A 102,222-nucleotide genomic window follows, 5' to 3' on the forward strand; every position below is an offset into this window, starting at 1 on the left:
ACGGGCTCGGCGGAGCCGTCTGGGCGGCGGACGAGGAGACCGCCGTCGCCTTCGCGCGCCGTATGGACACCGGCCAGGTCGACATCAACGGCGGCCGCTTCAACGTGCTCGCGCCCTTCGGCGGCTACAAGCAGTCCGGCGTGGGCCGCGAGCTGGGTCCGCACGGCCTGGGGGAGTACCTCCAGACCAAGTCCCTGCAGTTCTGAGGACCCTGCCCGCGGTCGCGAGCGCTGCCCCGCAGCCCTGCGCGATGCCCGCAGCTGCTGAACCTGACCCGCAGTTCTGATTCCCGGAAGTCCGGAAGTACGGAGACGACGACCATGGTCCGCGCCGCCATCCTGCCCGCCGTCGGAGCCCCGCTGGAGATACGGCAGATCGTGCTGCCCGATCCCGGCCCCGGGCAGGTCCGGGTGCGGCTCGCCGCCGCCGGGGTCTGCCACTCCGACCTCTCCCTCACCAACGGCACCATGCGGGTCCCCGTCCCCGCCGTCCTCGGCCACGAGGGCGCGGGCACGGTCCTGGCCGTCGGGGAGGGGGTCACCCATGTCGCGCCCGGCGACGGGGTGGTGCTCAACTGGGCCCCGTCCTGCGGGGAGTGCCACCACTGCCTGATCGGTGAGGTCTGGCTCTGCGTCAAGGCCCTGGCCGGCGTCGGCGCGGTCTACGCCCACGACGCCGGGGGCACGGAGCTCCACCCCGGGCTGAACGTGGCCGCCTTCGCCGAGGAGACCGTGGTCGCGGCGAACTGCGTGCTGCCCGCGCCCGCCGGGATCCCGCTCGCCGAGGCAGCCCTGCTCGGCTGCGCGGTGCTCACCGGGTACGGCGCCGTCCACCACAGCGCGCAGGTCCGCCCGGGGGAGTCGGTCGCCGTCTTCGGTGTCGGAGGTGTCGGCCTCGCGGCGCTCCAGGCGGCGCGGATCGCGAAGGCGGGCCCCATCGTCGCCGTCGACGTCTCCCCGGCCAAGGAGGAGCTGGCCCGGGCGGCCGGGGCCACGGAGTTCGTGCTGGCCTCGGACACCACCGCCAAGCAGATCCGGGCACTCACCGGGGGGCAGGGCGCGGACGTGGCCATCGAATGCGTGGGCCGGGCCGAGACCATCCGCGGAGCCTGGGAATCGACCCGCCGCGGGGGCCGCACCACGGTCGTCGGCATCGGTGGCAAGGAGCAGCAGGTCACCTTCCACGCGCTGGAGATCTTCCACTTCGCCCGCACCCTCACCGGCTGCGTCTACGGCAACAGCGACCCGGCCCGCGATCTCCCGGTGATCGCCGACCACGTGCGGGCCGGCCGCCTGGACCTCGGCTCGCTGGTCACCGACCGCATCACCCTCGACGGCATCCCGGCCGCCTTCGACGCGATGCTGGCGGGCAAGGGCGGCCGCTCGCTGGTCATCTTCTAGCCGGACCGGCGCCCGAGTCCGGTCCGCACCGGGCCGTCGCCCGCCCGGCGCGGACCGACCCTCGGTCGGCCGGCGCCGGCAGTGCGGTGTGCACTCCGTGCGGGGTCACCTGCCCACCGGGGCCCGGGATGCGGCCGACGCGAGCCCCGACGTCGCGGGACCGCAGCGGGCCTCGCGCCGGCGGAGAGGCGCCCGGTGTGTCTGCCGGCGCCACGGCGCGAACCCGCGGCTCGGACCGGCGGCTCCGCTCAACCGCCCCGATCCGCACGTCCCCCCGGCCCCAGGCCCGAGTCCACGCGAGCGCCGAGCCCCGGGCCTCCGTGACGGGCTCGGAGCCGCCCGTCGAGTGGCCGCCGCACCGCCGGCCGTCGCCGTCGAGCCACCCGTCGAGCCACCCGTCGAGCCACCCGTCAAGCCGTGTCCCGCAAGGCCTCGTACTGGATCGCCAGCCCGTCCAGCAGGGCCGCGAGGCCCGTCTCGAACGCGCCCTCGTCCACCTCGCGCTGCCGCTCCGCCAGCAGGTGGGCCTGGCCCAAGTGCGGGTAGTCCGACGGGTCGTAGGCCGCCTGGTCGTCCACGAAACCCCGGGCGAAGGAACCCACCGCCGAGCCCAGGATGAAGTACCGCATCAGAGCGCCGATCCGGGTCGCGTGGGCCGGCGGCCACCCGGCCTCCGTCATCGCCCCGAAGACGGCGTCCGCCACCCGCAGGCCCGCCGGGCGGCGGCCGGGGCCACGCGCCAGCACCGGCACGATGTTCGGATGGTCGGACAGGGCCGCCCGGTACGAGCGAGCCCAGTCGTGCAGCGCGACCCGCCACCCCCGGCCGTCCCCCGACTCGAACATCGACAAGTCGACCCGCGCGCTCACCGAGTCCGCCACCGCGTCCAGGATCTCGTCCTTGGTGCGGAAGTGGTTGTACAGCGACGGCCCGCTGACCCCGAGCGCGGCAGCCAGCCGCCGCGTCGACACCGCCTCCAGCCCCTCCGCGTCCACCAGCGCACCCGCCGCCTCGACGATGCGGTCTCTGCTGAGGAGGGGCTTGCGCGGTCTGGCCATGCGCCACATAGTAGGGCCTGCCCGCCATAAACTACCGGTGCTAGTTAACCCCGCGCCGGACCGCCCGGAGGTGCCCGGTGAATCTGGAGCTGAGCGAGGAGCAGGAGGCCGTACGGCGGCTCGCCCGGGAGTTCACCGAGCGCGAGATAGCCCCGTACGCCGCCGACTGGGACCGCGCCGAGAGCGTCGACCGGTCCATCGTCAAGAAGCTCGGTGACCTGGGCTTCCTCGGTCTGACCGTCCCCGAGGAGTACGGCGGCTCCGGCGGCGACCACCTCGCCTACGTGCTGGTCACCGAGGAACTCGGGCGCGGCGACTCCGCCGTGCGCGGCATCGTCTCCGTCTCCCTCGGCCTGGTCGCCAAGACCGTCGCCGCCTGGGGTACCGAGGAGCAGAAGCGGGCCTGGCTGCCCCGGCTGTGCTCCGGCGACGCGCTCGGCTGCTTCGGCCTCACCGAGCCCGGAACCGGCTCCGACGCCGGGAACCTCGGCACCCGCGCCAGGCGCGAGGGGGACTCGTACGTCGTCAGCGGCAGCAAGATGTTCATCACCAACGGCACCTGGGCCGACGTGGTCCTGCTCTTCGCCCGCACCGGCGACGAGCCCGGCCACCACGGGATCTCCGCCTTCCTCGTCCCCACCGACGCCCCCGGCCTGACCCGTCGCGAGATCCACGGCAAGCTCGGGCTGCGCGGTCAGGCCACCGCCGAACTCGTCCTCGACGGGGTCCGCGTGCCGGCCTCGGCCATGCTCGGCCCCGAGGGCAAGGGCTTCTCCGTCGCCATGTCGGCGCTGGCCAAGGGCCGGATGTCGGTCGCCGCCGGCTGTGTCGGCATCGCCCAGGCGGCGCTGGACGCGGCCGTCTCGTACGCCGCCCAGCGCGAGCAGTTCGGCAAGCCCATCGCCCACCACCAACTGGTCCAGGAGCTGATCGCCGACATCTCGGTGGACGTGGACGCGGCCCGGCTGCTGACCTGGCGCGTCGCGGACCTGATCGACCGCGGGCAGCCCTTCGCCACCGAGTCCTCCACCGCCAAGCTCTTCGCCTCCGAGGCCGCCGTCCGCGCCGCGAGCAACGCCCTCCAGGTGCACGGCGGCTACGGCTACATCGACGAGTACCCGGCGGGGAAGCTGTTGCGCGACGCCCGGGTGATGACGCTCTACGAGGGCACCAGCCAGATCCAGAAACTGCTCATCGGCCGCGCCCGGACCGGGGTTTCGGCCTTCTGAGCGCCCGGCCGGGCTGAGTACGTACGTGAGTACGCGCACGGATGTGGCCCCGGCCACACCGCCCGATGCTGGACCCATGAACGAGACACCGGTCAAGCAGCAGAACACGGGGGCGTACTACGGCCAGGCCGTCGCGGCCTTCGGCATCGCCATCGCCGCCGTGGCCATGGGGATCTACAACCTGGACGCCGACGGCTGGGTGCGCGCCTTCCTCGGCATCGCCGTCCTGTACCTGACCACCTCGGCCTTCACCCTCGCCAAGGTGATCCGTGACCGCCAGGAGGTCACCCAGATCGTCAGCCGGGTCGACCAGGCCCGGATGGAGAAGCTGATGACGGGCTACGACCCCTTCTCGCCCAAGCCCGCGCCCGGCCCCGCCGCGCAGGACCGCTAAGCGCTTGCTCACCCTCCGGTAAGGTGTCCATTCCTACCAGGCGAAGAGGGTGAGCGAGCGATGGACAGCGCGGCGGACAGCAGCGGCTACCAGCCGTGGTCGGAGGTCAACCCCGACGCCGCGCGGCGGCTGCTCGTCGCCGCCGTGGACGCCTTCGCCGAGCGCGGGTACCACGCCACCACCACCCGGGACATCGCCGGGCGGGCGGGCATGAGCCCGGCGGCGCTCTACATCCACTACAAGACCAAGGAAGAGCTGCTCCACCGGATCAGCCGGATCGGCCACGACAAGGCGCTGGAGATCCTGGAGACGGCCGCCTCCGGCCCGGGGTCCGCCGCCGACCGGCTCGACGCGGCCGTCCGGTCCTTCGTGGGGTGGCACGCGGCACATCACACCACCGCGCGCGTGGTCCAGTACGAGCTCGATGCTCTCGCTCCGGAGCACCGCTCCGAAATCGTGGCACTGCGCCGGCAGAGCGATGCGGCGGTGCGCCGGATCATCGCCGAGGGCGTGGACGCGGGGGAGTTCGAGGTCCCGGACGTGCCCGGCACCACCCTCGCCGTCCTGTCGCTGTGCATCGACGTGGCCCGCTGGTTCAGCGTGGACGGCCGGCGCACGCCCGACGAGGTCGGCGCGCTCTACGCCGACCTCGTACTCCGCATGGTGGGCGCCCGCCCCGCCCCGGGGCGGACGGCGGGCGCGTAGTCCCGCGACGCGGCCCCCGGCTCAGAAGTAGTACCGGGACACCGACTCCGCGACGCACACCGGCTTGTCGCCGTCCTCGCGCTCGACCGTCACGGTCGCCGTGACCTGGACGCCGCCGCCCGCCTCCGTCACCTCCGTGATCACGGCCGTGGCGCGCAGGCGGGAGCCGACCGGCACGGTCGAGGGGAAGCGCACCTTGTTCGTGCCGTAGTTGATGCCCATCTTCATGCCCTCGACCCGCATGATCTGCGGCACCAGGCTCGGCAGCAGCGACAGCGTCAGATACCCGTGCGCGATGGTGGCACCGAAGGGCCCGGCGGCTGCCCGCTCGGGATCCACGTGGATCCACTGGTGGTCGCCCGTCGCGTCCGCGAAGAGGTCGATCCGCTTCTGGTCCACCTCCAGCCACCCGCTCGGGCCGAGCGGAACGCCGACCCCGGCGCGCAGCTCCTCGGCGGACGTGAAGATCCTCGGTTCGGCCATGCCCTGCCCCTGCCTCTCACTGATCAGCAAATAAGCGCTTGCTCAGCATGCTGGGGCCACATGTATCTGTCAACGCACAACCCGACCGGTCCGACTACGCTCGGCCGCGTGCCGCAGATTCCCGAGAAAATCCATGAACTCACCGTCGGTCAGCTGTCCGCGCGCAGCGGCGCGGCCGTCTCCGCGCTCCACTTCTACGAGGCCAAGGGCCTGATCAGCAGCCGTCGCACCTCCGGCAACCAGCGCCGCTACACCCGTGACGCGCTGCGCCGGGTCGCCTTCGTACGCGCAGCACAGCGCGTGGGCATCCCGCTCGCCAGCATCCGCGAGGCGCTGTCCCGGCTCCCCGAAGGCCGCACCCCCACCCGCGAGGACTGGGCGGGCCTCTCCGAGACCTGGCGCGCCGAACTCGACCAGCGGATCAAGCAACTCGGGCGCCTGCGCGACCATCTGACCGACTGCATCGGCTGCGGCTGCCTGTCCCTGGAGACCTGCGCGCTGTCCAACCCCGACGACGTCTTCGGCGAACGCCTCACCGGCTCCCGGCTGTCGCTCTAGCGGCCTCCGCCCAGGTCCGGGCAGCCGCCTCCACCAGCTCGGCGCTCGACCGTGCCGTCCGGCCGTCCGGCAGGTGCAGTACGTCGCCCACGCCGGTCCGGGCGACCGCCCCGCACCGGGCGGCCAGGCGCAGCACCGGCCAGGCGGCGGCCTCCCGCCCGTACAGCATCAACGACACGGGCGGGAGCCAGCACAGCCCCGCCACCAGCGCGGGGTCGGCCTCCGCCAGCTCCGCCACCAGCCGGACCCGCCCGTGGTCCGGCGCGGCCCAGGCCAGGAACCGGGCCAGCGGCTCCGGCCCGGCCGCCCCGCCCAGCGGAACCACCGCGTCCACCGCCACCCCGCGCGTCAGCAGGGCCAGCCCCAGCTCCTCCGCCCCCGGCTCCGCGAACCGCACCGTCGCCCGGTCAGGCAGCACCGTCCAGGACCGCACCCGCTCCAGCCGCCCGCCGGGATCCGCTTCGGAAGGAACGGCCGCCGGCACCGAAAGCGGTACGGAGACCCCCGCGCCCCGCAACACCTCCAGCAGCGGCCCGACCACCCGGGGGGAGAGGCTCTCACGGCCGCACGGAGTCCTCGGGTGCACGAGCACCTCCCGCGCCCCGGCGGCGACCGCCTCCACCGCCGACCGGGCCAGATCCTCCGGGGACATCGGTACCGAGGCCCCCTCGGCGGCGTCCCGGCCGCCGTTCAACGAGACCTGGAGCGGCACGCCCGTACCCGCACCGCCCCCGCCCCGCGCACCCTCGCTCATGCCGCCCCCGCCGACGCCGGACCGACCTCGGCCGCATCCGCCAGGGCCGGTCTGGGAACCACGATCCCGCAGCCCCCGCACACCGGCCCGTCCCACGCCCACGCCCCGGCCCACGCCCTGTGCCCCGCCCCCACCGGCGGCCAGCGCAGCTCCTGCTCACCACAGACCGGGCAGGCCGTGCCCGGCTCCGACTCCAGCGCCCGCACCAGCCGTCTCAGTACCTCGCCGAGCGTGCCGTCCGGCCGGATCCCCGGATCCGCGCACCGCACCACCGCGTCCCCGCTGCCGCCCCACGCCCACTCCGGCCGGCGCAGCCCGTGGTGCTTCTCGCGGCGGCGCCGCTCCGCGAACTGGCGCTCGTACTCGAGCCACACGGCCCGGGCCTCCTCCAGCTCCTCCAGCGCGGCGACCAGCCGCTGCGGGTCCGCGCCCCGGTCCTCGGGGGCGATGCCGTGCCGGTCGCACAGGTGCCACCAGGTCGCCCGGTGCCCGTACGGGGCGAATCTCTCCAGGCACCGGCGCAGTGAGTGGCGCCGTAGCGCTCGGTCATTGCGCGCATCCCGCACCTGGTAGGCCAGACTCCGAAATCCCGCCATCGCACCTTCACCTCCGCCGCGCCCACGCCCACACCAAGGCGTCGTACTAGTCGAACGTCGTCGTACGCCTCGACGTGCCCAACATGCCCGGCGGAGTGTGGGCGCATGCGGGGGCGGTCGAGGCGTGCGGGTGGCACGTGGCCGGAACTCAGCGCCCCATGCGCCCCGCAGCAACCACGACCCGGGCCAGTTCCTCGTGGCAGATGTCACTGTGCGCCCCCGACGGAGCCCCGCCCCGCCGCACCACGGAGCCTGCGTCCACGCTGACGCAGCCCGCCCCCGGCAGCCCGTCGCGCAGGACCGAGTCGAGGCTCAGCCGAGGCGCGCCCTGCACCGCCTGCACCCCGTCGTGCCCGATCGCGCCCCACCGCTCGTCGAAACCCAGCACACCGGCCGAATCCCCTGCCATCCGGGAGGCCAGCGGATAGAAGAACCTGAGCGAGGTGTCGTACGGGGAGTGGCAGGCGACCACCGGCCCGTCCACCCGCCGATGGAGCCCGCCCAGGGCGCCGCCGCGGCTCCTGTCGTGGGGGAGCCGGTCGGTGAAGGCGTAGTGGGAGAAGGCGCCCTGGAGCAGGGTCAGGGACTTCACGTACCGGGAGCCGTCCGGCACCGCGCGCAACGCGAAGGACGCCACCCGGGCGCCGAAGCTGTGGCCGATCAGGTGGATCCGCAGGGCCGGCCGACGGACCGCCAGGTCCGCGAGTACCGGGCCCAGCCCGTGCTCGCCGACCACCCCGGCCCGCTTCTTCATCTGGTAGTACGTCGCCTGGCGCAGCACCTCCTTCGCGCCGCTCCACAGGGTCCGCAGCCCTCCGCCGGGCGCGAGCCCCGGGCCGTCGGCAACGGAGCCGGAGCCTGAACCGGTGCCTGAGTCGGAACCGGAACCGGAGCCTGCCGGCCCGCCCGAGCCGGACCCTGAGCCCGCCGGGCCGAGTGCGGCCCCCGCCTCGACGAGGGCCCCGGTGAAGACCCGGCACACCTCCAGGACGTCCCGCGTGAACATGGCCGGCACATCGAGGGCGGCTGCCGTGGCCGCCCCGTCCACCCCGGCGAGCTCCCGTACCAGCGCCCCGAACTCGACGAACGCGGCCGCCGAATCCGGCCGCTCCTCCAGCAGTTCGGCGACCCGGTCCAGCTCCGCCTCCCGCCCCGGCCAGAACTCCCCGAGCGCCCGGCGGGTGGCGGGGTCCAGCGCGGTACCGAAGCCCGGTTCCGCGAGCGCGCCGAGCGTGTCGAAGTCCGGTATCGGTTCGTCGGAGAAGCGGATCGAGGGCCAGACGACCCCCACGTACCCCAGCCGTACCCCGGGCCCCACCAGCCCCGGGAAGGGGGCGAAGAACCGGTCGTAGAGCCGGGTCGCGGTGGACCGGTCGCTGTTCCAGCCGTGGGCGAACACCAGCAGGTCGGTGGCCTCGATCCGGGCGACGGCCTCCCGCGTGCCCCGGTCCACGTCCCCCTCGGCGTCGAAGGTCAGCTCCGCATAAGGCCCGACGCCGACGCCGACGCCGACCCCGACCCCGGCCCCGACCCCGGCTTCCACACGCACACCCGCACCGCTGTCCGTCATGACGTCCCCCTCCACGCCGTGCCCTCCGGTGGACCCAGCATCCTGCCGCCGCACCTGCCCGGCCAGCCCTGCGGCAAGCCCGCATCACCGGTAGAGCAGGTACCCCTCGCGCACCGCCGCGAAGCGCTCCAGCCCGGCCGCCCAGTCACCCGCGATCTCCTCGACCCCGGCCCCCGCGTCCACCATGGCCCGCACCCGGTCCGAACCGGTCAGCCGGTCGATCCAGTGGTCGGCCCGCCACGCGAAGCCGCTCCACGTCCGCTGCGCCGTGACCAGCAGCGCGATCCCCGCCCGCACCGGGTCGAAAGCCGCGCGGTCGTGCACGATCAGCCGGACCCCGCCGCACACCTTCCCGGTGAACTTCGAGAAGGAGGGGGTGAAGTACGCCTCCCGGAACCACACCCCCGGCACGTCCAGCGCGTTCGCCGCCTCTGCCCACCGCCGGTCGATCCCCTCCGCGCCGATCAGCTCGAAGGGAGTGGTCGTACCCCGCCCCTCGGACAGGTTGGTCCCCTCGAACAGGCAGGTCCCGGCATACGCGAGGGCCGTGTCCGCGGTCGGCACGTTCGGGCTCGGCGGCACCCAGGGCAGCCCGGTGGCCCCGAAGAACGACTCGCGCCGCCATCCGGTCATCCGTACCGTCCGCAGGCTGACCGGCCGGTCCTTGAGGAACTCCCCGTTGAACAAGAGCGCCAGTTCGGCCGCCGTCATCCCGTGCGCGAGCGCGATCGGCTCCCGGCCCACGAAGCTCGCGTACGGCCGCTGGAGCACCGGCCCCGCCGCCCGTACGCCGCCCACCGGGTTGGGGCGGTCCAGCACCACCACCGCCTTGCCGGCCAGTGCGGCCGCGCGCATGCAGTCGTACAGGGTCCAGATGTAGGTGTAGAAGCGGGCCCCGACGTCCTGGATGTCGAAGACCACCGTGTCGATCCCGGCCGCCGTGAACACGTCCGCGAGCTGCTGCCCGCTCTTGCCGTACGTGTCGTGGACGGGCAGCCCGGTCGCCGGGTCCCGCCCGGCGCCTTCCGAGCCGCCCGCCTGGGCCGTTCCGCGGAAGCCGTGCTCGGGCCCGAAGACGGCGACCAGGTCCACCCGTTCGTCCGCGTGCAGGACGTCGACCAGGTGCCGGGCGTCGGCGGTGATCCCGGTCGGGTTGGTCACCACCCCGATCCGCTGCCCGGCCAGCACCCCGTACCCGTCCGCGGCGAGCTGCTCGAAACCGGTCCGTACCGATGCGGCCGCACGTTCCGGGCCAGGTGCGGGCGGACGCCCCGCCTCCGGGGCGGTCCCCGCCGCGCCCAGACCCCCCACGGCCCCTACGGCCCCCGCCAGTCCCAGCACCCCGCGTCGTGACAGCGTCATCCGGACACGCTAGGCCGCCGCCCCCTTCCGCCCCGACATACCGACTGGTTAGTCTGCCCACGACCGTCCGGATCCGCCGGGTCCGCCGTCAGCGTCGAAAGGTGAACCGCGTGAGCGCGTACCAGGACCAGCGAGTCGTCGTCACCGGAGCCGGCGGCGGCATCGGCGCCGCCCTCGCCCAACGCTTCGCCGCCGAGGGAGCCACCGTGGTGGTCAACGACCTCGACCCGGTCAAGGCCGCGTCCGTGGCCGGCGAGATCGGCTCCCGGGCGATCGCGGTGCCCGGTGACGCCTCGGCGATCGTGGCGGAGGCCCGCGATGCCCTGGGCGGCACGGTGGACATCTACTGCGCCAACGCCGGACTCGCCTCGGGCGGCGACGCGTTCGCCGAAGAAGGGGTCTGGGAAGCGGCCTGGGACGTCAACGTCATGGCCCATGTCCGTGCGGCCCGCGCCCTGCTGCCGGACTGGCTGGAGCGGGAGAGCGGCCGCTTCGTGTCCACCGTCTCCGCCGCCGGACTGCTCACCATGATCGGGGCCGCGCCGTACAGTGTCACCAAGCACGGTGCCCTCGCCTTCGCGGAATGGCTGTCGCTGACCTACCGCCACCGGGGTGTCCAGGTCCACGCGGTCTGCCCGCAGGGTGTGCGCACCGACATGCTGACCGCCGCGGGCTCGGCGGGCGAACTCGTCCTGGCGCCGACCGCGATCGAGCCGGAAGCGGTCGCGGACGCCCTGTTCGACGGCATGGAGAAGGGCCGGTTCCTGATCCTCCCGCACCCCGAGGTGGCCGACTACTACGCCGCCCGCGCCACCGAACCGGACCGCTGGCTGACGAACATGAACCACCTCCAGCAGAAGTGGGAGACGCAGTGACCGGGCCCGCCGACGACACGATGTCCGGACCCGCCGAGGCCGCCCCGCCCCGGCCCGCCGACGGAGCCGCGCCCCGGCTCGCCGAGGCCGCCGCGCCCCGGCCCGCCGACGAGACGACGCCCCGGCCCGTCCGCTACGCCGACAAGCCCTGGCTGGGCCGCCTCTCCGCCGGCCAGCGCGCGCCGGTGTCGCCGGCGCCCAGCGTGCTGCACGCCTTCCGCGCTTCCGCGGCCCGCGCCCCCGGGCACCCGGCGATCGCCTACTTCGACGGCCGCCTCTCCTACGCCGAGACCGACGCCCTCTCCGACTCCGTCGCGGGCCACCTCGCCGCGCGGGGCGTCCGCCGAGGCGACCGGGTCGCCGTCATGCTGCAGAACACCCCGCACTTCGTGCTCGCCGTGCTGGCCGCCTGGAAGGCCGGCGCGGTCGTCGTGCCGCTCAACCCCATGTACAAGTCCGGCGAGGTCGGCCACATCCTGCGCGACTCCGGAGCCGCCGCCCTGGTCTGCGACGCCCGCGCCTGGACGGCCTACCTGAGCGACGCCGTGCGCGGTACGGCCGTGCACACCGCCCTGACCGCCCGCGACCGGGACTTCCAGACCCGCGACGACGTACGGGTCCTCGCGCCGGAGCCCGCCGCCGAGCAGGCCCGGGAGTCCGCCGCCGGACACTCCCCGCAGCCGGACCCGCAGGAGCGGCTCCCGCAGGAACGGCACCCGCAGGAACGGCACCCGCAGGAACGGCACCCGCAGGAACGGCACCCGCAGGAACGGCACCCGCAGGAACGGCACCCGCAGGAGCGGCACCCGCAGGAGCGGCTCCCGCAGCAACGGCTCCCGCAGGAGCGCCACCCGCACCCGGCAGGTCCCGCCGACCTCACCGCCGTGGCCCGCGCGGGCCACCCCGCCCCGCCGGACCCGGACCTCACCGGCGCCGACACCGCCCTCATCAGCTACACCTCGGGGACCTCCGGCACCCCCAAGGGCGCCATGAACCCGCACGGCGCCCTCACCCACAACGCCACCCGGCAGGTCACCGGCCACCCGCTCCCCCAGGGCGCCGTCTACTTCGCCCTCGCACCGCTCTTCCACATCACCGGCATGGTGTGCGAGCTCGCCGCCTGCTTCACCAACGCGGGCACCCTCGCCCTCGCCCACCGATTCGAAGCCGGCGCGGTCCTCGACGCCTTCCTCGAACACCGCCCGGCCTACACCGTGGGACCCGCCACCGCCTTCATGGCCCTGGCGGCCCACCCTTCCGTCACCCCGGACCACTTCACCTCGTTCCAGGTGATCTCCTCCGGCGGCGCCCCGCTCCCGCCCGCCCTCGTCGAGCGGCTCCGCGCGGGGTTCGGCTTCTACCTGCGCAACGGCTACGGGCTCACCGAGTGCACCGCGCCCTGCGCCTCCGTGCCCCCGCACCTCGAAGCGCCCGTCGACCCCGCCTCCGGCACCCTCTCGGTCGGCGTCCCCGGCGCGGACACCCTCGTACGGATCCTCGACGAGCAGGGCGCCGAGGTCCCCTTCGGCGAGACCGGGGAGATAGCCGTCCGCGGCCCCCAGGTCGTGCCCGGCTACTGGAGGCTGCCCGAGGACACCGCCAAGGCCTTCCCCGGCGGCGAACTGCGCACCGGCGACGTGGGGTTCATGGACCACGACGGCTGGCTCTACGTGGTCGACCGGAAGAAGGACATGATCAACGCGTCCGGCTTCAAGGTCTGGCCGCGCGAGGTGGAGGACGTGCTGTACACGCACCCCGCAGTGCGCGAGGCGGCCGTGGTCGGGGTGCCCGATCCGTACCGCGGGGAGAGCGTGAAGGCGTACGTGAGCCTGCGCCCCGGCACCTCGGCCGAGCCCGAGGAGCTGTCCGCGTACTGCGCCGAGCGCATCGCCGCGTACAAGTACCCGCGACAGGTGGAGATCCTGCCTGTCCTTCCCAAGACAAGCAGTGGCAAGATCCTGCGACGGGAACTGCGCGAGCGTGGCTGAAAACAGTCGGACGGTCGCACCACGTCGCCGTCCAGGCGAGGGATCAGGAAAGAAGGCGAGCGCCATGGCTGCCAGGACCACCACGGAGCCCGAAGGCACCCACGAGACCCCGGTGCCGCAGCGGCTGCTGGCCGTCGCCACCCGGCTGTTCGCCGAACGCGGCTACGACCGCACCTCCGTACAGGAGATCGTCGAGGCGGCCGGGGTGACCAAGGGCGCGCTCTACCACTACTTCGGGTCCAAGGACGACCTGCTGCACGAGGTGTACTCGCGGATGCTGCGCCTCCAGCAGCAGCGCCTCGACGCGGTGGCCGGCTCCGACGCACCGGTGGAGGAGCGGCTGCGCGCCGCGGCCGCCGACGTGGTGGTCACCACCATCGAGAACCTCGACGACGCGATGATCTTCTTCCGGTCGATGCACCAGCTCAGCCCGGAGAAGTTCAAGCAGGTGCGGGCGGAGCGCCGGCGCTACCACGAGCGCTTCCGGGCCCTGGTCGAGGAGGGCCAGCGGACCGGGGTGTTCTCCTCCGCCACCCCCGCCGACCTGGTGGTGGACTACCACTTCGGCTCCGTGCACCACCTGTCCACCTGGTACCGGACGGACGGCCCCCTCACGCCGCAGCAGGTCGCCGACCACCTCGCCGACCTGCTGCTGCGCGCGCTGCGCCCCTAGACGTCCGCAGGGACGACCGGCAGGCCTCCGCACGGCCGACCGGACCGCCCTCCGCCGCACCCCAAACGGGGGCGGGCGCAGGACGGGCCGGTCAGGAGCTTCCGGACACCCGCTACGGGGCCACCTTCAGCAGCTTGTTCACCGTGCCCGCCGACGGGTTGGTGACCGCGCCCGCGGTCGCCGCCGCCGTCAGCGCCGCGGCAGCCTGCGCCGGGGTCGCCGACGGGTGCCCGGCCAGGTAGACGGCCGCGGCCCCCACCACGTGCGGGGTGGCCATGGAGGTGCCGGAGATGGTCTTGGTCGCGGTGTCGCTGTCCTTCCAGTCGGACGTGATGTCCGAGCCGGGGGCGTACAGGTCCACCACGGAGCCGAAGTTGGAGAAGGGCGACTGCGCGTCGTCGATGGTGCTCGACGCCACGGTGATCGCCTCCGGAACCCGGGCGGGGGAGCCCGTCCCGGCGTCCGCCGAGTCGTTGCCCGCCGCCACGGCGAAGGTGACGCCCGAGGCGATGGCCCGGCGCACGGCCTCGTCGAGCGCCTCGTCCGCACCGCCGCCCAGGCTCATGTTGGCCACCGAGGGCCCCGAGTGGTGCTCGGTGACCCAGTCGATCCCGGCGACCACCTGCTCGGTGGTGCCGGAGCCGTTGTCGTCCAGCACCCGCACCGCGACCAGCTTCGCCTTCTTGGCGACGCCGTGCGCGGTCCCGGCGATGGTGCCGGCCACGTGCGTGCCGTGGCCGTTGCCGTCGTCCGCGCTGTCGTCGTTGTCCACCGCGTCGAAACCGGACGTGGCGCGGCCGCCGAAGTCCTTGTGGGTCGTGCGTATGCCGGTGTCTATGACGTACGCCGTCACCCCCTCACCGGCGCCGTCGGGGTAGTTGTACTTCTTGTCTCCCGCCTGCTTGGTCTGGTCGATCCGGTCCAGTCCCCATGAGGGCGGGTTGTCCTGGGTGGCGTTGATGCTGAACTTCTTGTTCTGCACGACCTTGCCGACGGCAGGGTCCGCCGCGAGCCGCTTGGCCTCGGTCTCGCTCAGGCCCGAGGCCGAGAAGCCGTTGACCCCGGAGCCGTAGGTGCGTTGCAGTTCGCCGCCGTACTTGCGGGCGAGCTGCTCCTTGTTCGCGGACGCGTCGAGAATGACGACGTAGCTGCCGCTGATCGCGCCGGGTGCGCCCAGTCCGAAGACCGTGCCCTCGGCCGGTGCCGCCGCCCCCGCGAAGGGGGTGGCGAGCAGGGTCACCGCGGCCGCGGTGGCGGCTCCGGTCGCGACTGCCGCGTACCGAAGACCGCGCGAGCGCTTGTGAGTTGCCATCTGGAGGGTTCTCCTCGTGTTGACGTGTGGGGCGTCAAACCTTCTGGAGAACCCTGTTCCGATTGACAGGCGCAAATCAAGAACGCCCCGCCCTCCGGGCTTATTCAACAAGGTTTCTTAAAACGACCCCCGCATTGCCTTCACCATGCACACATGTTCGCCCGAACTCCCGCACGAATGCCACACGTTCACGGCCGCGCCCGGTACTTCCCCAGTTCCCGGTGCGCCAGCGAGCGCTGGTGCACCTCGTCCGGCCCGTCGGCCAGCCGCAGCGTGCGCGCCGCCGCCCACAGCTCCGCCAGCGGGAAGTCCTGGCTGACCCCGCCCGCGCCGTGCAACTGCACCGCCTGGTCCAGGATCTGCACGACCGCCCGCGGGGTCGCGATCTTGATGGCCTGGATCTCGGTGTGCGCCCCCCGGTTCCCGACGGTGTCCATCAGCCAGGCCGTCTTCAGCACCAGCAGCCGCAACTGCTCGACCGTGACCCGGGCGTCCGCGATCCAGTTCTGTACGACCCCCTGCGCGGCGAGCTCCTTGCCGAAGGCCGTACGTCCGATCGCGCGCCGGCACATCAGCTCGATGGCCCGCTCCGCCATGCCGATCAGCCGCATGCAGTGGTGGATGCGGCCCGGGCCGAGCCGGGCCTGGGCGATGGCGAAGCCCGTGCCCTCCTCGCCGATCAGGTTCGCCGCCGGGACCCGCGCCCCGTCGAAGACCACCTCGGCGTGGCCGCCGTGGTCGTGGTCGGCGTACCCGTACACCGTCATCGCGCGGCGGACCTCGACCCCCGGGGTGTCGCGGGGGACCAGGATCATCGACTGCTGGCGGCGCGGATCGGCGCCTTCCGGGTCGGTCTTGCCCATCACGATGAAGACCTTGCAGTCCGGGTTCATCGCCCCGGAGATGTACCACTTGCGGCCGGTGACCACGTACTCGTCGCCGCCCGCCGAGCGCTCGATGCGGGTCTCGACGTTCGTGGCGTCCGAGGAGGCCACCTCTGGCTCGGTCATCGCGAACGCGGACCGGATCTCCCCGGCCAGCAGCGGCTGGAGCCACTGCTTCTTCTGCTCCTCGCTCGCGAACTGGGCGAGGAGCTCCATGTTCCCGGTGTCCGGAGCGGCGCAGTTCGTCGCCATCGGCGCCAGGTGCGGGCTGCGGCCGGTGATCTCGGCGAGCGGGGCGTACTGGAGGTTCGTCAGGCCCGCACCGTACTCGGCATCCGGAAGGAAGAGGTTCCACAGGCCCTGACGGCGCGCCTCGGCCTTCAGCTCACCGAAGACGGCCGGGGTCTCCCAGGGCGAGGCCAGCCCTGCGCGCTGCTCGGCGGCGAGGGCCTCCGCCGGGTAGACGTACTCCTCCATGAACGCGAGCAGCCGTTCGCGGAGTTCCTCGGTCCGGGAGTCGAATGCGAAATCCATGGGGTTGCCTCAGCCTTCCTGGAGGGTGTTCAGCCCGTGTTCGATGAAGACCGGGACCAGCTCGCCGATCCGGTCGAAGCCCGCCCCGACGGTCTGGCCGAGGGTGTAGCGGTAGTGGATGCCTTCGAGGATCACCGCGAGCTTGAACCAGGCGAAGGCGGTGTACCAGGCGATCGCGGAGCAGTCCCGGCCCGAGCGGGCCGCGTAGCGCTCGATCAGCTCGGCGGGGGAGGGGTGGCCGGGTGCCCCGCTCGTGGTGCTGACCGGGGATTCGGTCAGGCCCAGGTCCGAGCTGTACATCACCAGCAGCCCGAGGTCGGTCAGCGGATCGCCGAGCGTGGACATCTCCCAGTCGAGTACCGCCCGGATCGCGTCGTCCGGCCCGCCGATCAGCACGTTGTCCAGCCGGTAGTCCCCGTGCACCACGGTGGGGGCGGGGGAGTCGGGCAGGGCCCGGCCCAGCGCACCGTGCAGTTCGTCGATCCCGGCCAGCTCCCGGCCCCGCGAGGCCGCGAGCTGCTTGCCCCAGCGGCGCAGCTGCCGGTCCAGGAACCCCTCGGGTCGGCCGAAGTCGGCCAGGCCCACGGCCTGCGGGTCCACCGCGTGCAGGTCGACCAGGGTGTCCACCAGCCCGAGCACGGCCCGCCGGGTCCGGTCCGGGCCGAGCGCGGAGAGCTGCTCGGCGGTCCGGTACGGGACGCCGTCCACGTACTCCATGACGTAGAACGGCGCTCCCAGCACCGACTCGTCCTCGCAGAGCAGCACCGGCTCGGGCACCGGCACGGCCGTGCCGTGCAGGGCCGCGATGACCCGGTGCTCGCGCCGCATGTCGTGCGCGGTGGCCAGTACGTGGCCCAGCGGCGGGCGGCGCACCACCCACCGGGCGGTCCCGTCGGTGACCGCGTACGTGAGATTCGACCGGCCCCCCTCGATCAGCCGGCCGGCCAGCGGCCCGGCCACGAGTCCGGGGCGCGCGGCGTCGAGATGGCCGCGCAGCCGCTCCAGATCGAGGCCCCTGGGGCCGGCCGGGGCCGGGTCTGAGGCTGAGGTCATGGTGCGCACCTCCGTACGGAGTTGACGATGGCGAAACGAACGAGAGCCATCATGCCGACCAGTCGGTATGTCGTCCAGAGGGTAGGCCGAAAGAAGACCTCCGCCCCGCCCCGCCCCGCCGTCGGACGGGGCACCGCCGCCCGGCCGGTCGTCACCGCCCGACACCTGCGCGGCGGTGACGACCGGCCCGGCGCGACAGCCGGATCCGGGGCGGTAGTCCGATCAGGCGTGGCAGAGGATCGGGGTCCCGCCGTTCATCACCGTCATGTCCCCCAGTACGGCCACGATGTCCAGCGGGACGCCCTCCGGCTCTCCGGCCAGCTCCGCGTACGCCCGGTGCAGGTTCGCCACCAGCCGCTCGCTCTCCCGCCAGGCCGCGAACTCGCCCAGGTCCGCCTGGCGGGCCGTCTCCAGCGGGGTCAGCCCCTTGGCCCTGCCCTCCCGGGCGAGCTCGGCGACGTGGCGCAGGTACCGCTCGGTGGCCTCGTACGCCGAGGCGTCGGTCAGCGGTCCGTGCCCCGGTACGACGGTCTCGGCGCCGAGCGAGCGCAGCAGCTCCAGCGCGCGCAGCGAGCCCGACAGCGAGCCCATCGCCAGGAACGGCGTCCCCTCGGCGAAGACCAGGTCTCCGGTGAAGACGACCTTCTGCCGGGGCAGCCAAACGATGGAGTCACCGGTGGTGTGGGCGACACCCGGGTGGATGACCTGGACCTCCGTCCCGCCCACGTGCAGGGTCATCCGGTCGCTGTACGTGAGACCGGGCGCGGTGATCTCTATGGAGCCGAAGTCCGTCGCGGGCCAGATCATCTCCAGCTGGTGCCCGGCGGCGAGCTGCTCGGACCGCGCGTTGTCATGCCCGAGGATCAGCGCCTCGGGGGCGAAGACGCCGTTGCCGTAGGTGTGGTCGCCGTGGTGGTGCGTGTTCACCACGATCCGCGGCATCGGGACCCCGGTCCCCGCGAGGGCCTCGCGCAGGGCGAGCGCCCTGCGCTGGGTCGCGGCCGTGTCGATGAGCAGCGTCTCGCCTCCGGCGCTGACGAAGCCGGCGTTGTTCAGGCACCAGCCGCCGTCCGGCTGGACGTAGGCCCACACCTCGGTCGCGGGCTGGACGAGGTACGGATCGTCGACGGTCATCTGCGCTCTCCCCGGGTCGCTTTGACGGGCGGTCAGCATCCTGCCAGCCGTGGCGTTCCCGGGGGAGGGCGGGGCGGCGCTCCTGACCGGACTTTCGGTCAGGGTCGGGTCGACGGAAAGTTCGGTCAGTGGTCGTCGTAGTGGCCGTCGTGCTCGGCGTGCCGGTGGCCGTCGTGCACGTAGTCCACGTGATCGCCGTGCCGGACGGCCTCGTGGCCGCAGTCCGCGCCGTGCGCGTGCGCGTGGTCCTCGTGCGGGGTGTGGGCGGCGGTCTCGCACTCGTCCCAGTGCCCGGAGTGCTCCCGGTGCAGGTGGCCGTCGTGCGCGTAGTCGACGTGATCGCCGTGATCGACCTCGGTGTGACCGCAGCCGGGGCCGTGCGCGTGCTCGTGCGTGGGGTGCTCGTGGTGCAGGGTCGTCATGGCGCCGAGGCTAGTGCGGATCGTCCGGAATCACCCGTTCTATCCCGCTTGTGTTCCGCCTTGCGCCCGAGTGGCACGCACAACACGCACAAGTCGGACGATCACACGGGCGGCTCATCGGGCCATCGCACGGGCAGCTCAGAGGATGACCGCCACGGCCAGCACCGCCAGCCCCACCGTGCACACCACCACGCCCACCGCCGCCCGCGGCGCCAGCCCCGCGGGCCGGTCCGTCGCGAGCTCCCGGATCCGCCGGTGCGCCAGCCACAGGAACGCCACCCAGAGCAGCGCGATCACCGCCGCCCCGGCCACCTCCACCGACGACCCGGTCCCGCGCAGCGCCTGGCGCAGCGCCAGCACCACCGTCACCGAGCACGCCAGCGTCGTACGCCGCCACGCGAGGCGGGTCCGCTCCGGCTGGAGCCCCGCGTCGCGACCGCTGCCGGGGCCGCCCGCCCCCGGACCCGCCCCCGCGAGCCCCCCGCCGCTCACCGCGGCGACGTCCAGCCCATCAGCACGACCACCACCATGGCCGCCGCGACCAGCCCCACCCCCAGGCTCAGCACCACCGGGAACCGCGACAGCGGCAGATCCTCGCCCCGCCGCATCGCCCGCTCGCAGCGCACCCAGTGGTTCACCGCCCGCAACGCACAGGCCGCACCCACCGCCAGCAGGGCGAACGCCATCCCGACCCGTACGCCCCACCGCAGGTCCGGCAGGAACTGGTCGACCGCGAACCCGCCGCCCACCAGGGCCAGCGCGGTCCGGATCCAGGCCAGGAAGGTCCGCTCGTTGGCCAGCGAGAACCGGTAGTCGGGGGTCTCGCCCTCGTCCCTCAGCCGCTGCGGTGCGAACCAGAGGCGCACGTCCTTGACGAAGTCGATCACCTGGTCAATCTACTGGCGGGACTCCCGGTGCGCTCGCAGCCGCCGGTACGCCTCCAGCCCGTCCGGCACCCACGGCCACCCGCCGTCCGCCACCCGGCCGGCCAGCTCCTCCTCGGAGAGCCACGCGTACCAGGCCACCTCCGACTCCTGCGGCCGCACCGGCAGCTCGCACCGCACCTCGTGCACGTACGACCACCAGGCCCCGCCCGGGCCCTCGTACAGGAACTTGAACAGCGGTTCGGGCTGCTCCAGCCCCGTCACCCCCAGCTCCTCCCCGGCCTCCCGCAGGGCCGCCTGCGGGTAGCTCTCCCCGGCGCCCAGCACCCCGCCCACGAACATGTCGTAGTACGAGGGGAACACCAGCTTCGACGCGGTCCGGCGATGGACGAAGATCCGCCCCCGCGCATCCCTGGCCTGCACGAACACGCACCGGTGGAGCAGCCCGCGGGCGTACACCTCCCCGCGCGGGGCCTGCCCCGTCACCCGGTCGTCCCGGTCCACCACGTCCAGTACTTCATCAGCGGCACTCACGGGTTCATCCAATCACCGCTGTTGACTGGTTACCGCTCCGTAGCAAAGGATCTGCCCCACCACCGACCGGAGGACGGGCAGCGCATGACGTACGACGCAGACGTGATCGTGATCGGAGCGGGTCTCGCGGGTCTCGTGGCCACCGCCGAGCTCGTCGACGCGGGCCGCAAGGTCATCCTCCTCGACCAGGAGCCGGAGCGGTCCATCGGCGGCCAGGCCCACTGGTCGTTCGGCGGCCTGTTCTTCGTCGACTCGCCCGAGCAGCGCCGGCTCCGGATCAAGGACAGTCGCGACCTCGCGCTCCAGGACTGGTACGGCACGGCCGGCTTCGACCGCGAGGAGGACGCCTGGCCCCGCCGCTGGGCCGAGTCGTACGTGGACTTCGCGGCCGGCGAGAAGCGGCCCTGGCTGCACGCCCAGGGCGTCCGCTTCTTCCCCGTCGTCGGCTGGGCGGAGCGCGGCGGGTACGACGCCAACGGCCACGGCAACTCCGTCCCCCGCTTCCACATCACCTGGGGCACCGGCCCCGGCCTGGTCGAGCCCTTCGAGCGCCGGGTCCGCGCCGGGGTCGCCCGCGGCCTGGTCCGGCTCGGGTTCCGCCACCGGGTCACCGGCCTGTCGCGCACGGCCGGGGTGGTGGACACCGTGACGGGCGAGATCCTGGAGCCCTCGGACGCCGTACGGGGGACCGCGAGCAGCCGCGAGAGCGTCGGGGACTTCTCCCTGCGGGCCCAGGCGGTGATCGTGACCAGCGGAGGCATCGGCGGCAACCACGACCTCGTCCGCAAGCAGTGGCCGGCCCGCCTCGGCACCCCGCCCGAGCGGATGCTGTCCGGGGTCCCGGCGCACGTGGACGGCCTGATGCTCGGGATCGCCGAGGACGCGGGAGCCAGCCACATCAACAAGGACCGGATGTGGCACTACACCGAGGGCATCCAGAACTGGAACCCGATCTGGGCCCGGCACGGCATCCGCATCCTGCCCGGGCCGTCCTCGCTCTGGCTGGACGCGACGGGCAAGCGGCTCCCGGTGCCGCTCTTCCCGGGCTTCGACACCCTGGGCACCCTCGACCACATCATGAGGACCGGCCACGACCACACCTGGTTCGTGCTCAACCAGCGGATCATCGGCAAGGAGTTCGGCCTCTCGGGATCCGAGCAGAACCCGGACCTGACCGGCAAGTCGGTCCGCGACGTCATCGACCGGGCCCGGCAGGCGGTGCCCGGGCCGGTGAAGGCCTTCATGGACCGCGGGGCCGACTTCGTCGTGGAGCGCGACCTGGCCGCCCTGGTGCGCGGCATGAACGCCGTGACCGGGGAAGACCTGCTCGACGAGGCCACCGTCCGCGGCGAGGTCGTGGCCCGGGACCGGGAGATCGCCAACCCCTTCACCAAGGACCTCCAGGTGATGTCCATCCACGGGGCGCGCAAGTACCTCGGCGACAAGCTGATCCGCACCGCCGCCCCGCACCGGATCCTGGACCCCAAGGCGGGCCCGCTCGTCGCGGTCCGGCTCTCGATCCTGACCCGCAAGTCCCTCGGGGGCCTGGAGACGGACCTCTCCTCCCGCGTCCTGACCGCGAGCGGCGACCCGCTGCCGGGCGTGTACGCGGCCGGCGAGGCGGCCGGGTTCGGGGGCGGCGGGGTGCACGGCTACCGCGCCCTGGAGGGCACCTTCCTCGGCGGCTGCATCTTCTCGGGCCGCGCGGCCGGGCGCGCCGCGGCCAAGGCGGTGGACTGAGCGAGCCGTTGCCAGCCCCAGGCGGTGGGCCCGGCCCAGGCAGCGCCCGCCCCCGGACTTCCGCTGCGAGCACTGCCATTCGGCCACTGTCGGGCGCCCCTCCCGTCCGCCCCCGTACCCGGCCCCAAGGCGCACCCGCGGCCCCGAGCCGGAACAACGTCTCAACTCGGCCCAGCACCAAACCAGTTGAAGCCCGCCACCGGCTGGACCGGACCTTGACGCGGAGCCGTGCGTACCGGTTTGCTGTGCGTGATCATCCGGTTGCGCACACCGGCCGGATCCCCCCGTCCACCCGCTCCCGCGTTCTGGAGGGAACCCGCGGATGTCCCCGCCTCCGCCGCCCCTCGGCCGTGCCCGCAAGCGGGACGCCCAGCTCTTCGACCCGGCCCTCTGCGACGCCGAACTCGTCGACGTGCGGAGCCAGTTCACCCAGGGCCGATGGGCCAGGGCCCGTAGCCTCCTCGCCGGCACCGCCGACGACTGGGACCGCCGGGGCCACCGCGTCGTCGTCCTCGCCGAGACCCCGGCCGCCACCGCCTGGGCCCGTGAATGGCTGCTCGCCGAACCCGAGAGCGCCGACGCCGCCACCCTCCTCGCCTGCGCCACCGTCTTCGCCGCCCTGCGCCGCAAAGGCACCCCCGAGTCGGCCGAGGAGGCCTGCCGGCGCGCGGCCGCACTGCTTCCCGCCGACCCCACCCCCTGGCTCGGCCTGCTCATGCTCTCCGGCGCCTTCGGCACCGAGGAGGAGTTCAGCCGCCACTTCGACCAGGTCCGGGCCCGCCACCGCGAGCACCACCACGCCCACCACCTGATGGTGGCCCGGCTGGCCGAGCGCACCCCCTCCGGCGGCCAAGACCCGCTCCACGAGGTGTACGACTTCGCCGCCTGGGCCGCCGAGGAGTCCCCGGCCGACTCCCCGCTCGCCGTGCTGCCCGTCATCGCCCACGCCGAGCGCTACCGGGTGCTGGCCGCCCAGCACGGCCCCACCCCCGACGGCGCGGCCGCCCACTGGTCCGGCCGCCGCGCCCGCCAGGCGCTGCGCTCCGCCTTCGACTGGTGGCTCGAATGGGAGCGGGAGGACCACCCCCGCAACCGGGTCGACCTCAACTTCCTGGCCCACGCCAAGCTCTCCGAGGGCCGCCCCGCGGAGGCCGCCGCCCTCTTCCACCGGATCGGCCGCCACGCCACCCCCGCGCCCTGGTCGTATCCGGACCTCGATCCGCACAAGGCGTTCCTCGCCGCACGCAGCGCGGCGCTCGGCACCGCTTAGCCAGACCTTCACGATGTCCACCCCCGAAAGGACGCCCCCATGGCGACGGGCAGACCCGCCACGCTCACCGAACCCGCCGAGATACGCACGTACAAGGGCCAGGACCGCGCCCTGCGTGCCGACCGACTCGGCACCGCCGGCCTGCTGCTCTCCGTACTCGCCGCCAGCGCCCCCCTGATGGTGGTCGCCGGTGTCATGCCCACCACCTTCGGGGTCATGGGCATCGTCGGCCAGCCGCTGCTCTTCGTCGTCCTCGGCGCCGTCCTCGCGCTCTTCAGCATCGGCTACGCCGAGATGAGCCGCCACGTCCACAACGCCGGCGCCTTCTACGCGTACATCGCCCGCGGCCTCGGCCCCACCGCCGGCGCGGCCGCCTCCCTCGTCGCCCTCGTCGCGTACAGCGCCATGCAGGTCGGCGTGTACGGCATCCTCGGCTTCGAGATCTCCGGCCTCCTCGCCACCTACCTGCACATCCAGGTCGCCTGGTGGATCCCGGCCCTCCTGTCGGTCGCCGCCACCGGCGCGCTCGGCTGGCTGAAGATCGACCTCAACGCCAAGGTGCTCGGCGTCCTCCTGCTCATCGAGTGCGCCCTCGTCGTCGTCTTCGACCTCGCCGCCCTCACCGACCCCGGAGCCGAAGGCCTCTCCCTCCACGCCTTCGACCCCGACACGCTCGGCGGCGCCGGCCTCGGCACCGCCCTGTGCTTCTGCATCGCCGCCTTCGTCGGCTTCGAGCAGTCCCCGGTGTACGCGGAGGAGACCAGCAAGCCGCACATCGTCGTCTCCCGTGTGATGTTCCTCGCCGTGGGCTTCGTCGCCCTCTTCTTCGCCTTCAGCGCATGGGCCCTCACCGTGGCGACCGGCCCCGGCGAGGTGGTCAAGGCCTCCGCCGAGGCCGGTCCCGGCCTGCTCTTCCAGCTCACCGAGAGCCGCCTGGGCACCACCTTCACCGACGTACTGCACGTCCTCTTCGTCACCGGCATGTTCGCGGCCATGATCAGCTTCCACAACGTGGTCGCCCGCTACGCCTTCGCCATGGGCCGCGAGGGCCTGCTCCCGGCCGCCTTCGGCCGCACCAACCCCGGCACCGGAGCCCCCGGCACCGGCTCCCTCCTGCAGACCGGCATCGCCACCCTCGTCGTCCTCGCATTCGCCTTCACCGACGACCTGCCGGCCGGCGACCCCACGGCCCCCGTGCTGCACCTGTTCACCTGGATGGGCAGCGTCGGCGCCCTCGGTGTGACCCTCCTCATGGCCGCCGCGTCCTTTGCCGTGATCGCCTTCTTCGTCCGCCGCGGCACCGCGGGCGCCCAGGTCTGGCGGCTCCTCGCGGCCGGCGCCGCCGGACTCGCGCTCCTGTTCATCGCCGTCTACACCGTCAAGGACTTCGCCGTCCTCGTCGGCGCACAGGAGGGCTCCGCGCTCAGCTGGGCACTGCCCGCGATCATCGCGCTGGCCGCCCTGGCGGGCCTCGTCCACGGGCTGCTGCTGAAGTCCCGCCGCCCCGAGGCGCACGCCCTGATCGGCCTCGGCAACGAGGCCTTCCGGCTCGACCAGGCGGCGGACCCGACCCCGCGCGACTGACCCCCTCCACCACGCTTTCGAGGCCGTACGAAGCCCCCGGCACCCGTTTCCATGGTCGCCGGGGGTTTCCGCGCGCATGGGGCGGGTTTTGGCGGGTAGCGGAGCTCATGGTCTCCTGGGTCGACAAAAAACACGGATCGCGGCACAGGTGACACCACCCAGCTCCCCTGCGCGGCGGCCCCGACCTGCCTGTCCCACCCACGAAGGCGAAGTCGTAGATGAGTGACCGCACCTTGGCCCAGGCCCCAGCCCCGGCGTCTTCCCCGCACGTCGACGCCGGCGACGAGGGCTACAGCAAGGACCTCAAGTCCCGCCACATCAACATGATCGCCATCGGCGGGGCGATAGGCACCGGCCTGTTCCTCGGCGCCGGAGGCCGCCTCGCCGGCGCCGGGCCCTCCCTCGCGATCGCGTACGCGGTGTGCGGAATCTTCGCCTTCTTCGTCGTCCGGGCCCTCGGCGAGCTCGTCCTGTACCGCCCGTCCTCCGGAGCCTTCGTCTCCTACGCGCGCGAGTTCATGGGGGAGAAGGGCGCCTACACCGCCGGCTGGCTCTACTTCCTCAACTGGTCCACGACCACCGTGGCCGACATCACCGCCGCCGCGACCTACGCGCACTTCTGGGCGATGTTCACCGACGTCCCCCAGTGGGTGCTCGCCTTCATCGCCCTGGCCGTCGTCCTCACCGCGAACCTGATCTCGGTGAAGTACTTCGGCGAGATGGAGTTCTGGTTCTCCCTGGTCAAGGTCGCCGCCCTGACGGTCTTCCTGATCGTCGGCATCTACCTCGTCGCCACCAGCCACGAGATCGACGGCCACACCCCGGGCCTGTCCTCCATCACCGACAACGGCGGCATCTTCCCCCTCGGCATGGTCCCGATGCTCCTGGTGATCCAGGGCGTGGTCTTCGCGTACGCCTCCGTCGAGCTCTGCGGAGTCGCCGCGGGCGAGACCGAGAACCCCGAGAAGATCATGCCGAAGGCGATCAACTCGATCATGTGGCGCGTGGGCATCTTCTACGTCGGCTCGGTCATCCTGCTCGCGCTGCTGCTCCCCTACACCGCGTACTCGGGCGACCAGAGCCCCTTCGTCACGGTCTTCGACAAGCTCGGCATCCCCGGCGCCGCCGGCGTCATGAACCTGGTCGTCCTGACCGCCGCCCTGTCCAGCCTGAACTCCGGCCTCTACTCCACCGGCCGGATCCTGCGCTCCATGTCCATGTCCGGCTCCGCGCCGAAGTTCGTCGGCGTCATGAACAAGGGCAAGGTCCCCTACGGCGGCGTGCTGTTCACCGCGGCCTTCGGCGTCGCCGGCGTCGGCCTGAACTACTTCATGCCCACGGACGCCTTCGAGATCGTCCTGAACTTCGCCTCGCTCGGCATCCTGGGCACCTGGGCGATGGTCATGCTCTGCTCGCTCCACTTCTGGCGCCGCGCCCGGCAGGGCCGCGTGGAGCGCCCCTCCTACCGCCTGCCCTGGGCCCCGTACACCCAGATCGTCACGCTGGTGTTCCTCGCCACCGTGCTGGTCCTGATGTGGTGCGACGGCGGCGTCGGGCGCACCACGGTGCTGTTCGTCCCGGTGATCGCCGCAGCCCTGGTCGGCGGCTGGTTCCTGGTCCGCCGCCGCGTCGCGGAACTCGCGGCCGCCCGCCGCTGACGCACCCCGCCCGCCACGAGGCCCCCCGCACCCGGAGACCGATCCGGGCGCGGGGGGCCTCGTGCGTCACGAGAGGACCCCGCGGCGGCTTGCATCTTCAAACATGGGATGTTCCCATGTCCCCATGTTCCCCTCGCCGTGATGGAACGAAAGGACCGGACCGTGCCCCTGAGCAACACCTCCCGCACCACCCTCGTCGACCAGGTCATCACCCAGCTGGAGACCCTGATCGCCGACGGCGAGTGGGAGGTCGGCACCCGGATCCCGGCCGAGCCCGTGCTCGTCGAGCAGCTCGGCGTGGGCCGCAACACCGTCCGCGAGGCCGTCCGCGCCCTCGTCCACACCGGCCTGCTCGAACCCCTGCGCGGCGACGGCACCTACGTCCGCGCCAGCAGCGACCTCGGCGCCGCCGTCCAGCGCAGGCTGCGCCGCTCCGGGGAGCTGGAGGCCTACGAGGTCCGCTCCGCGCTGGAGCGGGAAGCGGCCCGCCGCGCCGCGCTGCGCCGCACCCCCGAAGACCTCGCCGCCCTGCGCGGGGCCATGGCCGAGCGCACCCGCCGCTGGGAGAGCGGGGACGTGCCCGCCTTCATCGACGCCGACCTCGCCTTCCACCGTGCCGTCGTCGCCGCCGCCCACAACAGCGTGCTGGCCGACCTCTACGAGCACTTCAGCAGCGCCCTGCGCTCCAGCGTCCAGTCGGTCGTCAGCGCCCCCGTCCCCGATTCCGTACGCCACCAGCTCGATGAGCACCAGGCGATCGCCGACGCCATCGAGGCCCAGGACCCCGACGCCGCCGAGGCGGCGGTGTCCGCACATCTCGCCGAAGGCGTGGCCGCCCTGACCGGGCGGCAGCCGGAGGAACAGCACACTCCAGGAGCACCCCGTGCATGACAGCGGCACCGCCCACGCCGACCGGGCCGAGAGCCCCGCGCCCACCGCGCCGCCACCCGCGACCCCCGCGGCGGGCACCGGGGGCCGCCGGGCCCTCTACCTCGCCGCCGGGGTGATCCTGCTGGCGCTCAACCTCCGGCCCGCCCTGGTCGCGGTCTCACCCCTGGCCGACACCATCCGCCTCGACAGCGGCATGTCCTCCACGGCGGTCAGCCTGCTCACCGCACTGCCGCTGCTCTGCTTCGGCCTGCTCGCGCCCGTCGCACCCGGGCTGGGCCGCCGGTTCGGGACCGAACGCGCCCTGCTCGGCACCATGGCGCTGGTCTGCACGGGCACGGCCCTGCGCATGCTGGACTCCGTAACCGCCCTCTTCGCCGGAACCGTCGTCATCGGCGCGGGCATAGCCGTCGCCAACGTGCTGCTCCCCGGCCTGATCAAGCGTGACTTCCCGACCCGCACCGGCCTGATGACCGGCCTCTACTCCATGTCCCTCTTCGGCGGCGCCGCCCTCGCCGCGGGCATCACCCTGCCCGTCCAGCAGGCCGGCGGCATGACCTGGCAGGCCACCCTCGCCTGCTGGGGCGCCCTCGCCCTGGCCGCGCTCCTCGTCTGGCTCCCGCAGGCCCGCACCCGCACCCGTACCGGCGCGGCGGCCGCCCGCACCGCCGCCCACCCCGTATGCGGCCTGTGGCGCTCCCCGCTGGCCTGGCAGGTCACCGGATACATGGGCCTGCAGTCCCTCGGCTACTACGCCGCCGCGGCCTGGCTGCCCACCCTGCTCGGGGACGCCGGGATGAGCCCGGCCAGCGCCGGCTGGATGCTCTCCTTCTCCTCGCTGCTCGGCATCACCGGGTCCTTCCTGGCCCCGGTGGTGGCCGGCCGCAAGATCGGCTCGGGAACCCTGGCGGTCCTCGGTGCCGTGCTGTGCGCGCTCGCCTTCACCGGCCTTCTCATCGCCCCGGTCGCCGGCGCCTACCTCTGGATGGTCCTGCTGGGCCTGGGCCAGGGCGTGGCCATCAGCCTCGCGCTGCTGTTCATCCTGCACCGGGCCCCCGACGCCCGGCACACGGCCCAGCTCTCCAGCATGGCCCAGTGCCTCGGCTACACCCTCGCCGCCACCGGTCCGGCCGTCCTGGGCGCGATCCACGACGCCTCCCACACCTGGACGCTCCCGCTGATCGTCCTGCTCGCCCTGCTGGTCCCGCAGACCGCCGCCGCCCTCGGCGCCTCCCGGCCCCTGCACGTGGCAGGCCGCGGCTGATCCGCCCCGCACACGCTTCGGGCCCCCTGCGATCCGCAGGGGGCCCGAAGCGCTTCTTCCGGCACGAATGCTCCGGGACGAACGAAAGAGCCGACCGAAGCGTTTCCGCTTCGACCGGCTCTCTCTGGTCCATGGACCGTGGTGTCCGAGGGGGGACTTGAACCCCCACGCCCGATAAAGGGCACTAGCACCTCAAGCTAGCGCGTCTGCCATTCCGCCACCCGGACAAGGTGTCTGTCTCGCGTCCCTCGCGGGCCGTTCCGACGTGGAAAACATTACCAAACATTCCGGGGTCCTCGATCACACCCCCCGGTGACCGGGGATCGCCCTTGGGGACGGCGGCCCGGAGCGGGAGGATGGGGGAGGCAGTCGGTACTGATCAGTGGGAGGAAGCAGCGTGAGCGAGTCGAGCGCGGGCAGGACCGTCTCCGGCGAGGACGAGGTCGTCGACCTCTGCCGGGACCTCATCCGGATCGACACCAGCAACTACGGGGACCACTCGGGCCCCGGCGAGCGCAAGGCGGCCGAGTGGGTCGCGGAGAAGCTGGCCGAGGTCGGGCTGGAGCCGCAGATCTTCGAGTCCCACAAGGGCCGGGCCTCGACCGTCGCGCGGATCGAGGGCGAGGACCCGTCGCGGCCCGCGCTGCTGATCCACGGGCACACCGACGTGGTCCCGGCCAATGCCGCCGACTGGACCTACGACCCCTTCGCCGGAGAGATCGCCGACGGGTGCCTGTGGGGGCGCGGCGCGGTCGACATGAAGGACATGGACGCGATGACGCTGGCCGTCGTACGCGACCGGATGCGCAGCGGACGCAAGCCCCCGCGGGACATCGTGCTGGCCTTCCTCGCCGACGAGGAGGCGGGCGGCGTCTACGGGGCGCGGCACCTCGTCGACAAGCACCCCGGGCTCTTCGAGGGCGTCACCGAGGCGATCGGCGAGGTGGGCGGCTTCTCGTTCACCGTCAACGAGAACCTGCGGCTCTACCTGGTGGAGACCGCCCAGAAGGGCATGCACTGGATGCGGCTCACGGTGGAGGGCACCGCGGGCCACGGGTCGATGACCAACAACGACAACGCGATCACCGAGCTGTGCGAGGCCGTCGGGCGGCTCGGCCGCCACCAGTGGCCGGTGCGCGTGACGAAGACCGTACGGTCCTTCCTCGACGAGCTCTCGGACGCGCTCGGAACCCCGCTCGACCCCGACAACATGGACGCGACGCTCGCCAAGCTCGGCGGCATCGCCAAGATGGTCGGCGCCACCCTGCGCAACTCGGCCGCCCCGACGATGCTGGGCGCCGGCTACAAGGTCAACGTCATCCCCGGCCAGGCCACGGCGCACGTCGACGGCCGCTTCCTGCCGGGCTACGAGGACGAGTTCTTCGCGGACCTCGACCGGATCCTCGGCCCGCGCGTGAAGCGGGAGGACGTGCACGGCGACAAGGCCCTGGAGACGGACTTCGACGGCAAGCTCGTCGACGCCATGCAGGGCGCCCTGAAGGCGGAGGACCCGATCGCGCGGGCCGTCCCGTACATGCTGTCGGGCGGCACGGACGCCAAGTCCTTCGACGACCTCGGAATCCGCTGCTTCGGCTTCGCCCCGCTCCAGCTGCCGCCGGAGCTGGACTTCGCCGGGATGTTCCACGGCGTGGACGAACGGGTGCCGGTGGACGGGCTGAAGTTCGGCGTCCGCGTGCTCGACCGATTCATCGACAACGCCTAACGCGCGGGAATCGGGAAGGTGTGCGGATTCCACTGAGAAGAGTGAATGCGCTCATACGCTCGTAGCCCTGGTGAACCCTCCTCGTTACAGGTGGTGCGGTCCGCGGCTGGGACCGCAATTGCCTACTAGGAGGAACAATGCTCAAGAAGGTTGTCGCCGCTGCGGCTGCTACCGGTGGTCTGGTTCTCGCGGGTGCGGGCCTGGCTGTCGCCGACGCGGGTGCCCAGGGTGCGGCCATCGGCTCCCCCGGTGTCCTGTCCGGCAACGTCGTCCAGGTTCCGGTCCACATCCCGGTCAACGTCTGCGGTAACACCGTGAACGTCATCGGCCTGCTGAACCCGGCCTTCGGCAACACCTGCGTCAACGCCTGACGTATCTGAAGTCCTGGGCCCCGGAGCGCTTTCCAGCGCTCCGGGGCTGCCGGGCTTTCCGGGCCGTTTCCTCTCTCACGGGCGGCCCGGCTTCCGACATCTCGGCGTGCCAGGCGGGGGAGCCGGCACGGCCGGGCCACCGGGCCACGCCGCCCGAAACGTGCACAACAGGGGACGAGTACAGATGCGACGACCGGCAGTACAGGTCACCAGGAAGACCCTGATCACCATGGCGGCCGCGGGGGGTGTTCTCGCACTGGGCGGAGGAGTCGCCCAGGCGGACTCCGGAGCCTCCGGCCATGCCGCCAATTCCCCGGGCCTGTTGTCCGGGAACAACGTGCAGGCGCCCGTGGACGCGCCGGTGAACGCCTGCGGGAACACCGTGACGGTGGTGGGAGGCCTGAATCCGGCCTTCGGAAACCACTGCGCCAACCTCGGCAAGCCGGGGAAGCCGGGTCACCCCGGAAACCCCGGCCATCCCGGAAACCCCGGCCACCCGGGCCACCCCGAAGAGCCCGACGAGCCGTGCGACGAGGACGAGCACCCCGGCCACCCGGGGAACCCCGGTACGCCCGGCCACCCGGGCCACCCCGGGAACCCCGGCACTCCGGGTCACCCGGGCCACCCCGGGAACCCCGGCACTCCGGGCCACCCGGGGAACCCCGGTACGCCTGGAAACCCGGGGACCCCTGGCAATCCCGGCACGCCTGGTCAGCCGGGCAACCCGGGAACCCCCGGCAACCCGGGTACGCCTGGTCAGCCCGGCAACCCCGGCAACCCCGGCAACCCCGGCAACCCCGGCACGCCTGGCCAGCCGGGCAACCCGGGTACGCCCGGCAACCCCGGGACGCCCGGTCAGCCGGGCAACCCCGGGACCCCTGGCAATCCGGGTACACCCGGCACGCCCGGCCAGCCGGGCAACCCGGGACAGCCCGGCACTCCCGTCTCGCCCGGCCAGGGCACCGGTACCCCCGCTTCCCCCGGCCAGGGGGCAGGGCTCGCCGCCACCGGCTCCGGTGACGTACTGACCGCCGGAGTCCCGCTCGCCGGCGGCCTGCTGCTGGCCGGAGCCGTGCTCTACCGGCGCGCCCGCAACGCCGCCTGACGGGCACTCACGACGCGGGTCCCGCCTCCGGGACCCGCGTCACCACGTGGCGCGGACCTGACGGATGATCCGGCGGCGCAGTCGCACGCGGCGGCTGCCGTCCCGGTGCAGCGTCAGCCGGTCCAGTTCCCAGTGCCCGTACTCGGCATGGTCGGTCAACAGGCGGGTGGCCTCCTGGCGAGGGACCCCGCGGGGCACGTACACGTCGACAAATTCGTATTCCGGCATCGCATCTATTGTGCGGGCAGAGGCCCGCTACGGATAGCGTCTGCACTATGTCTGATGCCGCTCTGCCCACTGTTGCCGAGGTACGCGCCGCCGCCGAGGCGGTCAAGGCCGCGCTCGACCGTCACCTCGCCGCGGTCGAGAGCAGGATCGGGGACGAGGATCCGGCCGTCTACGCCGCCTTCAACGAACTCGCCGCCGCGGCCGAGGAGTACGACGAACTCCTCTACGACCGCTACGACGAGGTCACCCCCTTCGAGATCCCCACTCCCGAGGACGGTGTCCCGTACACCGGCCCCGCCGAGCCCGCCGCTTTCAGCGTGCTCATCCGCCGCGACTACGCCGTCGTCGAACCACAGCGCCTGATCGCCCAGGCCGACCGCGTCGCCGCGCACGACCCGGAGGCAGAGCTGGTCAACGACGGCGGCACCGCCGGTGCGCTGGGCGTGCTCTTCGGGGAGTACGAGCCCGACGAGATCGCCTCCCGCTACAAGGAGTTCGGCCTGGAGGAGGGCGACTCCACCCTCTGGCTGGCCGCCGCGGAGGAGGTGGCCGAACCGGGGGAGTGGCTCGACGCGCCCTTCGGGCACACGGACCCGCAGGACGTGCTGCACCGCTTCGACGTGAGCTCCGTCTTCGACGAGGACCCCGAGGAGGAGGACCCCGAAGACTTCGAGGACGAGACGGACGAGGCCACCGAGCCCGGGCTGACCCCGGCCTGACCCCCGGGTCCCGCCACGCACCGCGCCCCCGCCCGGTCCCGGGCGGGGGCGCGCTTGCGTACACCCGGCTGTTACTCCGGGCGGGCCTGGGCCGCGGCCACCAGGGTTCCCAGCAGGCCGGTCAGGCGGGTCGTGCGCGGCTTCGGCAGCACCTCGGCCACCGCGCGGGGCAGCGCCTGGTCAACGCCGTGCACCACGGACAGGTGCCGCTCGGCCCGGCCGAACGCCGTGTACACCCAGTCCCGGGACAGGGCCTCCGCCGCGTCACCCGGCAGGACGACGACCACCGCCGGCCAGCGCGCGCCGACGGCCTGGTGCGCGGTCACCGCCCAGCCGTGCCGCACCTGCGATTCCACCCGGTCCTTCGCCACGACCACCCGTACGCCCTCGGCGTCCAGGTGCAGCCCCTGCCCATCGGCCGACACCACCCGGGCCGGCAGTGCCCGCCCGGGCGAGGGCACGTGGACGACCCGGTCGCCGGGGTCGAAGCCGCCGAACCGGCCGGGGCCCGGGTTCAGCCGCTCCTTGAGGGCGGCGTTCAGCGCCCGGGTGCCCGCCGAGCCGCCGTGGCCCGGGGTGATCACCTGCACGCCGTCCGCCGGGATGCCGAAGGCGCGCGGCACCGATTCCGCCACCAGCTGGACGGTGCGGTGCACCGCTTCCCCGGCGTCGCGCACCGGGACGATGACGACCTCCTTGCCGGGGGCGTCGACCTGGTTCAGCTCCCCGATCCCGACCCCCGAGACCAGCTCGCCGATGGGCCCGGGGTCGGGGGTGCGGGAGACCAGCTGGGGGAAGGCGCGGGCGGCCAGCACATCGGCGAACACCCGCCCGGGCCCGGCCGACCCGAGCACGCCGGGGTCCCCGGACAGCACGAGCCGGGCGCCGTCGGGCACCGACTCCACCAGCGCGGCCGCGGTCTCCACGTCCAGCTGCGGAGCGTCCAGGACGATGAGCAGGTCCAGTGCGAACTGCCCGTCGGCGTCCCGCCCGGGGCCCTCGGTCCCGGCGAGCAGGCCCGCCACGGTGACGGCGCCCTCGTGCGGCGCGTGGGCGGCCAGGCAGGCCCGCAGGCCGAACTCCCGGGCGGCAGCGAGCAGGGCCAGCGGTTCGGCGCGGGCCGCCTCGCCGCCGGTGTGCGTGACGAGGCCGTGGCCTGCGGCGGCCCGGATCAGCTCGGCGCCCGGACCGGTGGCGGCCTTGTCCCAGTCGGCGGCGCCGCCGAAGGTGTTGGCGAGCCGGGCCAGCCCGTCGGCCAGGCTCTCCTCGGCCAGCGCGCAGCCCTCCAGGCCCACGAGGACCCGGACGGGCTGCTCCTCGTCCTCGGCCACGGGCGGGCCGAGCAGTTCGTGGAACACCAGCACCGAGCCGTCGCCGATGGCCACCTCCAGGGCCTGGCCGGGGTCGGGCACTCCGTACTGGGACAGGGCCTTCTCCAGGACCGGGGCCTCCAGGGCGGTGTGTCCCTTGAGGGCGGCCTGGGCGAGCAGCCAGCCGACCAGGGCGGCGCTGCGGCGCTCGTCGGCGGGGCCCGCCTGCGGACCGAGCAGGGCCCGGGCGAAGCCGTCGGCCTGGGCCGGGCGGACACCGGCCACCGCGAGCAGCCGCCAGGGGTCCTCGGTGAGCTGCTCGGCGGCGCCCTCACCGAGCGCGGTGGCGGCCTGCACCGCCAGGGCCTCGGGAGCGCCACCGCGGGCCAGCACGGCCCGTACGGCGTCCACGTCGCCGACGGCGGCCGCGGGGGCGGGCGCCGGGGTGCGGGGCTGCGGGGGAGCGGCGGCGGCCGGAGCCGGGCGCGGCGCGGCCGGGGCGTCGTCGAAGTACACGGGGGAGGGCTCGGCGCCGCTCTCCACGGCCCGTACGGCGGCCAGCAGATCGGCGGCCTTCCCCTGGAGCTTCGCCCCGGCCTCGATCGGGGCCTCCCGCTCGGCCTTCCGCCGGGCGATCCGCTCCCGCTCGACCTTCTGCGCGGCCAGTTCCGCCGCCGCTTCGCTGAGCACGGGCGCGGCGGCGTCCCCGTCGCCCGCAGCCGCGGCCCCCTCCGCGGCCCCGCCTTCGCCATCGGTCACGGGGTCGTCCGACTCGGCCCCCGACTCGTCCTCCGGGCCGCCGGCCCCGGTCTCGGCCCCGGTCTCGTCGGCATCGGTGTCGGCATCGGCGTCCGGCTCCGAATCGGGCTCGGCAAGGTCTTCGACGCCGACGGAATCGGCCTCGGAGCCGGCCTCGGTACCGGCGTCAACTGCACTCCCCGTACCGGCATCCGAACCGGTACCGGCACCGTCCGGCACCGCCCCCTCAGCCGGCTCAGGGGAGCCGACGGAGCCGTCCGCGGCCTTGCCCTCCGGGCCGGGGGCGGCCAGTTCATCCGCGGCAGCGGGCTCGGCGGCATGGCGGTCCGTACTCACAGCGTGCTCCAGTCCTGATCGGGGTAGCGGTGCACGGGCGCCGAAACATCGTCCAGCGCCTGGCAGATCTCCTCCGGAAGACTAAGGGCCTCCACCGACAGCGCCGCCCCGAGCTGCGCCGACGTCCGCGCGCCGACGATCGGCGCGACCACCCCCGGCCGGTCCCGGATCCACGCCAGCGCCACTTCGAGCGGGGTCACCGCCAGCCCCCGGGCGGCCGTCACCACCGCGTCCACGATCCGCCCGGCCGCATCGTCCAGGTACGGGTCCACGAAGGCGGCCAGGGTCTCCGACGCCGCCCGGGAGCCGGCCGGGACGCCCTCCCGGTACTTGCCCGTCAGCACCCCCCGGCCCAGCGGCGAGGAAGGCAGCAGGCCGACGCCCAGGTCCAGCGCCGCCGGCAGCACCTCCCGCTCCACGCCCCGCTGGAGGAGGGAGTACTCCATCTGGGTCGACGCCAGCCGGGTCCGCAGTCCCGGCGCCGCGAGCTGCCAGGTCGCCGCCTTCGCCAGCTGCCAGCCGCTGAACCCGGCCACCCCCGCGTACCGCGCGCGGCCGCTGCTGACGGCCAGGTCCAGGGCCTGCAGGGTCTCCTCCAGCGGGGTCGCCGGGTCGAAGGCGTGCACCTGCCACAGGTCCACGTAGTCGGTCCCGAGGCGGCCGAGCGAGTCGTCGAGGGCGTCCAGCAGGTGGCCCCGCGAGCAGTCGGAGCGCCGGTCCGGATCCCGGACCGAGCCCGACTTGGTCGCGATCACCAGGTCCCGCCGCGGTACCAGCCCGTCGATCAGCTGCCCGAGGAGGTACTCCGCCTCCCCGCCCCCGTACACGTCCGCGGTGTCGACGAGCGTGCCGCCCGCCTCCCAGAAGGTCTTCAACTGCTCGGCGGCGCCCGCCTCGTCCGGTCCCTCCGCGGACCGTCCCCAGGTCAAGGTGCCGAGGCCGATCCGGGAGACGCGCAGTCCGGTGCGGCCGAGATGCCTCTGCTCCATGAGCGCTGAGACTACTGGGGCACTGACGCGGGGGACCGGGGCGCGCTACAGTCCCCCGCAGACCTACGTTACTGATCGGTAAACCGGTAAGGGGACGACACATGCGGCTCGGCATCAATCTCGGTTACTGGGGTGCGGGCATGGACGCCGACAACCTCGCCGTCGCCCAGGAGGCCGACCGCCTCGGGTACGACGTCTGCTGGGCGGCCGAGGCCTACGGATCCGACGCGGCCACGGTGCTGGCCTGGGTCGCGGCCCAGACCGAGCGGATCGATGTCGGCTCGGCCATCTTCCAGATCCCGGCCCGCCAGCCGGCCATGACGGCCATGACCGCCGCCACCCTGGACTCGCTCACCAAGGGCCGCTTCCGCCTCGGCCTCGGCGTCTCCGGACCGCAGGTCTCCGAGGGCTGGTACGGCGTGAAGTTCGACAAGCCGCTCGCCCGGACCCGCGAGTACGTCGAGATCGTCCGCAAGGCCATGAGCCGCGAGCGGCTCTCGTACGAGGGTCAGCACTGGACCCTTCCGCTGCCCGGCGGCCCCGGCAAGCCGATCAAGCTCACCGTGCACCCGGAGCGCGAGCACATCCCGCTCTACATCGCCGCCATCGGGCCGAAGAACCTGGAGCAGACCGGCGAGATCGCCGACGGCGCCCTGCTGATCTTCCCGGCGGCCGAGCACCTGGAGGAGACCGCGCTGCGGCACATCCGCGCGGGCCGCGAGAAGGCCGGCCTGACGATGGACGGCTTCGACGTCTGCCCGACCGTGCCCCTGGCCATCGGTGAGGACGTGAACGCCCTGGCGGACATGTTCCGCCCGTACACCGCCCTGTACGTCGGCGGCATGGGCAGCCCGAAGCAGAACTTCTACAACCAGCTGGCCCAGCGCATGGGCTACGAGAAGGAAGCCGCCGAGATCCAGGAGAAGTACCTCGGCGGCGACAAGACGGGCGCGGCCGCCGCAGTGCCGCACTCGCTGATCGACTCGACCACCCTGCTGGGCTCGGTGGAGCGGATCGCGGACGGGATGCGGGCCTACGCGGAGGCCGGGGTCACGACGCTGACGCTGGCCCCGGCCGGATTCACCCTGGACGAGCGGCTCACGGCCCTGCGCGCCGGCACGGAAGCCCTGGAACTGGCGGGCCTCGCCTGAAGACGCCTGAAGACGCGCGAAGGCGGAGGGCCCTGAAGCCTGCGGCCGTGGTGGGGGCTCGGGGGGTCTTCCCCGCCACGGCCGACACAGCCAACAACGCGTGCGGCGGTCCCGGGGTTACGCCCTGGGGCCGCCGCCTTCGTTTCGTTCATTCGGCCGAGTCGCGCGACGTATCGGTTGCCTGACCGGCACATCCCCATTTGACTCGGTACATGCTCTCTGCCCGCAGCCTGTTCCAGGAGATCGTCGACCACGACGACTCCTTCCAGCTGTTCTGCTCCATCGCCGCCAGCGGGGAGTCACAGGGCGGCTGGGAGAACGCCCGGATCGCCGCCCTCGTCCCGCCCGGGATGCGCGATCTCGCGCCCAAGATCACCCGGCACGGCGCCGACGAGGACAAGCACGGCCGGATCTTCCAGGCCCTGCTCCGCAAGCGCGGCCTGCCCGCCGTGCCCGTCCCGCCCGAGACCGACTACACGATGCTGCTGGAGCGGCGCGGCATCGGCCTCGCGCACGACAAGCTGCGCCGCGACGAACCGCTGACCGAGGAGGACATCGTCGTCTACCTCGCGCACAGCCGGGTCACCGAACAGCGCGCCGCCGACCAGATGGTCATGCTGGTCAAGTGCTTCGGGGACCACCCCGAACTCGGCAGGGCCATCCGCATGATCAGCCACGACGAGGACAACCACCTCGCCTACTGCCACGAGGAACTCCTGCGCCTGGCCCGCCGGGGCCACGGCCGGACCATCCACCGGACCCTGCGCACCAGCGCGCTCGCCGAGATCGGCGTCTACCGGGACGTGAGCCTCGCCGTCATGGCCCACATGGGGCGGCTGCTGGACTGGCCCGCGCCCAAGGCAGCCGCGCTCGCCGCCGGCATCCGCGCGATGCACGCGTACGAGCGCTTCAGCGGCTGGCACCGCATGGTCGCCCTGCGCACGCCCGAACGGCGCGACGCGCTGGGCGGCGCACCGGTCACCACCCCCGAATTCGCCTGACCGCCGTCCGGGCCCGCCCGGGCCGCCCGTCCGGACCGGGCGGCGCTACAGCCAGCCGCGGCGCTTGAACATCCGGTGCAGACCGAGGCACAGGCCCGCCATGACCACCAGCACCGCCGGGTAGCCCCAACTCTGCCGCAGCTCCCACATGTGGTCGAAGTTCATCCCGTAGATCCCGGCGACCATCGTCGGTACGGCCGCCATCGCCGCCCAGGCGGAGATCTTGCGCATGTCGTCGTTCTGCCGGACGCCCATCTGCGCCAGATGCGCCGCCAGGGCGTCCGACAGCAGCCGGTCCAGGCCCTCGATGTACTCGTTCGCCTTGGTCAGGTGGTCGGCGACATCGCGGAAGAACGGCTGGGCGTGCTCGTGCACGAACGGCACGCTCCCGAAGGCCAGCCGGTCCATCGGCTGGAGCAGCGGACTGGTCGAGCGGCGGAACTCCAGCACCTGCCGCTTGAAGCCGTAGATCCGGGCGGCGGTGTTCTTCGTGTCCGTGGCGTTCGGGGCGAAGACGTCCGCCTCCAGCTCCTCCAGGTCCGCCTGGAGCTCGGCGGCCACCTCGATGTAGTGGTCCACCACCGCGTCGGACACCGCGTACAGCACCGCCGTCGGGCCGTGCTTGAGCACGTCGGGCTCCTGCTCCAGCCGGCGGCGTACGGCGGCCAGCGCGGCCCCCTCGCCGTGCCGCACCGTGACCACGAACGAGTCCCCGATGAAGACCATCAGCTCGCCCGCGCTCACCGTGTCCGTGGCCTCGTCGTACTCCACCGGCTTGAGGACGACGAAGAGCGAGTCGTCGTACACCTCCAGCTTCGGCCGCTGGTGCGCGCTCAGCGCGTCCTCCACCGCCAGCGGATGCAGCCCGAACTCCGCACTGACGTGCTCGAATTCCTTCTCCGTCGGTTCGTGCATGCCGACCCAGACGAACGCGTCCCCGGAGGCCCGCGCCTCGTCCAGGGCATCGGAGAAGTCCTCCGGAGCCTCGGAGCGGCGGCCGTCCCGGTACATCGCGCAGTCGACAATCACGCGGGGCATTCTTCCCTGCCCACGCCCCGCCCGCACACCAGGGGCACGGCATAGGGTGGCTCCATGGCCACGCTGATCCTCGTACGACACGGGCGGTCCACCGCCAACACCGCAGGCTTGCTCGCCGGATGGACCCCGGGAGTGGCCCTCGACGAACGCGGCGCCGAACAGGCCGCCGCGCTGCCCGGACGGCTCGCCGGCGTCCCCATCGCCACAGCCGTCAGCAGCCCCCTCCAGCGCTGCCAGGAGACCCTGGCCCCGCTGCTCGCGGCCCGGCCCGGGCTGACGCTGCACACCGACGACCGGATCGGGGAGTGCCACTACGGCGACTGGTCCGGCCGCAAACTCTCCGAACTCTCCGACGAACCACTGATGAAGATCGTCCAGCAGCACCCCTCGGCCGCCGCCTTCCCCGGCGGCGAGTCCATGCGCGCCATGCAGGCCCGCGCCGTGGACGCCGTACGCGAGTGGGACGCGCGGGTGGAGGAAGAGCACGGCAGCGACGCCGTCTTCCTCATGTGCTCGCACGGGGACATCATCAAGTCCCTTGTCGCTGACGCCCTCGGGATGCACCTCGACCTCTTCCAGCGCGTCCACGTCGACCCGTGCTCGGTCACCGCGATCCGCTACACCCCGACCCGGCCGTTCCTGTTCCGGCTCGGCGACACCGGCGACTTCGGCTCGCTCATCCCCCGCAAATCCCCCGAGGCCCCCGAAGACCCCGAAGCCGGTGGGAACGCCGTCGTGGGCGGCGGCGCGGGCGCGGCCTGATCGAACGGCGCAGTAGGGTGGACGGGCCAACACAAGTGCACAGCACCGCCCCTCACCCCGCTGCCGAGACTTGGAGACTGGACGTGCCCCGTCAGGTGTTCCTTTACGACCCGCCGGACCGCTTCGTGGCCGGTACGGTCGGTCTGCCTGGACGCCGTACGTTCTTCCTGCAGGCCTCCGCGGGCCCCCGGGTCACCAGCGTCTCCCTGGAGAAGACGCAGGTCGCGGCGCTGGCCGAGCGGATGGACGAGCTGCTGGACGAGGTCGTACGGCGCACCGGCGGCAACGCGCCCGTGCCCGTAGTCGCCTCCACCGAGGCCGCCGACACCGCACCCCTCGACGTCCCGGTCGAGGAGGAGTTCCGCGTCGGCACCATGGCGCTCGCCTGGGACGGCGAGGAGCAGCGGATGATCGTCGAGGCCCAGGCTCTCGTCGAACTCGACGCCGACTCGGACGAGGATCTAGCCGAGGCGGAGGAACGCCTGCTCCAGGACGAGGAGAACGGCCCGCCGATGCTCCGCGTGCGCCTCTCCGGAGCCCAGGCCCGGGCCTTCGCCAAGCGGGCCCTGGACGTGGTCAACGCCGGCCGGCCGCCGTGCCCGCTGTGCAGCCTGCCACTCGACCCCGAAGGACACGTGTGTCCCCGCCAGAACGGCTACCGGCGCCAGGCGTGACCGCCGTGACCCCGATCGAAGAGCTGCTCACACGGGGTGAGCTCACCGTCCGCGGCCGGATCGCCGAGGCCTCCAACGCCGTGCTGCTCTGCACGGTGACGCACGAGGGCGAGAGCGCCGACTGCGTCTACAAGCCGGTCAAGGGCGAGCGGCCGCTGTGGGACTTCCCCGACGGCAACCTCGCCCAGCGCGAACGCGCCGCCTACCTGGTCTCCGAGGCCACGGGCTGGGGGCTCGTACCCGCCACGGTGCTGCGCGACGGCCCGTACGGAGAGGGCATGGTCCAGCACTGGATCGACGCCGGAGAATCGCCGGAGGCCGAGCTGCTCGCGCTCGTCGAGGGCGAGGAGGCGGGGGAGGGCTGGAAGCCGGTCGCCTTCGCCGAGGTCGGGGAGGGCCGCACCGCCCTGCTCGTCCACGCCGACGACCCCAGGCTGCGCCGGCTCGCCGTCCTCGACACCGTGATCAACAACGGCGACCGCAAGGGCGGCCACCTGCTGCCCGCCCCCGACGGGCGGCTCTACGGCATCGACCACGGGGTGACCTTCCACACCGAGGACAAGCTGCGCACCCTGCTCTGGGGGTGGGCGGGGGAGCCGCTGACGGACGAGGCCCGGTCGGTCCTCGCCTCCCTGGCGGCCCAGCTGGCCGACGGAGGCCCGCTCGCCACCCGGCTGGCCGATCTGATCACGGCCGCGGAGCTGGACGCCGTACGGGGCCGTGTGGCCCTCCTGCTGCGCACCGGGACGCACCCGAAGCCGTCCGGGCAGTGGCCCGCGATCCCCTGGCCGCCGGTCTGAGCCGGGCGGGGCGGGGCAGCCGCGCACGCACAGAACCGGCCGGACCGCAAGAGCGCTGATCAAGCCAACAGTGCAGGTCCGGTTCGTTTCCGGAACACCCGTCCGGTTAGTCTCGATGCATGCATGCCTGGCCCGCTTCTGAGGTCCCCGCCCTTCCTGGCAAGGGCCGCGACCTCCAGATCCACGACACCGCGACCCAGGGGACGATCACCCTCGACCCCGGTCCCGTCGCCCGTATCTACGTCTGCGGCATCACTCCGTACGACGCGACCCACATCGGTCACGCGGCGACCTACAACGCGTTCGACCTCGTCCAGCGCGTGTGGCTCGACAACAAGCGGCAGGTCCACTACGTCCAGAACGTCACGGACGTGGACGACCCGCTGCTGCAGCGGGCGCTGCGTGACGGCGAGGACTGGACCGAGCTCGCCGAGCGGGAGACGGCTCTCTTCCGCGAGGACATGACCGCCCTGCGCATGCTCCCGCCGCGGCACTACATCGGCGCCGTCGAGGCCATACCCGGCATCGTGCCGCTGGTCGAGCGGCTGCGGGAGGCGGGCGCCGCCTACGACCTGGACGGCGACACCTACTTCTCGGTGGAGTCCGACGCCCACTTCGGGCAGGTCTCCAACCTGGACGCCGAGGCCATGCGGCTGCTGTCCGCCGAGCGCGGCGGCGACCCCGAGCGCCCCGGCAAGAAGAACCCGCTCGACCCGATGCTGTGGATGGCCGCCCGCCCGGGCGAGCCGAGCTGGGACGGCGGCTCGCTGGGCCGCGGCCGGCCGGGCTGGCACATCGAGTGCGTGGCCATCGCCCTGGACCACCTGGGCATGGGCTTCGACATCCAGGGCGGCGGCTCCGACCTGGCCTTCCCGCACCACGAGATGGGTGCCTCGCACGCGCAGGTGCTGACGGGCGAGTTCCCGATGGCCAAGGCGTACGTCCACGCGGGCATGGTCGCGCTGCACGGCGAGAAGATGTCGAAGTCCAAGGGCAACCTGGTCTTCGTCTCCGCGCTGCGCCGCTCCGGCGTGGACCCGGCCGCGATCCGGCTGGCGCTGCTGGCGCACCACTACCGGGCCGACTGGGAGTGGACGGACGAGGTGCTCAGCGAGGCGGTCGCCCGCCTGGAGCGCTGGCGCGCGGCCGTCTCCCGCCCGGACGGCATCGCGGCGGACACGCTGGTCGAGGAGGTCCGCGAGGCTCTGGCGAACGACCTGGACGCCCCGGCGGCCCTGGCCGCCGTGGACCGCTGGGTCGAACTCCAGATCGCCACGGACGGCGACGACGAGTCGGCCCCGGGCCTGGTCTCGCGCACCGTGGACGCCCTGCTGGGCGTGGCCCTGTAGGCACCCCCGCCGAACGACCGGTGCCCCCGACCCTGCCGGGTCGGGGGCACCGGTCGTTCCCGCCCGGGGCGGGGGAACGCCTACGCCTCGGGGGACTCGCCCTCGTCCGGCGCGTCCGCGGGCGGCTCCTCGGCCGGTCCGGGCCCCGCCTCCGGCTCGGGCTTCCGCTTCGGCGGACGCGTCAGGCCGCTGGAGGTGTCCCGCAGGTACGAGCCGTCCGCCGGGTCGGTGGCGGTCGGACCGGCCGACGGGTCCCGGCGCCGCAGGTACCGCTCGAACTCCCGGGCGATCGCGTCCCCCGAGGCCTCCGGCAGGTCCGCGGTGTCCCGGGCCTCCTCCAGCGTCTGGACGTACTCCGCCACCTCGCTGTCCTCGGCGGCCAGTTGGTCCACGCCCAGCTGCCAGGCCCGCGCGTCCTCCGGCAGTTCGCCCAGCGGGATCCGGATGTCGATCAGGTCCTCCAGCCGGTTGAGGAGGGCCAGCGTGGCCTTGGGGTTGGGCGGCTGGGAGACGTAGTGGGGGACCGCCGCCCACAGCGAAACCGCCGGGACGCCCGCGTGCGTACAGGCCTCCTGGAGCACGCCCACGATCCCGGTCGGGCCCTCGTACTTCGTCTCCTCCAGGTCCATCGTCCGCGCCAGGTCGGCGTCCGAGGTGACACCGCTCACCGGCACCGGCCGGGTGTGCGGGGTGTCCCCGAGGAGGGCGCCCAGGATGACCACCATCTCCACGCCCAGTTCATGGGCGAAGCCCAGGATCTCGTTGCAGAACGACCGCCAGCGCATGGACGGTTCGATGCCCCGCACCAGCACCAGGTCGCGCGGCTTCGCGCCGCCGATCCGCACCACGGACAGCCGGGTCGTCGGCCATGTGATCTTCCTGACCCCGTTGTCCAGCCACACCGTCGGCCGGTTGACCTGGAAGTCGTAGTAGTCCTCGGCGTCCAGAGCCGCGAAGACCTCGCCCTTCCACTCCCGGTCCAGGTGCGTCACCGCACCGGAGGCGGCGTCACCCGCGTCGTTCCAGCCCTCGAACGCGGCCACCATGACCGGGTCGATCAGCTCGGGCACGCCCTCAAGCTCGATCACCCAGGTCTCCTTCCGAAGTTCCCTTGCGTACGTGGGTCAGCCTAAGCCTTGATACGACACCAACCACAGCCCACGACAGAGGGGCGGTTCCCCTCGGAACCGCCCCTCTGCCCACCCGCCGAGGCAGCTATGCCTTGCGGGCCAGCATCTCCTCCACGCGGGTGCGCACGGAGTCGTCGTCCAGGCCGCGGACCGTCACCGTCGTACGGCGGCGCAGCACGTCGTCGACCGTCTCGGCCCACTCGTTGTCACGGGCGTAGGCGACCTGCGCCCAGATCTCCGGACCGTCCGGGTGGATGCGCTCGGCGAGCGCCGGGTCCTCGTTCGCGAGGCGCGCGATGTCGAAGGCCAGCGAGCCGTAGTGCGAGGCGAGGTGGCGGGCGGTCAGCGGGTCCATCCGCGTACCGGGCTCCCGGTCCACCAGCAGCCGGTGCGCCACCGCGTTCGGGTTGGCGACGCCGGGCAGCGCGATCCGGCGCACCAGGGACTTCACCGGCTCCATGTCCTCGGTCAGCGGGCTGCCCGGGAGCTTCGCCAGCTTGTCCATCACCACGCGGCCGATGTGGCGGTACGTGGTCCACTTGCCGCCGGCCACCGACAGCATGCCGCCCGCGCCCTCGGAGACCACCGTCTCGCGCTTGGCCTTCTCGACCCCGCCGGGGCCGCCGGGCAGCACCCGCAGGCCCGCGAAGGCGTAGGTCATCAGGGAGCGGTCGAGGTCCGCGTCCTTCACCGAGAACGCCGCCTCGTCCAGGATCTGCTGGATGTCGGCCTCGGTGGCGCGCACGTCCGCCGGATCGCCCTCGTACACCTCGTCGGTGGTGCCCAGGAGCAGCTGGTCCTCCCACGGCAGGGCGAAAGTGATGCGGTACTTGTCGATCGGGGTGGCCATGGCGGCCTTCCACGGCGACTTGCGCTTCATCACGATGTGCGCGCCCTTGGACAGGCGGATCGACGGCATCGAGTGCTTGTCTTCCATGCGCCGCAGGTGGTCCACCCACGGGCCGGTGGCGTTGAGCACGACGCGCGCGTCGACCCCGAACTCGGTGCCGTCGAGACGGTCCTTGAGCTCGGCGCCGGAGACCCGGCCGCGCGTCGTGCGCAGACCGGTGACCTCGGCGTGGTTCAGGACGACCGCGCCCGACTCGACGGCCGCGCGGACCGTCATGACGGCCACGCGGGAGTCGTTCATCTGGTGGTCGTAGTAGACGGCGACGGCCTTGAGGTTGTCCGTCTTCAGACCCGGGTTGTCGGCGGCGGCACGGGCGGGGGAGATGACCTTGCCCATGCCGTCGCCGAAGGCGGAGAGCGCCGAGTACGCGAACACGCCCGCGCCCAGCTTCGCGGCGCCGACCGGACCGCCCTTGTACACCGGGAGGTAGAACGTGAGCGGGTTGACCAGGTGCGGGGCCACGTCCTTGGCCAGCACCCGGCGCTCGTGGTGGTTCTCGGCGACCAGCTTGACCGCACCGGTCTGCAGGTAGCGCAGGCCGCCGTGGACGAGCTTGGAGGAGGCGGAGGAGGTGGCGCCGGCGAAGTCGCCGGCGTCCACCATGGCGACCCGCAGACCCGACTGCGCGGCGTGCCAGGCCACCGAGGTGCCCAGGATTCCACCGCCGATGACCAGCAGGTCGTACGTGGCCTTCGCCAGCTGCTCACGGGTCTCGGCGCGGCTCGCGTTCGAACCGGCGGTCGGGTGCGTGCCCAGTGCGGGAACGCTCTGCGGGCTGCTCATATCGATTGACTCCTACTTGCTCGTCGATTGCGCCGGCCGTGCGGTCAGCTGGCGTCTTCGTCGTCGACCCAGCCCATGGACCGCTCCACGGCCTTGAGCCAGCTCTTGTACTCGCGGTCCCGCTGCTCGGCGGGCATCCGCGGGGTCCACTCCGCCGCGCGGCGCCAGTTGGCGCGCAGGGCGTCGGTGTCGGGCCAGAAGCCGACGGCCAGGCCGGCGGCGTAGGCGGCGCCGAGGCAGGTGGTCTCGGCGACCATCGGGCGCACCACGGGGGCGTCCAGGAAGTCCGAGAGCGTCTGCATCAGCAGGTTGTTGGAGGTCATGCCGCCGTCGACCTTGAGGGCCGCGAGCTCGACGCCCGAGTCCTTGGTCATGGCGTCGGTGATCTCGCGGGTCTGCCAGGCGGTGGCCTCCAGGACGGCACGGGCGATGTGCGCCTTGGTGACGTACCGGGTGAGGCCGGCGATCACACCGCGGGCGTCGGAGCGCCAGTACGGGGCGAACAGACCGGAGAAGGCGGGCACGAAGTAGGCGCCGCCGTTGTCCTCGACGGAGGAGGCGAGGGTCTCGATCTCGGCCGCGGACTTGATCAGGCCCATCTGGTCGCGCATCCACTGGACGAGCGAGCCGGTGACGGCGATGGAGCCCTCCAGCGCGTAGACCGGCTTCTGGTCGCCGATCTGGTAGCCGACCGTGGTCAGCAGGCCGCTGTAGGAGTTGATGATCTTGTCGCCGGTGTTCATCAGCATGAACGTGCCGGTGCCGTACGTGGACTTCGCCTCGCCCTCGGCGAAACAGGTCTGGCCGAACAGCGCGGCCTGCTGGTCACCGAGCGCCGAGGCGACCGGGACGCCGGCGAGGACGCCGTCCTTGACGTGGCCGTAGACCTCGGCGGAGGACTTGATCTCGGGGAGCACGTTGAGCGGGACGCCCATCGACTCCGCGATGCGCTCGTCCCAGGCCAGCTCGTGCAGGTTCATCAGCATGGTGCGCGAGGCGTTGGTGACGTCGGTGACGTGCACACCGCCCTGGGCGCCGCCCGTGAGGTTCCAGATGACCCACGAGTCCATGGTGCCGAAGAGGATGTCGCCGGCCTCGGCGCGCTCGCGCAGGCCCTCGACGTTGTCGAGCAGCCAGCGGACCTTGGGGCCGGCGAAGTACGACGCGAGGGGCAGGCCCGTCTCGCGGCGGAAGCGGTCCTGGCCGACGTTGCGGCCGAGCTCCTTGCAGAGGGCGTCGGTGCGGGTGTCCTGCCAGACCAGCGCGTTGTGCACCGGCTCGCCGGTGTTCTTGTCCCACAGGACGGTGGTCTCGCGCTGGTTGGTGATGCCGACGGCCTTGACGTCGGCCGAGGTGATCTCGGCCTTGGCGATGGCCCCGGCGACGACCTCCTGGACGTTGGTCCAGATCTCGGTGGCGTCGTGCTCGACCCAGCCCGGCTTCGGGAAGATCTGCTCGTGCTCCTTCTGGTCGACGGCGACGATGCGGCCGTCGCGGTCGAAGACGATGCAGCGGGAGGAGGTGGTGCCCTGGTCGATCGCGGCGATGAAGGGGCCGGTGCTGCTGGTCATGGTGGCTGCTCCTGGCAGGTCTCTAAGTAGGCGGAATCAGGTGGGCGGTGCGGATCTTGCGATACGTGCCGATGCTGATCAGGCGAACGCGATGTTGTACAGACCACCGGCAGCGGCGGCACCGACGAGCGGGCCGACGACCGGGATCCAGGAGTATGCCCAGTCCGAGCCGCCCTTGTTGGGAAGCGGCAGCAGGGCGTGCACGATGCGCGGGCCGAGGTCGCGGACCGGGTTGATGGCGTAGCCGGTCGGACCGCCCAGCGAGAGGCCGATGCCGACGACCACGAAGGAGGTGATCAGGACGCCGATGACGCCGAGACCCTTGCCGTCGTCCTGGAGGCCCTGGGTGAGGATCGCCAGGACCAGGACGGCGGTGCCGATTATCTCGGTCGCGAGGTTCTGGACGGTGTTGCGGATCTCCGGACCGGTGGAGAAGATCCCGAGCACCGGACCCGCCACGTCGTGCGGGTGCGGGTCCTCCGGGCCGAGCTTGGCGTCCCGGATGTGCTCCGGGTCCGACAGGTGCACCCGGAACTGGCCGTAGTAGGTGATCCACATCAGGACCGCGCCGAGCATGGCGCCGAGCAGCTGGCCGGCGAAGTAGACCGGGACGTTGCTCCAGTCCCCGTCCTTGACCGCGAGGCCGACGGTGACCGCGGGGTTGAGGTGGGCGCCGGAGAGCGGCGCGGAGACGTAGGCGGCGATCAGTACGGCGAAACCCCAGCCGAAGGTGATCGCGAGCCAGCCCGCGTTGCGGGCCTTGGAGCTCTTCAGCGTGACGGCGGCGCAGACGCCACCACCGAGCAGTGTGAGCAGGGCGGTACCGATGGTCTCGCCGATGAAGATGTCGGAGCTGGACACCCGCGACTCCTTTGTCTTACGTCCAGGGGTGGGCGGACACCGGGTCCCTCCGGTGGTCCACGCACTCGGTGAGTGCTGCACCGGTCCTTGGCCTCGTCACACCCTAACGCGTATTGCCGGTAGGTGTTCGACAATGCCGACCGATGAACGGCAGTTTTCCGCCCAGGTGAAGAACGCGTCAAGGGTTGACCAGGTCAAAGAGTCGGATCGTTACCACTAGGTGCGATCAACCAAATCCAGCCATCCGATGGTCGGAACATGGCGGAATACACCGGGATGCCGCCCCGAATCGACCGGGATGCGGTCAAAGCAAGGTCAGAACCGGCCCGCGCCAAGGTCGCGCGAAACCGACCGGGCGCAGTCCCGGACCGAGGCGACCAGGGCCGCACGGGGCTCACCGGACTCACCGCAGACCCGTTCCACGGCTCCCGCGACGGCCACCGCGCCCACCGGCATCCGGCGCCGGTCGTGGATCGGCGCCGCCACCGAGGCGATGCCCTCCCAGGTCTCCTCCACGTCGCAGGCCCAGCCCCGGGCCCGGGTCAGGTCCAGGATCTCCTCGAAGCCGACGGGGTCCGTGACGGTGCGGGGCGTGAACGCCTCCCGCTCCACCTCCACGGCCTCGGTGTGCGCGACCGGGTCGTACGCGGACAGCACCTTGCCCAGGGCCGTGGAGTGCAGCGGCTGCATCGCCCCCACCTCCAGCACCTGACGGCTGTCGTCCGGCCGGAACACGTGGTGCATGATCAGCACCCCGCTCTTGTGGAGCACGCCCACGTACACGCTCTCCCCGCTCGCCCGGGCCAGGTCGTCCGTCCACACCAGGGCGCGGGCGCGCAGCTCGTGCACGTCCAGGTAGCTGTTGCCCAGGCGCAGCAGCTCCGCGCCGAGCTGGTAGCGGCCCGAGGCCGGATCCTGCTCGACGAAGCCCTCGGCCTGCAGGGTGCGCAGGATCCCGTGCGCCGTCCCCTTGGCCAGGCCCAGGGACGTGGCCACGTCCGACAGTCCCAGCCGGCGTTCGCCGCCCGCCAGGAGCCGCAGCATCGCAGCGGCTCGTTCGAGCGACTGGATGTTCCGTGCCATCGCGCAGCCTCCTGCTGACGTAGTTCGACAATGCTGAACACTATCGGTCGATGTCGACCTTGTGCATGCGGTGGGGAAGACTTCAGGCCAGCGTCGATCAGGACACCCCCGCCGGACCCCCGCGCACAGAATGCAGTCCGCCACGTGGGACGACCCCACCGGGGTTGCTGCCACGCGGTTACCCTGACCGCGTGCACCCTTGACACAGGGGGGGTGCAAAGCCGACAGCCGTCGCATCCCAGGGAGCTCAGCCATGGCCTCGTTGCCTAACCCGCCCGCAGACACCCAGACCCGGGCCGATGCCCTCCGAGAGGCGCTCGCCACCCGAGTGGTCGTCGCCGACGGAGCCATGGGAACGATGCTCCAGGCGCAGGACCCCAGCCTCGAGGACTTCCAGCAGCTCGAAGGCTGCAACGAGGTCCTGAACGTCACGCGCCCCGACATCGTGCGCAACGTGCACCAGGAGTACTTCGCCGCCGGCGTCGACTGCGTCGAGACGAACACCTTCGGCGCGAACTTCGCGGCCCTCGCCGAGTACGACATCGCCGAGCGCAACCACGAGCTCTCGGAGTCCGGCGCCCGCATCGCCCGCGAGGTCGCCGACGAGTTCACCGCCGCCACCGGACAGCAGCGCTGGGTCCTGGGCTCCATGGGCCCCGGCACCAAGCTTCCCACGCTCGGCCACATCGACTACGCGACCATCCGCGACGCCTACCAGATCAACGCCGAGGGCCTGATCACCGGCGGCGCCGACGCCCTCCTCGTCGAGACCACCCAGGACCTCCTCCAGACCAAGTCCTCCATCATCGGGGCCCGCCGCGCCATGGAGGCGCTCGGCGTCTCCGTCCCGCTGATCTGCTCCGTGACCGTGGAGACCACCGGCACGATGCTGCTCGGCTCGGAGATCGGCGCCGCGCTGACCGCGCTGGAGCCCCTGGGCATCGACATGATCGGCCTCAACTGCGCCACCGGCCCCGCCGAGATGAGCGAGCACCTGCGCTACCTGGCGCGCAACTCCCGCATCCCGCTCTCCTGCATGCCCAACGCCGGCCTGCCGGTCCTGGGCAAGAACGGCGCGCACTACCCGCTCTCCGCGAGCGAGCTGGCCGACGCCCAGGAGACCTTCGTCCGCGAATACGGCCTCTCCCTCGTCGGCGGCTGCTGCGGCACCACGCCCGAGCACCTGCGCCAGGTCGTCGAGCGGGTCCGCGCGCTCAGCCCGGTCGCCCGCGACCCGCGCCCCGAGCCCGGCGCGTCCTCCCTCTACCAGACGGTGCCGTTCCGCCAGGACACCTCGTACATGGCGATCGGCGAGCGCACCAACGCCAACGGTTCGAAGAAGTTCCGCGAGGCCATGCTGGAGGCCCGCTGGGACGACTGCGTGGAGATGGCACGCGACCAGATCCGCGAGGGCGCGCACATGCTCGACCTGTGCGTCGACTACGTCGGCCGCGACGGCGTCGCGGACATGAAGGAGCTCGCGGGCCGCTTCGCCACGGCCTCCACCCTGCCGATCGTCCTGGACTCCACCGAGGTTCCCGTCATCCAGGCCGGCCTGGAGAAGCTCGGCGGCCGCGCCGTCATCAACTCCGTGAACTACGAGGACGGTGACGGCCCGGAGTCCCGCTTCGCGAAGGTCACCCGGCTGGCCCAGGAGCACGGCGCCGCGCTGATCGCGCTGACCATCGACGAGGAGGGCCAGGCCCGTTCCGTCGAGCACAAGGTCGCCATCGCGCAGCGCCTGATCGAGGACCTGACGGGGAACTGGGGGATCCAGGAGTCGGACATCCTCATCGACACCCTCACCTTCACGATCTGCACCGGCCAGGAGGAGTCCCGCAAGGACGGCATCGCCACCATCGAGGCGATCCGCGAGCTGAAGCGCCGCCACCCGGCCGTCCAGACCACCCTCGGCCTGTCCAACATCTCCTTCGGCCTCAACCCGGCCGCCCGCGTCCTGCTGAACTCCGTCTTCCTCGACGAGTGCGTCAAGGCAGGCCTGGACTCCGCGATCGTCCACGCCTCGAAGATCCTGCCCATCGCCCGGTTCGACGACGAGCAGGTGGGCACCGCCCTCGACCTGATCTACGACCGGCGCGCCGAGGGGTACGACCCGCTCCAGAAGCTCATGGCCCTCTTCGAGGGCGTCAACACCAAGTCCCTCAAGGCGGGCCGCGCCGAGGAGCTCATGGCGCTCCCGCTGGACGAGCGGCTCCAGCGCCGCATCATCGACGGCGAGAAGAACGGCCTGGACGCCGACCTGGACGAGGCCCTCCAGAGCCGCCCCGCCCTCGACATCGTCAACGACACCCTGCTGGAAGGCATGAAGGTCGTCGGCGAGCTCTTCGGCTCCGGCCAGATGCAGCTGCCCTTCGTGCTCCAGTCCGCCGAGGTCATGAAGACCGCCGTGGCCTACCTCGAACCGCACATGGAGAAGACCGACGACGAGGGCAAGGGCACCATCGTGCTCGCCACCGTCCGCGGCGACGTCCACGACATCGGCAAGAACCTGGTCGACATCATCCTGACCAACAACGGCTACAACGTCGTCAACATCGGCATCAAGCAGCCGGTCTCCGCGATCCTCGAAGCCGCGCAGGAGCACAAGGCCGACGTCATCGGCATGTCCGGCCTGCTCGTGAAGTCCACCGTGATCATGAAGGAGAACCTGGAGGAGCTCAACCAGCGCAAGCTGGCCGCCGACTACCCGGTGATCCTCGGCGGCGCCGCCCTCACCAGGGCGTACGTCGAGCAGGACCTCCACGAGATCTACGAGGGCGAGGTCCGCTACGCCCGCGACGCCTTCGAGGGCCTGCGCCTGATGGACGCCCTCATCGCCGTCAAGCGCGGGGTCCCCGGCGCCAGCCTGCCCGAGCTCAAGCAGCGCCGCGTCGCCAAGCGCGACACGCCCGCCCTCCAGGCGGACGAGCCGGAGGAGCCGGGCGGCCGCTCCGACGTCTCCGTCGACAACCCGGTCCCCACCCCGCCGTTCTGGGGCACCCGGGTGGTCAAGGGCATCCCGCTCAAGGACTACGCGTCCTGGCTCGACGAGGGCGCCCTGTTCAAGGGCCAGTGGGGCCTCAAGCAGGCGCGCGCCGGCGGGGCCACGTACGAGGAGCTCGTGGAGTCCGAGGGCCGGCCGCGGCTGCGCGGCCTCCTGGACAAGCTGCACACCGAGAACCTCCTGGAGGCGGCGGTCGTCTACGGGTACTTCCCCTGCGTCTCCAAGGGCGAGGACCTGATCATCCTCGACGAGGCGGGCAACGAGCGGACCCGCTTCACCTTCCCGCGCCAGCGCCGCGGCCGCCGCCTGTGCCTCGCGGACTTCTTCCGCCCGGAGGAGTCCGGCGAGACCGACGTCGTCGGCCTCCAGGTCGTCACCGTCGGCTCGAAGATCGGCGAGGCCACCGCCAAGCTGTTCGAGTCCGACTCCTACCGCGAGTACCTGGAGCTGCACGGCCTGTCCGTCCAGCTCGCCGAGGCCATGGCCGAGTACTGGCACGCCCGGGTCCGAGCCGAGCTCGGCTTCGGCGGGGAGGACCCGGCCAAGGTCGAGGACATGTTCGACCTCAAGTACCGGGGCGCCCGCTTCTCCCTGGGCTACGGCGCCTGCCCCGACCTGGAGGACCGCGCCAAGATCGCGGACCTCCTCCAGCCGGAGCGGATCGGCGTCCACCTCTCGGAGGAGTTCCAGCTCCACCCGGAGCAGTCCACCGACGCGATCGTGATTCACCACCCCGAAGCGAAGTATTTCAACGCACGCTGAGGCGGGCCGACGTACACTTGTCGGTCCCATACAGGCCGGTCGCCTGTCTCCCCGGGCACGCCCGTGGGGAAGAGGTGACCGGCCTTCTCGTCCCCTCCGAGAGGCGTGCGCATGACCAGCACCGTTCCCGCCCCCGTCGCCCGTACGGCCGACGGCTCCGCACTGCAGGCGGTGCTGCTGGACATGGACGGCACCCTCGTCGACACGGAGGGCTTCTGGTGGGAGATCGAGGCGGAGATCTTCAGCGAGCTGGGCCACGTACTCCAGGACACCTGGCGCGACATCGTCGTCGGCGGCCCGATGAGCCGCAGCGCCTCCTTCCTGATCGAGGCCACCGGCGCGGCGATCGGCCTCACCGAGCTCAGCGTGCTGCTCAACGAGCGCTTCGAGGCGAGGATCGCCGACCAGGTGCCCATGATGCCCGGCGCCGAACGGCTGCTGTCCGAGCTGGCCCGGCACAACGTGCCCACCGCCCTGGTGTCCGCCTCGCACCGCCGGGTCATCGACCAGGTGCTGCTCACCCTCGGCCGCGACCGCTTCACCATGACCGTCGCCGGTGACGAGGTGCCCCGGACCAAGCCGCACCCCGACCCGTACCTGCTGGCCGCCCGGGCCCTGGGCGCGCACCCCTCGCGCTGCGCGGTCATCGAGGACACCGCCACCGGGGTCGCCGCGGCCGAGGCGGCCGGCTGCCGGGTCGTGGCCATCCCCTCCGTCGGGGTGATCGAGCCGGCCCCGGGCCGGACCATCGTCCGCTCGCTGGAGGACGTGGACCTTTCGTTCCTGCGCTCCCTCATCACTCCGATGAACTGATCGCATACGCTGCGTGCCGAACGGAACGAGGGTGTGACCCAGGTCCCACAAGAGGATCTCTCGCCCTCCGCCCCGGAGGCCGAAATTCCATCCCCTGTCGGGGCAGTTGTGCCGGGTGACCTTGGTCACCCGCCAAGCCCCCGCGGGGCGCCCGAGAGCCCCGCGGGGGCTTCCCTTGTGTCCGGATTGATCAGCTCCTGACCCCTTCTGCGGAGACTCCCGCAGATGCGGTCAGTCCGCGCCCATCACCGTCCGATTACGCCCCAACTCCTGCCAGTTCCAGCCATCCCGTCCCAGGCCACTAATGTCGATCCGGGCACTGCGCCGCACCTCAGCCGTACCGGACACACACCCCTGTGCCGGTACCGCGTGGACCGATCGTCACACCACCGGCCCGATCGTTCCGCCCTGAACGGGCGACGCCGCGAAGTGCCCTCTACGCCGCTTTGAGCAAGTGCCGGGTTGAGGGAGTACTTCCAGCATGAACCGCAAGACCATGGTGCTGACGGCCGCCGCAGGCCTGCTCGCCCCCGCGCTGTCCGCATGCGGCAGCGCGACCGGCGGAGGAGCAGGGACCGGAGCGATCGTCGTCGGGACCACCGACCGGTTCGAGGCCGCCGACTACGCCCCCGCCCCCTTCGACCCCGCCTACGCCTACGACGCCGGCGCCTGGAACGTACTGCGCCAGACCGTCCAGACGCTGATGCACACCCCGCGCGGCGGCGGACAGCCCGTCCCCGAAGCGGCCTCCGACTGCCGCTTCACCGACACCGGCAACGAGAGCTACCGCTGCACCCTGCGGCCGGGTCTGAAGTTCGCCAGCGGAGACCCGCTCACCGCCAAGGACGTCAAGTTCTCCATCGACCGCGTCCTCGCCATCAAGGACGAGAACGGCCCCTCCTCGCTGCTCTCCACCCTCGACACCGTCGAGGTCAAGGGCGCCGACACCGTCGTCTTCCACCTGAAGACCGCCGACGCGACCTTCCCGTACAAGCTCTCCACCCCCGCCGCGGGCATCGTCAGCGAGAAGAACTACGACGCCAAGAAGCTCCGCACCGGCTTCGCCGTCGACGGCTCCGGCCCGTACACGATGAAGGCCGAGGTCAAGGGCAACCAGCTCGTCCGCGCCGTCTTCAGCAAGAACCCGAACTACAAGGGCGACATCAAGCTGCAGAACGACAAGGTCGAACTGCGCACCTTCGCCGACTCCGCGGGCATGAGCAAGGCACTGGCCGACGGCTCCGTCCAGATGGTCTCCCGCACCCTGTCGCCGGCCCAGATCACCGAGCTGTCCGCGAAGCCCCCCAAGGGCGTCAAGCTCGTCCCCCTGCCCGGCCTGGAGATCCGCTACCTCGGCTTCAACACCGAGGCCCCGGTCGTCAAGGACAAGGCCGTGCGCCAGGCCCTCGCCGCAGCGGTCGACCGCAACCAGCTCATCGCCAAGGTCTACGGGAAGGCCGCCCAGCCCCTGTACTCGCTGGTCCCCACCACCGTGACCGGCCACGTCAACTCGTTCTTCAACAAGTACGGCGAGGCCAACACCCCCAAGGCCGCCGACATCCTGAAGGCCGCCGGCATCAAGACCCCGGTCAAGCTGACCCTGAACTACACCGCCGACCACTACGGCGACGGCACGGCCGCCGAGTTCGAGGCGCTCAAGACCCAGCTGAACTCCACCCAGCTGTTCGACATCACCGTCCAGGGCAACGAGTGGTCCGACTTCCGGCCGGCCCAGAAGAAGGGCGACTACGCCGCCTACGGGCTCGGCTGGTTCCCCGACTACCCGGACGCCGACAACTTCCTCGCCCCGTTCCTGGAGCAGGACAACTTCCTGGGCACGCCGTACGCCAACGCCGCCGTACGCACCCGGCTCATCCCCGAATCCCGGCGCGCGGTCGACCGCAACGTCGCCGCCCCCGCGATCGCGGAGATGCAGGAAATCGTCGCCGAGGACGTGCCCGTCCTGCCCCTGTGGCAGGGCAAGCAGTACGTCGCCGCACGCGACGGCATCACCGGAGTGGAGTGGTCGGTCAACGCCATCTCCGACCTCCAGTTGTGGGAACTCGGCCGGGGCGTCAGCGGCTGAGCAAGGCAGGAACCGGCAGCGGGTGTCGCAGGCCGGCGCAACGAAACAGTTCGACTGTGAAGGACGTTCGCGTGATGAGACGTAACCAGTGGCTGGCAGCCCCGCTCGGCGCCGCCACCGCCGCCGCGCTGCTCAGTGGTTGCGGTGCGCAGGATGGCTCCGCCGCCGGAAACGGCAAGGGCGTGGTCATGGGCATATCCGACAAGGTCAAGGCCACCGACCCCGCCTCCGGCTACGACCCGGGCTCCTGGCTGCTCTTCAACAACGTCTTCCAGTCCCTGCTGACCTTCCCCAAGGGCGGCACCACACCGGAGCCCGACGCCGCGCAGAGCTGCAACTTCGAAGGCGGCGACAGCAAGGTCTACAAGTGCGTCCTGCGCGGCGGGCTGAAGTTCAGCAACGGCCACAGCCTCACCTCCAAGGACGTCAAGTACTCCTTCGAGCGCACGCTGAAGATCAATGACGAGAACGGCCCGGCCGTCATGCTCGCCTCGATCGCCGGCATCGACGCCCCCGACGAGAAGACCGTCATCTTCCGGCTGAAGAACTCCGACGCCACCTTCCCCAGCAAGATCGCAGCGGGCGCGGGCTCCATCGTCGACCACACCGAGTACCCGGCCGACAAGCTCCGCACCGACGGCAAGGCCTTCGGCTCCGGCGTCTACAAGCTGGACTCGATCAGCGACAAGGCCGCCAACTTCTCGGTCAACGAGTCCTACAGCGGCAAGGCCAAGCCGAAGAACACCGGCGTGACCATGAAGTTCTTCAACGAGGACCAGGCCGCCCTCAAGAAGGTCCTCGAAAGCGGCGACGTCGACTTCGCCTTCCGCGGCCTCGCCGCCAAGGACATCGCCGGCCTCGCCGGAAACACCGGCGACCAGAAGGTGGAAGTCGTCCAGGGCACCGGAGCCGAGGTCGAGCACCTCGTCTTCAACATGAACGACCCGGTCGCCGGCAAGCTCCCCATCCGCAAGGCGATCGCCTTCCTCATCGACCGCGAAGCGCTCGTCAAGGAGGTCTACGACGGCACGGCGACCCCGCTGTACTCGATCGTCCCGGCCGGCATCGCCTCGCACAACACCGCCTTCTTCGACCGCTACGGCGGCAGCCCCCAGCTGGAGAAGGCCAAGGCCGTCCTGCGCGCGGCCAACATCAAGGACAAGGTGAAGATCACCCTGTACTCGACGCCCACGCGCTACGGCCCCTCCACCGACCAGCAGTTCCAGCTCATCGCCAAGCAGCTCAACGACAGCGGCCTCTTCGAGGCCGACGTCAAGTCGATCGAGTTCGCGCAGTACGAGAAGGACATCCAGGACGGCAAGTACGGCGTCTACGTGAAGGGCTGGGTGCCCGACTACCCGGACGCCGACAACTTCACGCAGCCGTTCTTCGGCCCGGACAACGTGCTGCACAACAACTACGACAACAAGGAGATCAGCGGGACCATCATCCCGGCGACCTCCGCGAAGTCCGACCGCACCGCGGCCAACACCGACTTCACCCGCCTCCAGGACATCGTCGCCGACGAGGTCCCGATCCTCCCGCTCTGGCAGGGCAAGCAGTACGCCGTCACCCGCCCGAACGTGACCGGCCTCCAGTGGTCGCTGGACGCCTCCACGGTCTTCCGCTTCTGGGAGATCGCCAAGGGCTAGAGACCGCCCCGCACCAACGCCGACGGCCCCCCACCCGCACGGGTGGGGGGCCGTCGGCGTCGTCGGCGGCTACTGCCCGGCGCCCGGGCGCACCAGCCCGCTCTCGTACGCGTACACGGCGGCCTGCACCCGGTCACGCAGCCCCAGCTTCGTCAGCACATGACCCACGTGCGTCTTCACCGTGGTCTCGCTCACGAACAGGTCCGCCGCGATCTCCGCGTTCGACAGACCCCGGGCCACCAGCTTCAGCACCTCGACCTCGCGCTCGGTCAGCGTGCCCAGCGTGTCCGGGACGTTCTCCTCGCCCGACGGCAGATGCCCCGCGTACTTGTCCAGCAGCCGCCGCGTGATGCTCGGCGCCAGCATCGCCTCGCCCCCCGCGACCACCCGGATCGCCTGCACCAGCTCATTGGCGGGCGCGTCCTTCAGCAGGAACCCGCTCGCCCCCGCCCGCAGCGCCTCCACCACGTACTCGTCCAGGTCGAAGGTGGTCAGTACGAGCACCTTCGCCGGACCGTCCCGCCCCGGGCCGGTGATCTGGCGGGTCGCCTCCACCCCGTCCATCCGCGGCATCCGGATGTCCATCAGCACCACGTCCGGCTGCAACGCCCGCACCTGGTCCAGCGCCTGCAGACCGTCCCCGGCCTCACCGACCACCGCCAGGTCCTGCTCGGCCTCCAGGATCATCCGGAAGCCGGTGCGCAGCAGCGGTTGGTCATCCACCAGCAGTACGCGGATCGCCACGGGGTCTACCTCGAATTCGTACGACGGCCTCGACGGACGCCGCCCATTCTGCCCTGACGGGACGATCAGGACTCCTCCGGGCTTACCCCTTCGGATCCGGCGCGCGCCGCGGGCACCTCCCGGCGCGGGCCGCGGGAGATCTCCAAGGGGTAGACCGGGGGAGTGCCCCCGAACTCCGGACACACCGCCCGATGATCACACCAGCCGCACAGCTTCGTCGGCCTCGGGCGCCACTCGCCCGTCGCCGTGGCCTCCTCGATCGCCTCCCACAGCGCGAGCAGCTTGCGCTCGACCCGCTCCAGATCCGCGACCACCGGGTCGTACGTCAGCACGTCCCCGCTGCCCAGGTACACCAGCTGGAGCCGCCGCGGCACCACCTGCTTCAGCCGCCACACCACCAGCGCGTAGAACTTCATCTGGAACAGCGCGCCCTCCGCGTACTCCGGCCGCGGCGCCTTGCCCGTCTTGTAGTCGACGATCCGCACCTCGCCCGTCGGCGCCACGTCCACCCGGTCGATGATCCCGCGCAGCCGCAGCCCCGAATCCAGCTCCGTCTCCACGAAGAACTCCCGCTCCACCGGCTCCAGCCGCGTCGGGTCCTCCAGCGTGAACCAGCGCTCCACCAGCGCCTCGGCCTCCGTCAGCCAGCGCCCCAGCCCCGCACCGCCGTCCCCTTCCGGGAACAGCTCCGCCAGCTCAGGCTTCGCCTCCAGCAGCCGCTCCCACTGCCCCGGGAGCAACGCCTTCGCCCGCGGCGCCGTCCGCTCCTGCGCGGGGTGGTCGAAGAGCCGCTCCAGCACCGCGTGCACCAGCGTGCCCCGCGTCGCCGCCGCACTCGGCTTCTCCGGCAGCTTGTCGATCACCCGGAACCGGTACAGCAGCGGGCACTGCATGAAATCGCCCGCCCGCGAGGGGGACAGCGAGGCGGGCCGCGCCGCGCCGGCCGCCACAAGGGGCGCCGCGTCGGCGTCGGCGGCGCCTGGACCGGTGTCGGGGCTCGTCGTCATGCGGAGAACCCTACGACCCGGCACCGACAGCACGCGCATACCATCGACGCCGGGCACCCTCGCACTGCATGATCGGAGCATCACACCGCGCTACAGCACCGCGGGAACCGCAGACGAACCCCAGACGAACCGCCGACGGAACCGCACCGCCGGACAGCACCGAACGAAGGACAGCCGTGCCAGACACCGACGAAACCGGCGAGCGCGGAACCAAGCGCTCCGACCCGGGCGGCGGGCTTCTCATGGGCCGCCCCTTCGGCGTGCCCGTGTACGTCTCGCCCAGCTGGTTCCTCGTCGCCGCCCTCATCACCTGGGTCTTCGGCGACCAGCTCGACCGCGTCCTGCCCGACCTCGGACCGGCCCGCTACCTCGTCTCGCTCTTCTTCGCCGTCGCCTTCTACGCCTCCGTCCTCGTCCACGAGCTCGCGCACACCGTCGCCGCACTCCGCTTCAAGCTCCCCGTGCGCCGCATCCAGCTCCAGTTCTTCGGCGGAGTCTCCGAGATCGAGAAGGAATCCGAGACCCCCGGCCGCGAATTCGTCCTCGCCTTCGTCGGCCCCCTCCTCTCCCTCGTCCTCGCCGGCGCCTTCTACCTCGCCATGTTCGCCGTCGACCCCGCCACCGTCCCCGGCGTCCTGCTCGCCGGCCTGATGATCTCCAACCTGCTCGTCGCCGCCTTCAACCTGCTGCCCGGCCTCCCCCTCGACGGCGGCCGCATGCTGCGCGCCGTCATCTGGGGCATCACCGGCAAGCCCATGGCCGGCACCGTCGCCGCCGCCTGGGTCGGCCGCGGCCTCGCCGTCGCCGTCCTCATCGGACTGCCCCTGATCACCCACACCGGCGTCCTCGGCACCCCCACCCAGGAAATCGGCGGCATGAACACCGTCATGGACGCGCTGCTCGCCGCGATCCTCGCCGCCATCATCTGGACCGGCGCCGGCAACAGCCTGCGCATGGCCCGGCTCCGCGAACACCTCCCCGAACTCCAGGCCCGCGCCCTCACCCGGCGCGCCATCCCCGTCGAGAACGCCACCCCGCTCTCCGAAGCCCTGCGCCGCGCCAACGAAGCCGGAGCCCGCGCCCTCGTCGTCGTCGACGGCCACGGCGACCCCCTCGCCATCGTCCGCGAGACCGCCATCGCCTCCGTCCCCGAACACCGCCGGCCCTGGGTGGCCGTCAGCACCCTCGCCCAGGACCTCACCGACGGCATGAAGGTTTCCGCGGACCTCACCGGCGAAGAGCTCCTCGGCCACCTCCGCGCCACCCCCGCCACCGAGTACCTCGTCGTCGAACCCGACGGCACGATCTACGGCGTGCTCTCCACCCTGGACGTTGAGAAGGCCTTCGTGAAGGCCATGGCGCGGCCCCAGTCCTGAAGCCAATACACTGGTCACATGTCCGAACCGACCGGTGCCGCCCGCCGACGCGGGCCCTTCGAGGTCGGGGACCAGGTTCAGCTCACCGACCCCAAGGGCCGCCACTACACGTTCACGCTCGAAGCCGGGAAGAATTTCCACACCCACAAGGGTTCCTTCCCCCACGACGAGCTGATCGGTGCTCCCGAGGGCAGTGTTGTCCGTACCACGGGGAACGTCGCGTACCTCGCGCTGCGCCCCCTGCTCCCCGACTATGTCCTGTCCATGCCCCGCGGTGCCGCCGTGGTCTACCCCAAGGACGCGGGCCAGATCCTGGCCTTCGCCGACATCTTCCCCGGCGCCCGCGTCGTGGAAGCAGGTGTGGGCTCCGGCTCCCTGAGCAGCTTCCTGCTGCGCGCCATCGGCGACCAGGGCATGCTCCACAGCTACGAGCGCCGCGCGGACTTCGCCGAGATCGCGACCGCCAACGTCGAGCGCTACTTCGGCGGCCCGCACCCCGCGTGGCAGCTGACCGTGGGCGACCTCCAGGACAACCTGTCCGACACCGACGTCGACCGCGTGATCCTCGACATGCTCGCCCCCTGGGAGTGCCTGGAGGCCGTCTCCAAGGCCCTGGTCCCCGGCGGCATCCTGTGCTGCTACGTGGCCACCACTACCCAGCTCTCGCGCACCGTCGAGTCCATCCGCGAGTTCGGCTGCTACGCCGAACCGCAGCCGTGGGAATCGATGATCCGCAACTGGCACGTCGAAGGCCTCGCCGTCCGCCCGGACCACCGGATGATCGGCCACACCGGCTTCCTCGTCACGGCCCGCCGCCTCGCGGACGGCGTCGAGCCGCCCATGCGCCGGCGCCGCCCCTCCAAGGGCGCCTACGGCGAGGACTACGACGGCCCCGGCAGCCAGTCCCGCGGCGGCGCCGCCGACCGCGACTGACCGCGGGCCGCGCGGACCCAACACGAAGGCGCTGTGGCGCAGTTCCCCGAGCGATACGGGAACTGCGCCACAGCGCCTTTTCGTTGGTACGGGGGTGGCGGCCCGGCGTCCACACCGCCGGACCACACCGCCGGACCACGCTGCCGGTCCGGACCCGGCCGTTCCACCTGCGTGTGAGGTATGGCACGATGCTGGCTCCCCGTCACCCTTCGCACAGGAGACACCCCGCGTGCTGCACAGCCCCACCGAGCTGTCCCCCACACTGGAAACCCTGGCGCACGGCCGCACCAGGCCCCTCCACTGGGTCGCCACGGCCTCGGCCATGGCCGCCGTCATAGCCGGCGCGGGCCTCCTCCAGCCGGACTCCGCCACCGGGGCCCTCGCCACCGAGTCCGCCGCGGCGGACAAGGCCTCCCAGGCCGCCGCTCCCGACGCACACGCGCTCACCTACCCGCTGGACTGCAAGGGCGCCCCGCAGGCCGTCACGGCCACCGCCCAGGGCGACCTCGACGGCGACGGCCGCCCCGAGACCGTGGCCGCCGTCCGCTGCGACGCCGGCTCCGGGACCCCGCCGCACGCCATCTACGTACTGGCCCGGGAAAAGGCGGAAGGCGCCCTCCCGCGCGTCGTGGCCACCCTGCTCGACCCCGCGCGACGGCAGAACGCCACCGACCTCACCGTGAGCGACGGGGCGGTCACCGCCCGGCTCCTCGGGTACTCCTCACCGGAGGTCCCGCGCTACAGGCCCGACGTGAACCAGGTCGCCAAGTGGCGCTGGGCGGGCGGAAAATTCCGCCAGGAGCTGACGGACTCGACCGCCAGAAGTGTTTGAAGCGTCACTCGGCGTCGGGACCGTAGACCTCGACCCTGTCCGAAACGCGCCTTACGTGAATACAGTCACCCGGGCATTCCTTCGCCGAGTCGACCACGTCCTGAAGCAGCGTGAGGGGAACCGGAGTGGTCGCCCCCGCCTCCTGCAGGAGCTCGTCCTCGGGGCTCTTCACGTACGCCAGACCATCGATGTCCAGCTCGAACACCTCCGGGGCGTACTGCACGCAGATGCCGTCCCCGGTGCAGAGGTCCTGGTCGATCCAGACCTCGAGCGACGCTCCGGCCCCGCCGGCGCCCCCCGTGGGAGCCTCCTGCTGCACGGTCATATCTCCTGCCGTTCCCTGCGCTGAGTGATCCGTCCCGGTCACAACTCGCAGCAAGTCGCACGAGCCCTGACGGGTGTTGAACACTTCGACCTTACAACCGGCTGCTTTCCGATGTTGCTGGGTGGGTATTTCCTTGGCGTGAGGGAGTACGCAAGGGTGAAGATCGGACACACCTCTACCGTCTTTGTGATCTAGGGGTTTCAATCACCACCAGCCCAGGTAGGGTCAGGAAGCGTCCAGCTCCCCTTGGAGGAGGTGAGGACCGTGGCAGCCCACGACGACGACATCAACCGCGGCATCCGGCCCGGGCGAGGGTCTGAGGACCCCGCTGGCCAGGTTGCCTATCTCGAGCAGGAAATCGCCGTCCTGCGACGTAAGCTCGCCGACTCTCCGCGTCACACGAGGATTCTCGAAGAGCGGATCGTCGAGCTCCAGACGAATCTGGCCGGCGTATCCGCGCAGAACGAACGACTGGCGAATACCCTCCGTGAGGCCCGCGACCAGATCGTGGCCCTCAAAGAAGAAGTCGACCGGCTCGCACAGCCGCCGGCCGGATTCGGTGTCTTCCTTCAGGCGAACGAGGACGGCACCGTCGACATCTTCACCGGAGGCCGAAAGCTCCGCGTGAACGTGAGCCCCAGCGTCGAACCGGAAGAGCTCCGGCGCGGCCAGGAGGTCATGCTCAACGAAGCGCTCAACGTGGTCGAGGCCATGGAATTCGAGCGCGCCGGGGACATCGTCACCCTCAAGGAGATCCTCGAGGACGGCGAGCGCGCCCTGGTGGTCGGGCACACCGACGAGGAAAGGGTGGTGAGGCTCGCCGAGCCGCTCCTGGACATCACCATCCGCCCCGGCGACGCCCTCCTGCTCGAACCCCGCTCCGGCTACGTCTACGAAGTGGTCCCCAAGAGCGAGGTCGAGGACCTCGTCCTCGAAGAGGTCCCGGACATCGACTACGACAAGATCGGCGGTCTGGGCGACCAGATCGAGCTGATCCGCGACGCCGTCGAGCTCCCCTACCTCTACCCCGACCTCTTCAAGGAGCACGAACTGCGGCCCCCGAAGGGCATCCTGCTCTACGGCCCGCCCGGATGCGGCAAGACGCTCATCGCCAAGGCGGTGGCCAACTCCCTTGCCAAGAAGGTCGCCGAGGTGACCGGCCAGCCCACCGGGAAGTCGTACTTCCTGAACATCAAGGGCCCCGAGCTCCTCAACAAGTACGTCGGCGAGACCGAGCGGCACATCCGCCTCGTCTTCCAGCGTGCCCGGGAGAAGGCGAGCGAGGGCACCCCCGTCATCGTCTTCTTCGACGAGATGGAATCCCTCTTCCGCACCCGCGGATCCGGCGTCAGCTCGGACGTGGAGAACACCATCGTCCCGCAGCTCCTCGCCGAGATCGACGGTGTGGAGGGCCTGGAGAACGTCATCGTCATCGGCGCCTCCAACCGCGAGGACATGATCGACCCGGCCATCCTGCGCCCCGGCCGCCTCGATGTGAAGATCAAGATCGAGCGTCCGGACGCCGAGGCCGCGAAGGACATCTTCGCCAAGTACCTCAAGGCCTCGCTGCCCCTGCACGCGGACGACCTGTCCGAACACCAGGGCTCGACGGCCGGCACCGTCCACAGCATGATCCAGACCGTCGTCGAGCAGATGTACGCCGAAACCGAGGAGAACCGCTTCCTCGAGGTCACGTACGCCAACGGCGACAAGGAAGTCCTCTACTTCAAGGACTTCAACTCGGGCGCGATGATCCAGAACATCGTGGACCGTGCGAAGAAGATGGCCATCAAGGCCTTCCTCGAGCACAACCAGAAGGGCCTCCGAGTCGCCCATCTCCTCCAGGCTTGCGTGGACGAGTTCAAGGAGAACGAGGACCTGCCCAACACCACCAACCCGGACGACTGGGCCCGAATCTCCGGCAAGAAGGGCGAGCGGATCGTATTCATCCGCACCCTCGTCACCGGAAAGCAAGGCGCGGACACCGGACGCTCCATCGACACGGTGGCAAACACCGGTCAGTACCTCTGACGAAGCGGGGCGGCTGCGGATGCCCTGACCGGGCACCCGCAGCCGACTGCTTTACCGACTGCTTTTTTCAGCCGGTGGCAAGGCAAAGTCAATGACTGAAATGATCTCCCCACCAGCGCGGAGTGGTTCTAGGCTCTTCCGTACCGCAGGTCGCGCAGTGCGGGGACGGGCACCGCACCAGACGCACCGGAGCACCAGCGGTACTTGAGCGCCGCTCCCGAACGGGAGCGCCGCCGGGCAAGGAGGGCCGCATGACCGTACGGCGAGTAATGGGGATCGAGACGGAGTACGGGATCTCCGTCCCGGGGCACCCGAACGCCAATGCCATGCTCACCTCGTCCCAGATCGTCAACGCCTACGCGGCGGCGATGCACCGGGCGCGCCGCGCCCGCTGGGACTTCGAGGAGGAGAATCCGCTGCGGGACGCCCGCGGCTTCGACCTCGCCCGCGAGGCCGCCGACAACAGCCAGCTGACCGACGAGGACATCGGCCTCGCCAACGTCATCCTCACCAACGGCGCACGGCTCTACGTCGACCACGCGCACCCCGAGTACAGCTCCCCGGAGATCACCAACCCGCTGGACGCCGTGCTCTGGGACAAGGCCGGCGAGCGGATCATGGCCGAGGCCGCCGAGCGGGCCGCCCAGCTGCCCGGCGCCCAGCCCATCCACCTCTACAAGAACAACACCGACAACAAGGGCGCCTCCTACGGCACGCACGAGAACTACCTGATGAAGCGGGAGACCCCCTTCTCGGACATCGTGCGCCACCTGACCCCCTTCTTCGTCTCGCGGCAGGTCGTCACCGGCGCCGGGCGCGTGGGCATCGGGCAGGACGGCCGCGAGCACGGCTTCCAGATCAGCCAGCGCGCGGACTACTTCGAGGTCGAGGTGGGCCTGGAGACCACCCTCAAGCGGCCCATCATCAACACCCGGGACGAACCGCACTCGGACGCCGAGAAGTACCGCCGGCTCCACGTGATCATCGGCGACGCGAACCTGTCCGAGATCTCGACGTACCTCAAGCTCGGCACGACCGCACTGGTCCTGTCGATGATCGAGGACGGCTTCATCAACGTCGACCTGGCCGTGGACCAGCCGGTGCGCACCCTGCACCAGGTCTCCCACGACCCGGACCTCCAGCAGCTGATCACGCTGCGCAGCGGGCGGACCCTTACCGCCGTACAACTCCAGATGGAGTACTTCGAGCTCGCCAGGAAGTACGTGGAGGAGCGTTTCGGTTCCGACGCGGACGAGCAGACCAAGGATGTCCTCGCTCGGTGGGAGGACGTGCTGGGCCGCCTGGAGACGGACCCGATGAGCCTGTCGGGAGAGCTGGACTGGATCGCCAAGCGGGAGATCCTGGAGGGCTACCGCAGGCGCGACGGGCTCGACTGGGACGCCGCGCGGCTGCACCTGGTGGACCTCCAGTACGCGGACGTCCGGCCGGAGAAGGGCCTGTACAACCGCCTGGTGGCCCGCGGCAAGATGAAGCGGCTGGTGGAGGAGCCGGCGGTGGAACGGGCCGAGGGCAAGCCGCCGGAGGACACCAGGGCCTACTTCCGGGGCCGGTGTCTGGAGCAGTACGCCGATGACGTGGCCGCGGCCTCCTGGGACTCGGTGATCTTCGACCTGCCCGGCCACGACTCGCTCCAGCGGGTCCCCACCCTGGAGCCGCTGCGGGGCACCAGGGCCCACGTCAAGGAGCTCCTGGACCGCTGCCGCACGGCGGAGGACCTGGTGCGGGTGCTCTCGGGCCGCTGAGCCCTTTCCGATACCCCGGGCGGGGCCTGAAAGGGCCCCGGTCCGGGAATCATGAAGACACCCGGACGTTATGGAAGTGCGGGGACGAAAGCCGGACCCTCCTTGTAGGGTCCGACGTAGGGTCTGATCTTGAGAGATCCCGAAGCCCGGGGTCTCTCGACGTGAGCGTGCGAACCGAGCGGGGTGAGGTAGACATGGCGACCAAGGACACCGGCGGCGGACAGCAGAAGGCGACGCGCTCGACCGAGGAGGTCGAGGAGGCGGCGGTCGAGGAATCGACCGACCTCAAGGAGCGCCAGGAGAAGCTCTCCGACGACGTCGACTCCGTACTTGACGAAATTGACGATGTCCTCGAAGAGAATGCCGAGGACTTCGTGCGAAGCTTCGTTCAAAAAGGTGGCCAGTAAGGCCTTCTCGCCTCCGATTCGAAGGTAGCCGCCGATCGAGCGGCACCGAACGGGCTGTGCCTCCGACGGCTTCGGACACTCGGCGCACCGGGTCGATCCGTCGGGGGCGGGGCCCGCCGTCCCCGGCGCGCCCTTGGCGCCGACGAGCCGAGCACGGTCGCGCCTAGAGGGTCCGGCGGACCATGTGGATCACGATCAACAGACGGGTAGGGTCCGGGGCGTACGGTGCTTCGGCTGCAACGGGGCACTGGGCCAACTCAAGGATCGGCCGGACGTCATACGGCGTGCAGCCGCTTACGTGGAAGGAAACCTGTGGAACCCAACACTCGTAGCACAGGGCGTCTACCGGCAGCCTTCCTGACGCCGGGGTCCTCGTCCTTCATGGATTTCCTGGGGGCGCACTCGCCCGAGATGCTGCCGGGCAACCGCAAGCTGCCCGAGGGCGTCGTCGAGGCGCCGCACGGGACGACCATCGTCGCGACGACCTTCCCCGGCGGGGTCGTGCTCGCCGGTGACCGGCGGGCGACCATGGGGAACATGATCGCCCAGCGGGACATCGAGAAGGTGTTCCCGGCCGACGAGTACTCCGCGGTGGGCATCGCGGGTACGGCCGGCCTCGCCGTGGAGATGGTGAAGCTGTTCCAGCTGGAGCTGGAGCACTTCGAGAAGGTGGAGGGGGCGACCCTGAGCCTGGAGGGCAAGGCGAACCGGCTCTCCACCATGATCCGCAGCAATCTCGGGATGGCCATGCAGGGCCTCGCCGTCGTACCGCTCTTCGCCGGGTGGGACGAGGGCAAGGAGAAGGGCCGGATCTTCTCCTACGACGTGACCGGCGGCCGCTCCGAGGAGCACGGTTTCGCCGCCACCGGTTCGGGTTCGATCTTCGCCCGGGGCTCCATGAAGAAGCTCTACCGCCCGGATCTGACGGAGGAGCAGGCCACCACCCTGGTCGTGCAGGCGCTGTACGACGCCGCCGACGACGACTCGGCGACCGGTGGCCCGGACCTGTACCGCCACATCTATCCGATCGTCACCGTCATCACGGACGAGGGATTCCGCCGACTGACGGACGAGCAGTCGCAGGAGCTCGCCCGTACGGTCACCAACCGTCGGCTGGAGCAGCCCGACGGCCCGCGCGCCGCCCTGCTCTGACCATCCGTCGCCCCGTAGGAGCCCAGAAGAAAGGGACGGACAGCCGGTGTCGACTCCGTTCTACGTTTCACCTCAGCAGGCCATGGCCGACCGGGCGGAATACGCCCGGAAGGGCATCGCCCGCGGTCGCAGCCTTGTCGTGCTGCAGTACGCCGACGGCATCGTGTTCGTCGGCGAGAACCCGTCCCGCGCCCTGCACAAGTTCAGCGAGATCTACGACCGGATCGGCTTCGCGGCCGCCGGCAAGTACAACGAGTACGAGAACCTGCGCATCGGCGGTGTGCGCTACGCCGATCTGCGCGGGTACACCTACGACCGCGACGATGTGACGGCCCGTGGGCTCGCCAACGTCTACGCGCAGACGCTGGGCACCATCTTCTCCAGCGCCGGCGAGAAGCCGTACGAGGTGGAGCTGGTCGTGGCCGAGGTCGGTACGACGGCCGCGGGCGACCAGATCTACCGGCTGCCGCACGACGGGTCGATCGTGGACGAGCACGGCTCGGTCGCGGTCGGCGGGAACGCCGAGCAGATCAGCACCTACCTGGACCAGCGCCACCAGGACGGGATGACCCTGTCCGAGGCGCTGAAGCTCGCGGTGCAGGCGCTGTCGAGCCAGGCGAACGGCGCGGACAAGACGATCCCGGCCGAGCGGCTGGAGGTCGCCGTGCTGGACCGGACGCGGGCGCAGCAGCGGAAGTTCAAGCGGATCCGGGGACGGCAGCTGTCGCGGCTGCTGGAGGCGGATGTTCCGGCGGCCGCCCAGGCCGACGCCGTCTCGAACGACGAGGCTCCGGAGGACTCCGAGTAGGAGTGCTCCGCGGTGCCCCGGTCCGTCTCTCGCGAGGCGGGCCGGGGCATTTCGGCGTTTCAGGCGGGTGCGGGGCCGGAGGAGTCGCGGACGACGAGTTCGACGGGGATGTCGGGGGCGGACCAGGGGGTGCCCTCCAGGACGGCGAGGAGGGCGGTCATGCCCTGTTCGCCGACGCGTTCGGCGGGGAGCCGGACGGTGGTCAGCTCGGGTTCGACGGCGGTGGCGAGGGCGAGGTCGTCGAAGCCGGTGACGGAGAGGTCGTCGGGGACGCGCAGGCCGAGGCGTCGGGCGGCCTTGCAGGCGCCGGCGGCGAGGATGTCGTCGTCGCAGATGACGGCGGTGGGCCGGGCTCCGGGGGCCGCCAGGGCGGCCTCCATGGCCGTACGGGCGCCGTCCACGCTGAGCGGGGCCCGTACGGTGCGCAGCTCGGCGTGGGGGCCCAGGAGGCCGGGCAGGGCGCGGGCGCGGATGTCGAAGGTCCAGGAGTCGACGGCGGAGGCGAGGTGCAGGAAGCGGCGGTGGCCGAGGCCGAGGAGGTGTTCGGCGGCCTGGCGCATGCCGTCGGCCATGGCGAGGTTGACGTGGGCGGCGGCGCCGCCGGAGCCGGGGTCGCTGTCGAGCATGACGAGGGGGAGGCCGTCGCCGCCGATGGCGTCGAGGGCGTCGGCGGCCATGGAGGAGGCGATGACTCCGTCGAGGGCGGCGCGGGCGGAGGCGAAGGGGTCGCGGGCGGGTCCGGTGCCGTCGGGGGAGGGGTAGAGGACGACGCCGAAGCCGTGTTCGGCGGCGATGCGGGCGGCGCCGGTGTAGACGCGGGCGAAGAACTCGTTGGTGAGGGCGGGGACGACGAGGAGGGCGGTGCGGGTGGAGCCGAGGCGCAGGTTGCGGGCGGCGAGGTTGGGGCGGTAGCCGAGTGCGGCGGCGGCGTCGCGGACGAGGCCGGCGGTGCGTTCGGAGACGCGGCCGCGCCATTTGCCGCCGAGGACGAGGGAGACGGTGGCCTGGGAGACCCCGGCGGCGGTGGCGACGTCCCGGCTGGTGGGTCTCGTCACAGGGGGGCTCCTGAAGTGCGAGGTCAAGGGGGGTGTGCGGGGTCCGGTGGGCTCGCGCCGTCTGGACTGTCGGACTGGGGCCATGGTACGTATGACCCGTCAAGTTATACGTATTACCTGGATGACTCCCGGCTGGTTCCGGGCAGGAGGGGGCGGACATGGCCGCGGGATACGCGGAGCTGCTCAGGACCCGGCACGCCGCGAGGCTGCTGGTGGGCACGCTCATAGGGCGGCTGCCGAACGGCACCGCGGCCATCGCGATCGTGCTGTTCACCCGGGCGGAGGGCGGCAGCTACAGCCTCGCGGGCGCGCTGGCGGCCGCGTACGGCGTGGCCAACGCGGTCGGCCAGCCGCTGCTGGGCCGGGCGGTGGACCTGTACGGGCAGCCGCGCGTGCAGCTCCCGGCGGCGCTCGTCTCGGCGCTCGGCATGGTCTGGCTGGCGTTCGCCGGTACCGGTTCGGCGGCGGTGGCGTACGGCGCCGTGGTCGTCGCGGGGCTGTTCACGCCTCCGCTGGAGGGCGGTCTGCGCGCCCTGTGGCCGGGGGTGCTCGGCGGCAAGGAGGAGCGGGTCCACGTGGCGTACGCCATGGACGCCGTGGCCCAGGAGGTCATGTTCACCGTCGGCCCGCTGCTGGTGACCCTCTTCGTGGCCCTGTGGGACCCGGCCGTGGCCCTGGTGGTCATCAACGCCATCGGTGTGCTCGGCGCGCTCTCCGTCGTGGTCTCGGAGCCCTCCCGCACCTGGCGCTCCGCGCCGCGCGAGGCGCACTGGCTGGGCGCCCTGCGCTCGCGCGGGCTGCTGGCGCTGCTGGGGGCCTTCTTCTTCGTGGGCACGGCGCTCGGTTCGATCACCGTGGCCGGTGTGGCGTACGCGGACGACCACGGGGACCAGGCGGTGTACGGCTGGCTGATGGCGGCCCTGGGTCTCGGCGCGCTGGTCGGCGGCGTGGTCTACGGGGCCCGCCAGTGGGCGGGGGCGCCGGAGCGCCGGCTGCGGATGCTGGTGGCGCTGCTGGCGGTCTGCTACCTGCCGCTGATGCTGACGCCCGGGCCGGTGGGGATGACGGCGCTGACGGCGCTCGCGGGCGTGTTCCTGGCGCCCGCCATCGCCTGTGCGTTCATCGTGGTCGACCGGCACGCCCCGGCCGGCACGGTGACGGAGGCGTTCTCCTGGCTGGTCACGTTCTTCGGGGTGGGCGCGGCCATCGGGACGGCCGCGGCCGGTCCGGCGGTGGAACTGGGCGGAACGGCGGCGAGTTTCGGTGTGGCGAGCGTCGCCGGGGCCGCCGCCCTGCTGGTCCTGATGGCCACTCAGCGCGTGCTCGCCGCGCCCGCCCGCGGCCGGGCCGTGGCGGGCTCCGCCGAGGCCCTCGGCGGGGGCCCGGAATCGGCCGCCGCGGACCCTCTGATCAGAAACTGATCGGAACGGCGCCGCGAACCCGGTTTCAGAAGAGGGCAGAAGGCGTAATGTTCAGTCATGGACCGCCGCATTTTCGGGCTGGAGAACGAGTACGGCGTCACGTGCACGTTCAGGGGACAGCGCCGACTGTCTCCTGACGAAGTGGCGCGCTACCTCTTCCGCCGTGTTGTGTCATGGGGCCGCAGCAGCAATGTCTTCCTGCGGAACGGCGCCCGCCTCTACCTCGACGTGGGTTCGCATCCGGAATATGCAACTCCCGAATGCGACAACCTGACCGAGCTGGTCACCCACGACAAGGCCGGCGAGCGCATTCTCGAAGGCCTGCTCGTCGACGCCGAACGCCGCCTGCACGAGGAGGGAATCGCGGGCGACGTCTACCTCTTCAAGAACAACACCGACTCGGCGGGCAATTCGTACGGCTGCCACGAGAACTACCTGGTGGCCCGGCACGGAGAATTCTCCCGCCTGGCGGACATCCTCATTCCCTTCCTCGTCACGCGCCAGCTGATCTGTGGTGCGGGCAAGGTCCTGCAGACCCCGCGGGGCGCGGTCTACTGCGTCAGCCAGCGGGCCGAGCACATCTGGGAGGGCGTCAGCTCCGCCACGACGCGCTCCCGGCCGATCATCAACACCCGGGACGAGCCGCACGCGGACGCGGAGCGCTACCGCAGGCTGCACGTGATCGTCGGGGACTCGAACATGTCCGAGACGACCATGCTGCTCAAGGTCGGGGCCACCGACCTCGTGCTGCGCATGATCGAGGCGGGCACCGTGATGCGGGACCTGACCCTGGAGAACCCGATCCGGGCCATCCGCGAGGTCAGCCACGACATCACCGGGCAGCGCAAGGTGCGCCTGGCGAGCGGCCGGGAGGCCTCCGCCCTGGAGATCCAGCGCGAGTACTACGACAAGGCCGTGGACTTCGCCGAGCGCCGGGGCATCCGTACCGGTGTCGTCGACCAGGTCCTGGAGCTGTGGGGCCGCACCCTCGACGCGATCGAGGCGGAGGACCTGGACCGGATCGGGACCGAGATCGACTGGGTCATGAAGTACCAGCTGATCGAGCGGTACCGGGCCAAGCACAACATGACCATGTCGAACCCGCGGGTCGCCCAGATAGACCTCGCGTACCACGACATCCACCGCCGCCGCGGTCTGTACTACCTGCTGGAGCGCAAGGGGCAGGCGGCGCGGATCTGCAACGACCTCAAGATCTTCGAGGGCAAGTCGGTGCCCCCGCAGACCACCAGGGCGCGGCTGCGCGGCGACTTCATCCGCCGGGCGCAGGAGCAGCGGCGGGACTTCACGGTCGACTGGGTGCACCTGAAGCTGAACGACCAGGCGCAGCGGACCGTGCTGTGCAAGGACCCGTTCCGGTCGGTGGACGACCGGGTGGAGAAGCTGATCGCCGGGATGTGATGCCGGACGGTGGAGGGCCCCGCGCGCCGATGCGTGCGGGGCCCTTCGCACGCCGCCGCCTTGTCGCCGAGGGGGTTGGCCTTAGAGTGGGCCGCTAGGACGGATCATTCCAGCGACCCTGAGGACCACTGTGCGACGCCGACTTGCTGCCGCGCTCATCGTGCCGGCTCTGATGCTCACCGCGGCCTGCGGAGGGGGCGACGACAAGGGGAAGAAGGATTCTGCGTCCCCTTCGGCCGACGCCTCGCAGCCTGAAGTACCGAAGGCGGTCGCGTCCGCGGACCCGATGCCGACGGTGGCGGGTGAGCCCGGGAAGAAGGCGGAGATCACCGTCCCCAAGGGCGACCCGAGCGGCAAGTTCGTGGTCAGCACCGTCAAGGAGGGCACGGGCGCCGAGGTCAAGAAGGGCGACCTCGCCGTCACCAAGTACACGGGCAAGATCTGGAAGGACGGCAAGGACCTGAAGGGGTCCTACGACGAGGGCGGCTCGCCGATCGTCGTCCCGGCGGGTTCGCCGGAGATCCTCCCGCTCTTCAGCGAGGCCGTGGTGGGCAAGAAGGCCGGCAGCCGCGTGCTGGTCGTCGCGCCTCCGGCGGCGGCGTTCGGCTCCAAGGGCCAGCCGCAGCTCGGGGTCGGCCCGACCGACAACCTGGTCTTCGTCCTGGACGTCGAGTCGGTCATGCCGAAGAAGGCCGAGGGCACCCAGGCGCCGATCCCGTCGGAGCTGCCGCAGGTGAAGGCGGACAAGGAAGAGGCCGCCACGATCACGATCCCGAAGAACGACCCTCCGAAGGAGCTGGTCGACAAGGTCCTCATCGAGGGCACGGGTCCCGAGGTCAAGGACGGCCAGACCGTCTACATGCAGTACAGCGGAGCCGCCTGGGCCCCGAACCAGGGCAAGGACTCCGCGAAGCTGTTCGACAACTCCTGGAAGACCGGTCAGCCGTTCAACACGGTCATCGGCCAGGGACAGGTCATCGAGGGCTGGGACAAGGGCCTGGTCGGCAAGAAGGTGGGCAGCCGCGTCCTGCTGGTGATTCCGCCGGAGATGGCCTACAAGGACCAGGCGAAGGGTGAGGACCTGCCGGCGAACTCCACCCTCGTCTTCGTCGTCGACATCCTCGGAGCAGTGTAAGACTGTTCAGGATCACCGGTTCGTACACATGAGGAGCAGTTCCGTGAGCGACAAGCTCGAGAAGCCCGAGATCGACTTCCCCGAGGGCGACGCCCCCGCCGACCTCGTGATCGAGGACGTCTGGGTGGGCGACGGCGCCGAGGCCAAGGTCGGGGCCTTCATCAAGGTCCACTACGTGGGCGTGGCGTTCTCCACCGGTGAAGAGTTCGACGCCTCCTGGAACCGCGGTTCCGCGCTGGAGTTCCAGCTCGGTGTCGGTCAGGTCATCAAGGGCTGGGACCAGGGTGTCCAGGGCATGAAGGTCGGCGGCCGCCGCAAGATCACGATCCCCGCGCACCTCGCGTACGGCGACCGTGGCGCGGGCGGCGGCCTGATCGCCCCGGGCGAGACGCTGATCTTCGTCTGCGACCTGATGGACGCCTGATCCATCGGCTGTCACAGCTGTGGGGCCCCTGCCGTTCGGCGGGGGCCCCTCGCTTTTGCGGGGGACCGCCGGGGCGGTACGGTCAACGGTCACGAGGCCGTACGCGCACGCGTACGTCGGGGTGTACGTCGAGAAGGGCGGAATGGCGTCGATGGCGATTGCCAAGGCCGAGCGGCTGATGAATCTGGCGCTGTGTCTGCTGGGGACCCGCCGGCCACTCAGCAAGCGCGAGCTGCGCGGCTCCATCGAGGCCTACCTGGAAGCCGGCAACGACGAATCCTTCAATCGCATGTTCGAGCGGGACAAGGACGATCTTCGGGAACTCGGCCTGGTCATCGAGACGGTGGAGAACCTGGAGGGCGAGACCGGCTACCTGGCCCGCCGGGACAGCAACCGGCTGCCGCCCGTCTCCCTCGACGCCGAGGAGGCCGCCGCCCTCGGGCTCGCGGCCAAGGTCTGGCAGCAGGCCCGCCTCGCGGGCGCGGCCAGCGGGGCCCTGCAGAAGCTGCGCGCCGGCGGGATGCCGGAGGCCGGCGACCCGTACGAGGGCCAGCACAGCGCGATCGAGCCGCGCATCCCGGTCCACGAGGCGGCCTTCGAACCGCTGATGCTGGCCTGCCGGGACCGGCGGCCGGTGGTCTTCGACTACCGCAAGTCCACCGCGGCGCGGCCCGAGCCGCGCCAGGTCGAGCCCTGGGCGCTGGAGTGCTGGCGCGGTCACTGGTACCTGGCCGGCTTCGACCGGGACCGCGGCGCCGAGCGCGTGTTCCGGCTCTCCCGGATCACCGGCAAGGTCCGGTCCCGGGCGGCGAAGTACACCGCCGAGGTGCCGGACGTGGTGACCGTACGGGAGACGGTGGCCAGCTGGGCCGGGGAGAGCGCCGACCGCTCGGCCCTGATCCGGCTGCGCGCCGGCGCCGGGTACCCGCTGCGGGCCAAGGCCACCGCGGTCCGCGAGGGCGTGGACGGGGAGGGCTGGGACGAGCTGGAGATCCCGTACGGGCACGGGCTGGACGCCTGGCTGGTCGAGTTCGGCCCGGACGTCGTGGTGGTGGAGCCCGCGGACCTGCGGGCCGACGTGGTGGACCGGCTGCGCGCCGTGGCCAAGGGCTGATCCCGCAACAATCGCAAGACACGCCCTGAGGGGGAGACGTACCAGCATGGCTGCGAACGCCATTGACCAGACCCGCCGGATGCTGTCCCTGGTGACGTATCTGCGCGAACGCCCCGGGGCGCACGTCGCCGACGTCGCGCGCGCCTTCGGGATCACCGAGGACGAGCTGATCTCGGACCTCGACGTCCTGCCCATGTGCGGAACCAGCTTCCGCGGCGGGGACCTGCTCGACATCGACACCGACGGGGAGCGCATCTGGTGGCGCAACCCCGACGCGTCGGGGGAGTCCACCGCCGAGCCGCTGCGGCTGGCCGCCGACGAGGCGACCGCGCTGCTGGTCGCCGCCCGCGCCGTGGCCACCCTGCCGGGGCTGCGCGAGAGCGACCGGGAGGCCCTGCTGCGGGCCACCGCCAAGCTGGAGGCGGCCGCGGGCGAGGCGGCCGGGGCCAGCTCGCGGCTGTCGGTGACCTTCGAGTCCGAGGGCGGGGTCTTCGCGGACGTCGACCGGGCCATCGCGGAGCGGCGCAGGCTGTGGCTGCGCTACTACTCGCCCGCGCGGGACGAGCTGACCGAACGCAAGGTCGACCCCATCCGGCTCTTCGCGGTGGGGCACACGTACATGGAGGGGTGGTGCCACCTCTCCGAGGCCCGGCGCACCTTCCGCCTCGACCGGGTCGCCGAGATCCGGCTGCTGGACGAACGGGCCGAGCCGCCCGCCATCGAACCCCGGGACCTCTCCGAGGGCCTGGTACAGCCGGCCGCCGAGGACCCGGAGGTGGTGGTCGAGGTCGGGCCCGGCGGACGCTGGGTCGCGGAGTACTACCCGCACGACAGCGCCGAGGAACTGGCGGACGGCGGCCTGCGGATCACGCTGCGCAGCCCTGACCCGGCCTCGCTGCGCCGCCTGGCGCTGCGGCTGGGCCGGGAGGGCCGGATCGTGTCCCCGCCGGAGCTGGCGGAGAGCGCGCGGAAGGCCGCTCGAGAGGCACTCGCGGGGTACGGGGAACAGGACTAGGGGGAGCGGGGACGATGTCGCCATCATCTGGGCGGGTACCGGGGTCCGGCCCCGGCCCGGCGGAGCTGTCGGCCGCCGCCGGGGCCGGCGCGGTCACCTTCAAGGCGGGCTGCCCCGATTGCCGGGCCCGCTTCGAGCTGAAGGCGGGCGCCCTGAGGCTGGCGATCGGCGGCAGCAGAAGGGCCACCTTCTACTCGTTCACCTGTCCCGAGTGCGGTGCCTCCGTACGCAAACCCGCCGGTGAGCGCATCGTGGAGCTGCTGACCGGCGGCGGCGTGAGCACCCTGCGCAGCGTCTGAGGCGGCCGGTGGCCTAGGCTCGTCCCATGCTGTGGCCGATGCTCGCAATTGCCCTGGGCTTCCTCGGGGTCGCCGTCCTCGCCGTGCTGGCCGTACGGGTCTTCGTGCAGGTACGGCGGCTGTCGGGCCAGGTGGCCGATGCCAGCCGCCGGATCACCGAGGCCTCCGGCGACCTCGAACGGGCCGCGGCCGACCTGGCCCGCACCGGACGCGCCACACTCCCTTAACCCCTGCCCATGGAAACTGCGCGGCGGGACCCGTACCGTCGGTCCCGTCACCCGTCGCGTACGCAAGCAGGGAGACCCCGGGGGATTGCCGGGCGTTAACCCCAGGGGGTTACGATCCTTGCAGGAGGGCATACCGGATCTTTGTCCGGCGCCGCCCGCCACCACAACCAGCCGTTTCGGTGAGTAAGGAAGACACACATGATCGGCAATCTGAAGCCCCTTGAGATCCTTCTGATCATCGCTGTCATCGTGTTGCTGTTCGGCGCCAAGAAGCTCCCCGAGATGGCCCGCTCCCTCGGCAAGTCGGCCCGCATCCTCAAGAGCGAGGCCAAGGCCATGAAGAAGGACGGCGAAGCGGACGACGCGGCCACCGCCGCCCCCGTCGCCGACCAGGCCCCGCAGCAGCCCGTCGCCCCCCGCACCATCCAGGCCGCCCCGGGTGACGTCACCAGCGCCCGCCCGGTCGGCGAGCCGAACCGCAGCACCCAGGGCTGACACCCGACGGCCACTCCGGTCATACCGGACATCTGCAACGAGACAAGGGACGTGGGTTGCTCAAGTCTGCCCGCAAGCAGGAGAAAGCGGACAAGGACGCCGAAGGGCGGATGCCTCTTGTCGAGCACCTGCGTGAGCTGAGAAACCGCCTGCTGAAGTCGGTCCTGGCGATCGTCGTGATCACCGTCGCGGCCGCCTTCTTCTACAAGGACCTCATCGACTTCATGCTGAAGCCGATGCTGGACTCCGTCGGCTGCACCGACGGGGTGGTCTCGCAGCGCAACGGCCGCCCCTGCGCCGACATGACCGTAAACGGCCTCATCGCACCGTTCTCGATCGCCCTGAAGGTCTCGCTCACCGCGGGCGTGGTGCTCTCCGCGCCGGTGTGGCTCTACCAGCTGTGGGCCTTCACCGCTCCCGGCCTGCACAACCACGAGAAGAAGTACGCGATCAGCTTCGTCGCGGTCGGTGCCCCGCTGTTCGGCGCCGGCGCGGTCCTCGCGTACAAGATCCTCCCGCAGACCGCCACGATCCTGCTCGAGTTCACCCCCGAGAACGCCCGCAACCTGCTGCCGGTCGACGACTACCTCGACCTGGTCACGCGCATGGTCGTGGTGTTCGGCCTCGCCTTCGAGCTGCCGCTGCTGCTGATCCTGCTGAACGTCACCGGCGTCCTGAGCGCGAAGCGGATGGCGGGCTGGTGGCGCGGCATGGTCATCGGCATCACGATCTTCTCCGCGTTCGCCACGCCCACCGGTGACCCGCCGACGATGCTGGCGCTGGCCGCCCCGATGGTCGCGCTGTACTTCTTCGCGCTCGGGGTCTGCCTCCTCAACGACCGCCGGCGCCGCCGCAACAACCCCGACGCGGGCCTCGACGACGACGAAGCCTCCGAGCTGGACCTGACCCCCGCCCCCGTGGGCGCGGCCGGGCAGGCTCCGGCCCCCTCCGCACTGCCCGGACAGGACGACGGCGGACGCCGGCGGATCAACGGCTACGACGACGCCACCTGACGGGCAGGCCCCCGGCCGCCGCCGGGAGCCGCCCCGGGGCGGGTGGGCGCCGGGAACGCCTCCGGTAGATTCCCGGGCGTGAGCTCTGAGATCACCCTGTTCGTCAATCCCACCGCGGGCCGCGGCCGGGGCGCGCACGCCGCGCAGCCGGCCGCTTCCGCGCTCCGGGCGGCGGGCTTCTCGGTACGGACCGTCCTGGGCGCCGACGCCGGTGACGCGCTGGCCCGGCTGCGCACCGCCGTACGCGAGGGCACCGGCGCGGTGGTCGCGGTGGGCGGCGACGGGATGGTCTCCCTCGCCCTCCAGGCGCTGGCCGGGACCCTGGTACCGCTCGGCGTGGTCGCGGTGGGCACCGGCAACGACTTCGCGCGGGCCCTGGGACTGCCCGTACGGGATCCCGCCGGGGCGGGCCGGCTGGCCGCCGGGGCGCTCAAGGAGGGCCGGATCCGGGAGATCGACCTGGGGCGCGCCGCCGGCACCTGGTACGGGACCGTACTGTGCTCCGGCTTCGACTCGCGGGTCAACGACCGGGGCAACCGGACGCGGCTGCCGCTGGGCCGCTTCAAGTACGACCTGGCGATGCTCGCGGAGCTGGCCGCCTTCCGCCCCTTCCCGTACCGGATCACCCTCGACGACGGCCCCGCCGTCGAGACCGAGGCCACGCTGGTGGCGGTCGGCAACGGGTCCTCGTACGGCGGCGGGATGCGCATCTGCGCGGACGCGGTGCCCGACGACGGGCTCTTCGACATCACGGTGGTCGGCGACTGCAGCCGGGCCACCCTGCTGAAGGTGTTCCCGCAGGTCTACCGGGGGACGCACCTCGGCCACCCGAAGGTCACCGTCCACCGGGCCGCGAAGGTCACGCTGGAGGCCGCCGGCATCACCGCCTACGCGGACGGAGAGCCGCTGGGGCCGCTGCCGGTGACGGCCGAGTGCGTACCGGCGGCCTTGCGGCTCCTGGCCTAGCGGGCGTCCCTGGACGGTGCGGTTCCGGTCACGGCCCCTCCTCGTAAAGATCGCGACTGTTGTCAGGGGTGACGGGTAGGCTCGACAACAAGATGACCGAAGAACTCTCACCCGCGGAGCGGTACGCCGCTGCCCGGATCCGCGCCGCCGAAGAGGCCACCGCCCTGGCCCCCTTCCGCGAGATGTACGAATTCGGCCTGGATCCGTACCAGGTCGAGGCCTGCAAGGCACTTGAGGCGGGCAAGGGCGTCCTCGTCGCCGCCCCGACGGGCTCGGGCAAGACGATCGTCGGCGAGTTCGCCGTGCACCTCGCCCTGCGACAGGGCCGCAAGTGCTTCTACACGACGCCCATCAAGGCCCTGTCGAACCAGAAGTACGCCGACCTCGTCAAGCGCTACGGCGCCGACAAGGTGGGCCTGCTGACCGGCGACAACAGCGTCAACTCCGAGGCGCCCGTGGTCGTGATGACCACCGAGGTGCTCCGCAACATGCTCTACGCGGGCTCGCAGTCGCTGCTCGGCCTCGGCTACGTCGTGATGGACGAGGTGCACTACCTCTCCGACCGCTTCCGCGGCGCCGTCTGGGAGGAAGTGATCATCCACCTCCCCGAGTCGGTGACCCTCGTCTCGCTCTCCGCCACGGTCTCCAACGCCGAGGAGTTCGGCGACTGGCTCGACACCGTGCGCGGCGACACCGAGGTGATCGTCTCCGAGGAGCGGCCCGTCCCGCTGTGGCAGCACGTCATGGCCGGCCGCCGGGTCTACGACCTCTTCGAGGAGGAGTCCGACCACGGAGGCCGCGGCTCCGCCCGCCGGGAGGTCAACCCCGACCTGCTGCGCATGGCGCGCGAGGAGAACAGCCGCACGTACAACCCGAAGGACCGGCGGCGCGGCAAGATGGTCCGCGAGGCCGACCGCGAGCGCGAGCGCCGCTCCCGCAGCCGGATCTGGACCCCGAGCCGTCCCGAGGTCATCGCCCGCCTCGACAACGACGACCTGCTCCCGGCCATCAACTTCATCTTCAGCCGGGCCGGCTGCGAGGCCGCCGTCCAGCAGTGCCTGTACGCGGGCCTGCGGCTCAACGACGAGACCGCCCGCCTCAAGGTGCGCGAGATCGTCGAGGCGCGGACCGCGTCCATCCCCACCGAGGACCTGCACGTCCTGGGCTACTACGAGTGGCTGGAAGGCCTGGAGCGGGGCATCGCCGCGCACCACGCGGGCATGCTGCCCACCTTCAAGGAGGTCGTCGAGGAGCTCTTCGTACGCGGCCTCGTGAAGGCCGTCTTCGCCACCGAGACCCTCGCGCTGGGCATCAACATGCCCGCGCGCACGGTCATCCTGGAGAAGCTCGTCAAGTGGAACGGCGAACAGCACGCCGACATCACCCCCGGCGAGTACACGCAGCTCACCGGCCGGGCCGGCCGGCGCGGGATCGACGTCGAGGGCCACGCGGTGGTGCTCTGGCAGCGGGGCATGGACCCGGCGGCCCTCGCCGGGCTCGCCGGCACCCGTACGTACCCGCTGCGCTCCAGCTTCAAGCCCTCCTACAACATGGCGGTGAACCTGGTCCAGCAGTTCGGGCGGCACCGCTCGCGCGAGCTGCTGGAGACCTCGTTCGCGCAGTTCCAGGCGGACCGCTCGGTCGTCGGCATCTCCAAGCAGGTGCAGCGCAACGAGGAGGGCCTCGACGGCTACCGGGAGGGCATGACCTGCCACCTGGGGGACTTCGAGGAGTACGCGCGGCTGCGCCGCGACCTCAAGGACCGTGAGACGGAGCTGGCCAAGCAGGGCGCGGCGCAGCGCCGGGCGCAGGCGGCCGGCTCGCTGGAGAGGCTCAAGCCGGGCGACGTCATCCACGTGCCGACCGGCAAGTTCGCCGGGCTCGCGCTGGTCCTGGACCCGGGCGTGCCGGCCGGGCGCTCCAACGGGCACCGCGGGCACGAGTACACCGAGGGCCCGCGCCCGCTGGTGCTCACCGCCGAGCGGCAGGTCAAGCGGCTCGCCGCGATCGACTTCCCGGTCCCGGTCGAGGCCATCGACCGGATGCGGATCCCGAAGACCTTCAACCCCCGCTCGCCGCAGTCCCGTCGGGACCTGGCGACCGCGCTGCGGGCCAAGGCCGGGCACGTCACCCCGGAGCGCCAGCGGCGCGGCCGGGCCGCTGCGGCCGACGACCGCGAGATCGCCCGGCTGCGCAGCGAACTGCGGGCGCATCCCTGCCACGGCTGTGACGAGCGCGAGGACCACGCCCGCTGGGCCGAGCGCTACCACCGGCTCAAGAGGGACACCCAGCAGCTGGAGCGGCGCATCGAGGGCCGGACGAACACCATCGCCCGTACCTTCGACCGCATCCACGCGCTGCTCACCGAGCTGGACTACCTGCGCGAGGACGAGGTCACCGTGCACGGCAAGCGGCTCGCCCGGCTGTACGGGGAGCTCGACCTGCTGGCGTCCGAATGCCTGCGCGAGGGCGTCTGGGAGGGCCTGAGTCCGGCCGAACTGGCCGCCTGCGTATCGGCGTTGGTCTTCGAATCACGGCAGGCCGACGACGCGGTGGCCCCCAAGGTGCCGGGCGGCGCGGCGAAGGCGGCGCTGGGCGAGATGGTCCGGATCTGGGGCCGGCTCGACGCGCTGGAGGAGGAGCACCGCATCAACCAGGCGGAGGGCGTGGGCCAGCGCGAGCCGGATCTCGGCTTCGCGTGGGCGGCCTACCAGTGGGCCTCCGACAAGAGCCTGGACGAGGTGCTGCGCGAGGCGGAGATGCCGGCCGGCGACTTCGTGCGCTGGTGCAAGCAGGTCATCGACGTGCTGGGGCAGATCGCCGCGGCGGCCCCGTCGTCCTCCGCTCCGCCGTCCTCCCAGGGCGGGAGCACGGTGGCGCGAAATGCCCGTAAGGCCGTGGACGCGCTACTTCGGGGTGTAGTGGCCTACAGCTCGGTCGGCTAGGCGCTTTTGGGGCTTCCTCCGAGAGCCGGGATGGCCGGATCTCATCTCTTGCCATGATCCGTTCGGCGTGGCCTGTGCGACGATCGGATTTATGAGTGGGGGAACGGACGAAGGGCCGAGACGGGTCGGTCGGCCACGCGCCGATCAGCTGAGACGGGAGAGCGGCCGGCCGCCGCGCGAGGAACTCCTCTGCGCGGCGGCCGAGCTGTTCACGGTGCGCGGGTACGCGGCCACCACCACGCGGGCGGTGGCCGAACGGGCCGGGATGCGCCAGGCCACGATGTACCACTACTTCGGCGGCAAGGAGGAACTCCTCGCCGAACTCCTGGAGTCCACCGTCGCGCCCTCGCTGGAACTGGCCCGCCGCCTGCTGGCCGAGACCGGCCGGCCCGCCGCCCACCGGCTGTGGGAGCTGTGCCGGTCGGACGTGCTGCTCCTGTGCGGGGGACCGTACAACCTGGGCGCCCTGTACCTGCTGCCCGAACTGTCCGCGGACCGGTTCGGCGAGTTCCGCCGGATGCGCGGTGAACTGCGCGATGCCTACCTGGAGTTGCTGCACGCCACCTCGGCCGGCGCCGAACTCGCCGGTGACCGGGCGGGGCTGACCCTGCGCAACGACCTCGTCTTCGGGCTGATCGAGGGCGTCATGCTCATCCACCGCTCCGATCCGGCCCGCCCGGTGGCGACCTTCGCCGAGGCCGCCGCCGACGCGGCGCTGCGGATCGCCGGCGTCGCGACGTAGGGCCGGGCCGACGGGATCCGGCCGGGCCCGACGGGATCCGGCCGGGCCCTAGCCGCCCGCCTCCCAGCCGGCGCGGTCGTCCCAGGCGCGCAGGGTCAGGCCGCTCTCCAGCCGGTGCGCGCTGCCGGTGACCGGGTCGGTGAACGCCAGGGTCCGGGCCAGGAGCTGCAGGGGCCGACGGTAGTCCGCCGGGTCGACCGGGTCGGCGACCACCGGGTAGACCGGGTCGCCGAGGATGGGCAGCCCCAGGCCGTTCATGTGCACGCGCAGCTGGTGGGTGCGCCCGGTGTGCGGGGTCAGCCGGTAGCGGCCCAGGCCGTCCCGGGTGCCGGTGAGCTCGACCAGGCTCTCGGCGTTCGGCTCGGCGTCCGGTATCTCCACCACCGCCATCACGCCGCGGACCTTCTCGATGTGGCTGCGCACCGTACGGGGCAGGGCGACCGCCGGATCGTGGGGGGCGAGGGCCTCGTACTCCTTGAAGACCTTCCGCTGCTCGAAGAGCGACTGGTAGGCGCCGCGGTCCTCGGGGCGGATGCTGAACATGACCAGTCCGGCGGTCAGCCGGTCCAGCCGGTGCGCCGGGCTCAGCGTCGGCAGGTCCAGCTCCTCGCGGAGCCGGGCGAGGGCGGTCTGCGTGACGTGGCTGCCGCGCGGGGTGGTCGCCAGGAAGTGCGGCTTGTCCACGACCAGCAGGTGCGCGTCCCGGTGCACGACCCGGATCGGGAAGGGCACCACCGGCTCGGGCGGCATGTCCCGGTGGAACCACAGGAAGCCGCCCGGCTCGTACGGGTCCTGCGGGCGCAGCACCCGCCCGCCGGGGCCGAGCACCCGCCCGCCGTGCAGGAGCCGCGCCATCGACTCGGCGCCCCGGGTGCCCGCGTAGCGCGCCGTGAGGTAGGAGCCCAGATCCGGCCACATCCCCTCGGGGTCCGGGGGCAGCCGCAGCCGGACCGGGTCGATGCCGGAGATCTGGGGCAGGGGCGCGGGCGGGATGTTCCGTTTCATCGGGATCCAGCGTAGGCCCTGCCGCGGGGGCTACCGGCGGGTGAAGGTCCCCAGGTGGGTGGCGTCCAGGTACTCGATGCGGAGCGTGCCGTCGGCGAAGGTGACCCCGGTGCGGCCGACGGCGTTCTCGCCGGCGGTCACGTAGCTGAAGGTGTCGCCGTCGTAGTGGGTGAGCGGGAAGCGCATCGGCTTCGGGCCGAGGGAGAGGGTCAGGCCGCTGCCGTCCGGGTTCGCGGTGACGGTGGCCTGGCCGTAGTAGGGGTTGTCGTACGTCCCGGTGTACGCGGTGTCGTCCCGGGCCGGCTTGGCGCCGGCGGGCGGCTTGGCGTAGTCGGTGCGGGACCGGTCCGTGTCGTCGAGCTGGGCGTAGAGCGCCCCGGTCAGCGCCAGCCAGTCGGTGGTGGCCTTGCCGTGCTCGGCGAAGTCGAAGAAGTCGAGGGCGACGGCGTCGGCGAGGCCGACCGGGGCGCCGTTCGTGAGGACGACGATGCCGAGCTTCTCCAGGGGGAGCATGGTGACGTTGGTGTTGGCGCCGAGGTCGAAGGCCCCGGAGTGGCTGAGGCGGAGCCGGCCGGCCTGGTCGTAGGAGACGTTCCAGCCGAGCCCGTAGAAGCTGGTGCCCCCGGTCGCGTTGACGGGCTGCGAGACGATCTCGGGGAGGTGGGTGCGGGCGAGCGGCTCGGCCGGGACGATCCGCTTGCCGTCGAGCGTGCCGCCGGCCAGCTGGAGCCGCATCCAGCGGGCCATGTCGCGGGCGGTGGAACTGACCCCGCCGGCCGGGGCCTGGGCGTCCGGGTCGCGGACGAAGCGGGGGCTCCAGGTGCCGTCCGGGTTCTTGACGTGGGTGGCGGCGTGGTCGGGCGCCTTGGCGAAGGCGGAGAACGTGGTGCTGGTGCGGGTCATGCCGGCGGGCTTGAAGAGGGTGTCGTCGGCGAGCTTCTGCCAGCTGGTGCCGTGGGCCCTGGCGATGGCCTCGGCGGCGGCCGTGAAGCCGAAGTTGGTGTACGCGTAGCTCGCGCGGAAGGCGCTGAGGGGCTCCAGGCGCAGGTGGTCGAGGATGTACGCCTGGTCGTAGCCGAGGTCCTCCAGGAGGTCGCCGGCGTGGTCCGGCAGGCCGCTGCGGTGGGAGAACAGGTCGGCGGCGGAGACGTGGTCGGTGACCCACGGGTCCTTGAGGGCGAAGCCGGGGAGGGCGACGTGGTCGTCCCAGTCGGCGGGGTCCTTCATGGTGCCGGCGACGACCGTCGAGGAGACGGGCTTGGAGAGCGAGGCGACCTGGAAGACGGTGTCGGGGTCGACGGCCGCCTTCTCGCCGGTCTTGCGGACGCCGAAGCCCTTGAGGTGGATGACCTTGTCGTCGTGCACCACGGCGACGGAGACGCCGGGGACGCCGGTGCGCTTCATCATGCCGGTGACGATGGAGTCGAGCCGGTCCACCGCCGAGGCGACCTGGGCGTCTGTCAGCTGGGGCCTGGGCTGCGGCGGCGGGCTGGGGGCGGCCGCCGCCCCGGTGGCCGCCAGCAGGGTCGCGGCCCCCGCGGTGCCGAGCACGCGGAGCGTACGCATGGGCCCAGTGTCCCGCCGAACGGGTGAGGGCGCCCGGCGGGGCGCCGGCGCGGGCTGCGGCCGGCGCGGTGGCGACCTGTCAGGCCGTGAGCTCCTGCTCGGCCTCGACCTCGGCGTTCCAGTCGCGCTTGATCGCCCGCCAGCCCTCGTCGGTCTCGCCCAGGCGCCAGTAGCCCGAGATGGAGAGACGTTCCCTCGGGATGCCGCGCTCGACGCGGAGGTGGCGGCGCAGGTCCTTCACGAAGCCCGCCTCGCCGTGGACGAAGGCGTGGACGTCCGTGGAGGGGAACTCCAGGGAGGTGACCGCCTCCACCAGGGCCTTCCCGACCGGGCGGTCGCCGCGGTGGAGCCAGACCGGGACCACCCCGTCGGGGGTGGCGACCTTCTGCTCGTCGTCCGGGCCGTCGATCTCGACGAACGCGTGCACCTCCGCGCCGACCGGCATCCGCTCCATCGCCGCGGCGATCGCGGGCAGCGCGCTCTCGTCGCCGGCCAGCAGGTGCCAGCCGGCCGCGGGGGCCGGGGAGTAGGCGCCGCCCGGGCCGAGGAAGCGTACGAGTTCACCCGGCTGGACACGGGCCGCCCAGGGGCCGGCCAGGCCCTCGTCGCCGTGGACGACGAAGTCCAGGGTCAGCTCCAGGTGGGCCGGGTCCCAGGCGCGGACCGTGTACGCGCGCTGGCGCGGCCACTCCTCGCGCGGGTGGGCCGAGCGGATCTGCTCCAGGTCCCAGGGGGTCGTGTAGCTCACGCCCTCGGGGGCGAAGAGGATCTTCACGTAGTGGTCGGTGAACTCGCCCGCGCCGAAACCGGCCAGGCCGGCACCTCCCAGCACGATCCGCACCATGTGCGGAGTCAAGCGCTCGGTGTGTACGACGACGGCGGTGCCGACTGTGCGGGCGCGTCCTTCTGCCACGGCGTCTCCCCTGACTCCCCTGAAACTTAGGATTACCTAAGTTAGCACCTCAGGGGCGGAGCGCGCTCCCCAGGCGCGAGACCGCTCCACCGAGACCCCACCGGCGAGCCAGTGCGTCGAGCATTTCGGGCTCCGCCGCAGCCGCGGGGAGCGCAGGGTCGAAGGGGGGCAGCGGCACGTCCGAGGCCACCTGGACCACCTTCGGGGCCACCGCCAGATATGGCCGGGATTCGTCCAGCCGCTTGCGCTGCACGGGTGTCAGCTTCGACCTCGGGTCGCCGATCGCCGCGATGATCCCCGCGAGGTCCCCGTACGCGTCCAGCAGCTTGGCCGCGGTCTTCTCGCCGATCCCCGGCACCCCGGGCAGGCCGTCGCTCGGGTCCCCGCGCAGCAGCGCCAGGTCCGCGTACCCGGGCCCGTCCACCCCGTACTTCTCGCGCAGCCAGGCCTCGTCCGTCACCTGGAGCGTGCCCACACCCTTCAGCGGGTACAGCACCCGCCGCTGCTTCGCGTCGTCCACCAGCTGGTACAGGTCCCGGTCGCCGGTGACGATGTCCACCGGGCCGGTGGCCCGCGCCGTCAGGGTGCCGATCACGTCGTCCGCCTCGTACCCGGCGACGCCCACCCTGGCGATCCCGAACGCGTCCAGCGCCGCCTCGATGATCGGCACCTGCGGCGCGAGCGTGTCCGGGGTCTCCTCCACGTCCGGACCGGACTGCGTCTCCTCGGCGACCCGGTGCGCCTTGTAGGACGGGATCAGCTCCACCCGCCAGTGCGGGCGCCAGTCGGCGTCCATGCAGGCCACCAGATCGTCCGGGCGGTGGTCCTGGACCAGCCGCCCGATGAAGTCGAGCAGCCCGCGCACGGCGTTGACCGGGGTGCCGTCCGGGGCCTTCACGGAGTCCGGCACACCGAAGTAGGCGCGGTAGTAGAGGGAGGCGGTGTCCAGGAGCATCAGGCGTCGTGTCGTCACGCAGACGATGATGCCGCAGCCGCCCGGCGGACCGTCGACCGCGGACCGGTCGAGCCGTGCACGCGAATCCGGGGGCGGATGCTGCGTAAGGTGCTTACAGCACACCGATGTGCCGCCGACGGACAAGGGGAGGGCAGCCCCGACATGAACGACAAGGACGGCAAGGTCGACACGGACGGCAAGGACGAGAAGGACAAGGACGCCAAGGACCAACCGCTCCGGGTGGGCGTGGCCGTGCGCAAACGGCGCCGCGCGCTCCACCTGACCCTCGCCGCGGTGTCGGCGCGCAGCGGTCTGTCCGTCCCCTTCCTGAGCCAGATAGAGAACGAGCGGGCCCGGCCCAGCATGCGCTCCCTGGAGAGGGTCGCGGACGCGCTGGAGACCACGGCCGTGGAGCTGCTGGCCGCCTCCGACACGGCCCGTACGGTCGACCTCGTGCGGGCCGGCGACGACTCCGCGCTCACCCCGGTCCTGGGCGTACGCCCCCTCGTACGGGGACACCACCAGCTGCACGCGCTGGAGTTCACCGGGGACCAGGACGCGGGCCGCGAGTACCAGCACCGCAACGACGAGCTGATGTACGTGGTCGCGGGCGCCTGCCAGGTGGAGGCCGAGGGGCGGGCGTACCGGCTGGAGAGCGGCGACGCGCTGTTCCTCTCCGGCGGGGTGCGCCACCGGTGGCGGGCCGTCACCGAGGACACCCGGATCCTGGTGGTGGCGGTGGGCGAGCACATCCACGCCACCTCCGAGCCGCCGTCGCCCGAGCACTGAGCCGGTGCGCGTCGTATCGCTCGTGCCCTCGCTGACCGAGGCGGTGGCGGTGAGCGCACCCGGCCTGCTGGTGGGGGCCACCGACTGGTGCACGCACCCGGCCGGCCTCGACGAGGCGGGCGTGGTGCGGATCGGCGGGACGAAGAACCCCGACGTACGCGGGATCGTGGCCCTGCGCCCGGACCTGGTGATCGCCAACGAGGAGGAGAACCGGGCCCCGGACCTGGCGGAGCTGCGGGCCGCCGGGGCACCGGTCCTGGTCACCGAGATCCGCGACCTCCCGCAGGCGCTGCGCGAACTGGACCGGCTGCTCGTCGGAGCCCTCGGGCTGCCCCGGCCCGGCTGGCTGGCGGACGCCGAGACCGCGTGGGCGCGGGCCGAGCCGGCCGGGCAGTGGCGGGCCTTCGTACCGGTGTGGCGGCGGCCGTGGATGGTGCTGGGCCGCGACACCTTCGCAGGGGACCTGCTCGCACGGCTGGGGGTGCGCAACGCCTACGCCGGGCACGCGGAGCGGTACCCCAGGGTTGCGGCGCCGGAGCTGGCGGCTGCGGGCTGCGACCTGGTGGTGCTTCCCGACGAGCCGTACCGCTTCACCGCGTCGGACGGGCCCGAGGCCTTCCCGGAGCTGCCGGCCGCGCTGGTCAGCGGACGGCACCTGACCTGGTACGGGCCCTCCCTCGCCGAGGCGCCGAAGGTACTGGGGGACGCCCTGCGCGCGGCGCGCTGAGGGGCTGCTCGTACCCTGCGGGGATGCGCACCCGAAGATCCCCCGCCCTGCTCGCGGGCACGGCCCTGCTGTCCCTGCTCACCGGCGCCTGCGCGGTGCCGGGGGCCGAGGATTCCGCTCCTGCCTCCGGGGCCGGCTCCGCGTCCGCCCCTGCCTCCGCCCCGGCCTCCGCCCCTGCCGCCGGGGCTCCGGGGCGGCTCGGCGCCGCAGAGCTCCAGGGCCGCTGGTGGAGCTGGGCCGCCTCCAGTCCCGCCCGCGCCAACCCGGTGGCGGACCCGGACGGGACCTTCTGCGCCGAGAACCAGCCCGCCGACGTCTGGTTCCTCGCGGGCAGCTTCGGCGGCCCGGTGCGTCGCAGCTGCTCGGTCCCGGCGGGGCGGCCGGTGGCCTTCCCCGTCATCGACTTCACCGGAACCAAGGCCGCCTGCACCGTCTCGATGGCCGGGGCCAAGGGCAGGGCCGTCCTCGACGCCAAGGCGCTGGAGCCGGTGCGGTACGAGGCCACGCCCATCCGGATCGAGGGCGTCGAGGGGAACCCGGTGACGGGAGAGGCCGGAGGCATGGCCACCCAGGGCTGCGGGCTGTGGGTCCAGCTCGACGGGCTGGCGCCCGGCCCGCACTCGCTGGCCTTCGAGGGTTCGAGCGGCTCGTTCTCGCTGTCGGTCGCCTACGAGCTCCAGGTCGGCTGACCCGTCAGCGCGGGGCGGTGAGCAGCCGGCCGGAGAACAGGCCGCGCAGGGTGTGCCAGGCGGCCGTCAGCCATGTGGTCAGCAGGACCAGGAACAGGGCGGCGGCCAGCCAGGCGAAGGCGGTCAGACCGGTGTGGCGGGCCAGGCCGGCCGCACCGGTGACGCAGGTGCCGACCGGGAAGGTCAGGGCCCACCAGGTCATCGCGAAGCCCATGCCGTTGCGGGCGGCCCGGACGAGCATCGCCGCGGCCAGGGCCAGCCACAGCAGGGCGAAGCCCATCACGGGGACCCCGTAGACGACGGCGAAGGCGCCGAGGGCTCCCGCGTAGGGGGCGCCGATCGACAGGGGGGCCATGTCGGCGAGCTGGTTCACGGCGGTGGTGGACTGGCCCAGGGGACCCAGGACCAGGAAGAGGGCCGGGGTCAGCGCCAGGGGCAGCGGGCCGCTGATGATCAGCCGGCCGAAGACCAGGGGGAGCATCAGCAGGGTGGCCAGCAGGCTGATGCCGAACATCGCGTAGCAGCCCAGCAGCATCGCCTCACGGGCCTGGCCCGCGGGCAGGTGGGGTATCAGCAGGGGGCCCAGCGCGGCGGAGACCATCGGGGCGACCAGGGGGAGCAGCCAGACGGGGGTGGCCTGCTTCGGCTCGACCTTGTGCCGGACCACCATCAGGTAGGGCACCGCCACGGCCATCAGCAGGCCCACGGCGGTACCGGCGGTGAACAGCACGGCGTCCACGGCGACGGCCGCCCGGAGCCCGATCAGGTCCCTGCCGACGATCAGGGTGCCGCCGCCGACGGCCAGCAGCGCCATCGACAGGCATCCGTAGAACGGTGCCACGGCCGGGTCCATGAGGTGGGCGCGGGCCTGGTCGCGGTGGTGGAGCCAGTGCCCGGCGCGGGCGGCGAGCAGGACGGCGAGGGCCGCGGCGGACAGCGCCCAGACGAGCTGGCAGGCCACGCGCTGGCCGGGGAGCTGGTACGGGAGCGTCGCGCCGGCGTTGGCGACGATGGCCGTGCCCATGATCGAGGCGTACCAGTTGGGGCCGAGGTGCCGGAGCGCGGGGGCCTTGTGGGCCAGGGGCGCGGATGCGGTGGTGGTGCGGGGTCGCACGAGGGTGGTGGCCATGGGTTCAGCCTCCCGCCGGGGCGGTGCGGGCGGCAGAGGCCGGTGTCCTATGAGGCCATAAACTGACCTTATGGGTAATGAGGAGTGGGTTCCGCTGGCGCACCGCGTGCCGGACCTGGGCGCGCTGGAACTGCTGCTCGCGGTGGCGCGGGTCGGCAGCCTGAGCGGGGCGGCCCGGCGGCTGGGCATCACCCAGCCCGCGGCGAGCAGCCGGATCCGGGCCATGGAGACCCGCCTGGGGGTGGCACTGGTGGACCGGTCGCCGCGCGGGTCCACGCTGACGGCCGAAGGGGCGCTGGTCACGGACTGGGCCCGGCGGGTGGTGGAGGCGGCCGAGGCCTTCGACGCGGGGGCGCAGGCACTGCGGGGCCGCCGCGACTCGCGGCTGCGGGTGGCGGCCAGCATGACCATCGCGGAGTACCTGCTGCCCGGCTGGCTGATCGCGCTGCGGGGGCAGCGGCCCGGGACGGCGGTGTCGCTGCACGCGGGGAACTCGGCCGTGGTCGCGGAACTGGTGCTCGCGCACGAGGCCGATCTGGGCTTCGTGGAGGGGCTGTCCGTGCCGGACGGGCTGGATTCGGTGGTCATCGCGCAGGACCGGCTGGTGGTGGCGGTGGCGCCGGGGCACCCGTGGGCGCGGCGCTCGAAGCCGGTGCCGGCGCGGGAGCTGGCGGCGACCCCGCTGATCCTGCGCGAGCGGGGGTCGGGGACGCGGCAGGTGCTGGACGCGGCGCTGGCGGGGTCCGGGGGGCTGGCGGAGCCGCTGCTGGAGCTGGCGTCGACGACGGCCGTGAAGGCGGCGGCGCTGAGCGGGGCCGGGCCGTGCGTGCTGTCGGAGCTGGCGGTGGGGGACGAACTGGGGTCGCGGCGGCTGGTGGAGGTACCGGTCGCCGGTGCGGCGCTGGACCGGGCGCTGCGGGCCGTGTGGCCGACGGGGGCCCGGCCGGCCGGCCCGGCGCGGGACCTGCTGTCGCTGACCCGGGCGGCCTGAGCCCCGGCGCCGGGGCCCGGCGTCGCCGATCCGGGCTCCGGCAGGCGGGGCTCAGGGGCCGCAGCCCCCGCGAGGGTCGCAGCCCCCGGGCCCCCGCGCCTCAGACGCGCGCCAGGGTGGTTGCGTTCGCCGCCGCGACGAGGGCGTCCATCACCCGGGTGTCCTTGTCGCGCTCCGGGTGCCACTGGACGCCCACGACCCAGCGGTCCGGGTCGGGGAGTTCGATGGCCTCGACCGTGCCGTCGACGGCGTGGGCCGAGACGATCAGGCCCTGGCCCAGCCGGTCCACGGCCTGGTGGTGGTAGGTCGGGACCTCCGCCTCCTCCGGGACGAGCTGCGCGTAGCGGGTGCCCTCGACCGGGCGGACCGGGTGCCAGGAGGTGGCGCCCGGGGTGTCGACGTGTCCGTCGATGTGCTGGACCAGGCTGCCGCCCAGGGCCACGTTCAGCGCCTGCATGCCCCGGCAGATGCCGAGCAGCGGGAGGTCGGCGGCGAGCGCCGCCCTGATCAGCGCGAGCTCCCACTCGTCGCGGACCGTCGCGGGGGGACCCGTACGGGGGTCGCGCGCGGCGCCGTAGTGGACCGGGTCCACGTCCGGGCCGCCCGCGACGACCAGGCCGTCCATCCGGCTCAGCACCTCCGCGGCCCGGCCCGGTTCGTCCGGTGGCAGCAGGACGGCCGCGCCGCCCGCCGCCTGGACGAGTTCGTAGTACCCGGTGGGGACGAGGGCCGTCGGGAGGTCCCAGACGTTGTAGCGGGTGGATTCCTCGACGTAGGTGGTGATGCCGATGAGCGGCCTGGGCACGGGCTCTACCTCCAGGGTGGTTCCGGGTGCTGCGGTGGACCGGTGGGTGCCGGTCGGTGCCGGTCGGTACCGGCGACGGTACGGGTCGAGGGTTTCAGTCGCGGGTCAATTCCGCCTCGGCTGCCGCCAGTGCCGCGAACTCCTCTTCGGGCGCGGAGGCCACCAGGTGGTGCCGACTGTAGATCGCGAAGTAGGCGAGGGCCACGGCGTACACCCCCAGCGCGATGAAGGCCGCCGACTTGTCGACGAGGAACGTGGCGACCAGGGCGGACAGGGCCAGCACGAAGGCCACCGACGAGGTGACGATCCCGCCCGGTGTCCGGTACGGGCGCTCCAGGCCCGGCTCCCGCCTGCGGAGCACGATGTGCGACAGGGCCATGAGCGCGTACGAGATGGTCGCGCCGAAGACCGCGATGTTCAGCATGCGCGGACCGTTGCCGGTGGCCGCCGCCAGGGCGAACCCGATCGCGCCGGGGATCAGCAGGCCGAGGTACGGGGCCTTGCGCTTCGAGGTCAGGGACAGGAAGCGCGGCAGGTAGCCCGCCCGGGAGAGGGCGAACAGCTGGCGCGAACCGGCGTAGATGAGCGAGAAGAAGGAGGCGACCAGCCCGGCGAGACCGGCGTAGTTGACGAAGGTCTTCAGCCAGGAGAGTCCGGGGTTGCCCTCCAGGGCGACGACGAGCGGGTTCCCCGCGTCCTTGATGGCGTCGGCGCCGCGGGCGCCGGTCGAGGCCAGGAAGGTGATCAGGGCGAGCAGGATCAGGATGCCCATGGAGATGGACAGCGCCCTCGGCATCGAGCGGACCGGGTCCTTGGCCTCCTCGGCCGCGAGCGGTACGCCCTCCACGCCGAGGAAGAACCACATGCCGAACGGGAAGGCGGCCCAGATGCCGAGGACGCCCAGCGGCAGCCAGGAGCCCGCGCCGAAGGCGGTGGTGTCGACGGCGATGTCGTCGAGGTTGGCGGCGTCGAACTCGGTGAACGCGCCGAGCGCGAAGACGATCAGGGCGATCACGGCGATGGCGGTGACCACGAGGGAGAAGCGCAGGGCCTCGCCGACGCCCCAGAGGTGGATGCCGATGAAGATCGCGAAGCAGGCGAGGTAGACCGGCCAGCCGGAGGTGAGGCCGAAGAGGTTCAGGGATTCGACGTAGTCCCCGATGAAGATGGCGATCGCGGCGGGGGCCAGGATGTACTCGATGAGGATCGCCGTGCCGGTGAGGAAGCCGCCCCAGGTCCCGAGCGCGCGGCGGGCGAAGCCGTAGCCGCCGCCCGCCGTCGGCAGGATCGCGGAGAGTTCCGCGAGGGAGAAGACCAGACAGGCGTACATCGCTCCCATCAGGACGGTGGCGATGGCCAGACCGCCGAAACCGCCCTGCGCCAGGCCGACGTTCCAGCCGGAGAAGTCGCCGGAGACGACGTACGCGACGCCGAGGCCGGTGAGCAGCAGCCAGCCGGCGCTGCCGCGCCGGAGCGTGCGGCGCTCCAGATAGCCGGCGTCGCCCTCGGGGGACTTGGTGGGTTCGGGCACGGCTGTCAGCCGGGCGTCGGTGTCGTCGGCCATGTGCGCTCCTGCCTAAGGCAATGGTTGTGAGGCGTACCTTTGCGTCATGGGAGTGGAGCGCGCAAGACCCGTGCGTTAAACAGGGGTTACGAAACGCTCTCGGTCACTCCCGGTTGCCTTCGGTCGCGAAATGCGCCCGATCCGTTCCGAAGGTGTCAGTTCACGCCAGAAAGCCCCTCAGCAGCGCCGCCGTGCCGCAGCAGTGCTCGCGCATCGTCTCCCGCGCCGACTCCGGGTTCCCCTCCAGCACCGCCTCGACCAGGGCGGAGTGCTGCTGCTGGGAGTGCTCCAGATTGCGGACCAGCAGCGGGATGCAGTCCAGCAGGTCGTTCACGGTGGCCCGGACCGCCGCGTACTGGGCCGTCAGGGTGGCCGATCCGGCCAGTTCGCACAGGGTGAGGTGGAAGAGGGTGTCCTGGCGGCGGTAGTCGGCGAGCTGGGCGTCGTGCGTGGCGGCCAGCGCGCGCAGCAGCCGCTGCGAGCCCTCCCCGGTCAGCCCCTGGGAGGCGCACAGGCCGGCCGCGCCCACCTCCAGGACCTCGCGGAAGCGCAGTACGTCCTCGATGTCCACGCCCGCCACCCGCCGCCGGAGCTCCTCCTCGGCCGCGCCCGCCGGGGTGTCGGGGCGGGGCAGGACGAACGTTCCGCCGTACCGGCCGCGCCGGGCCTCCACCAGGCCCTGGTCCTGGAGCACCTTCAGCACCTCGCGCAGGGTGACCCGGCTGATCCCCATCCGCTCGGCCAACTCCCGCTCGGGCGGCAGCCGCTCGCCGCCGGGCACCAGCCCCAGCCGGACCACCTGAAGGATCTGCTCCAAGGCCTCCTCGAAACCGTTGCCCGCCCGCACCTGTCGCAGCACGGGATTAAGCCGCGCGATCGCGTCGCCTTCGCTCGCCGTACCGGTCATTTCGGCTCCTCCCCTTCCCAAGCAATGGTTCTGTTCAATACCTTAGGCGCACTCGGCTCACCGAAGGAGAGATTCCAGTGGTAGACCGCAAGCCGCCGCTCGCGCCCGAGGAGCTCCGCTCCCTCGTCGCCAGCGGTGAGATCGACACAGTCGTCCTGGCCTTCCCCGACATGCAGGGGCGCCTCCAGGGCAAGCGGTTCGCCGCACAGTTCTTCCTCGACGAGGTTCTCGCCCACGGCACCGAGGGCTGCAACTACCTCCTCGCCGTCGACACCGACATGAACACCGTCGACGGGTACGAGATGTCCTCCTGGGACCGGGGCTACGGCGACTTCGCCATGCACCCCGACCTCGCCACCCTGCGCCGCATCCCCTGGAACCCCGGCAGCGCCTTCCTCCTGGCCGACCTGGCCTGGAACGACGGCTCGCCCGTGGTCGCCGCCCCCCGCCAGATCCTGCGCCGCCAGCTCGAACGCCTCGCGGAGCACGGGTACACCGCCATGGTCGGCACCGAGCTGGAGTTCATGGTCTTCCAGGACACCTACGAGCAGGCCTGGAACTCCAACTACCGAGGCCTGACACCCGCCAACCAGTACAACATCGACTACTCCGTCCTCGGCACCGGCCGCGTCGAGCCCCTGCTGCGCCGCATCCGCAACGAGATGCAGGCCGCGGGCCTGGTCGTCGAGTCCGCCAAGGGCGAGTGCAACCTCGGGCAGCACGAGATCGCCTTCCGCTACGACGAGGCGCTGACCACCTGCGACCAGCACTCCGTCTACAAGACGGGGGCGAAGGAGATCGCGGCCCAGGAAGGCGTCTCGCTCACCTTCATGGCCAAGTACGACGAGCGCGAGGGCAACTCCTGTCATATCCACCTCTCGCTGGGTGATGCCGACGGACGCAACGCGATGGCCGGCGACGGACCGGACGACCACGGCGGCATGTCACCGGTGATGCGTCACTTCCTGGCCGGCCAGCTGGCCGCACTGCGGGACTTCTCCCTTCTCTACGCCCCCAACATCAACTCGTACAAGCGTTTCCGGCCCGGATCCTTCGCGCCGACCGCCGTCGCCTGGGGCGTGGACAACCGGACCTGCGCCCTGCGCGTGGTCGGCCACGGCCGCTCCATGCGCTTCGAGAACCGCCTTCCCGGCGGCGACGTCAACCCCTACCTCGCCGTCGCCGGCCTGGTCGCGGCCGGTCTCTACGGCATCGAGAACCGCCTGGAGCTGCCCGAGGCCTGCGCGGGCAACGCCTACACCTCCGACTTCGCACACGTCCCGACCACCCTGCGCGAGGCCGCGGAGCTCTGGGAGAACAGCGAGATCGCCAAGGCCGCCTTCGGCCCCGAGGTGGTCGCCCACTACCGCAACATGGCCCGCGTGGAACTCGACGCGTACGACTCCGCGGTGACCGACTGGGAGCTGCGCCGCTCCTTCGAACGGCTCTGAGCCCCGCCTCCCACCCCGCAGCACCCACCGAAACCGAACGTCTGAGAGGCACCACGTGTCCGATGCGCTGGCCCCACTCGAACTGAGAGTGCTGAATCCGGCCACCGAGGAAATCGTCGCCACCGTCCCGGCCGCCACACGGGACGATGTCGACGCCGCCGTCGCCCGCGCCGCCGCGGCCCAGCGGGGCTGGGCGGCGGCCGCCCCCGCCGACCGGGCCAGACTGCTCCGGCGCTTCGCCGCGGTGGTCGACGGACACATCGAGGAACTGGCCCGGCTGGAGGTCCGCGAGGCCGGACACACCATCGGCAACGCCCGCTGGGAAGCCGGCAACGTACGCGATCTGCTGGAGTTCGCCGCCGGGGGAGTGGAACGGCTCTCCGGCCGCCAGATCCCGGTCGCGGGCGGCATCGACGTCACCTTCCTCGAACCCCTCGGCGTCATCGGCGTGATCGCCCCCTGGAACTTCCCCATGCCGATCGCGGCCTGGGGCCTGGCACCCGCCCTCGCCGCCGGCAACGCGGTCATCCTCAAGCCCGCCGAGACCACCCCCCTCACCGCCCTGCGCCTCGCCGAACTCGCCCTCGAAGCCGGGATCCCCGAACACCTCTTCCAAGTGCTCCCCGGCCACGGCGCGGTCGCCGGAGACGCGCTGGTCGAACACCCCGGCGTGGCGAAGATCGTCTTCACCGGCTCCACGCCGGTCGGCAAGCGGATCATGGCCAAATGCGCGGACCGGGTGAAGCGGGTCACCCTCGAACTCGGCGGCAAGAGCCCCAACATCGTCTTCGCCGACGCGGACCTGGAAGCCGCGGCCGCCGCCGCGCCGATGGCCTTCCTCGACAACACCGGCCAGGACTGCTGCGCCCGCACGCGGATCCTCGTACAGCGCTCCGCGTACGACCGCTTCCTGGAGCTCGTCGCCCCCGGGATCGAAGGCGTGGTCGTCGGAGACCCGTCCGACGAGAAGACCCAGATGGGCCCGCTGATCTCGCGGATCCAGCTGGACCGCGTACGGTCCTACGTCACCGACGACCTCACCGCCCTCCGCGGCAAGGCCCCCGAAGGCCCCGGCTTCTGGTACCCGCCCACCCTCGTCACCGACGTCGACCCCGCCGCGCCCGTGGCCACCGAGGAGGTCTTCGGCCCGGTCGCCGTCGTCCTGCCCTTCGAGGACGAGGAGGACGCCGTACGCCTGGCCAACGCCACCGAGTACGGACTCTCCGGCTCCCTCTGGACCCGCGACATCGGCCGGGCGCTGCGCGTCTCGCGCGCCGTCGCCGCGGGCAACCTGTCCGTCAACTCCCACAGCAGCGTCCGCTACTGGACCCCCTTCGGCGGCTACAAGCAGTCCGGCCTCGGCCGCGAGCTCGGACCCGACGCCCTCACCGCATTCACCGAGACCAAGAACGTCTTCATCAGCACGGAGGCCTGAACCCACCATGACCACTTCCGACAACGAGATCGTCTGCCGCCGCCTGGTCGGCCGTACCGCCGTCATCACCGGAGCCGGCAGCGGCATCGGCCTCGCCACCGCGCGCCGCCTGGCCTCCGAAGGCGCCAACATCGTCTGCGGCGACATCGACGAGAGGGCCGGCAAGGCCGCCGCCGAGGAGGTCGGCGGCACGTTCGTGAAGGTCGACGTCACCAGCCCCGAGGAGGTCGAAGCCCTCTTCAAGACCGCCTTCGACACCTACGGCTCGGTCGACATCGCCTTCAACAACGCCGGCATCTCGCCCCCGGACGACGACTCGATCCTCACCACCGGGCTGGAGGCCTGGAAGCGGGTCCAGGACGTCAACCTCACCTCCGTCTACCTGTGCTGCAAGGCCGCCCTGCCCTACATGCAGCGCCAGGGCCGCGGCTCCATCATCAACACCGCCTCCTTCGTGGCGATCATGGGAGCAGCCACCTCCCAGATCTCCTACACCGCCTCCAAGGGCGGCGTCCTCGCCATGTCCCGCGAACTCGGCGTGCAGTTCGCCCGCGAGGGCATCCGCGTCAACGCCCTGTGCCCCGGACCGGTCAACACCCCGCTCCTCCAGGAGCTGTTCGCCAAGGACCCTGAGCGGGCCGCCCGCCGCCTCGTCCACATCCCGCTCGGCCGCTTCGCCGAACCCACCGAGATCGCCGCCGCCGTGGCCTTCCTCGCCAGCGACGACTCCTCCTTCATCAACGCCACCGACTTCCTCGTCGACGGCGGGATCTCCGGCGCGTACGTCACCCCCCTGTAGGCCCCGGCCGCCAAGGGTTCACCCGGACTGCACCTCCCCGACAGCCGGGCGTCGCACGACGCCCGGCTGTTGTGCTCTACCGTCCGCGATGATCTTCGTAAGAAACAGGAGCGTTCACCCCAGTGACCCGACCCACCTCCGCGCGACGCCTCCAGGCCGTCGCCGCAGCCGCGGCGCTGACCGCCGGCACCCTCGTGGCCGCCGCCCCCGCCGCGCAGGCGGCCCGCCCCGGCGACCACTGCACCACCCCGCAGCTGGGGGCCGGCTGGTACGGGGAGAACCAGGCCCGGCTCCAGCAGCTCATCGACCGGTACGGCACGTGCAACCCCTACCGGCCGAACCGCGACAAGCCCGTCGCCGTCTTCGACTGGGACAACACCGTCGTCAAGAACGACGTCGGCGACGCCACCATGTTCTGGCTGCTGCGCAACGGCAAGATCCGCCAGCCCGTCAGGGGCGACTGGTCCACCACCAGCCGCTACCTCACCCCCGCCGCCACCAAGGCCCTGGCCGACGCCTGCGGCGCGCTCGCCCGCCCCGGAGCCCCGCTGCCCACCGGCACCCCCGCCGGCGCCCCCTGCGCCGACGAACTGGTCGCCGTCTACGGCACCGGCGCGACCCGGACCGCCGCCGCGGCCTTCGCCGGCTGGGACCGCCGCACGGTCGAGCCCGCCTACGCCTGGCTGCCCCAGCTGACCCAGGGCTGGACCGCCCGCGAGATCCGCGGCTTCGCGGCCGCCGCGCGCAGCGAGAACCTGGCCGCGCCCATCGGCGCGAAGCAGCAGGTCGGCACCGGCACCGCCACCGGCTGGGTGCGCTACTACGACCAGCAGAAGGACCTCATACGCGGCCTCCAGAAGGCCGGCTTCGACGTGTGGATCAGCTCGGCCTCGCCGCAGCCCGTCGTCGAGGTGTGGGCCGAGGGCGCGGGGGTCGACGCCGACCACGTCATCGGCATCCGCAACACCACCACGTACGGCGGCAAGCACACCACCCACCTCCAGGGCTGCGGTTCCGTCAAGGACGGGGCCGACACGATGATCACGTACATCGACGGCAAGCGCTGCTGGATCAACAAGGAGATCTTCGGGGTGCGGGGCGCCGCCGCCGAGAAGGTCCAGCCGGCCGCCCGGCGGCAGGTCTTCGCCGCGGGCGACTCCGACACCGACATCTCGTTCCTGCGGGACGCCACCGCGCTGCGGCTCGTGGTCAACCGCAACAAGAACGAGCTGATGTGCCGCGCGTACGACAACAGCGACGGCAAGTGGATCGTGAACCCGATGTTCATTGAGCCGAAGCAGCAGAAGACCTCGCCGTACCCGTGCGCCACGGCCGGCTACATCGACCACGACGGCACGGCGGGACCCGTCCGCCGGGGCGACACGAGCGTCATCCCCGACCAGACGGACTCCGTCCACGCGCCGTAGCGGACTCCGGCCGACCGCTACAGGAAGGTGCGGCCCTCGCCCCGGTAGGTCGGGGCGGTGGCCGTCACCCGGTCGCCCTCGACCAGGTGCAACTCGTCGAAGCGCTCGCACAGTTCACCGGCCTTCGCGTGCCGGAACCAGACCCGGTCGCCGATCAGCAGGTCATCGGCGGGGCTGCCCAGCAGCGGCGTCTGCACCTCGCCCGCGCCCTCCTGCGGGTCGTAGCGCAGACCCGCGGGGAGGTACGGCACGGGAAGCCGGTCAGGGCCGGGCGCGCCGGAGGCCGGGTACCCGCCGCCGAGCACGGTCACCACCCCCACCCCGGGCCTCCTGACGACCGGCTGGGCGAACAGGGCCGCCGGGCGTCCCCGGAACGAGGTGTAGTTGTCGAACAGCCGCGGTACGTAGAGCCCCGAGCCGGCGGCGATCTCCGTGACGGCCTCCTCCGCGGCGGTCTGCTGCACACTGCCGGTACCGCCGCCGTTGACGAACTCCAGGTCCGGCACCACGGCACGGACCGCGCGCACCGTCTCGGCGCGCCGGGCGGCCAGCTCCTTGCGGGCCGCGCTCTGCATCAGCCGGATCGCGCGGGAGCGCAGCGGGCGCCCCGAGAGGGAGTCGCCGACCCCGGCGACGTGCCCCTCGTACCCCATCAGCCCGACGACGCGGAACCCCGGACGCTCCGTCACGGCCCGGGCCAGCCCGGCTAGCTGGTGCGGCTCGCGCAGCGGTGACCGCAGGGCGCCGACGCGGACCCTGCCCCCGAGGAGGCGCAGCGCGGTGTCCAGCTCCAGGCAGACCCGCACCTCCTGCGTGCCGCCGTCGCGCGCGCGGTCGATCAGGTCCAGCTGGGCAGGGTCGTCGACCATGACGGTGACGGCCGCGGCCAGCTTGGGGTCGCCCGAGAGCTCGGCGAAGCCGGCGCGGTCGGCGGAGGGGTAGGCGAGCAGGACGTCCTCGAAGCCGGAGCGGGCCAGCCAGATGCTCTCGGCGAGGGTGTACGACATGATCCCGGCGAACCCGGGCCGGGCCAGTACCCGTTCGAGGAGCGCGCGGCACCGGACGGACTTGCTGGCCACCCGGACCGGCTTGCCGCCGGCGCGGCGGACGAGGTCGTCGGCGTTGGCGTCGAACGCGTCCAGGTCGACGATGGCCAGGGGGGCGTCGAGGTGGGCGGTGGCCTTGTCGTACCGAGCGCGGTCGGAAGTCATGGCGGCAGCCTGCCACGTTGGGGTACTGGGGGGTAGGGGGGCGCCCTGACCGTTGCCCTGGCCGGGCGTTTACGGGGTTCGGGGGTCCCCGCTACCCCGGGTTGGTTTGCAGCTCGGCTGCCGTTGCCCTGGCCGGGCCGGTGACGGGGTTCGGGGTGTCCCCGTGTCCCCGGGACTTGGTTTGCAGCTCGGCTGCTGCGTGTCGCCTCAAGCGCCGGCCGTTGCCCTGGCCGGGCGGTTGACGGGGTTCGGGGTGCCCCTGCGGGGCGGGGCTCGTTTGCTGTTCGGCAGTGTGTTCGCCTCAAGCGCCGGCGGGGCTGGGGTGGTGGGTCGGTGACGGGTCCGGGGTGGGGTGTCGTCCGGGGCGGGCATGATTTATGGCGCCTGTTCAGGACCTTGAAGTTCGGGCTTCTGTGCGCCACAAATCACGTTTTA

95 protein-coding genes and 1 tRNA gene (1 of these 96 running past the window's edge) are annotated in these 102,222 nt (G+C 72.0%); 59 read left to right on the forward strand and 37 right to left on the reverse strand.

Annotated elements, in window-relative coordinates; all coding sequences use genetic code 11:
- Both ACZ4TG_RS31220 and ACZ4TG_RS31225 read left to right on the forward strand, forming a co-directional pair.
- Window positions 1-206 carry the 3' end of an aldehyde dehydrogenase family protein gene (locus ACZ4TG_RS31220; RefSeq protein WP_468169159.1) on the forward strand. The gene continues 1,207 nt to the left of window position 1, outside the view, so the window shows 206 of its 1,413 coding nt (coding positions 1,208-1,413); the start codon falls outside the window, past its left edge; the stop codon is at window positions 204-206.
- A 114-nt stretch (window positions 207-320) separates the two neighbouring features.
- Window positions 321-1,400: a Zn-dependent alcohol dehydrogenase gene (locus ACZ4TG_RS31225; protein ID WP_468169162.1), complete on the forward strand. Its 1,080-nt coding sequence runs from the start codon at window positions 321-323 to the stop codon at window positions 1,398-1,400.
- Window positions 1,401-1,810: 410 nt separating this feature from the next.
- Here the strand turns inward: ACZ4TG_RS31225 and ACZ4TG_RS31230 are convergent, their stop codons facing one another.
- Window positions 1,811-2,458 (reverse strand): TetR/AcrR family transcriptional regulator, encoded by a 648-nt coding sequence (locus tag ACZ4TG_RS31230; RefSeq protein ID WP_468169165.1) that lies wholly within the window; start codon window positions 2,456-2,458, stop codon window positions 1,811-1,813.
- A 77-nt stretch (window positions 2,459-2,535) separates the two neighbouring features.
- On the opposite strand from ACZ4TG_RS31230, the gene ACZ4TG_RS31235 reads away from it, so the two are divergent.
- The 3 genes from ACZ4TG_RS31235 (at window position 2,536) to ACZ4TG_RS31245 (ending at window position 4,786) form a co-directional block, all read left to right on the forward strand.
- On the forward strand, window positions 2,536-3,687 hold the full coding sequence (locus ACZ4TG_RS31235; protein WP_468169168.1) for an acyl-CoA dehydrogenase family protein: 1,152 nt from the start codon (window positions 2,536-2,538) through the stop codon (window positions 3,685-3,687).
- Window positions 3,688-3,763: 76 nt separating this feature from the next.
- Window positions 3,764-4,081, forward strand: a complete 318-nt coding sequence (locus ACZ4TG_RS31240; protein ID WP_468169171.1) for a YiaA/YiaB family inner membrane protein — start codon at window positions 3,764-3,766, stop codon at window positions 4,079-4,081.
- A gap of 60 nt (window positions 4,082-4,141) precedes the next feature.
- Window positions 4,142-4,786 carry a TetR/AcrR family transcriptional regulator gene (locus tag ACZ4TG_RS31245; protein WP_468169174.1) on the forward strand — a complete coding sequence of 215 codons (645 nt, stop codon included), beginning with the start codon at window positions 4,142-4,144 and terminating at the stop codon, window positions 4,784-4,786.
- Between the two features lie 21 nt (window positions 4,787-4,807).
- Here the strand turns inward: ACZ4TG_RS31245 and ACZ4TG_RS31250 are convergent, their stop codons facing one another.
- Window positions 4,808-5,269 (reverse strand): MaoC family dehydratase, encoded by a 462-nt coding sequence (locus tag ACZ4TG_RS31250; RefSeq protein WP_468169177.1) that lies wholly within the window; start codon window positions 5,267-5,269, stop codon window positions 4,808-4,810.
- Between the two features lie 108 nt (window positions 5,270-5,377).
- On the opposite strand from ACZ4TG_RS31250, the gene soxR reads away from it, so the two are divergent.
- A complete protein-coding gene (gene soxR / locus ACZ4TG_RS31255; RefSeq protein ID WP_468169180.1) occupies window positions 5,378-5,827 on the forward strand; it encodes a redox-sensitive transcriptional activator SoxR in 450 nt (149 codons plus the stop codon).
- On the opposite strand, the gene ACZ4TG_RS31260 is transcribed toward soxR, so the two are convergent.
- The 4 genes from ACZ4TG_RS31260 to ACZ4TG_RS31275 all read right to left on the reverse strand — a co-directional run bounded on the left by ACZ4TG_RS31260 (window position 5,802) and on the right by ACZ4TG_RS31275 (window position 10,109).
- Complete coding sequence (locus ACZ4TG_RS31260; protein WP_468169183.1) at window positions 5,802-6,581, reverse strand: 3-keto-5-aminohexanoate cleavage protein; 780 nt, start codon at window positions 6,579-6,581, stop codon at window positions 5,802-5,804. The genes soxR and ACZ4TG_RS31260 overlap by 26 nt on opposite strands.
- Window positions 6,578-7,177: a hypothetical protein gene (locus ACZ4TG_RS31265; RefSeq protein WP_468169186.1), complete on the reverse strand. Its 600-nt coding sequence runs from the start codon at window positions 7,175-7,177 to the stop codon at window positions 6,578-6,580. Before ACZ4TG_RS31265 ends, ACZ4TG_RS31260 begins: the two co-directional genes overlap by 4 nt.
- 148 nt (window positions 7,178-7,325) lie before the next feature.
- Window positions 7,326-8,747: a serine-threonine protein kinase gene (locus ACZ4TG_RS31270; RefSeq protein WP_468169189.1), complete on the reverse strand. Its 1,422-nt coding sequence runs from the start codon at window positions 8,745-8,747 to the stop codon at window positions 7,326-7,328.
- Window positions 8,748-8,831: 84 nt separating this feature from the next.
- Window positions 8,832-10,109 carry an exo-beta-N-acetylmuramidase NamZ family protein gene (locus ACZ4TG_RS31275; RefSeq protein ID WP_468169192.1) on the reverse strand — a complete coding sequence of 426 codons (1,278 nt, stop codon included), beginning with the start codon at window positions 10,107-10,109 and terminating at the stop codon, window positions 8,832-8,834.
- Window positions 10,110-10,219: 110 nt separating this feature from the next.
- Here ACZ4TG_RS31275 and ACZ4TG_RS31280 point away from each other — a divergent pair, with 110 nt between their 5' ends.
- From ACZ4TG_RS31280 to ACZ4TG_RS31290, 3 genes are all read left to right on the forward strand, one after another.
- Window positions 10,220-10,984 carry an SDR family oxidoreductase gene (locus tag ACZ4TG_RS31280; protein ID WP_468169195.1) on the forward strand — a complete coding sequence of 255 codons (765 nt, stop codon included), beginning with the start codon at window positions 10,220-10,222 and terminating at the stop codon, window positions 10,982-10,984.
- A gap of 20 nt (window positions 10,985-11,004) precedes the next feature.
- Complete coding sequence (locus tag ACZ4TG_RS31285) at window positions 11,005-12,972, forward strand: class I adenylate-forming enzyme family protein (RefSeq protein WP_468169442.1); 1,968 nt, start codon at window positions 11,005-11,007, stop codon at window positions 12,970-12,972.
- Between the two features lie 64 nt (window positions 12,973-13,036).
- The gene (locus ACZ4TG_RS31290) at window positions 13,037-13,645 is read left to right on the forward strand and encodes a TetR/AcrR family transcriptional regulator (RefSeq protein ID WP_468169198.1); all 609 of its coding nucleotides are present in this window, start codon (window positions 13,037-13,039) and stop codon (window positions 13,643-13,645) included.
- Window positions 13,646-13,757: 112 nt separating this feature from the next.
- On the opposite strand, the gene ACZ4TG_RS31295 is transcribed toward ACZ4TG_RS31290, so the two are convergent.
- The 8 genes from ACZ4TG_RS31295 to ACZ4TG_RS31330 form a co-directional block, all read right to left on the reverse strand.
- Window positions 13,758-14,957 carry a S8 family peptidase gene (locus ACZ4TG_RS31295; RefSeq protein ID WP_468169201.1) on the reverse strand — a complete coding sequence of 400 codons (1,200 nt, stop codon included), beginning with the start codon at window positions 14,955-14,957 and terminating at the stop codon, window positions 13,758-13,760.
- 188 nt (window positions 14,958-15,145) lie between these two features.
- Window positions 15,146-16,375 (reverse strand): acyl-CoA dehydrogenase family protein, encoded by a 1,230-nt coding sequence (locus ACZ4TG_RS31300; RefSeq protein WP_468169204.1) that lies wholly within the window; start codon window positions 16,373-16,375, stop codon window positions 15,146-15,148.
- A 9-nt stretch (window positions 16,376-16,384) separates the two neighbouring features.
- Window positions 16,385-17,428: a phosphotransferase family protein gene (locus ACZ4TG_RS31305; RefSeq protein WP_468169207.1), complete on the reverse strand. Its 1,044-nt coding sequence runs from the start codon at window positions 17,426-17,428 to the stop codon at window positions 16,385-16,387.
- 222 nt (window positions 17,429-17,650) lie between these two features.
- On the reverse strand, window positions 17,651-18,562 hold the full coding sequence (locus ACZ4TG_RS31310) for an MBL fold metallo-hydrolase (RefSeq protein WP_468169210.1): 912 nt from the start codon (window positions 18,560-18,562) through the stop codon (window positions 17,651-17,653).
- 125 nt (window positions 18,563-18,687) lie between these two features.
- Window positions 18,688-18,984 carry a hypothetical protein gene (locus tag ACZ4TG_RS31315; RefSeq protein ID WP_468169212.1) on the reverse strand — a complete coding sequence of 99 codons (297 nt, stop codon included), beginning with the start codon at window positions 18,982-18,984 and terminating at the stop codon, window positions 18,688-18,690.
- A gap of 138 nt (window positions 18,985-19,122) precedes the next feature.
- The gene (locus ACZ4TG_RS31320) at window positions 19,123-19,476 is read right to left on the reverse strand and encodes a DUF202 domain-containing protein (RefSeq protein WP_468169215.1); all 354 of its coding nucleotides are present in this window, start codon (window positions 19,474-19,476) and stop codon (window positions 19,123-19,125) included.
- Complete coding sequence (locus tag ACZ4TG_RS31325) at window positions 19,473-19,871, reverse strand: YidH family protein (protein ID WP_468169218.1); 399 nt, start codon at window positions 19,869-19,871, stop codon at window positions 19,473-19,475. Before ACZ4TG_RS31325 ends, ACZ4TG_RS31320 begins: the two co-directional genes overlap by 4 nt.
- Window positions 19,872-19,880: 9 nt before the next feature.
- The gene (locus tag ACZ4TG_RS31330; protein WP_468169221.1) at window positions 19,881-20,402 is read right to left on the reverse strand and encodes an NUDIX hydrolase; all 522 of its coding nucleotides are present in this window, start codon (window positions 20,400-20,402) and stop codon (window positions 19,881-19,883) included.
- Between the two features lie 84 nt (window positions 20,403-20,486).
- Between ACZ4TG_RS31330 and ACZ4TG_RS31335 the strand changes: the two genes are divergently transcribed.
- From ACZ4TG_RS31335 to ACZ4TG_RS31360, 6 genes are all read left to right on the forward strand, one after another.
- Window positions 20,487-22,142, forward strand: coding sequence for an FAD-binding dehydrogenase (locus tag ACZ4TG_RS31335; protein WP_468169224.1), 1,656 nt, complete (start codon window positions 20,487-20,489; stop codon window positions 22,140-22,142).
- 322 nt (window positions 22,143-22,464) lie between these two features.
- Window positions 22,465-23,412: a hypothetical protein gene (locus ACZ4TG_RS31340; RefSeq protein WP_468169227.1), complete on the forward strand. Its 948-nt coding sequence runs from the start codon at window positions 22,465-22,467 to the stop codon at window positions 23,410-23,412.
- A gap of 39 nt (window positions 23,413-23,451) precedes the next feature.
- Window positions 23,452-24,996 carry an APC family permease gene (locus tag ACZ4TG_RS31345; protein ID WP_468169230.1) on the forward strand — a complete coding sequence of 515 codons (1,545 nt, stop codon included), beginning with the start codon at window positions 23,452-23,454 and terminating at the stop codon, window positions 24,994-24,996.
- A gap of 218 nt (window positions 24,997-25,214) precedes the next feature.
- Complete coding sequence (locus ACZ4TG_RS31350) at window positions 25,215-26,654, forward strand: amino acid permease (protein WP_468169233.1); 1,440 nt, start codon at window positions 25,215-25,217, stop codon at window positions 26,652-26,654.
- 162 nt (window positions 26,655-26,816) lie between these two features.
- Complete coding sequence (locus ACZ4TG_RS31355; protein WP_468169445.1) at window positions 26,817-27,545, forward strand: FadR/GntR family transcriptional regulator; 729 nt, start codon at window positions 26,817-26,819, stop codon at window positions 27,543-27,545.
- A complete protein-coding gene (locus ACZ4TG_RS31360; protein ID WP_468169236.1) occupies window positions 27,538-28,806 on the forward strand; it encodes a CynX/NimT family MFS transporter in 1,269 nt (422 codons plus the stop codon). Before ACZ4TG_RS31355 ends, ACZ4TG_RS31360 begins: the two co-directional genes overlap by 8 nt.
- A gap of 139 nt (window positions 28,807-28,945) precedes the next feature.
- On the opposite strand, the gene ACZ4TG_RS31365 is transcribed toward ACZ4TG_RS31360, so the two are convergent.
- Window positions 28,946-29,033: transfer RNA gene (locus ACZ4TG_RS31365), tRNA-Leu, on the reverse strand.
- A gap of 170 nt (window positions 29,034-29,203) precedes the next feature.
- Here ACZ4TG_RS31365 and ACZ4TG_RS31370 point away from each other — a divergent pair.
- The 3 genes from ACZ4TG_RS31370 (at window position 29,204) to ACZ4TG_RS31380 (ending at window position 32,005) form a co-directional block, all read left to right on the forward strand.
- Window positions 29,204-30,529: a M20/M25/M40 family metallo-hydrolase gene (locus tag ACZ4TG_RS31370; RefSeq protein ID WP_468169239.1), complete on the forward strand. Its 1,326-nt coding sequence runs from the start codon at window positions 29,204-29,206 to the stop codon at window positions 30,527-30,529.
- Between the two features lie 137 nt (window positions 30,530-30,666).
- Window positions 30,667-30,900: a chaplin ChpH gene (gene chpH, locus ACZ4TG_RS31375; RefSeq protein WP_030655871.1), complete on the forward strand. Its 234-nt coding sequence runs from the start codon at window positions 30,667-30,669 to the stop codon at window positions 30,898-30,900.
- A 184-nt stretch (window positions 30,901-31,084) separates the two neighbouring features.
- Window positions 31,085-32,005 carry a chaplin gene (locus ACZ4TG_RS31380; protein WP_468169242.1) on the forward strand — a complete coding sequence of 307 codons (921 nt, stop codon included), beginning with the start codon at window positions 31,085-31,087 and terminating at the stop codon, window positions 32,003-32,005.
- Between the two features lie 39 nt (window positions 32,006-32,044).
- Here ACZ4TG_RS31380 and ACZ4TG_RS31385 read toward each other — a convergent pair whose 3' ends face one another.
- Entirely contained in the window at window positions 32,045-32,233 is a 189-nt protein-coding gene (locus ACZ4TG_RS31385; protein ID WP_249765309.1) for a DUF5703 family protein, read from the reverse strand.
- Between the two features lie 47 nt (window positions 32,234-32,280).
- On the opposite strand from ACZ4TG_RS31385, the gene ACZ4TG_RS31390 reads away from it, so the two are divergent.
- Complete coding sequence (locus ACZ4TG_RS31390) at window positions 32,281-32,952, forward strand: hypothetical protein (RefSeq protein ID WP_468169246.1); 672 nt, start codon at window positions 32,281-32,283, stop codon at window positions 32,950-32,952.
- A gap of 71 nt (window positions 32,953-33,023) precedes the next feature.
- On the opposite strand, the gene ACZ4TG_RS31395 is transcribed toward ACZ4TG_RS31390, so the two are convergent.
- Together ACZ4TG_RS31395 and ACZ4TG_RS31400 are read right to left on the reverse strand one after the other, a co-directional pair.
- On the reverse strand, window positions 33,024-35,357 hold the full coding sequence (locus ACZ4TG_RS31395) for a helix-hairpin-helix domain-containing protein (RefSeq protein WP_468169249.1): 2,334 nt from the start codon (window positions 35,355-35,357) through the stop codon (window positions 33,024-33,026).
- Window positions 35,354-36,346, reverse strand: a complete 993-nt coding sequence (locus ACZ4TG_RS31400) for an aldo/keto reductase (protein WP_468169252.1) — start codon at window positions 36,344-36,346, stop codon at window positions 35,354-35,356. Before ACZ4TG_RS31400 ends, ACZ4TG_RS31395 begins: the two co-directional genes overlap by 4 nt.
- A 101-nt stretch (window positions 36,347-36,447) precedes the next feature.
- On the opposite strand from ACZ4TG_RS31400, the gene ACZ4TG_RS31405 reads away from it, so the two are divergent.
- A complete protein-coding gene (locus ACZ4TG_RS31405; RefSeq protein WP_468169255.1) occupies window positions 36,448-37,497 on the forward strand; it encodes an LLM class F420-dependent oxidoreductase in 1,050 nt (349 codons plus the stop codon).
- Between the two features lie 212 nt (window positions 37,498-37,709).
- Entirely contained in the window at window positions 37,710-38,498 is a 789-nt protein-coding gene (locus ACZ4TG_RS31410; protein ID WP_468169258.1) for a ferritin-like domain-containing protein, read from the forward strand.
- A gap of 45 nt (window positions 38,499-38,543) precedes the next feature.
- On the opposite strand, the gene ACZ4TG_RS31415 is transcribed toward ACZ4TG_RS31410, so the two are convergent.
- A complete protein-coding gene (locus tag ACZ4TG_RS31415; RefSeq protein ID WP_468169260.1) occupies window positions 38,544-39,536 on the reverse strand; it encodes a magnesium and cobalt transport protein CorA in 993 nt (330 codons plus the stop codon).
- Between the two features lie 54 nt (window positions 39,537-39,590).
- Between ACZ4TG_RS31415 and ACZ4TG_RS31420 the strand changes: the two genes are divergently transcribed.
- The 4 genes from ACZ4TG_RS31420 to mshC all read left to right on the forward strand — a co-directional run bounded on the left by ACZ4TG_RS31420 (window position 39,591) and on the right by mshC (window position 43,121).
- Window positions 39,591-40,298, forward strand: a complete 708-nt coding sequence (locus tag ACZ4TG_RS31420) for a histidine phosphatase family protein (RefSeq protein WP_468169263.1) — start codon at window positions 39,591-39,593, stop codon at window positions 40,296-40,298.
- Window positions 40,299-40,381: 83 nt separating this feature from the next.
- Window positions 40,382-40,972: a DUF3090 domain-containing protein gene (locus ACZ4TG_RS31425; RefSeq protein WP_468169266.1), complete on the forward strand. Its 591-nt coding sequence runs from the start codon at window positions 40,382-40,384 to the stop codon at window positions 40,970-40,972.
- A 5-nt stretch (window positions 40,973-40,977) separates the two neighbouring features.
- Window positions 40,978-41,772, forward strand: coding sequence for an SCO1664 family protein (locus tag ACZ4TG_RS31430; RefSeq protein WP_468169269.1), 795 nt, complete (start codon window positions 40,978-40,980; stop codon window positions 41,770-41,772).
- A gap of 119 nt (window positions 41,773-41,891) precedes the next feature.
- Entirely contained in the window at window positions 41,892-43,121 is a 1,230-nt protein-coding gene (mshC, locus tag ACZ4TG_RS31435; protein ID WP_468169272.1) for a cysteine--1-D-myo-inosityl 2-amino-2-deoxy-alpha-D-glucopyranoside ligase, read from the forward strand.
- 80 nt (window positions 43,122-43,201) lie between these two features.
- Here the strand turns inward: mshC and ACZ4TG_RS31440 are convergent, their stop codons facing one another.
- The 5 genes from ACZ4TG_RS31440 to ACZ4TG_RS31460 all read right to left on the reverse strand — a co-directional run bounded on the left by ACZ4TG_RS31440 (window position 43,202) and on the right by ACZ4TG_RS31460 (window position 49,459).
- On the reverse strand, window positions 43,202-44,209 hold the full coding sequence (locus ACZ4TG_RS31440; RefSeq protein WP_468169275.1) for a PAC2 family protein: 1,008 nt from the start codon (window positions 44,207-44,209) through the stop codon (window positions 43,202-43,204).
- A gap of 127 nt (window positions 44,210-44,336) precedes the next feature.
- On the reverse strand, window positions 44,337-45,944 hold the full coding sequence (locus ACZ4TG_RS31445) for a glycerol-3-phosphate dehydrogenase/oxidase (RefSeq protein WP_468169278.1): 1,608 nt from the start codon (window positions 45,942-45,944) through the stop codon (window positions 44,337-44,339).
- Between the two features lie 44 nt (window positions 45,945-45,988).
- Complete coding sequence (glpK, locus tag ACZ4TG_RS31450; RefSeq protein ID WP_468169281.1) at window positions 45,989-47,515, reverse strand: glycerol kinase GlpK; 1,527 nt, start codon at window positions 47,513-47,515, stop codon at window positions 45,989-45,991.
- A 78-nt stretch (window positions 47,516-47,593) separates the two neighbouring features.
- Window positions 47,594-48,376, reverse strand: coding sequence for an MIP/aquaporin family protein (locus tag ACZ4TG_RS31455; protein WP_468169284.1), 783 nt, complete (start codon window positions 48,374-48,376; stop codon window positions 47,594-47,596).
- A gap of 315 nt (window positions 48,377-48,691) precedes the next feature.
- Window positions 48,692-49,459 carry an IclR family transcriptional regulator gene (locus tag ACZ4TG_RS31460; protein WP_468169287.1) on the reverse strand — a complete coding sequence of 256 codons (768 nt, stop codon included), beginning with the start codon at window positions 49,457-49,459 and terminating at the stop codon, window positions 48,692-48,694.
- 253 nt (window positions 49,460-49,712) lie between these two features.
- On the opposite strand from ACZ4TG_RS31460, the gene metH reads away from it, so the two are divergent.
- The 4 genes from metH to ACZ4TG_RS31480 all read left to right on the forward strand — a co-directional run bounded on the left by metH (window position 49,713) and on the right by ACZ4TG_RS31480 (window position 57,776).
- Window positions 49,713-53,225: a methionine synthase gene (metH, locus tag ACZ4TG_RS31465; RefSeq protein ID WP_468169290.1), complete on the forward strand. Its 3,513-nt coding sequence runs from the start codon at window positions 49,713-49,715 to the stop codon at window positions 53,223-53,225.
- Between the two features lie 111 nt (window positions 53,226-53,336).
- Window positions 53,337-54,038, forward strand: coding sequence for an HAD family hydrolase (locus ACZ4TG_RS31470; RefSeq protein ID WP_468169293.1), 702 nt, complete (start codon window positions 53,337-53,339; stop codon window positions 54,036-54,038).
- A gap of 481 nt (window positions 54,039-54,519) precedes the next feature.
- Complete coding sequence (locus ACZ4TG_RS31475; protein WP_468169296.1) at window positions 54,520-56,124, forward strand: ABC transporter substrate-binding protein; 1,605 nt, start codon at window positions 54,520-54,522, stop codon at window positions 56,122-56,124.
- Window positions 56,125-56,198: 74 nt separating this feature from the next.
- A complete protein-coding gene (locus ACZ4TG_RS31480; protein WP_468169299.1) occupies window positions 56,199-57,776 on the forward strand; it encodes an ABC transporter substrate-binding protein in 1,578 nt (525 codons plus the stop codon).
- Between the two features lie 69 nt (window positions 57,777-57,845).
- Here ACZ4TG_RS31480 and ACZ4TG_RS31485 read toward each other — a convergent pair whose 3' ends face one another.
- Entirely contained in the window at window positions 57,846-58,520 is a 675-nt protein-coding gene (locus ACZ4TG_RS31485) for a response regulator (protein ID WP_468169302.1), read from the reverse strand.
- Window positions 58,521-58,585: 65 nt separating this feature from the next.
- On the reverse strand, window positions 58,586-59,527 hold the full coding sequence (locus ACZ4TG_RS31490) for a RecB family exonuclease (RefSeq protein ID WP_468169305.1): 942 nt from the start codon (window positions 59,525-59,527) through the stop codon (window positions 58,586-58,588).
- A gap of 68 nt (window positions 59,528-59,595) precedes the next feature.
- On the opposite strand from ACZ4TG_RS31490, the gene ACZ4TG_RS31495 reads away from it, so the two are divergent.
- The 3 genes from ACZ4TG_RS31495 to ACZ4TG_RS31505 all read left to right on the forward strand — a co-directional run bounded on the left by ACZ4TG_RS31495 (window position 59,596) and on the right by ACZ4TG_RS31505 (window position 62,668).
- The gene (locus ACZ4TG_RS31495) at window positions 59,596-60,903 is read left to right on the forward strand and encodes a site-2 protease family protein (RefSeq protein ID WP_468169308.1); all 1,308 of its coding nucleotides are present in this window, start codon (window positions 59,596-59,598) and stop codon (window positions 60,901-60,903) included.
- Between the two features lie 18 nt (window positions 60,904-60,921).
- Window positions 60,922-61,836 (forward strand): tRNA (adenine-N1)-methyltransferase, encoded by a 915-nt coding sequence (locus ACZ4TG_RS31500; RefSeq protein WP_053678760.1) that lies wholly within the window; start codon window positions 60,922-60,924, stop codon window positions 61,834-61,836.
- 229 nt (window positions 61,837-62,065) lie between these two features.
- The gene (locus tag ACZ4TG_RS31505; RefSeq protein ID WP_468169311.1) at window positions 62,066-62,668 is read left to right on the forward strand and encodes a hypothetical protein; all 603 of its coding nucleotides are present in this window, start codon (window positions 62,066-62,068) and stop codon (window positions 62,666-62,668) included.
- Window positions 62,669-62,672: 4 nt separating this feature from the next.
- Here ACZ4TG_RS31505 and ACZ4TG_RS31510 read toward each other — a convergent pair whose 3' ends face one another.
- On the reverse strand, window positions 62,673-62,993 hold the full coding sequence (locus ACZ4TG_RS31510; RefSeq protein WP_468169314.1) for a ferredoxin: 321 nt from the start codon (window positions 62,991-62,993) through the stop codon (window positions 62,673-62,675).
- A gap of 264 nt (window positions 62,994-63,257) precedes the next feature.
- On the opposite strand from ACZ4TG_RS31510, the gene arc reads away from it, so the two are divergent.
- The 6 genes from arc (at window position 63,258) to prcA (ending at window position 69,154) form a co-directional block, all read left to right on the forward strand.
- The gene (gene arc / locus ACZ4TG_RS31515; RefSeq protein WP_468169317.1) at window positions 63,258-65,024 is read left to right on the forward strand and encodes a proteasome ATPase; all 1,767 of its coding nucleotides are present in this window, start codon (window positions 63,258-63,260) and stop codon (window positions 65,022-65,024) included.
- Between the two features lie 251 nt (window positions 65,025-65,275).
- Entirely contained in the window at window positions 65,276-66,787 is a 1,512-nt protein-coding gene (dop, locus tag ACZ4TG_RS31520) for a depupylase/deamidase Dop (protein WP_468169320.1), read from the forward strand.
- 194 nt (window positions 66,788-66,981) lie between these two features.
- Window positions 66,982-67,194 carry a ubiquitin-like protein Pup gene (locus ACZ4TG_RS31525; RefSeq protein WP_030016348.1) on the forward strand — a complete coding sequence of 71 codons (213 nt, stop codon included), beginning with the start codon at window positions 66,982-66,984 and terminating at the stop codon, window positions 67,192-67,194.
- A 133-nt stretch (window positions 67,195-67,327) separates the two neighbouring features.
- The gene (locus tag ACZ4TG_RS31530) at window positions 67,328-67,555 is read left to right on the forward strand and encodes an endonuclease domain-containing protein (protein WP_468169323.1); all 228 of its coding nucleotides are present in this window, start codon (window positions 67,328-67,330) and stop codon (window positions 67,553-67,555) included.
- Entirely contained in the window at window positions 67,507-68,346 is an 840-nt protein-coding gene (gene prcB / locus ACZ4TG_RS31535) for a proteasome subunit beta (RefSeq protein WP_468169326.1), read from the forward strand. The genes ACZ4TG_RS31530 and prcB overlap by 49 nt, the downstream gene beginning before the upstream one ends.
- Before the next feature lie 46 nt (window positions 68,347-68,392).
- Complete coding sequence (gene prcA / locus ACZ4TG_RS31540) at window positions 68,393-69,154, forward strand: proteasome subunit alpha (protein ID WP_468169329.1); 762 nt, start codon at window positions 68,393-68,395, stop codon at window positions 69,152-69,154.
- Window positions 69,155-69,213: 59 nt separating this feature from the next.
- Here prcA and ACZ4TG_RS31545 read toward each other — a convergent pair whose 3' ends face one another.
- Entirely contained in the window at window positions 69,214-70,293 is a 1,080-nt protein-coding gene (locus ACZ4TG_RS31545; RefSeq protein ID WP_468169332.1) for a LacI family DNA-binding transcriptional regulator, read from the reverse strand.
- 74 nt (window positions 70,294-70,367) lie between these two features.
- Between ACZ4TG_RS31545 and ACZ4TG_RS31550 the strand changes: the two genes are divergently transcribed.
- The 13 genes from ACZ4TG_RS31550 (at window position 70,368) to ACZ4TG_RS31610 (ending at window position 83,424) form a co-directional block, all read left to right on the forward strand.
- Window positions 70,368-71,630 carry an MFS transporter gene (locus ACZ4TG_RS31550; protein WP_468169335.1) on the forward strand — a complete coding sequence of 421 codons (1,263 nt, stop codon included), beginning with the start codon at window positions 70,368-70,370 and terminating at the stop codon, window positions 71,628-71,630.
- A 57-nt stretch (window positions 71,631-71,687) separates the two neighbouring features.
- Window positions 71,688-73,049, forward strand: a complete 1,362-nt coding sequence (gene pafA / locus ACZ4TG_RS31555; RefSeq protein WP_150520358.1) for a Pup--protein ligase — start codon at window positions 71,688-71,690, stop codon at window positions 73,047-73,049.
- Window positions 73,050-73,179: 130 nt separating this feature from the next.
- Window positions 73,180-74,184, forward strand: coding sequence for an FKBP-type peptidyl-prolyl cis-trans isomerase (locus tag ACZ4TG_RS31560; protein WP_468169338.1), 1,005 nt, complete (start codon window positions 73,180-73,182; stop codon window positions 74,182-74,184).
- A gap of 28 nt (window positions 74,185-74,212) precedes the next feature.
- Complete coding sequence (locus ACZ4TG_RS31565; RefSeq protein ID WP_468169341.1) at window positions 74,213-74,608, forward strand: FKBP-type peptidyl-prolyl cis-trans isomerase; 396 nt, start codon at window positions 74,213-74,215, stop codon at window positions 74,606-74,608.
- A gap of 151 nt (window positions 74,609-74,759) precedes the next feature.
- On the forward strand, window positions 74,760-75,722 hold the full coding sequence (locus tag ACZ4TG_RS31570; protein WP_468169344.1) for a helix-turn-helix transcriptional regulator: 963 nt from the start codon (window positions 74,760-74,762) through the stop codon (window positions 75,720-75,722).
- Window positions 75,723-75,768: 46 nt separating this feature from the next.
- Window positions 75,769-76,737 (forward strand): helix-turn-helix transcriptional regulator, encoded by a 969-nt coding sequence (locus ACZ4TG_RS31575; RefSeq protein ID WP_468169347.1) that lies wholly within the window; start codon window positions 75,769-75,771, stop codon window positions 76,735-76,737.
- 14 nt (window positions 76,738-76,751) lie between these two features.
- On the forward strand, window positions 76,752-77,036 hold the full coding sequence (locus tag ACZ4TG_RS31580; protein ID WP_468169350.1) for a hypothetical protein: 285 nt from the start codon (window positions 76,752-76,754) through the stop codon (window positions 77,034-77,036).
- Window positions 77,037-77,062: 26 nt separating this feature from the next.
- Window positions 77,063-77,263, forward strand: a complete 201-nt coding sequence (locus tag ACZ4TG_RS31585) for a hypothetical protein (protein ID WP_468169353.1) — start codon at window positions 77,063-77,065, stop codon at window positions 77,261-77,263.
- 198 nt (window positions 77,264-77,461) lie between these two features.
- Window positions 77,462-77,758 carry a Sec-independent protein translocase subunit TatA gene (gene tatA / locus ACZ4TG_RS31590; protein ID WP_468169356.1) on the forward strand — a complete coding sequence of 99 codons (297 nt, stop codon included), beginning with the start codon at window positions 77,462-77,464 and terminating at the stop codon, window positions 77,756-77,758.
- A 56-nt stretch (window positions 77,759-77,814) separates the two neighbouring features.
- The gene (gene tatC / locus ACZ4TG_RS31595; protein ID WP_468169359.1) at window positions 77,815-78,771 is read left to right on the forward strand and encodes a twin-arginine translocase subunit TatC; all 957 of its coding nucleotides are present in this window, start codon (window positions 77,815-77,817) and stop codon (window positions 78,769-78,771) included.
- A 78-nt stretch (window positions 78,772-78,849) separates the two neighbouring features.
- Window positions 78,850-79,737, forward strand: a complete 888-nt coding sequence (locus tag ACZ4TG_RS31600; RefSeq protein ID WP_468169362.1) for a diacylglycerol kinase — start codon at window positions 78,850-78,852, stop codon at window positions 79,735-79,737.
- 92 nt (window positions 79,738-79,829) lie between these two features.
- Window positions 79,830-82,682: a DEAD/DEAH box helicase gene (locus ACZ4TG_RS31605; protein ID WP_468169365.1), complete on the forward strand. Its 2,853-nt coding sequence runs from the start codon at window positions 79,830-79,832 to the stop codon at window positions 82,680-82,682.
- 91 nt (window positions 82,683-82,773) lie between these two features.
- Window positions 82,774-83,424 carry a TetR/AcrR family transcriptional regulator gene (locus ACZ4TG_RS31610; protein ID WP_468169368.1) on the forward strand — a complete coding sequence of 217 codons (651 nt, stop codon included), beginning with the start codon at window positions 82,774-82,776 and terminating at the stop codon, window positions 83,422-83,424.
- 48 nt (window positions 83,425-83,472) lie between these two features.
- On the opposite strand, the gene ACZ4TG_RS31615 is transcribed toward ACZ4TG_RS31610, so the two are convergent.
- From ACZ4TG_RS31615 to ACZ4TG_RS31630, 4 genes are all read right to left on the reverse strand, one after another.
- Entirely contained in the window at window positions 83,473-84,429 is a 957-nt protein-coding gene (locus tag ACZ4TG_RS31615) for a pseudouridine synthase (protein ID WP_468169370.1), read from the reverse strand.
- A 30-nt stretch (window positions 84,430-84,459) separates the two neighbouring features.
- Window positions 84,460-85,995, reverse strand: coding sequence for a serine hydrolase (locus ACZ4TG_RS31620; protein WP_468169373.1), 1,536 nt, complete (start codon window positions 85,993-85,995; stop codon window positions 84,460-84,462).
- A 79-nt stretch (window positions 85,996-86,074) separates the two neighbouring features.
- Window positions 86,075-86,908 carry a siderophore-interacting protein gene (locus ACZ4TG_RS31625; RefSeq protein WP_468169376.1) on the reverse strand — a complete coding sequence of 278 codons (834 nt, stop codon included), beginning with the start codon at window positions 86,906-86,908 and terminating at the stop codon, window positions 86,075-86,077.
- A gap of 49 nt (window positions 86,909-86,957) precedes the next feature.
- Entirely contained in the window at window positions 86,958-87,863 is a 906-nt protein-coding gene (locus ACZ4TG_RS31630; protein ID WP_468169448.1) for a 5'-3' exonuclease, read from the reverse strand.
- Window positions 87,864-88,025: 162 nt separating this feature from the next.
- On the opposite strand from ACZ4TG_RS31630, the gene ACZ4TG_RS31635 reads away from it, so the two are divergent.
- Genes ACZ4TG_RS31635 through ACZ4TG_RS31645 form a run of 3 tightly spaced genes read left to right on the forward strand, consistent with a single transcriptional unit; the run spans window position 88,026 to window position 90,068 of the window.
- The gene (locus tag ACZ4TG_RS31635) at window positions 88,026-88,652 is read left to right on the forward strand and encodes a helix-turn-helix domain-containing protein (protein WP_468169379.1); all 627 of its coding nucleotides are present in this window, start codon (window positions 88,026-88,028) and stop codon (window positions 88,650-88,652) included.
- A gap of 4 nt (window positions 88,653-88,656) precedes the next feature.
- A complete protein-coding gene (locus tag ACZ4TG_RS31640) occupies window positions 88,657-89,379 on the forward strand; it encodes a helical backbone metal receptor (RefSeq protein WP_468169382.1) in 723 nt (240 codons plus the stop codon).
- Between the two features lie 23 nt (window positions 89,380-89,402).
- The gene (locus ACZ4TG_RS31645) at window positions 89,403-90,068 is read left to right on the forward strand and encodes a signal protein (RefSeq protein WP_468169384.1); all 666 of its coding nucleotides are present in this window, start codon (window positions 89,403-89,405) and stop codon (window positions 90,066-90,068) included.
- A 4-nt stretch (window positions 90,069-90,072) separates the two neighbouring features.
- Here ACZ4TG_RS31645 and ACZ4TG_RS31650 read toward each other — a convergent pair whose 3' ends face one another.
- Window positions 90,073-91,197 carry a TDT family transporter gene (locus ACZ4TG_RS31650; RefSeq protein WP_468169387.1) on the reverse strand — a complete coding sequence of 375 codons (1,125 nt, stop codon included), beginning with the start codon at window positions 91,195-91,197 and terminating at the stop codon, window positions 90,073-90,075.
- Window positions 91,198-91,267: 70 nt separating this feature from the next.
- Between ACZ4TG_RS31650 and ACZ4TG_RS31655 the strand changes: the two genes are divergently transcribed.
- Window positions 91,268-92,188, forward strand: coding sequence for a LysR family transcriptional regulator (locus tag ACZ4TG_RS31655; protein WP_468169389.1), 921 nt, complete (start codon window positions 91,268-91,270; stop codon window positions 92,186-92,188).
- A gap of 100 nt (window positions 92,189-92,288) precedes the next feature.
- On the opposite strand, the gene ACZ4TG_RS31660 is transcribed toward ACZ4TG_RS31655, so the two are convergent.
- The 3 genes from ACZ4TG_RS31660 to ACZ4TG_RS31670 all read right to left on the reverse strand — a co-directional run bounded on the left by ACZ4TG_RS31660 (window position 92,289) and on the right by ACZ4TG_RS31670 (window position 95,464).
- Window positions 92,289-92,993: a gamma-glutamyl-gamma-aminobutyrate hydrolase family protein gene (locus ACZ4TG_RS31660; protein WP_468169392.1), complete on the reverse strand. Its 705-nt coding sequence runs from the start codon at window positions 92,991-92,993 to the stop codon at window positions 92,289-92,291.
- A gap of 94 nt (window positions 92,994-93,087) precedes the next feature.
- Window positions 93,088-94,557 carry an ethanolamine permease gene (eat, locus tag ACZ4TG_RS31665; protein WP_468169395.1) on the reverse strand — a complete coding sequence of 490 codons (1,470 nt, stop codon included), beginning with the start codon at window positions 94,555-94,557 and terminating at the stop codon, window positions 93,088-93,090.
- 160 nt (window positions 94,558-94,717) lie between these two features.
- A complete protein-coding gene (locus ACZ4TG_RS31670) occupies window positions 94,718-95,464 on the reverse strand; it encodes a FadR/GntR family transcriptional regulator (RefSeq protein ID WP_468169398.1) in 747 nt (248 codons plus the stop codon).
- A gap of 77 nt (window positions 95,465-95,541) precedes the next feature.
- On the opposite strand from ACZ4TG_RS31670, the gene ACZ4TG_RS31675 reads away from it, so the two are divergent.
- From ACZ4TG_RS31675 to ACZ4TG_RS31690, 4 genes are all read left to right on the forward strand, one after another.
- Window positions 95,542-96,915 carry a glutamine synthetase family protein gene (locus ACZ4TG_RS31675; RefSeq protein ID WP_468169401.1) on the forward strand — a complete coding sequence of 458 codons (1,374 nt, stop codon included), beginning with the start codon at window positions 95,542-95,544 and terminating at the stop codon, window positions 96,913-96,915.
- A 55-nt stretch (window positions 96,916-96,970) separates the two neighbouring features.
- A complete protein-coding gene (locus tag ACZ4TG_RS31680; RefSeq protein ID WP_468169404.1) occupies window positions 96,971-98,350 on the forward strand; it encodes an aldehyde dehydrogenase family protein in 1,380 nt (459 codons plus the stop codon).
- A 7-nt stretch (window positions 98,351-98,357) separates the two neighbouring features.
- Entirely contained in the window at window positions 98,358-99,149 is a 792-nt protein-coding gene (locus tag ACZ4TG_RS31685; protein WP_361786302.1) for a 3-oxoacyl-ACP reductase, read from the forward strand.
- A gap of 122 nt (window positions 99,150-99,271) precedes the next feature.
- A complete protein-coding gene (locus ACZ4TG_RS31690; protein ID WP_468169407.1) occupies window positions 99,272-100,576 on the forward strand; it encodes a haloacid dehalogenase-like hydrolase in 1,305 nt (434 codons plus the stop codon).
- Window positions 100,577-100,593: 17 nt separating this feature from the next.
- Here the strand turns inward: ACZ4TG_RS31690 and ACZ4TG_RS31695 are convergent, their stop codons facing one another.
- Complete coding sequence (locus ACZ4TG_RS31695; RefSeq protein WP_468169410.1) at window positions 100,594-101,787, reverse strand: amino acid deaminase/aldolase; 1,194 nt, start codon at window positions 101,785-101,787, stop codon at window positions 100,594-100,596.
- Between the last annotated feature and the right edge of the window lie 435 nt (window positions 101,788-102,222).

The sequence above is a fragment of the Streptomyces sp. NPDC028314 genome (assembly GCF_055565795.1).

Excerpts from the sequence above, each read along its gene's own strand:
- ACZ4TG_RS31225 (WP_468169162.1), top strand. The coding sequence starts at position 321 with ATGGTCCGCGCCGCCATCCTGCCCGCCGTCGGAGCCCCGCTGGAGATA.
- ACZ4TG_RS31475 (WP_468169296.1), top strand. The coding sequence starts at position 54,520 with ATGAACCGCAAGACCATGGTGCTGACGGCCGCCGCAGGCCTGCTCGCC.
- ACZ4TG_RS31315 (WP_468169212.1), bottom strand. The coding sequence starts at position 18,984 with ATGACGACCCTGCACCACGAGCACCCCACGCACGAGCACGCGCACGGC.
- ACZ4TG_RS31390 (WP_468169246.1), top strand. The coding sequence starts at position 32,281 with ATGTCTGATGCCGCTCTGCCCACTGTTGCCGAGGTACGCGCCGCCGCC.
- ACZ4TG_RS31525 (WP_030016348.1), top strand. The coding sequence starts at position 66,982 with ATGGCGACCAAGGACACCGGCGGCGGACAGCAGAAGGCGACGCGCTCG.
- ACZ4TG_RS31620 (WP_468169373.1), bottom strand. The coding sequence starts at position 85,995 with ATGCGTACGCTCCGCGTGCTCGGCACCGCGGGGGCCGCGACCCTGCTG.
- ACZ4TG_RS31350 (WP_468169233.1), top strand. The coding sequence starts at position 25,215 with ATGAGTGACCGCACCTTGGCCCAGGCCCCAGCCCCGGCGTCTTCCCCG.
- ACZ4TG_RS31250 (WP_468169177.1), bottom strand. The coding sequence starts at position 5,269 with ATGGCCGAACCGAGGATCTTCACGTCCGCCGAGGAGCTGCGCGCCGGG.
- ACZ4TG_RS31545 (WP_468169332.1), bottom strand. The coding sequence starts at position 70,293 with ATGGCCCCAGTCCGACAGTCCAGACGGCGCGAGCCCACCGGACCCCGC.
- ACZ4TG_RS31290 (WP_468169198.1), top strand. The coding sequence starts at position 13,037 with ATGGCTGCCAGGACCACCACGGAGCCCGAAGGCACCCACGAGACCCCG.
- ACZ4TG_RS31655 (WP_468169389.1), top strand. The coding sequence starts at position 91,268 with ATGGGTAATGAGGAGTGGGTTCCGCTGGCGCACCGCGTGCCGGACCTG.
- eat (WP_468169395.1), bottom strand. The coding sequence starts at position 94,557 with ATGGCCGACGACACCGACGCCCGGCTGACAGCCGTGCCCGAACCCACC.
- ACZ4TG_RS31630 (WP_468169448.1), bottom strand. The coding sequence starts at position 87,863 with ATGCTCCTGGACACCGCCTCCCTCTACTACCGCGCCTACTTCGGTGTG.
- ACZ4TG_RS31575 (WP_468169347.1), top strand. The coding sequence starts at position 75,769 with ATGGCTGCGAACGCCATTGACCAGACCCGCCGGATGCTGTCCCTGGTG.
- ACZ4TG_RS31605 (WP_468169365.1), top strand. The coding sequence starts at position 79,830 with ATGACCGAAGAACTCTCACCCGCGGAGCGGTACGCCGCTGCCCGGATC.
- ACZ4TG_RS31580 (WP_468169350.1), top strand. The coding sequence starts at position 76,752 with ATGTCGCCATCATCTGGGCGGGTACCGGGGTCCGGCCCCGGCCCGGCG.
- ACZ4TG_RS31385 (WP_249765309.1), bottom strand. The coding sequence starts at position 32,233 with ATGCCGGAATACGAATTTGTCGACGTGTACGTGCCCCGCGGGGTCCCT.
- chpH (WP_030655871.1), top strand. The coding sequence starts at position 30,667 with ATGCTCAAGAAGGTTGTCGCCGCTGCGGCTGCTACCGGTGGTCTGGTT.
- tatA (WP_468169356.1), top strand. The coding sequence starts at position 77,462 with ATGATCGGCAATCTGAAGCCCCTTGAGATCCTTCTGATCATCGCTGTC.
- ACZ4TG_RS31420 (WP_468169263.1), top strand. The coding sequence starts at position 39,591 with ATGGCCACGCTGATCCTCGTACGACACGGGCGGTCCACCGCCAACACC.
- ACZ4TG_RS31645 (WP_468169384.1), top strand. The coding sequence starts at position 89,403 with ATGCGCACCCGAAGATCCCCCGCCCTGCTCGCGGGCACGGCCCTGCTG.
- ACZ4TG_RS31460 (WP_468169287.1), bottom strand. The coding sequence starts at position 49,459 with ATGGCACGGAACATCCAGTCGCTCGAACGAGCCGCTGCGATGCTGCGG.
- ACZ4TG_RS31615 (WP_468169370.1), bottom strand. The coding sequence starts at position 84,429 with ATGAAACGGAACATCCCGCCCGCGCCCCTGCCCCAGATCTCCGGCATC.
- ACZ4TG_RS31510 (WP_468169314.1), bottom strand. The coding sequence starts at position 62,993 with ATGACCGTGCAGCAGGAGGCTCCCACGGGGGGCGCCGGCGGGGCCGGA.
- mshC (WP_468169272.1), top strand. The coding sequence starts at position 41,892 with ATGCATGCCTGGCCCGCTTCTGAGGTCCCCGCCCTTCCTGGCAAGGGC.
- ACZ4TG_RS31490 (WP_468169305.1), bottom strand. The coding sequence starts at position 59,527 with ATGACGACGAGCCCCGACACCGGTCCAGGCGCCGCCGACGCCGACGCG.
- ACZ4TG_RS31400 (WP_468169252.1), bottom strand. The coding sequence starts at position 36,346 with ATGGAGCAGAGGCATCTCGGCCGCACCGGACTGCGCGTCTCCCGGATC.
- ACZ4TG_RS31650 (WP_468169387.1), bottom strand. The coding sequence starts at position 91,197 with ATGGCCACCACCCTCGTGCGACCCCGCACCACCACCGCATCCGCGCCC.
- ACZ4TG_RS31550 (WP_468169335.1), top strand. The coding sequence starts at position 70,368 with ATGGCCGCGGGATACGCGGAGCTGCTCAGGACCCGGCACGCCGCGAGG.
- ACZ4TG_RS31380 (WP_468169242.1), top strand. The coding sequence starts at position 31,085 with ATGCGACGACCGGCAGTACAGGTCACCAGGAAGACCCTGATCACCATG.
- ACZ4TG_RS31480 (WP_468169299.1), top strand. The coding sequence starts at position 56,199 with ATGAGACGTAACCAGTGGCTGGCAGCCCCGCTCGGCGCCGCCACCGCC.
- ACZ4TG_RS31410 (WP_468169258.1), top strand. The coding sequence starts at position 37,710 with ATGCTCTCTGCCCGCAGCCTGTTCCAGGAGATCGTCGACCACGACGAC.
- ACZ4TG_RS31610 (WP_468169368.1), top strand. The coding sequence starts at position 82,774 with ATGAGTGGGGGAACGGACGAAGGGCCGAGACGGGTCGGTCGGCCACGC.
- ACZ4TG_RS31585 (WP_468169353.1), top strand. The coding sequence starts at position 77,063 with ATGCTGTGGCCGATGCTCGCAATTGCCCTGGGCTTCCTCGGGGTCGCC.
- ACZ4TG_RS31445 (WP_468169278.1), bottom strand. The coding sequence starts at position 45,944 with ATGAGCAGCCCGCAGAGCGTTCCCGCACTGGGCACGCACCCGACCGCC.
- ACZ4TG_RS31310 (WP_468169210.1), bottom strand. The coding sequence starts at position 18,562 with ATGACCGTCGACGATCCGTACCTCGTCCAGCCCGCGACCGAGGTGTGG.
- dop (WP_468169320.1), top strand. The coding sequence starts at position 65,276 with ATGACCGTACGGCGAGTAATGGGGATCGAGACGGAGTACGGGATCTCC.
- glpK (WP_468169281.1), bottom strand. The coding sequence starts at position 47,515 with ATGACCAGCAGCACCGGCCCCTTCATCGCCGCGATCGACCAGGGCACC.
- ACZ4TG_RS31565 (WP_468169341.1), top strand. The coding sequence starts at position 74,213 with ATGAGGAGCAGTTCCGTGAGCGACAAGCTCGAGAAGCCCGAGATCGAC.
- ACZ4TG_RS31685 (WP_361786302.1), top strand. The coding sequence starts at position 98,358 with ATGACCACTTCCGACAACGAGATCGTCTGCCGCCGCCTGGTCGGCCGT.
- ACZ4TG_RS31670 (WP_468169398.1), bottom strand. The coding sequence starts at position 95,464 with ATGACCGGTACGGCGAGCGAAGGCGACGCGATCGCGCGGCTTAATCCC.
- ACZ4TG_RS31265 (WP_468169186.1), bottom strand. The coding sequence starts at position 7,177 with ATGGCGGGATTTCGGAGTCTGGCCTACCAGGTGCGGGATGCGCGCAAT.
- ACZ4TG_RS31275 (WP_468169192.1), bottom strand. The coding sequence starts at position 10,109 with ATGACGCTGTCACGACGCGGGGTGCTGGGACTGGCGGGGGCCGTAGGG.
- ACZ4TG_RS31570 (WP_468169344.1), top strand. The coding sequence starts at position 74,760 with ATGGCGATTGCCAAGGCCGAGCGGCTGATGAATCTGGCGCTGTGTCTG.
- ACZ4TG_RS31295 (WP_468169201.1), bottom strand. The coding sequence starts at position 14,957 with ATGGCAACTCACAAGCGCTCGCGCGGTCTTCGGTACGCGGCAGTCGCG.
- ACZ4TG_RS31470 (WP_468169293.1), top strand. The coding sequence starts at position 53,337 with ATGACCAGCACCGTTCCCGCCCCCGTCGCCCGTACGGCCGACGGCTCC.
- ACZ4TG_RS31300 (WP_468169204.1), bottom strand. The coding sequence starts at position 16,375 with ATGGATTTCGCATTCGACTCCCGGACCGAGGAACTCCGCGAACGGCTG.
- ACZ4TG_RS31305 (WP_468169207.1), bottom strand. The coding sequence starts at position 17,428 with ATGACCTCAGCCTCAGACCCGGCCCCGGCCGGCCCCAGGGGCCTCGAT.
- ACZ4TG_RS31230 (WP_468169165.1), bottom strand. The coding sequence starts at position 2,458 with ATGGCCAGACCGCGCAAGCCCCTCCTCAGCAGAGACCGCATCGTCGAG.
- ACZ4TG_RS31405 (WP_468169255.1), top strand. The coding sequence starts at position 36,448 with ATGCGGCTCGGCATCAATCTCGGTTACTGGGGTGCGGGCATGGACGCC.
- pafA (WP_150520358.1), top strand. The coding sequence starts at position 71,688 with ATGGACCGCCGCATTTTCGGGCTGGAGAACGAGTACGGCGTCACGTGC.
- ACZ4TG_RS31345 (WP_468169230.1), top strand. The coding sequence starts at position 23,452 with ATGGCGACGGGCAGACCCGCCACGCTCACCGAACCCGCCGAGATACGC.
- ACZ4TG_RS31285 (WP_468169442.1), top strand. The coding sequence starts at position 11,005 with ATGTCCGGACCCGCCGAGGCCGCCCCGCCCCGGCCCGCCGACGGAGCC.
- ACZ4TG_RS31245 (WP_468169174.1), top strand. The coding sequence starts at position 4,142 with ATGGACAGCGCGGCGGACAGCAGCGGCTACCAGCCGTGGTCGGAGGTC.
- ACZ4TG_RS31340 (WP_468169227.1), top strand. The coding sequence starts at position 22,465 with ATGTCCCCGCCTCCGCCGCCCCTCGGCCGTGCCCGCAAGCGGGACGCC.
- metH (WP_468169290.1), top strand. The coding sequence starts at position 49,713 with ATGGCCTCGTTGCCTAACCCGCCCGCAGACACCCAGACCCGGGCCGAT.
- ACZ4TG_RS31335 (WP_468169224.1), top strand. The coding sequence starts at position 20,487 with ATGACGTACGACGCAGACGTGATCGTGATCGGAGCGGGTCTCGCGGGT.
- ACZ4TG_RS31500 (WP_053678760.1), top strand. The coding sequence starts at position 60,922 with ATGTCCGAACCGACCGGTGCCGCCCGCCGACGCGGGCCCTTCGAGGTC.
- ACZ4TG_RS31695 (WP_468169410.1), bottom strand. The coding sequence starts at position 101,787 with ATGACTTCCGACCGCGCTCGGTACGACAAGGCCACCGCCCACCTCGAC.
- ACZ4TG_RS31415 (WP_468169260.1), bottom strand. The coding sequence starts at position 39,536 with ATGCCCCGCGTGATTGTCGACTGCGCGATGTACCGGGACGGCCGCCGC.
- ACZ4TG_RS31495 (WP_468169308.1), top strand. The coding sequence starts at position 59,596 with ATGATCGGAGCATCACACCGCGCTACAGCACCGCGGGAACCGCAGACG.
- ACZ4TG_RS31635 (WP_468169379.1), top strand. The coding sequence starts at position 88,026 with ATGAACGACAAGGACGGCAAGGTCGACACGGACGGCAAGGACGAGAAG.
- ACZ4TG_RS31270 (WP_468169189.1), bottom strand. The coding sequence starts at position 8,747 with ATGACGGACAGCGGTGCGGGTGTGCGTGTGGAAGCCGGGGTCGGGGCC.
- ACZ4TG_RS31240 (WP_468169171.1), top strand. The coding sequence starts at position 3,764 with ATGAACGAGACACCGGTCAAGCAGCAGAACACGGGGGCGTACTACGGC.
- ACZ4TG_RS31260 (WP_468169183.1), bottom strand. The coding sequence starts at position 6,581 with ATGAGCGAGGGTGCGCGGGGCGGGGGCGGTGCGGGTACGGGCGTGCCG.